100 protein-coding genes, 9 tRNA genes and 1 other RNA gene (2 of these 110 cut by a window edge) are annotated in these 115,343 nt (G+C 35.8%); 35 read left to right on the top strand and 75 right to left on the bottom strand.

All coding sequences use genetic code 11. The features are described 5' to 3' along the window. The 21 genes from rplK to rpsU all read right to left on the bottom strand — a co-directional run. Positions 1–14, bottom strand: partial view of a 50S ribosomal protein L11 gene (gene rplK, locus ACQ76T_RS19965; protein ID WP_034702033.1) — the 5' end (the start) only. The gene continues 433 nt to the left of window position 1, outside the view; 14 of the gene's 447 nt are visible here — the first part of the coding sequence; it begins with the start codon at positions 12–14; its stop codon lies off the left edge, out of view. Between the two features lie 246 nt (positions 15–260). Then, the gene (locus ACQ76T_RS19960; protein ID WP_431344990.1) at positions 261–1,124 is read right to left on the bottom strand and encodes a hypothetical protein; all 864 of its coding nucleotides are present in this window, start codon (positions 1,122–1,124) and stop codon (positions 261–263) included. Between the two features lie 383 nt (positions 1,125–1,507). Then, complete coding sequence (gene nusG / locus ACQ76T_RS19955; RefSeq protein WP_027388021.1) at positions 1,508–2,050, bottom strand: transcription termination/antitermination protein NusG; 543 nt, start codon at positions 2,048–2,050, stop codon at positions 1,508–1,510. Positions 2,051–2,071: 21 nt separating this feature from the next. Beyond that, positions 2,072–2,278, bottom strand: a complete 207-nt coding sequence (secE, locus tag ACQ76T_RS19950; protein WP_045501119.1) for a preprotein translocase subunit SecE — start codon at positions 2,276–2,278, stop codon at positions 2,072–2,074. 12 nt (positions 2,279–2,290) lie between these two features. Next, positions 2,291–2,361, bottom strand: a tRNA-Trp gene (locus ACQ76T_RS19945). Between the two features lie 57 nt (positions 2,362–2,418). Further along, positions 2,419–3,624 (bottom strand): elongation factor Tu, encoded by a 1,206-nt coding sequence (gene tuf / locus ACQ76T_RS19940; RefSeq protein ID WP_291938601.1) that lies wholly within the window; start codon positions 3,622–3,624, stop codon positions 2,419–2,421. A 254-nt stretch (positions 3,625–3,878) separates the two neighbouring features. After that, complete coding sequence (locus tag ACQ76T_RS19935; protein ID WP_431344989.1) at positions 3,879–6,977, bottom strand: efflux RND transporter permease subunit; 3,099 nt, start codon at positions 6,975–6,977, stop codon at positions 3,879–3,881. Positions 6,978–7,052: 75 nt separating this feature from the next. Continuing rightward, on the bottom strand, positions 7,053–8,138 hold the full coding sequence (locus ACQ76T_RS19930) for an efflux RND transporter periplasmic adaptor subunit (protein WP_431344988.1): 1,086 nt from the start codon (positions 8,136–8,138) through the stop codon (positions 7,053–7,055). Between the two features lie 5 nt (positions 8,139–8,143). Next, positions 8,144–9,385, bottom strand: a complete 1,242-nt coding sequence (locus ACQ76T_RS19925) for a TolC family protein (protein WP_431344987.1) — start codon at positions 9,383–9,385, stop codon at positions 8,144–8,146. Positions 9,386–9,608: 223 nt separating this feature from the next. Then, entirely contained in the window at positions 9,609–10,973 is a 1,365-nt protein-coding gene (locus ACQ76T_RS19920; protein WP_431344986.1) for an ATP-binding protein, read from the bottom strand. Further along, positions 10,974–11,654, bottom strand: coding sequence for a response regulator transcription factor (locus ACQ76T_RS19915; RefSeq protein ID WP_431344985.1), 681 nt, complete (start codon positions 11,652–11,654; stop codon positions 10,974–10,976). It lies immediately after the preceding gene. Positions 11,655–11,919: 265 nt separating this feature from the next. Further along, a tRNA-Thr gene (locus ACQ76T_RS19910) sits at positions 11,920–11,991 on the bottom strand. A gap of 41 nt (positions 11,992–12,032) precedes the next feature. Next, a tRNA-Gly gene (locus ACQ76T_RS19905) sits at positions 12,033–12,105 on the bottom strand. 87 nt (positions 12,106–12,192) lie between these two features. Beyond that, positions 12,193–12,273, bottom strand: a tRNA-Tyr gene (locus tag ACQ76T_RS19900). Between the two features lie 20 nt (positions 12,274–12,293). Then, a tRNA-Thr gene (locus ACQ76T_RS19895) sits at positions 12,294–12,367 on the bottom strand. Between the two features lie 88 nt (positions 12,368–12,455). Next, positions 12,456–12,528, bottom strand: a tRNA-Gly gene (locus tag ACQ76T_RS19890). Positions 12,529–12,615: 87 nt separating this feature from the next. Beyond that, positions 12,616–12,696 (bottom strand) — tRNA-Tyr (locus ACQ76T_RS19885). A 20-nt stretch (positions 12,697–12,716) separates the two neighbouring features. Beyond that, positions 12,717–12,790, bottom strand: a tRNA-Thr gene (locus ACQ76T_RS19880). Positions 12,791–12,899: 109 nt separating this feature from the next. Next, positions 12,900–13,190, bottom strand: a complete 291-nt coding sequence (locus ACQ76T_RS19875) for an HPF/RaiA family ribosome-associated protein (protein ID WP_034693158.1) — start codon at positions 13,188–13,190, stop codon at positions 12,900–12,902. Beyond that, entirely contained in the window at positions 13,187–14,074 is an 888-nt protein-coding gene (locus ACQ76T_RS19870) for a tyrosine-type recombinase/integrase (protein WP_431345101.1), read from the bottom strand. Before ACQ76T_RS19870 ends, ACQ76T_RS19875 begins: the two co-directional genes overlap by 4 nt. A gap of 78 nt (positions 14,075–14,152) precedes the next feature. Then, complete coding sequence (gene rpsU / locus ACQ76T_RS19865) at positions 14,153–14,350, bottom strand: 30S ribosomal protein S21 (protein WP_045501128.1); 198 nt, start codon at positions 14,348–14,350, stop codon at positions 14,153–14,155. A gap of 266 nt (positions 14,351–14,616) precedes the next feature. Between rpsU and ssrA the strand changes: the two genes are divergently transcribed. The 8 genes from ssrA (at position 14,617) to ACQ76T_RS19825 (ending at position 20,881) form a co-directional block, all read left to right on the top strand. Next, positions 14,617–15,018, top strand: a transfer-messenger RNA (tmRNA) gene (gene ssrA / locus ACQ76T_RS19860). A 594-nt stretch (positions 15,019–15,612) separates the two neighbouring features. Beyond that, positions 15,613–16,050 carry a hypothetical protein gene (locus tag ACQ76T_RS19855; protein WP_431344984.1) on the top strand — a complete coding sequence of 146 codons (438 nt, stop codon included), beginning with the start codon at positions 15,613–15,615 and terminating at the stop codon, positions 16,048–16,050. 14 nt (positions 16,051–16,064) lie between these two features. Further along, positions 16,065–16,385, top strand: a complete 321-nt coding sequence (locus ACQ76T_RS19850; RefSeq protein ID WP_431344983.1) for a hypothetical protein — start codon at positions 16,065–16,067, stop codon at positions 16,383–16,385. A gap of 404 nt (positions 16,386–16,789) precedes the next feature. Continuing rightward, the gene (locus tag ACQ76T_RS19845) at positions 16,790–17,317 is read left to right on the top strand and encodes a hypothetical protein (RefSeq protein ID WP_431344982.1); all 528 of its coding nucleotides are present in this window, start codon (positions 16,790–16,792) and stop codon (positions 17,315–17,317) included. Between the two features lie 121 nt (positions 17,318–17,438). Then, complete coding sequence (locus ACQ76T_RS19840) at positions 17,439–17,663, top strand: hypothetical protein (protein ID WP_232722968.1); 225 nt, start codon at positions 17,439–17,441, stop codon at positions 17,661–17,663. Positions 17,664–17,862: 199 nt separating this feature from the next. Then, a complete protein-coding gene (gwsG, locus tag ACQ76T_RS19835) occupies positions 17,863–18,765 on the top strand; it encodes a grasp-with-spasm system ATP-grasp peptide maturase (protein WP_431344981.1) in 903 nt (300 codons plus the stop codon). A gap of 175 nt (positions 18,766–18,940) precedes the next feature. Then, positions 18,941–20,026: a grasp-with-spasm system SPASM domain peptide maturase gene (gene gwsS / locus ACQ76T_RS19830; protein WP_431344980.1), complete on the top strand. Its 1,086-nt coding sequence runs from the start codon at positions 18,941–18,943 to the stop codon at positions 20,024–20,026. A 60-nt stretch (positions 20,027–20,086) separates the two neighbouring features. After that, positions 20,087–20,881, top strand: a complete 795-nt coding sequence (locus ACQ76T_RS19825) for a GLPGLI family protein (RefSeq protein WP_431344979.1) — start codon at positions 20,087–20,089, stop codon at positions 20,879–20,881. Between the two features lie 466 nt (positions 20,882–21,347). Here ACQ76T_RS19825 and ACQ76T_RS19820 read toward each other — a convergent pair whose 3' ends face one another. The 8 genes from ACQ76T_RS19820 to ACQ76T_RS19785 form a co-directional block, all read right to left on the bottom strand. Further along, entirely contained in the window at positions 21,348–21,773 is a 426-nt protein-coding gene (locus tag ACQ76T_RS19820; RefSeq protein ID WP_431344978.1) for a hypothetical protein, read from the bottom strand. Between the two features lie 14 nt (positions 21,774–21,787). Beyond that, entirely contained in the window at positions 21,788–22,213 is a 426-nt protein-coding gene (locus ACQ76T_RS19815; RefSeq protein WP_431344977.1) for a hypothetical protein, read from the bottom strand. Between the two features lie 76 nt (positions 22,214–22,289). Beyond that, complete coding sequence (locus ACQ76T_RS19810; RefSeq protein ID WP_431344976.1) at positions 22,290–22,712, bottom strand: hypothetical protein; 423 nt, start codon at positions 22,710–22,712, stop codon at positions 22,290–22,292. A 78-nt stretch (positions 22,713–22,790) separates the two neighbouring features. Next, on the bottom strand, positions 22,791–23,111 hold the full coding sequence (locus tag ACQ76T_RS19805) for a helix-turn-helix domain-containing protein (RefSeq protein WP_431344975.1): 321 nt from the start codon (positions 23,109–23,111) through the stop codon (positions 22,791–22,793). Positions 23,112–23,300: 189 nt separating this feature from the next. Beyond that, on the bottom strand, positions 23,301–23,570 hold the full coding sequence (locus tag ACQ76T_RS19800) for a helix-turn-helix transcriptional regulator (protein WP_431344974.1): 270 nt from the start codon (positions 23,568–23,570) through the stop codon (positions 23,301–23,303). A gap of 389 nt (positions 23,571–23,959) precedes the next feature. After that, positions 23,960–25,261 carry a phage integrase SAM-like domain-containing protein gene (locus ACQ76T_RS19795; RefSeq protein WP_431344973.1) on the bottom strand — a complete coding sequence of 434 codons (1,302 nt, stop codon included), beginning with the start codon at positions 25,259–25,261 and terminating at the stop codon, positions 23,960–23,962. 224 nt (positions 25,262–25,485) lie between these two features. Next, complete coding sequence (locus tag ACQ76T_RS19790) at positions 25,486–26,280, bottom strand: helix-turn-helix domain-containing protein (protein ID WP_431344972.1); 795 nt, start codon at positions 26,278–26,280, stop codon at positions 25,486–25,488. A 67-nt stretch (positions 26,281–26,347) separates the two neighbouring features. Then, on the bottom strand, positions 26,348–27,763 hold the full coding sequence (locus ACQ76T_RS19785) for an aldehyde dehydrogenase family protein (RefSeq protein ID WP_431344971.1): 1,416 nt from the start codon (positions 27,761–27,763) through the stop codon (positions 26,348–26,350). Positions 27,764–28,032: 269 nt separating this feature from the next. Here ACQ76T_RS19785 and ACQ76T_RS19780 point away from each other — a divergent pair, with 269 nt between their 5' ends. The 6 genes from ACQ76T_RS19780 to pyk all read left to right on the top strand — a co-directional run bounded on the left by ACQ76T_RS19780 (position 28,033) and on the right by pyk (position 32,846). Next, positions 28,033–28,335 carry a hypothetical protein gene (locus ACQ76T_RS19780; protein ID WP_431344970.1) on the top strand — a complete coding sequence of 101 codons (303 nt, stop codon included), beginning with the start codon at positions 28,033–28,035 and terminating at the stop codon, positions 28,333–28,335. Between the two features lie 329 nt (positions 28,336–28,664). Next, complete coding sequence (locus tag ACQ76T_RS19775) at positions 28,665–28,904, top strand: acyl carrier protein (RefSeq protein WP_002976354.1); 240 nt, start codon at positions 28,665–28,667, stop codon at positions 28,902–28,904. A 34-nt stretch (positions 28,905–28,938) separates the two neighbouring features. Then, a complete protein-coding gene (gene fabF, locus ACQ76T_RS19770) occupies positions 28,939–30,183 on the top strand; it encodes a beta-ketoacyl-ACP synthase II (protein WP_431344969.1) in 1,245 nt (414 codons plus the stop codon). A gap of 9 nt (positions 30,184–30,192) precedes the next feature. After that, positions 30,193–30,957 carry a ribonuclease III gene (rnc, locus tag ACQ76T_RS19765; RefSeq protein WP_431344968.1) on the top strand — a complete coding sequence of 255 codons (765 nt, stop codon included), beginning with the start codon at positions 30,193–30,195 and terminating at the stop codon, positions 30,955–30,957. Further along, entirely contained in the window at positions 30,935–31,408 is a 474-nt protein-coding gene (locus tag ACQ76T_RS19760; RefSeq protein WP_431344967.1) for an IPExxxVDY family protein, read from the top strand. Before rnc ends, ACQ76T_RS19760 begins: the two co-directional genes overlap by 23 nt. Further along, a complete protein-coding gene (pyk, locus tag ACQ76T_RS19755; protein WP_431344966.1) occupies positions 31,401–32,846 on the top strand; it encodes a pyruvate kinase in 1,446 nt (481 codons plus the stop codon). Before ACQ76T_RS19760 ends, pyk begins: the two co-directional genes overlap by 8 nt. Positions 32,847–32,967: 121 nt before the next feature. On the opposite strand, the gene ACQ76T_RS19750 is transcribed toward pyk, so the two are convergent. The 3 genes from ACQ76T_RS19750 to hutI form a co-directional block, all read right to left on the bottom strand. Next, on the bottom strand, positions 32,968–34,263 hold the full coding sequence (locus ACQ76T_RS19750) for an aldehyde dehydrogenase family protein (RefSeq protein WP_431344965.1): 1,296 nt from the start codon (positions 34,261–34,263) through the stop codon (positions 32,968–32,970). A gap of 137 nt (positions 34,264–34,400) precedes the next feature. Continuing rightward, positions 34,401–35,315, bottom strand: a complete 915-nt coding sequence (gene hutG, locus ACQ76T_RS19745; protein ID WP_431344964.1) for a formimidoylglutamase — start codon at positions 35,313–35,315, stop codon at positions 34,401–34,403. Between the two features lie 138 nt (positions 35,316–35,453). Then, positions 35,454–36,677 carry an imidazolonepropionase gene (gene hutI, locus ACQ76T_RS19740; RefSeq protein WP_431344963.1) on the bottom strand — a complete coding sequence of 408 codons (1,224 nt, stop codon included), beginning with the start codon at positions 36,675–36,677 and terminating at the stop codon, positions 35,454–35,456. Between the two features lie 260 nt (positions 36,678–36,937). Here hutI and ruvB point away from each other — a divergent pair, with 260 nt between their 5' ends. From ruvB to coaE, 4 genes are read left to right on the top strand one after another with little or no spacing between them, the layout of a single operon-like run. Further along, on the top strand, positions 36,938–37,960 hold the full coding sequence (gene ruvB, locus ACQ76T_RS19735; RefSeq protein WP_431344962.1) for a Holliday junction branch migration DNA helicase RuvB: 1,023 nt from the start codon (positions 36,938–36,940) through the stop codon (positions 37,958–37,960). Between the two features lie 51 nt (positions 37,961–38,011). Next, positions 38,012–38,626 (top strand): FMN-binding negative transcriptional regulator, encoded by a 615-nt coding sequence (locus ACQ76T_RS19730; protein ID WP_431344961.1) that lies wholly within the window; start codon positions 38,012–38,014, stop codon positions 38,624–38,626. A 13-nt stretch (positions 38,627–38,639) separates the two neighbouring features. Further along, entirely contained in the window at positions 38,640–39,506 is an 867-nt protein-coding gene (locus tag ACQ76T_RS19725) for an MBL fold metallo-hydrolase (protein ID WP_431344960.1), read from the top strand. Positions 39,507–39,515: 9 nt separating this feature from the next. After that, the gene (gene coaE / locus ACQ76T_RS19720) at positions 39,516–40,145 is read left to right on the top strand and encodes a dephospho-CoA kinase (RefSeq protein ID WP_431344959.1); all 630 of its coding nucleotides are present in this window, start codon (positions 39,516–39,518) and stop codon (positions 40,143–40,145) included. A gap of 120 nt (positions 40,146–40,265) precedes the next feature. Here coaE and ACQ76T_RS19715 read toward each other — a convergent pair whose 3' ends face one another. From ACQ76T_RS19715 to lpxB, 13 genes are all read right to left on the bottom strand, one after another. Next, complete coding sequence (locus ACQ76T_RS19715; RefSeq protein WP_431344958.1) at positions 40,266–44,942, bottom strand: GEVED domain-containing protein; 4,677 nt, start codon at positions 44,940–44,942, stop codon at positions 40,266–40,268. A 238-nt stretch (positions 44,943–45,180) separates the two neighbouring features. After that, a complete protein-coding gene (locus ACQ76T_RS19710) occupies positions 45,181–49,611 on the bottom strand; it encodes a GEVED domain-containing protein (RefSeq protein WP_431344957.1) in 4,431 nt (1,476 codons plus the stop codon). A gap of 168 nt (positions 49,612–49,779) precedes the next feature. Then, positions 49,780–52,812 (bottom strand): reprolysin-like metallopeptidase, encoded by a 3,033-nt coding sequence (locus ACQ76T_RS19705; RefSeq protein ID WP_431344956.1) that lies wholly within the window; start codon positions 52,810–52,812, stop codon positions 49,780–49,782. Positions 52,813–52,991: 179 nt separating this feature from the next. Then, positions 52,992–53,660 (bottom strand): DUF6048 family protein, encoded by a 669-nt coding sequence (locus ACQ76T_RS19700; RefSeq protein ID WP_431344955.1) that lies wholly within the window; start codon positions 53,658–53,660, stop codon positions 52,992–52,994. After that, complete coding sequence (locus tag ACQ76T_RS19695) at positions 53,626–54,102, bottom strand: DUF6452 family protein (protein WP_431344954.1); 477 nt, start codon at positions 54,100–54,102, stop codon at positions 53,626–53,628. Before ACQ76T_RS19695 ends, ACQ76T_RS19700 begins: the two co-directional genes overlap by 35 nt. A 78-nt stretch (positions 54,103–54,180) precedes the next feature. Continuing rightward, on the bottom strand, positions 54,181–55,590 hold the full coding sequence (rlmD, locus tag ACQ76T_RS19690; RefSeq protein WP_431344953.1) for a 23S rRNA (uracil(1939)-C(5))-methyltransferase RlmD: 1,410 nt from the start codon (positions 55,588–55,590) through the stop codon (positions 54,181–54,183). 108 nt (positions 55,591–55,698) lie between these two features. After that, the gene (locus ACQ76T_RS19685) at positions 55,699–57,240 is read right to left on the bottom strand and encodes a TlpA family protein disulfide reductase (RefSeq protein WP_431344952.1); all 1,542 of its coding nucleotides are present in this window, start codon (positions 57,238–57,240) and stop codon (positions 55,699–55,701) included. A 292-nt stretch (positions 57,241–57,532) separates the two neighbouring features. Beyond that, positions 57,533–58,300, bottom strand: a complete 768-nt coding sequence (locus ACQ76T_RS19680; RefSeq protein WP_105681652.1) for a succinate dehydrogenase/fumarate reductase iron-sulfur subunit — start codon at positions 58,298–58,300, stop codon at positions 57,533–57,535. A 25-nt stretch (positions 58,301–58,325) separates the two neighbouring features. Then, positions 58,326–60,338 carry a fumarate reductase/succinate dehydrogenase flavoprotein subunit gene (locus ACQ76T_RS19675; RefSeq protein ID WP_431344951.1) on the bottom strand — a complete coding sequence of 671 codons (2,013 nt, stop codon included), beginning with the start codon at positions 60,336–60,338 and terminating at the stop codon, positions 58,326–58,328. A gap of 15 nt (positions 60,339–60,353) precedes the next feature. Continuing rightward, a complete protein-coding gene (locus tag ACQ76T_RS19670) occupies positions 60,354–61,016 on the bottom strand; it encodes a succinate dehydrogenase cytochrome b subunit (RefSeq protein WP_431344950.1) in 663 nt (220 codons plus the stop codon). A 144-nt stretch (positions 61,017–61,160) separates the two neighbouring features. Beyond that, the gene (locus ACQ76T_RS19665) at positions 61,161–62,930 is read right to left on the bottom strand and encodes a ComEC/Rec2 family competence protein (protein WP_431344949.1); all 1,770 of its coding nucleotides are present in this window, start codon (positions 62,928–62,930) and stop codon (positions 61,161–61,163) included. Positions 62,931–63,071: 141 nt separating this feature from the next. Next, positions 63,072–64,160, bottom strand: coding sequence for a glycoside hydrolase family 99 protein (locus ACQ76T_RS19660; RefSeq protein WP_431344948.1), 1,089 nt, complete (start codon positions 64,158–64,160; stop codon positions 63,072–63,074). Positions 64,161–64,194: 34 nt separating this feature from the next. Further along, positions 64,195–65,298, bottom strand: coding sequence for a lipid-A-disaccharide synthase (lpxB, locus tag ACQ76T_RS19655; RefSeq protein ID WP_431344947.1), 1,104 nt, complete (start codon positions 65,296–65,298; stop codon positions 64,195–64,197). 155 nt (positions 65,299–65,453) lie between these two features. On the opposite strand from lpxB, the gene ACQ76T_RS19650 reads away from it, so the two are divergent. Further along, on the top strand, positions 65,454–65,963 hold the full coding sequence (locus tag ACQ76T_RS19650; protein ID WP_431344946.1) for a DUF2480 family protein: 510 nt from the start codon (positions 65,454–65,456) through the stop codon (positions 65,961–65,963). Between the two features lie 111 nt (positions 65,964–66,074). Next, positions 66,075–66,734 carry a DUF937 domain-containing protein gene (locus ACQ76T_RS19645; RefSeq protein ID WP_431344945.1) on the top strand — a complete coding sequence of 220 codons (660 nt, stop codon included), beginning with the start codon at positions 66,075–66,077 and terminating at the stop codon, positions 66,732–66,734. 59 nt (positions 66,735–66,793) lie between these two features. Here ACQ76T_RS19645 and ACQ76T_RS19640 read toward each other — a convergent pair whose 3' ends face one another. Next, positions 66,794–66,913 (bottom strand): 30S ribosomal protein THX, encoded by a 120-nt coding sequence (locus tag ACQ76T_RS19640; protein WP_422695507.1) that lies wholly within the window; start codon positions 66,911–66,913, stop codon positions 66,794–66,796. Between the two features lie 183 nt (positions 66,914–67,096). Here ACQ76T_RS19640 and ACQ76T_RS19635 point away from each other — a divergent pair, with 183 nt between their 5' ends. Further along, positions 67,097–68,287, top strand: a complete 1,191-nt coding sequence (locus tag ACQ76T_RS19635) for a hypothetical protein (protein ID WP_431344944.1) — start codon at positions 67,097–67,099, stop codon at positions 68,285–68,287. 16 nt (positions 68,288–68,303) lie between these two features. Next, positions 68,304–69,323 carry a T9SS type A sorting domain-containing protein gene (locus ACQ76T_RS19630; protein WP_431344943.1) on the top strand — a complete coding sequence of 340 codons (1,020 nt, stop codon included), beginning with the start codon at positions 68,304–68,306 and terminating at the stop codon, positions 69,321–69,323. A gap of 84 nt (positions 69,324–69,407) precedes the next feature. On the opposite strand, the gene ACQ76T_RS19625 is transcribed toward ACQ76T_RS19630, so the two are convergent. Beyond that, complete coding sequence (locus tag ACQ76T_RS19625) at positions 69,408–70,802, bottom strand: MATE family efflux transporter (protein ID WP_431344942.1); 1,395 nt, start codon at positions 70,800–70,802, stop codon at positions 69,408–69,410. A gap of 112 nt (positions 70,803–70,914) precedes the next feature. On the opposite strand from ACQ76T_RS19625, the gene ACQ76T_RS19620 reads away from it, so the two are divergent. The 3 genes from ACQ76T_RS19620 to ACQ76T_RS19610 all read left to right on the top strand — a co-directional run bounded on the left by ACQ76T_RS19620 (position 70,915) and on the right by ACQ76T_RS19610 (position 73,841). Continuing rightward, entirely contained in the window at positions 70,915–71,277 is a 363-nt protein-coding gene (locus ACQ76T_RS19620) for a hypothetical protein (RefSeq protein ID WP_431344941.1), read from the top strand. A gap of 137 nt (positions 71,278–71,414) precedes the next feature. Next, on the top strand, positions 71,415–73,169 hold the full coding sequence (gene aspS, locus ACQ76T_RS19615) for an aspartate--tRNA ligase (RefSeq protein ID WP_431344940.1): 1,755 nt from the start codon (positions 71,415–71,417) through the stop codon (positions 73,167–73,169). A 54-nt stretch (positions 73,170–73,223) separates the two neighbouring features. After that, positions 73,224–73,841, top strand: coding sequence for a hypothetical protein (locus tag ACQ76T_RS19610; protein ID WP_431344939.1), 618 nt, complete (start codon positions 73,224–73,226; stop codon positions 73,839–73,841). Positions 73,842–73,865: 24 nt separating this feature from the next. On the opposite strand, the gene ACQ76T_RS19605 is transcribed toward ACQ76T_RS19610, so the two are convergent. From ACQ76T_RS19605 to ACQ76T_RS19590, 4 genes are all read right to left on the bottom strand, one after another. Beyond that, positions 73,866–75,134, bottom strand: a complete 1,269-nt coding sequence (locus ACQ76T_RS19605) for an adenylosuccinate synthase (protein ID WP_431344938.1) — start codon at positions 75,132–75,134, stop codon at positions 73,866–73,868. A gap of 131 nt (positions 75,135–75,265) precedes the next feature. Then, on the bottom strand, positions 75,266–75,835 hold the full coding sequence (locus ACQ76T_RS19600) for a Crp/Fnr family transcriptional regulator (protein WP_431344937.1): 570 nt from the start codon (positions 75,833–75,835) through the stop codon (positions 75,266–75,268). Positions 75,836–76,006: 171 nt separating this feature from the next. Further along, on the bottom strand, positions 76,007–77,545 hold the full coding sequence (locus ACQ76T_RS19595; RefSeq protein ID WP_431344936.1) for a T9SS type A sorting domain-containing protein: 1,539 nt from the start codon (positions 77,543–77,545) through the stop codon (positions 76,007–76,009). 97 nt (positions 77,546–77,642) lie between these two features. Continuing rightward, a complete protein-coding gene (locus ACQ76T_RS19590) occupies positions 77,643–78,488 on the bottom strand; it encodes a mechanosensitive ion channel family protein (RefSeq protein ID WP_431344935.1) in 846 nt (281 codons plus the stop codon). A 66-nt stretch (positions 78,489–78,554) separates the two neighbouring features. Here ACQ76T_RS19590 and ACQ76T_RS19585 point away from each other — a divergent pair, with 66 nt between their 5' ends. Next, on the top strand, positions 78,555–78,755 hold the full coding sequence (locus tag ACQ76T_RS19585; RefSeq protein ID WP_431344934.1) for a hypothetical protein: 201 nt from the start codon (positions 78,555–78,557) through the stop codon (positions 78,753–78,755). A gap of 62 nt (positions 78,756–78,817) precedes the next feature. On the opposite strand, the gene ACQ76T_RS19580 is transcribed toward ACQ76T_RS19585, so the two are convergent. The 4 genes from ACQ76T_RS19580 to ACQ76T_RS19565 all read right to left on the bottom strand — a co-directional run bounded on the left by ACQ76T_RS19580 (position 78,818) and on the right by ACQ76T_RS19565 (position 81,487). Continuing rightward, on the bottom strand, positions 78,818–79,552 hold the full coding sequence (locus tag ACQ76T_RS19580) for an SDR family NAD(P)-dependent oxidoreductase (protein ID WP_431344933.1): 735 nt from the start codon (positions 79,550–79,552) through the stop codon (positions 78,818–78,820). A 139-nt stretch (positions 79,553–79,691) separates the two neighbouring features. Next, entirely contained in the window at positions 79,692–80,060 is a 369-nt protein-coding gene (gene yajC, locus ACQ76T_RS19575) for a preprotein translocase subunit YajC (protein ID WP_431344932.1), read from the bottom strand. A gap of 10 nt (positions 80,061–80,070) precedes the next feature. Then, positions 80,071–80,580: a DUF1573 domain-containing protein gene (locus tag ACQ76T_RS19570; RefSeq protein WP_431344931.1), complete on the bottom strand. Its 510-nt coding sequence runs from the start codon at positions 80,578–80,580 to the stop codon at positions 80,071–80,073. Position 80,581: 1 nt separating this feature from the next. After that, positions 80,582–81,487, bottom strand: a complete 906-nt coding sequence (locus ACQ76T_RS19565) for a transcription antitermination protein NusB (protein WP_431344930.1) — start codon at positions 81,485–81,487, stop codon at positions 80,582–80,584. 91 nt (positions 81,488–81,578) lie between these two features. On the opposite strand from ACQ76T_RS19565, the gene ACQ76T_RS19560 reads away from it, so the two are divergent. Together ACQ76T_RS19560 and ACQ76T_RS19555 are read left to right on the top strand one after the other, a co-directional pair. Then, positions 81,579–83,240: an ABC transporter ATP-binding protein gene (locus tag ACQ76T_RS19560; protein WP_431344929.1), complete on the top strand. Its 1,662-nt coding sequence runs from the start codon at positions 81,579–81,581 to the stop codon at positions 83,238–83,240. Positions 83,241–83,339: 99 nt separating this feature from the next. Continuing rightward, the gene (locus ACQ76T_RS19555) at positions 83,340–83,675 is read left to right on the top strand and encodes a DUF3276 family protein (protein ID WP_002976288.1); all 336 of its coding nucleotides are present in this window, start codon (positions 83,340–83,342) and stop codon (positions 83,673–83,675) included. Between the two features lie 119 nt (positions 83,676–83,794). Here ACQ76T_RS19555 and ACQ76T_RS19550 read toward each other — a convergent pair whose 3' ends face one another. The 14 genes from ACQ76T_RS19550 to ACQ76T_RS19485 form a co-directional block, all read right to left on the bottom strand. Continuing rightward, positions 83,795–88,834 (bottom strand): DUF4132 domain-containing protein, encoded by a 5,040-nt coding sequence (locus ACQ76T_RS19550; RefSeq protein ID WP_431344928.1) that lies wholly within the window; start codon positions 88,832–88,834, stop codon positions 83,795–83,797. 24 nt (positions 88,835–88,858) lie between these two features. Further along, positions 88,859–89,359 (bottom strand): hypothetical protein, encoded by a 501-nt coding sequence (locus ACQ76T_RS19545; RefSeq protein ID WP_431344927.1) that lies wholly within the window; start codon positions 89,357–89,359, stop codon positions 88,859–88,861. A 339-nt stretch (positions 89,360–89,698) separates the two neighbouring features. Next, positions 89,699–93,427 (bottom strand): fibronectin type III domain-containing protein, encoded by a 3,729-nt coding sequence (locus tag ACQ76T_RS19540; protein ID WP_431344926.1) that lies wholly within the window; start codon positions 93,425–93,427, stop codon positions 89,699–89,701. A gap of 758 nt (positions 93,428–94,185) precedes the next feature. Then, positions 94,186–94,261, bottom strand: a tRNA-His gene (locus tag ACQ76T_RS19535). A 35-nt stretch (positions 94,262–94,296) separates the two neighbouring features. Then, positions 94,297–95,016, bottom strand: a complete 720-nt coding sequence (gene bshB1 / locus ACQ76T_RS19530) for a bacillithiol biosynthesis deacetylase BshB1 (RefSeq protein ID WP_431344925.1) — start codon at positions 95,014–95,016, stop codon at positions 94,297–94,299. Positions 95,017–95,098: 82 nt separating this feature from the next. Next, positions 95,099–96,751 carry a tetratricopeptide repeat protein gene (locus tag ACQ76T_RS19525; protein ID WP_431344924.1) on the bottom strand — a complete coding sequence of 551 codons (1,653 nt, stop codon included), beginning with the start codon at positions 96,749–96,751 and terminating at the stop codon, positions 95,099–95,101. Positions 96,752–96,842: 91 nt separating this feature from the next. Then, entirely contained in the window at positions 96,843–97,715 is an 873-nt protein-coding gene (locus ACQ76T_RS19520; protein WP_431344923.1) for a PstS family phosphate ABC transporter substrate-binding protein, read from the bottom strand. After that, on the bottom strand, positions 97,705–97,899 hold the full coding sequence (locus ACQ76T_RS19515) for a DUF308 domain-containing protein (protein WP_431345100.1): 195 nt from the start codon (positions 97,897–97,899) through the stop codon (positions 97,705–97,707). Before ACQ76T_RS19515 ends, ACQ76T_RS19520 begins: the two co-directional genes overlap by 11 nt. Before the next feature lie 81 nt (positions 97,900–97,980). Beyond that, positions 97,981–98,823, bottom strand: coding sequence for an energy transducer TonB (locus ACQ76T_RS19510; protein ID WP_431344922.1), 843 nt, complete (start codon positions 98,821–98,823; stop codon positions 97,981–97,983). Positions 98,824–98,853: 30 nt separating this feature from the next. Then, entirely contained in the window at positions 98,854–99,423 is a 570-nt protein-coding gene (locus ACQ76T_RS19505; RefSeq protein WP_422695529.1) for an ExbD/TolR family protein, read from the bottom strand. 11 nt (positions 99,424–99,434) lie between these two features. Beyond that, complete coding sequence (locus ACQ76T_RS19500) at positions 99,435–100,043, bottom strand: ExbD/TolR family protein (protein ID WP_431344921.1); 609 nt, start codon at positions 100,041–100,043, stop codon at positions 99,435–99,437. Between the two features lie 63 nt (positions 100,044–100,106). After that, on the bottom strand, positions 100,107–100,970 hold the full coding sequence (locus ACQ76T_RS19495) for a MotA/TolQ/ExbB proton channel family protein (protein ID WP_431344920.1): 864 nt from the start codon (positions 100,968–100,970) through the stop codon (positions 100,107–100,109). 240 nt (positions 100,971–101,210) lie between these two features. Further along, the gene (gene leuS, locus ACQ76T_RS19490; RefSeq protein WP_431344919.1) at positions 101,211–104,024 is read right to left on the bottom strand and encodes a leucine--tRNA ligase; all 2,814 of its coding nucleotides are present in this window, start codon (positions 104,022–104,024) and stop codon (positions 101,211–101,213) included. A 178-nt stretch (positions 104,025–104,202) separates the two neighbouring features. Next, the gene (locus ACQ76T_RS19485) at positions 104,203–104,676 is read right to left on the bottom strand and encodes a lipocalin family protein (RefSeq protein ID WP_431344918.1); all 474 of its coding nucleotides are present in this window, start codon (positions 104,674–104,676) and stop codon (positions 104,203–104,205) included. Between the two features lie 199 nt (positions 104,677–104,875). Here ACQ76T_RS19485 and ACQ76T_RS19480 point away from each other — a divergent pair, with 199 nt between their 5' ends. From ACQ76T_RS19480 to ACQ76T_RS19470, 3 genes are read left to right on the top strand one after another with little or no spacing between them, the layout of a single operon-like run. Next, positions 104,876–105,853, top strand: coding sequence for an acyltransferase family protein (locus tag ACQ76T_RS19480; RefSeq protein WP_431344917.1), 978 nt, complete (start codon positions 104,876–104,878; stop codon positions 105,851–105,853). A gap of 22 nt (positions 105,854–105,875) precedes the next feature. Next, entirely contained in the window at positions 105,876–106,631 is a 756-nt protein-coding gene (locus ACQ76T_RS19475; protein ID WP_431344916.1) for a glycosyltransferase family 2 protein, read from the top strand. Beyond that, positions 106,632–107,258 (top strand): deoxyuridine 5'-triphosphate nucleotidohydrolase, encoded by a 627-nt coding sequence (locus ACQ76T_RS19470; RefSeq protein ID WP_431344915.1) that lies wholly within the window; start codon positions 106,632–106,634, stop codon positions 107,256–107,258. It abuts the gene before it with no gap. Here ACQ76T_RS19470 and ACQ76T_RS19465 read toward each other — a convergent pair. The 5 genes from ACQ76T_RS19465 to ACQ76T_RS19445 all read right to left on the bottom strand — a co-directional run bounded on the left by ACQ76T_RS19465 (position 107,250) and on the right by ACQ76T_RS19445 (position 110,707). Then, positions 107,250–108,488, bottom strand: coding sequence for a 3-deoxy-D-manno-octulosonic acid transferase (locus tag ACQ76T_RS19465; protein ID WP_431344914.1), 1,239 nt, complete (start codon positions 108,486–108,488; stop codon positions 107,250–107,252). The two genes, ACQ76T_RS19470 and ACQ76T_RS19465, sit on opposite strands and share 9 nt — an antisense overlap. A gap of 12 nt (positions 108,489–108,500) precedes the next feature. Continuing rightward, positions 108,501–108,971 (bottom strand): DUF1648 domain-containing protein, encoded by a 471-nt coding sequence (locus ACQ76T_RS19460; RefSeq protein WP_431344913.1) that lies wholly within the window; start codon positions 108,969–108,971, stop codon positions 108,501–108,503. 4 nt (positions 108,972–108,975) lie between these two features. After that, on the bottom strand, positions 108,976–109,692 hold the full coding sequence (locus ACQ76T_RS19455) for an NlpC/P60 family protein (protein WP_431344912.1): 717 nt from the start codon (positions 109,690–109,692) through the stop codon (positions 108,976–108,978). Positions 109,693–109,781: 89 nt separating this feature from the next. After that, the gene (locus ACQ76T_RS19450) at positions 109,782–110,429 is read right to left on the bottom strand and encodes an O-methyltransferase (protein ID WP_431344911.1); all 648 of its coding nucleotides are present in this window, start codon (positions 110,427–110,429) and stop codon (positions 109,782–109,784) included. A gap of 125 nt (positions 110,430–110,554) precedes the next feature. Beyond that, entirely contained in the window at positions 110,555–110,707 is a 153-nt protein-coding gene (locus ACQ76T_RS19445; protein WP_431344910.1) for a CCPGW family putative bacteriocin, read from the bottom strand. An 853-nt stretch (positions 110,708–111,560) separates the two neighbouring features. Here ACQ76T_RS19445 and ACQ76T_RS19440 point away from each other — a divergent pair. The 3 genes from ACQ76T_RS19440 to ACQ76T_RS19430 are packed head-to-tail and all read left to right on the top strand — an operon-like array spanning position 111,561 to position 113,744. Then, complete coding sequence (locus ACQ76T_RS19440; RefSeq protein WP_431344909.1) at positions 111,561–112,154, top strand: hypothetical protein; 594 nt, start codon at positions 111,561–111,563, stop codon at positions 112,152–112,154. Between the two features lie 53 nt (positions 112,155–112,207). After that, entirely contained in the window at positions 112,208–112,780 is a 573-nt protein-coding gene (locus ACQ76T_RS19435) for a hypothetical protein (protein ID WP_431344908.1), read from the top strand. Further along, entirely contained in the window at positions 112,764–113,744 is a 981-nt protein-coding gene (locus ACQ76T_RS19430; protein WP_431344907.1) for a hypothetical protein, read from the top strand. Before ACQ76T_RS19435 ends, ACQ76T_RS19430 begins: the two co-directional genes overlap by 17 nt. 98 nt (positions 113,745–113,842) lie before the next feature. On the opposite strand, the gene ACQ76T_RS19425 is transcribed toward ACQ76T_RS19430, so the two are convergent. Beyond that, positions 113,843–114,676 carry an OmpA family protein gene (locus ACQ76T_RS19425; RefSeq protein ID WP_431344906.1) on the bottom strand — a complete coding sequence of 278 codons (834 nt, stop codon included), beginning with the start codon at positions 114,674–114,676 and terminating at the stop codon, positions 113,843–113,845. 87 nt (positions 114,677–114,763) lie between these two features. On the opposite strand from ACQ76T_RS19425, the gene tilS reads away from it, so the two are divergent. Further along, positions 114,764–115,343, top strand: the 5' portion of a protein-coding gene (tilS, locus tag ACQ76T_RS19420; protein ID WP_431344905.1) for a tRNA lysidine(34) synthetase TilS. Its footprint extends 773 nt past the window's final position; only the first 580 of its 1,353 coding nucleotides appear in the window; its start codon is at positions 114,764–114,766; its stop codon lies off the right edge, out of view.

The raw sequence follows: 115,343 nt of genomic DNA, 5'->3' as shown, positions 1-115,343 counted from the left end.
ACTTTCTTAGCCATTGTTTGTTTTTTAAATTTGAATAATTAATGAGTTTGGAAGCATTTATTATTCAGTAGGTTATGCACTCACATAACAATAAACCTACTTTTTGGACTGCAAAAGTATAAAATATTTTTGAATTAGCAAATCGAATTGATTGATTTTTAGAAAGTTTTCGTATTTTTTTTAAAAAAATAAAAAAACTTCCCTACCCCTGAAGGGTAAGGAAGGATCACGTATCTATTCAAAAAAAATGTTCTTTTATTTTATAAGACCTTATTGACAATAAAACGAGATGAGGCTTTATCAACCTTCAAATCACTAAGATTTCCTACCATATTGCTTGTTCCATAAGTAAGGAACTGTAATGTTACTTTTTGTCCTGCTTTTAGCCATAGGGTAGCATTTGTTACCAAGAAAAATAAGCTTGCACTCATTCCAGGGTTTTTTGCTCCTCTGTATATTACATTATGTGCAGTTGATACGCGTCCTCCATCTACGACCAAAGCGGTAAATGCGTCACCCGAAGTTCCGTCAAAAACTCCTGATCCATTAGCTGGCGTTATAAAACCACACACTCCATACATGAAATAAAAACCATCCTTGGGAACAGTATATTCCCCCGTGGAAGCGTTATATGCATTTAATGCATCATACTGTTTGTTTAGTTTCAGCGTTGTAAATTCATTATCATTCCAATCATTGTCTGCGGATAACGTTACTCCATTTGTGGCATTCAAAACCCTGTTTCCTGTATCCGCAACTGAAAAAGTTTCTCCTCCAGCAATTTTAACAACACCAGTAGCATCAGCAACCAATAATTTATCAGATCCTTGTCCTACAAGATTATTAATATCTCTAATCTTAAGATTTCCATTCGCAATATCCAAACGCTCTGAAGGAACAGTAGTACCAATCCCGACAGAGATACTTCCTTGCCCAACACCATTGTTTACCATTACGGTAAAATCATTCGATTGCTGTACAACTGATGGAGCTCCTGTCTTAGGATTATCCTTTCCTCCATCAATATGAAATGTACCTTGCGGATTTGAAGTATATAACCCAAATTGTGCAAATGTAAAACCTGAGATCACCACAGAAACAGTTAATAATAATTTTCTTTTCATACCATTTGAATTTTAAAATTTCGTCAAATGTAGAAATACAAGATATTTAATCAAACAAAGATGAATAAATGTTATACAAAAAATTATTACTGTAATTATATGTTACTTAAAACAATTATATAAATCGACAAAAAAATAATTATTAATAAATAAAAATCAATTTTTCACAAAAAGATGAATAAGCTAAAAAACTCAATTAATGTTTTTTTTTCAAATTAAAATGAATTACAAAAAACAATAAAATATTCTATAAAAAAACAGATAGAAACTAAAATTTTAAGCTGCTTAACCGTAGACTTACAGAATAAGTGGGTATTTGAAAGAATTTATAACAAAAAAAAGACTGCTTTCGAGCAGTCTTTATATATAAGATATAGTATTTATTATACTTTTTCAACTTGCATGTAGCTAAGTTCCATTGGAGTTTTTCTACCGAAGATAAGAACTGAAACTTCAATTTTCTTTTTATCTTCAAGAATTTTCTCAACAGTCCCGTTGAATCCATTGAATGGTCCGTCAATTACTTTAACGTTTTCACCCACTATGTAAGGAATTTCAACATCACTTGCAAATTCTGATAACTCATCCATTCTTCCAAGCATTCTGTTTACTTCAGACTTTCTCATTGGAACAGGATCCCCACCTTTTGTTAAACTTAAGAAAGAAATAACTCCAGGGATGTTTTTAATAGCGTGTGGAATTTCTCCCATCAGATCAGCTTCGATCATTAAGTATCCAGGGTAGTAAGGTCTCTCTTTAGGAACTTTTTTACCGTTTCTAATCTGAATAACCTTTTCCATAGGAATAACTACTTGAGTAACGTACTGCTCAAACCCTAAACGTTTGATTTCTGTCTCAATATAGTTTTTCACTTTATTTTCCTGTCCGCTGATAGCTTTCAGCACATACCATTTCAATTCGCTCATTATGGGAAAATACTTTTATAATTAATTGAACAAGTTGATTAGCATTCCTATGATGTTGCTGATGGATTTTGAAAATAATTCATCAACTCCAAAAGTGAACAATGCCAGAATCACTGTCGCAATAGTCACTACAATAGTAGATGACTGAAGGTCAGCCCACTTTGGCCATTCAACTTTATGTCTGAATTCGTTATAAGAACCTTTTAAAAAATCGACAAATGAACTCATAATTTATATTTGCACGGGCACAAGGATTCGAACCCTGATCAACGGTTTTGGAGACCGGTATCCTACCATTGGACGATGCCCGTAGATTAAAAAGCTTCCGTAAAGAAGTTCCTTACGGAAGCTTTTTATATTTTAAGATATTAATCTAAGATTTCAGTAACCTGACCTGAACCAACTGTTCTACCTCCTTCTCTGATCGCGAATCTAAGACCCTCGTTAAGAGCGATTGGTTGTAACAATTCTACAGTGATCTCTAAGTTATCACCAGGCATTACCATTTCTACACCTTCTGGTAAGAAGATCTCACCTGTAACGTCAGTAGTTCTTACGTAGAACTGAGGACGGTACTTGTTGTGGAATGGAGTGTGACGTCCACCTTCTTCCTTAGAAAGGATATAAACAGAAGCTTTGAATTTTTTGTGTGGCTTCACAGAGTCTTTCTTAGCGATAACCATACCTCTCTTGATGTCAGTTTTTTCAATACCTCTCAACAATAGACCTACGTTATCTCCAGCTTCACCTCTGTCTAGGATTTTTCTGAACATCTCAACTCCTGTAATAGTAGAAGTTAATTTTTCTTCACCCATACCAACGATATCAACTGGATCTCCAGTGTTGATAACACCAGCCTCGATTCTACCAGTTGCTACAGTACCTCTACCTGTAATAGAGAATACGTCTTCGATTGGCATCAAGAATGGCTTCTCAGTATCTCTTACTGGCTCGTCGATCCACTCATCAACAGCATCCATAAGAGCTTCAACAGTTTTGAACCACTTATCTTCTGAGTCACCGTTAGTAGCTGCAGTAAGTGCTCCAAGAGCTGAACCTTGAATTACTGGAGAGTTATCTCCATCAAAGTCATAAGTAGCTAATAGATCTCTAAGTTCCATTTCAACAAGCTCTAACAATTCTGGATCATCCACCATGTCAACTTTGTTCATGAAAACAACGATCTTAGGTACGTTTACCTGACGGCAAAGTAGTATATGTTCTCTAGTCTGAGGCATTGGACCATCAGTTGCAGCACATACAACGATTGCTCCATCCATCTGAGCAGCACCAGTTACCATGTTCTTAACATAGTCGGCGTGACCTGGACAGTCAACGTGAGCATAGTGTCTTTTTACAGTTTCGTACTCGATGTGAGCAGTATTGATAGTGATCCCTCTTTCTTTTTCTTCTGGAGCAGAGTCAATCGCAGAGAAGTCTTTTTTCTCAGCAAGACCTTTGCTAGCTAATACAGCAGAAATAGCAGCTGTAAGAGTTGTTTTACCATGGTCAACGTGACCAATAGTACCAATGTTCAAGTGTGGTTTGTTACGATTAAACGTTTCCTTTGCCATGATTTAAAATTATTTATTTATTGTTTTTCAAATTTTCGGTGTGCAAATATAATGAATTTTTAAATACCAAAAACTTTTTATTCAAAAAACTTTCAATATTATCATCCAGTGAAGGACAAACCTTATATTTAAACGTATTGAGACTGCAAATTTACACATTTTTCCCGATTGAAAAAAACTTTCTAGAACCTTTTATGAAAAAGCCTGAAATACAGAATATTCCAGGCTCAATTAATATATAAAATGAAAGATAATTACATTGTACGAAGCTTTTTGGTTCTATTAAAGATCCAGAAAATAATAGGGAAAATAAGTAATGTAAGAATAGTTGCTGTAATCAGTCCACCAATGATAACAATCGCCAAAGGCTTTTGTGATTCTGAACCAATTCCTGTAGAAAGGGCTGCCGGCATCAATCCTATAGAGGCCATTAAAGCAGTCATAATCACCGGTCGGGTTCTGGATTTCACTCCATTTAATATTGCGGTATCAATATCCATCCCATCTTTGGCGTTCTGGTGAAACTCTGTGATAAGGATTACCCCATTCTGAATACAGATTCCCAGAAGGGCAATCATTCCTACTCCGGCCGAGATCCCAAAATTGATTCCTGTAACATGAAGCGCTATAATTCCTCCAATTAAGGCAAAAGGAACATTGGCTAATACTAAAAGTGAATCTTTAATGTTTCCAAAGAGAATAAACAATAGGAAGAAGATCATCAGAATACTCACCGGTACTACCTGCGCCAATCTGTGTGAAGCACGCTGCTGGTTTTCAAACTGGCCCGTCCATCCCACAGAATATCCATCAGGAAGATCTATGGTTGCTACCTTTTTCTGTGCATCGGCAATGGTACCTCCTAAATCACGGTCACGGATTGAGAATTTCACCCCGATATATCTTTTAATATTATCTCTGTAGATGAATGCCGCTCCATTGTCTTTAACAATATTACTGATTTCTTTCAAAGGAATCTTGGCCCCGTCCTGTGTAGGAACCATCAGAGAAGCTATATCGTTTTCATCGGTTCTGTATTCCTGAGAATAACGGAGACGGATTGGAAATTTTCTTTCTCCATCAAACATTTCTGAAGCGGTTTTACCTCCAAACGCCATTTCCAATACTGCTTGTGCATCGGCAGGCATCACTCCGTAAGCCGCCATTTTATCTCTGTCTAATACTACGCTTACTTCCGGCTGACCGATATTTTTGATGATTCCGGGATCTTTCACTCCGTCTACATCTTTAATTTTAGTTAAAACTTCGTGAGCCAGCTTATCCAGTGTTTCCAGATTGTCACCATAAATTTTGATTCCGTTTTCGGCCTTAAAACCGGCAACGGCTTCTGCCACGTTATCCGAAATAGGTTGTGAATAATTGAACGTAATTCCCTGGTAGCTTCTCAGCTTCTGATCGATTTCATTGATAAGTTCATCATAGGTGATCTTACGTTTCCATTCTTCTCTAGGTTTAAGGTTAACGGCAAACTGTACAAATCCGAATCCGTTCGGGTCTGTTCCGTCATTACTTCTTCCCGTCTGTGCAAGAACATCTGTCACTTCTGAGAAGCTCATAATATCTTTTTTCAGGAGATCGGCAGTCTTCAGGGATTCCTTTAGTGATGAGCTCATCGGCATTTCTGCAGTGATCCAAAGTGAACCTTCATTCAGCTGCGGTAAGAATTCAGTTCCAAGAAATTTACCAGAAAATAAGGTCACTGCAAGAAAAGAGATAGCTACAATCATACTCGTTTTCTTATGTTTGAAGGTTGCATTGAACCCTTTTAAAACAATTCTATCCCAGAAATTAACAAATGGATTGTTTTTTTCTCTTACATTTTTATTTAAAAGGATATGAGAAAGAACGGGAACCAGTGTCAATGTAAAGATTAACGCCCCCATTAATGCAAATCCGAGGGTAAAGGCTAAAGGAGAGAACATCTTTCCTTCTACTTTCTGGAAAGAGAAGATCGGAATAAGAGAGGTAATGATGATCAGCTTTGAAAAGAAGATCGCTTTTCCCAGACCCGTACCGGTTTGTTTAATCCAACCTCCTTTTGCAAGTTTGTTGAATTTCTCTGTTCCATATTTGTGGGCTTTATGATCGAGCATTACGAAGAGGCCTTCCACCATGACGACGGCTCCATCAATGATGATCCCAAAGTCTACGGCTCCTAATGAAAGGAGGTTGGCGCTCATCCCTGCCAGTTTTAAACATAAAAATGCAAAAAGTAAGGATAAAGGAATAATGATGGAAACAATAAGCGTGGTTCTCCAGTCTGCCATGAAGATTAATACAATAACGGTTACCAGGACGATCCCTTCAATAAGGTTATGCATTACAGTATGAGTAGTGAAGTCCATCAGGTTATCTCTGTCATAGAAAGTAACCATTTTCACATCTTTCGGAAGAATTTTTTCGTTAAGCTCTTTGATTTTGGCTTTTACTCCTATAAGAACTTCTCTCGGGTTTTCTCCTTTTCTCATCACAACAATTCCTTCTACGGTATCATCATGATTATTAAGAGCGGCCTGCCCCACTCTAGGCATAGAACTTTCGTGGACTTCTGCAACGTTTTTCACCAACACCGGGTTTCCGCTGTCATTCTGGATAGTAATATTACCGATATCCCCTATCGATTTCACCAAACCGATTCCTCTTACTACATAGGCCTGTCCATTTTTTTCGATAACATCACCTCCTACGTTAAGATTACTCTTTGTAACAGCATCATACACCTGAAGCGGCGTAAGGTTATACTTATCTAAAGCTCTTGGATCGATGCTCAGCTCAAAAACTTTGTCCTGCCCTCCAAAAACGTTGATATCAGCAACTCCGGGAACTCCTCTCAAAGCACGGTCGATTACCCAGTTTTGTAAAGTAAGCAGTGTTCGGGAATCTTTTGTTTTACTTTCCAGAGTGTATCTGAAAATTTCTCCGGTTGGCCCGTAGGGTGGCTGTACTTCTGGGTCTACTTCATCAGGAAGGTTAATGGTTCTTAATTGGTTATTGACCTGATTTCTGGCAAAAGTATCGTCCACCCCATCGTCAAACAGAATTTTAACAATGGAAAGACCAAACATCGTGGTACTTCTCACACTTGTTTTTTTCTGAACCGGGCTCATCGCCAATTCAATGGGGGTAGTAACAAAACGTTCTACTTCTTCTGCACTACGCCCATTCCACTGAGTAATGATTACAATCTGGGTATTGGTAACATCTGGGAATGCCTCAATAGGCATATTCTTAAAGCTTATGAAGCCTGAAATCGCCAGAATCGCCACCCAGATAAAGGTAAATGCTTTATTTTTTAATGAAAAAGCGATTATATTTTTTATGAATTTATTCATGATAGATAAATTGATGACCTAAAAAATCCGTTGAAGAAAAACCTTATCCGTTTCTTTTAGTGGTTGAATAAAAAATTAGCTGTTCAGTGAACGGTATATCAGCAACTGATTATTAGTAATCACTTCTTCACCTTCTTTCAGACCGTCGGCAATGTAGGTAACGTCACCCACCTGCTTCAATACTTTAATTTCTCTAACCTTCACATCTGTCCTGGATTTGAAAATCACGACGAAACTTTTGTTATCATCAAAAATCACGGATTTAGAAGGAACGGTAAGCATTGTATTATTTTCTAAACTGGAAACTTTGATGGTTGCCTTACTGTCCGGGATCAGCAATCCGTTGGCATTGTCCAGCACTACTCTAGCCTGCATAGCATTGGTTTGCGGATCAATGATTTTAAAGATTTTATCAATTTTACCATCAAAAACCTTATCAGGATAAGACAGTGTGGAAACCTGAGCTTTCATCCCAAGGCTGATTTTATCAATATCAGATTCGTTTACGTTCATGATAGCCCAGACATTGGTGGTATTAGCTACATCAAAAATATTATCACTTCGATCACTTCTCAGCTGCATATCTTTATTGATACTTTTCTGAACAATATATCCGTTGATTGGCGCTACAACGCTGTAAATATTCCCTCTGTTCACATTATATACCGTGCTTACAGCGGTTGCTCTCTGCAATTGGTCTTCTGCTTTCTGTAACTGGCTTTTTGCTTCCAGAACGTCTCTTTCGGTATTCAATTTTCCTTCGTACATCTCTTTGGCAACGCGTAGATTATTCTTTGCTACTACCAAATCTGTTTTAGAATCACTTACATCTTTTTGAATTTCTGCCAACTCCGTACTTCTGATGGTTGCCAACACCTGGCCTTTTTTTACATAGTCTCCCAATTCCACATTTACACTCATCACATTTCCTCCTACAAGCGGATAAACGTCTATGTAACTGTTTTTATCGGCAGAAATTTTCCCATAGAAACTGTATTCATCTTCTATATTCTTTTTCTCAACTTTCGCCAGGGAAATAGAATTCAGCATCGTATTGCTGAGTTCAAAACCTTTTTTAGCCGGATTCGGTTTTTCTTCCTCTTTTTTGGAACAGGCCATTAATGATAAGATCATCAATACTGGAATAATATATGTTTTCATCGTTATTAATAGAAGATTTTAGTTTGTACTAATTGATTAAGCTGTTCTGCAGACTGCATGATTTCATTCTTCATATCGTAGATTTGAAGAGCCGTTTCTCTGTAGCTATCCATAAAGTCTGTAAATTCAATAAGGTTTACGTTGCCTTTTCTAAAGTTGGTAAGCATTCCGTTGTATACCAGATCCATATTCTGCAGATCTGTGGTTTTTATATCCAGCAACTGGTCATACTGTGCTTTCCATGCTTTATAAGCTGCCTGCACTTTTGTTTCCAGAGTTAATTTTTGAAAATCTGCATTTTTCTGATTCTGCTGGATGGCATAGTTCGCTTTTTCTACATTTCCCTGGTTCACTCTCCATAGAGGTAAAGGAATTCCCAAGGTCAGATTAGCTTCATTATTAAAGGTTCCTCCTGCCTGGTCCCATGCTGCTCCTACATTCAGATCCGGAACATTAAGTGATTTTTGCCACTGTGCATACAGTTTACTATTGTCTATAAGCTTTAAATTGTAGCGATAATCGGCATTATTTTCTAACGCTTTATTTTTCAATTCTTCTGCATCACCAAAAGGCTGAGCAGCCAGAGATTCTTTGGCTTCCACTTCCGTCATTTGTGGATCTATATCATCGGTAAGTCCTGTGAGAACTTTTAAATTCTGTTCAAAATCGAGAATATTTTTATTGATCTCAAGTTTATCATGGTTGAGCTGGATCACCAGACTCTGCAATCTCACAGCATCTTTCAGCGATACGTTTCCTTTGGCAGACTGTACGCGGTAAGCACTTAGAAGATCGTTCATATATCCTAACTGCTTATTGGTATTCTCCAGTTTCAGTTTTTCATAGTAAAGATTAAAATAAGTGGATCGAAGCTGGGATCTTAAGTCAACAAGCAACTGAGAAAACTGCAGCTGCGCTAATTCTTTGTTTGATTTGGCAAAAGCAATTTCGTTTTTCTTTTTGCCGCCCATGTAAATAAGTTGAGTAATTCCTGCTCCCTTTGAATGGCCAACGTCAAAAAACTTTTTCCCTCCAGGGTTGTAAGCATTGAACTGCCCGCTCAACTGTGGCAATTCCCAGATTTTGGCCTGCAGAATATCTGCATCAGCCATATTGATGTTGTATTGTTCGGCGAGCAGCTGGAGATTGTTCTTCTGAAATGCTTCTTCACACTCCAAAAGAGACATTTGCTGTTGTGCCGCCATGAATGAGGAAACGGCCAGGCACAGCACTGCAATTCTGTTCATTATTTTTCTTTTTAAATTACAAAATTGCTTTGATGCGATTAAAAGAAACTTAAATGAGCCTTAAAAAAATATTAAAATCTGCTTAAATAGGCGGTTTCAATAGATTTTCCACTAAAAAAAAGCCAAAATTATTCTCCAATTATTGAATTTAAGACTAAAAAATTAATCAAAAGTTTAACAAAAAATTAGGATTAATTGCCTGGAAAAAGTGGGTAATAGAAAATTATTTCTTAAAAATAATGGTAAACTGATTCATAAAATCTGCAGGTGAAGAATACATAATATCTGCATCGTGATATTCCAGAATTCTTTTCACAATTCGAAGTCCCAGTCCGGAACCTGCAATATTTTGAGAGTTGTTTCCTCTCGTAAAGGCTTCGAACAATTTTATCTGTTCTTCTTCAGAGATTATATCACCGTGGGAAATGACATCAATGGACAAATTATCTGCTGTTTCAGCAATCAGAACCTTCACTTCAGTATCATCAGAATACACTGCTGCATTCTTGAACAGATTGATGAAAACGATAACCAACAGCGACTGAATTCCCTTGATGGTCAGAAAAGCATTCTCTGAAATATCTTCACTAATCAAAAAATCAAGCTTAAGTTCCGGATAGCTTTTCTCCACTCCTTCAAAAGCTTCAAAAATGACTTCATCGATTCTTACTTCTTCGTAAATCGACTGAATATTCTCTTTATCGAATTTGGTAAGTAGCAGCAACGAATTGGTTAAATCCGACAGTTGGTATACATCTCTCTGGATCTGTTGTAATGAAGATAGCGTCTTGGGAGAATGTTCTTCAAATTTAATGAGATTTTCAAGCTGAAAAGCCATTCTGGTAATGGGTGTTCTGATCTCATGGGAAGCACTTGCTGTAAAATCTTTTTGAGACTGGAAAACATCATCTAATCTTCCAATCATGGTATTAAAAGATTTAGCAAGAACGCTTATTTCATCATTGGATTGCTGAACCGGAATTTGTGTAGTCAGTTTGTGGGCCGTAACTTCTGAAATTTCTTTATTCAAATCTTCCAAAGGGCGGAGGAACTTTTCTACAAAGTAATAACTGAAAAAACCTATAAGAAGCGTACTCATTGCATAAGCTGCGATTAATAGGTATTTAAGATAGCCCAGTTTCGATTTACCATTGGTATCAAAGGCGCTGGTAAGAATATAATAGTTTTCCCCATTGATGTTTCTAAGCGCAGCGTAGATTTCGGGAACAGTTTTCTCTGTATAAATAATCTTTTTCCTGTCAAGCTCCTTAAGCATTGCACTATCCCAGGTCACATTCCGGTCCTTAATGGTACTGTAGATGAGTTCTTTCTTTTCGTTGAAAATTAAAATCTTTTCGTTCAAAAGAATATTATCAGAATTTTCATTGAAAAAAACCGGGGCTTCTTCTTCAAAATCTTTAGACTTGGAAATAAAATGAGTAGTAAATTCCAGCCTTTGCCTGAATCTTTCTTTAAACTCATCTCTTCTAAAATCGTTAAAAGATAGATAAATAACCGCCATCACCATTCCAAAAAGCAATGAAAAGGCAATACTGATCGTTAAAGCTATCTTTCTCTTTAAAGACATTTATAAAGGGCTTAAGTAATATCCGAAGCCGGAGCGTGTATGGATAAGTTTTATTTTAAAATCTTTATCAATCTTTTTTCTTAGGAAATTGATATAGACTTCTACGGTGTTTGTATTCGTGTTAAAATTATGTTCCCAAACATGTTCTGTAATCTGCTGCTTGGATACGGTTCTACCCTGCGCCTCTGCAAGGTAAACCAACAACTGAAACTCTTTTAATGTAAGCGTGATCTCATTTCCGCCGCGGTACACCTTCTGCTCGGTTTTATTGATAATAAGATCATCCACTCTCAAAATATCCTGATCCGAAGAATCAGATGGTGCTTTCCTTCTTAAAAGAGAGTTCATTCTCAAAAGCAATTCTTCAAACTGGAAAGGTTTTACCAAATAATCATCAGCAAGACGGGTGAAGGCATCTTTCTTATCCGAAATGTCTCCGTAGGCCGAAATAATAATGATCGGAGTATTTTTATCGAATGAACGGATTGTCTGACAAACATCCAGTCCGTTTATCTTAGGAACATTGATATCGAGCAGATATAGATCGTAGGTATTGCTTTTAATCTGGCGAAGAAAAGTTTCTCCGTCATATATTTTATCGCAGGTAAAGTTATTTGATTCTAAAAATCGGCAAAGCTCTGCGGAAAGAATGAGATCGTCTTCTAATAAAAGAATATTCATCAAAAATTATTTTACACGAATTTAATGAAAATTTTTATGATGACCGTTTTAAAAAGTAAAGGAATCTCATCTTATGTTTTTTTAAATATAAACATCTGTTTCACAAATTTTGTAAGATGCATTCTGTTTTAAATGGAAAAGGAGAAATTCTGGTACATTCCACAAAAAGTTACAGAGCAATTCTGATCACAAACTATTCAGTCAAAATTGGGAATGTTAAAATGTAAGCAAAAAAAAATCCCGAAAGAAATTCGGGAAAAACGAGAGCCAACTACGGGACTTGAACCCGTGACCTCTTCCTTACCAAGGAAGCACTCTACCGCTGAGCTAAGTCGGCATTAACTAAAAAAATCACACTAAGTAGCGTGATTTTTTTTGAGCGGAAGACGGGGGTCGAACCCGCGACATTCAGCTTGGAAGGCTGACGCTCTACCAACTGAGCTACTTCCGCAATTTTGTTTCCAAAACTATTGGTAAACGCTGTGCAAAACTAAGAAAATTAATTCAAACTTGCAACTTTTTTTTCTAATATAAAATGTGGGGAGAGCAGGATTCGAACCTACGAAGCCGAAGCAACTGAGTTACAGTCAGTCCCATTTAGCCACTCTGGAATCTCCCCAGATATTTTATATTAAATTGAGCCTCCAGAGGGATTCGAACCCACGACCCCGAGATTACAAATCACGTGCTCTGGCCAACTGAGCTATGGAGGCATTTAATATTTAGACTGAAAGCGATTGAGAAATTCTACTCTACACATTTCAGTGTTAAAAAGCATCACCTTTTACAGTGATTTTTTTGAGCGGAAGACGGGGGTCGAACCCGCGACATTCAGCTTGGAAGGCTGACGCTCTACCAACTGAGCTACTTCCGCAATTTTGTTTCCAAAACTATTGGTAAACGCTGTGCAAAACTAAGAAAATTAATTTAATCTTGCAAGTTTTTTTTAAAAAAAATATTGTGGGGAGAGCAGGATTCGAACCTACGAAGCCGAAGCAACTGAGTTACAGTCAGTCCCATTTAGCCACTCTGGAATCTCCCCAGATATTTTATATTAAATTGAGCCTCCAGAGGGATTCGAACCCACGACCCCGAGATTACAAATCACGTGCTCTGGCCAACTGAGCTATGGAGGCAAATATAAAAAAGAATTCAAAAGATCGCTGTTCCTTTTTTGCGAGTGCAAATATAGAACGGATTTTTTGAATTCTCAAATATTTTATAAACTTTTTTTAACTTTTTTTTCTAAGCCATTTCTTTTTTCTTGATTAGTAGCTTTTTAGCAGTATCAACACAAAGGTCCAAACTTTCTTCAAAACTTGCAGAAGTCTTCTTTACTACGATATCGTCACCCGGAACCGCTAAAATAATCTCAGCTGTTTTATTCGCTTTATCCGCGTTATTTTCTACCTTTAAGAATACCTTACACTCTTGAATTTTGTCATAGAAGGTATCTAACTTGCTAACTTTTTTGTCGATGTGTGACTCTAGTGGTTCGTGTGGTGTTAAACCAATTGATTGAACTGAAATCTTCATAATTCTTCTTTTTTTGACGCTCGAGGGTGAGCCTGATTAAACACTTTTTTCAATTGTTCAATATTAGCATTCGTATAGACCTGAGTACTGGCAAGACTGGAATGCCCTAATATTTTTTTTACTTTGGAGATCTCCGCCCCATTATCCAAAACGTGAGTAGCAAAGCTATGCCGAAGGATGTGAGGACTTTTTTTTTCTTTTGTTGTTATAAGACTAAGGTACTTATTAACTACCACATAAACAAATTTTTCGTTGAGTTTTTTCCCTTTATTATTGACAAAAAAACAGGTTTGAAATTCTGCTTGCGGCTTTCTTATCTCTATATAGCTTTTAAGAAGCACCGACAAGTCTTCGGAAATTGGAATCACTCTTTGCTTGTTCCCCTTTCCTATTACCTTTAATTCATTTCCGTCTATATTAACATTCTCAAATATCAGGCCACAAAGTTCAGCTTTTCGCATACCAGTCTGATAAAGCACTTCAATGATACATTTTCCCAATATATCATGATCCTGCCCGAAGACTCTGTCATTAAGGTCTTCCATTTCTTCTTTAGACATGGGAATTTGCTTTTCAGCGTAAAATTTCAGGGAAGAGATCCCTTCTGTTGGAGAAACCTGAATTTCGCCTATTTTAAGAAGGAACAGGTAAAAACTCCGTAGAGAAGACAGTTTTCTATTGATACTTCTTTTGGAAATATTATTTTCACTTAGTTCTACAATAAAGTTCCTGATAACTTTTTTGTCCGCCCTATTAATATTTTCTGAAGATTCTGTCCGAAGGTAGAAATGAGAAAAGTCTTCAAGGTCTTTTTTATAGCTTGTTATAGTATGAGGAGAATATCTTTTTTCGAATTGCAGATATTCTAAAAACTTTTCCAGCATCATAGGTATAAAAATAAAAATTCACTCCTCAAATATAAGAATTTAAGAAGTGAATTAATATATGGTTAAGAAAAAATCTTAAGCCTGCTCTTCCTTGCTAAGTGCTCTTTGTTTGTAAGCAGCTTTTAACTTAGATTGTCTCAAAGTTACAGAAGGCTTGATAAATGCTTGTCTAGATCTTAATTGACGAACAGTACCTGTTTTATCAAATTTTCTCTTGTATTTTTTTAAAGCTCTGTCGATGGATTCACCATCTTTTACTGGAATTATTAACATATTTTACATCTCATTTTGGATTGCAAAACTAGACTTTTTTTCTGAAAGTACAAAATATATTACACGAAACAATCTCCAACCCTAATCAAACCCGATCAAAAACCCAGCATTAAAGGCAGTTAGCACTCCCTATTTTTTTTATCCACATTTTCTAAACATTTAAATTACAGCCCTTCAGCTTCTTTTAATCATCTTAATTTCATTAAAAAACACATGATTAATGAAATGTAAACAAAAAGCATTATCTTTGCATTCACTTTATTCATGGGGTTGACTGGTTTCGACAGCAAGACCAATGGGTAAGTAAGCATGCAGAGAACCGTAGCGCGATCTCTATAATCCCTTGCTACAAAATTTTAACTGGCAACGAAGAGTTCGCTCTTGCAGCTTAATATCGAAGTATAGTAGATCAAGCGTTTTCCCGAAGATTTCAGTAGGGAAGCAAGATATTCCACAAATGCTCTGTTCTGCGGCGTTTGATTCTGGGATATAGGAATGCGGAAATAAGTCTCGTTTTTCTTCGCAACGAGATCGAAAACTTTAGAAGATAAGTTGGAAGTTGGGTGTCTATCCTCTGCTTTCAGTCGAAAACCAATGGTAGAATAAGCATGTAGAAAGCTTATGTATTGCTTGTTTGGACGAGGGTTCGAATCCCTCCAACTCCACTTTCTAAACTAAAGAGAATTTGTAAATTATTGAATTTTAAATAATTACATTTTCTCTTTTTTATTTTGTGTCCGAAATTGTATCCGAAAAATTTATATTGGTAATTATTATATCTAATTAAACCTCATTTAATTCATTTGAATAAAGCCTCCATCATAAGGTTTTATCAAATGTAAAGATACGAATTACAGAAATAATTTCAAATAGATAAATACCATTTTAGATATATAGAATATATAAGGAGCTATGATTTTTAATAATGAATTTTAGCTCTTTTATAATGGTTTCATTTATTGGAAAAATAAACAATTCAATTTTCAGGAGTGCGTAACACCTTTGTTTTGACACATCTAATCTAAACCCTTTGATTCCTTTTTCAATATATACATCATTGCATAATCAATCATCTATATAATAATATCTACATGGTTTATGAAGTTGTAAATCTTTTCCGTAAAAACATCTTAAAAAATATTGAGGTTACCACATAGCTAGTGAAAAATAATCTTGAAGTTTAAAAGGCAGGGGGTGTAGGGGAAAACGCCTTTTCAGGGTATCCCTTAGACCAGACTGAATGGAGCGAGAAAAAAACAAACATGAAATATTGGGAGTTTGTAAGCAAAACAAAACACCTTCTTAACAAAGACTTTCATAAAAATCTCATGTTCGGAGATTTAAAACCCAATCCACACTTGATAAATGCCTACAAAATGATTGGCGGAAAAGGCGATATTGCATTTTGGAGAGAAGACAAATATCCCCTTGAGGGAGCAATAGCACGTCTCATGTTTGCCCCGACAGTTTACATTTACGCAAAAGAATGTTGCGAAGTATTTGAAGAGAAGATAGGCAATAAGCCATTATTTATGAGTGGTTTAAATCCGCAAGGAGTTATCAACAAATACAATTCTGAAAAAAACACAATCAAATCATCACCTACCTATACAAACAACGTCTCACAAAGTGGCTGTATGGGAATTCTTTTACTAATAATGGGAATTGTAAGCCTACTAATATTACAAATTGACCTTTAAAACAATTAAATATTATGAAAAAATTGATTTTTACTGTAATGTTCGCATTACCAACTCTTTATTTCGCACAGGAAGACAAGCCGAAAGAGCTACAAACTACAAAAGAGTGCGATTTACCGAAAGATTTCAAAGAGCCACTTAAAAACAACCGTCTCAAAAAGTTTGTAGCGATTGATAATGGAGTTAGTGAAAAGGAAGTAATCATTATCCGAGCGCAAAACGGTTTTGGAAGTGGAATTTATACGGTTTGTGTTAAACAACAACCTATTCAGTATCAAAAAATGGGAACGGTATTTATGCGTGAGGGGAAAAACCCATTTAATAACGCAAAATGATATTGCAACTACAAGCGCAAACAAGTTGTTTTCCAGCAATCAAGTTTAAACCATACAGCATTTGGGATGATGTGTCGTTTATTTTGATGATGGTTTCAATTCTTATTCTGTACATGGGTTGTGCTTATTACTTTATGAAAGTTTTGAAATTCATCATCAATGTAATAAAAAAACATTTCAAAAGGGAAAAATGCTAAATACTTCAAAACCTGTTATAACACGACAGGTTTTGACACTTTATAGTCATAGCTTTGCAGGGATAATTCAAAATATGGGAAAATACCTATTTGATAATTACCTGATTTGATATAAATTGTCACCATAAAACAACAAATGCCATGCGAAAAATTTATTTTACCGCTGTCTCATTATGTATATGCCAGTTAGTTTCCCAAATCCCTAACTTGCCATATATTTCCAGACCACAAACAAGTAGTTTAGGTAATTATTACAATAATAATTATGGAAGTCCGACAGACCGTAAAAGCTACACACCAACCATGCCCAGCCATTCACGTTCCGTACAGTCCAATGATTATGATACATGGGTAAATTCAAGGAACAATGCAATTATGCAGGATATAGAACGGGATATAGCAGAAGTTCGACAAGCAGAATTCAGGCGTTGGGTAGAAAACGGCAGAAATATGCCTTTTGATTCGCCATCACTCTCAGGAAAAGCAGGAACACAATCGTACTATGATACTTACAACAAGCTCACGGCGATGGATTCCGAAAATTACTCATTAGGAGATGTCAATTTCACCGTAGAAAATGATTTTTATGATAACAAGCAAGATTTGAAGAGTTTCAAGTCTGGAATCCAAAAAACAGCCAAACAACTCTTGCAAAAAATAAAAGAACGAAAACGGGACACAGAGAGCAATGTTTCCAAAGACCTGATGAATTTTGAGTATTTCTCTAAAGTATAGATGTTAAATGGTTTTTTTTAATGAAATATAATTTCGAATAAAAAAAATCACTATTTTTAGCAAAATCAAAGCGGAATCCGAAAAGCTAACGAGTAGGAAAATCAAAAACTATTTTTTTATCATGAAAAAATTAACAGGAATGAAGAAAAATTTCTCTTCATTAGAAAACAAAAAACTGGTAGATTTAAAATCTATCAAAGGAGGAGCAGATAGCACTAGCATGGAAGCGTCTAATGTGTATAATTCTGTTGGTGGTGGAGATACAGATTATTATTCTGATACGAATGGCGTTTGGAAGTATGAAGGACGGGTAAGTTGGCATGGACCTAGTACTGATTTAGGTTAAAAAAAGGGGCGCAAATGCCCTTTTTTTATAAATTTTGTTTCACATTATTTATAAAAATTTTATTTTTTGTATTATTAAGTTCCTTTTATTTAGCTCAGAACACTCGTGTTCTCTATAAGGTGAAATATATTCCAAATATTAGAAAATAATAATCCAATTGAACTCAATCATAAAATAAATTATAATTAACACAGTAAAGATGATTTTAATTATTTCGAAAAAAAAAGAAATTACGACAACAGAAGTTATAAAATGGCTATTTCGTTTTGAAAAAAAATTTATTCTTATTCATGAAGATGAAACATTTGAGATAAAAATGAAAGACGCTAAGATTTTTCTCGAAAGTGAAAAAAATCATTTTTTTTTGGATGAAATTACTAGTGTTTGGTACAGAAGAGGTGGGATAAAATTTAAACGATTTTATTACGATAATGAGGGAGTAAATATCCATATGAATGAAACTCAGCATTGGTTAGAAGAATATGTGATGCACATTTTAGAGTCAAAAAAGAATCTTAACAAACAATCTAATACACATGTAAATAAATTATTGGTTTTAGATAAGGCAAGGAAAGCAGGTTTAGATGTTCCAGACTATTATCTATCAAATAATACAAAAAATGTTAAATTGAGAAGGACGATTACAAAACCAATCGCTGGAAATCCTACGCTTCAATCAATTGCAAAAGATACTGACGGGGTATTATATACTGCAGTTGTGGATGAGCATATAAAAAATGATTTCTTCATTTCTTTTTTTCAAGAAAAAATTGAGAAAGATTTTGAAATCAGAACATTTTATCTTGATGGTAAATGTTGGTCTTTCGCAATATTTTCCCAAAATGATGAGCAAACTAAAGTTGATTTTAGAAAATATAATACTGAAGTACCTAATAGAAATGTTAGATATAATCTACCAAAAAGTATTGAAGAAAAAATTCATTTATTAATGCTTTCTTTAGATTTAAACTGTGGCTCTCTAGATTTTATCAAGAGTGGAGAAAAATATTTTTTTTTAGAAGTAAATCCGATTGGGCAGTTTTTAGGACTTTCATTTTTTTGTAATTATTCGTTAGAAAAAGAAATCGCAACATATCTATGAAAAATTTATTTGAAGAAAAAAATAATTTGCCTCTGACTTTCAAATATATGGAAGTTATAAGGACAAAAAGAATTGGAGTTTCAAGGAATGAAATAGTTTATTATGTTAAATCTAAAAAATACCAAACCGATTTTTATGTCCGAGAAAAACCTGGGAAATTTTTAACAAGACTTATATGAGATATTTCAATTTATTCAGCAATATTTTTGTAACAAAAGGAGCAACAAGAATTCTTATTTCTGACCTTCAAAGAAATACTTCAGAATTGATGCCATTGGAATTAGATGAAATTATCGAAGAATTAAAAAATAATTCTATTGAAAATATAATAGAAATGTACGATGAAGATTCCAAACAATTATTTGAAGAGTATTTGAATTTTCTTTTAGAAAAAGAATACGGTTTTATTTCAAATAAAGACTGGGATAGGAACTTTCCACCCATATCTTTAGAATTTCATGACTCCAGCAGGATTTCTAATATCTTTATTGAATTGGATAATATTTCTATTTTAGAAAAAATCAAAGAATCAATAGAAAGTTTGGATATTAAACATTTGGTTATATATTGTGAAAAATATCTAAGTTTTGAAGAAATAAAGCAAATCGATAAATATTTTGAGACATCCGTACTTTGCGGAATAGAATTATTTTTACATTATCATGAAGAAGTAAATTTAGATTTCATTGAAAAACTCAATTCGGAAACAGGAAGAATTTATAGTTTGGTATTTTATAATTGTGAAAAAAATCCTTTTAAGCCAAAAGATAAATATAGATTCAGTGTAGATTTTATAAAACATGAATTAAAAATCAATTCTTGTGGCAAAGTAGATTTAAAATATTTCAACACAAATCTCCCCAAAATTTTAGAAGCTATCAATCATAATTCGTGTCTCTATAAAAAAATCGCAATAGATATCAATGGTAATATCAAAAATTGTCCCGCAATGCCACAAAGTTTTGGGAATATAAAAGATACAACTTTAGAAGAAGCATTAAACAAAAAATATTTCAAAAAATATTGGAATCTTACCAAAGATAATATAGAAGTTTGTAAAGATTGTGAGTTCCGCTACATCTGCACTGATTGTAGAGCTTTCACAGAACAAACCCACAAAAACAAACAAGGTTTAGACATCTCAAAACCTTTAAAATGTGGTTATGATCCCTACACAGGAGAATGGGAAGAATGGAGTAAAAGTCCTTTAAAACAAAAAGCCATCAATTTTTATGGGATGCAAGATTTGGTTAAAAAATAATGAAAAGACACTTCCCTTTAAACAAATTTAGAAGAAAATTTAAACAAATACTTGTCAAAAATGAAATTTATAATATTTTTTCTTGGAATTTCTACATTTTGCTTCTCTCAAAAATTTAGTTTTATTTACGAAGCAAAATACAAACTGAATTCAGAAAAAGCAGATGATGTTTATTCCGATAATATGATTTTGGATTTAAAAAATAATACTTCAATTTTTAGAGAGGCACAAGACAAAAAATCAGATTCAATAAAGTTGAATAATGGAAACGGAAGGTATAAAATGGGTGTTGAAAACCAATTCTATATCAAAAAGAATCTAACTCAAAATAAGATTGAAAAAGTAATAACTTATTTGGGAACAGATTATTTTCTTCCGATTGAGGAAATATTAGACTGGAAAATAACTTCAGAACAAAAAATTATAGGAAAATATAAATCTCAAAAAGCAGAAACCAATTATGGAGGAAGAAACTGGATTGCTTGGTTTACTACAGAATTGCCTTTTGGAGATGGTCCTTATATTTTTAATGGTTTGCCTGGTCTGATTATTTCTATTCAAGATTCAAACAATGAATATTCATTTAATTTAATAGAAGTCAAAAAAGGCGGGAATATTTTTGATGCACGCAAAAAAGCAATAAAAATTGATTGGAAAAAATATGAAATACTTGCAAAATCATTTTTTAATGATCCATATGATGTAAATTCAAAAGTAGCAATGGGAAAAACAGTTACATTTACCGACCCGAAAGGTAATACAATGGATATTTCTATAAAGAATAAAGAAATGCAAAATAATATTTTACAAAAAAATAATCCAATTGAATTAAATCACAAAATAAACTATAAATAAATTTTTTTGATAAAAACAGGCTCAAAAAGCCTGTTTTTATTAATTGTAAGACCAGTGGTTTTTCAGCAAAAACACGCTAAATCACCCTTAGAAACCGCTTACATCCATGATGTAGATTTAAGATACTTTAAAAGAAAATTATTTTATAAGACTCTTTACATTTTCTTTAAGTTCTGTTTGAGATTAATTAAACTTTTTTTTGAAAATTCAAAGGAAAAACCTGTAAATTTTCATATAAACATTTACTTTCCAATAATGATTTTGAAGGATCTTCACCCTGCACAACCCCTCTACCAGAGAACGTTTCTTTCAAATTCTGCAACATAAAGGACTGATAACTATTTTACATACTAACAGAAAATAAAAATCTATTGTAAACCTAATTAATAAAATGATTTTAATTAATAAAAAAAGCGTTTTTTGAAGTTTTCATTCAAATCAGATATTGTTACATTAATGTTTATTATCAATACCATTCGGGATGCAATTCTACTTTCTTTTTATAATCAATTTGAAAATCATGTTTCTTCCATTTTTCCTCTTGTATTTTAGGTATTAATCCTGTATATTCATAGACATATTGAGGCATTAAAGACTTTAAAATCTCTGCGTAATTCTCTGTGGTAGAGATTGAGTCATGAATGGTAAATAATCGCATTTTTGGGTACTCATTGGCGATTTTCTTTGATACAAAATCAATAATGCATTCTGATTCAATATTTTGTAATAGCTTGGAGAAATCAGCATTACTTTTCATCTTGAAAACCTCTATTAATCCAATTAAATTCGGAAAAGCTTTTTTAAAAGTTTTATAATCCGAGTTCCTTGTATTTGTACCACTGAAAAATAGAGTAAAAATAACTCCTTTCATCAAAGCTCTAACATTATCCATTTTTTTCTTTTCTGTTACCTTTTTCCTAGTAATATATTTATTGGCAAAATAAAATTGGCAAAGCAATATTTATTTGAAGAACGTCCAGGCTCGTAATTTTCGGCCTTGAAAATAACTTCTTGCTTAATAAGCCAATCTATATATTCATTATAATCTGATTTAATCCCCTTTAGAATCTTTGCATTAAGAGCGACAGGAATATTTTCAAGTGTTTTGTTTTCATAGGTATTTTGGCGCTTTATTATCGTTGTAATGATATAATAGAAAAACTCAACTTTTAATTTGTAGGTAAAAGTCGGGCGGCAAACCTTTACGAGTGTATCTATATAATTTTTAATTACAGAAGGAATTAATGCTAGATTAGCGATCGTAATCCTTTGTTTTTCACTTCTAGTTAGCTTTTTTGCTGTTTGATTTTTAGATAATAGTTTTTTTGACATGATCTTAAATTTTAAGCAATGGAAATTCCAACACATCTAAAAAAAAAGGAATTTCCAATTGCGAGTTAATATTTTTTTATTGAGAATCTTTCCAGTTTTCAGGGTCTTTACTTAGGCAAGACTCGCTAATTTCAAGTTTTTCATATTGTTCTCTGCTCCATTCATTGAACAAAAAATCTCGGAGTTTCTTTTCAACTTTCTTAAATGTGACTTTAGAGTAAGGGTTAATATCTATTAAAGCATTAATTTTGTTATCCCATTCTTCTTCAATATAAATATCAGCTACCACTTTAGAATCTTTATAAGCCCATATTTGCTCTTCGCTGTCAACTTCAAAATGTAAGTCAACTGCTTCTTTTCTTAGTCTTACTTCTAATTCATGTTGATATGTGATTTCAGCAAGTATAAACTCCCGCTTGAATTTTTCGCTACCAGACGTTTTCGTTGTTCTATTATCAGCTTCTTTACTTTTTACTTGAGTTTTTTTATTATTTTTCATTATAAAATTGTTTATTAAATGTTTCTACTATATTTTGTTTATTAAAATTTTGAACTAAAAATCATTACCAATAACACGTTAGCTTACAGGAATTAGCGATTTTAAAATATCAGATTTTTTGAAATAGATTTGTGATCCGAGCATGTAGGTTTTTATTTCTCCTGATTTTCTTAATCTCCAAAGCGTTATTTTGCTCACTCCTAATAAACCAGCAGCTTCCTTGATTGACAAAAGGTCTTCAGATTTTCTTTCTTCAATAGCATTTATTTTAGTTGCTAAATGAGATGTTCTCCCTGCTAAGGCTTCTTTCATTTCATAATGAAGTTGTTCTTTTAACTCTTGTACAACTGCTAGTAATAGCATTTCAATGTGGATATTTTTATTTTTACTTAAATTCATAATAAATTGATTTTTAATTATATAAATGTTTACTCATTAAATTTTGGACACGACAATTCCTCCCATAATAGTTATTACGGATATGTTTGCACGTCGAATTTTGTTATTTTTAAATTACACTAAGCTTAAATTCTATAAGTCTCTTTATATTTTATTTATAAATTTCCGCTTGATAGATATTTTTTGTTTTTAAGTATTTTTACACGCTAAAACTTCTTTTCTATCATAATACACTTTATGCCCGATTTTTCTGGGTACTAAAATCTTTTTCTTATTCCAGTTAAAAAGTGTAGAATAAGTGACACCTAGGAGTTCCATCACTTCTTTTCTGGTATAAAGCTCTTTTTCTTTTTCGGTTTGTTGTCCGATTTTAAGGGTTTCTAATACTTTCATAACTACTTTTTCAATTTCAGTAATTAATTCCTCTTTTGGTACGTTTACAAGTTGTACAGTGTTCATTTTGTATTATTTTATTTATTACTGTTATTTTATGCATAATAAATTTTTGGGTATAAAAAAAAGACCCCTTTGTTTAAAAGGTCTTTTAGTCTATCTTCAAATTATTATTATGTTCTTATTCTTTATTTACTATTTTATATATTCGTTTTTTTAATTAAAGGACATAACTTTCCTACTAGACAATAAAAATTCAATTACTGCCTTTAAAGCAAAAAACCTATGAATGCTAATGTAACATTTATAGGTTTTTTACGTTATTTTAACTTTTCCTTTGTTAAAATAATTACTAAAAGCTTTTTGATATAATAATTTAATAAAATATTTCTAAGCTCTCTAATTTATCTATTTATCAAAAATCGTGCCAAATATTTTATTTTTGAAAAAAAACATTAATACCCTAAATTACTGAAAAATTTAGCAGTCGACTTAGCTTTCTCTACATCAGTTTTATTAATATATGCTAATAGCTGTTTCTCTGTAGTATGCCCCGTAAAATTCAGTAAATAAGCAGTGGGTATCTTTTCATAAAAATTTGAAGCAAAGCTTTTACGTCCAATATGTGAGGTTACTAATTGGTGTTTAGGAAATTCTCCAAAAACTTTTCGTGTAATACTCTTCTCTCCCTCTCTTTTTATAACTTCAGTCTTTCCGTTATATATCATTTCGTTAAGTTTAGCAATCTCACAAACTTGCTTTATATAAAGATTAAGATTAACTTCTGATATTGAACGTGGAAATTCTCCTGCTCTCTTAGCTAAAATCTCTAAAACCTTTTTCAATAGAGGAATTTTCATTTTAGCATTAGTCTTTTTCTGCGTAAATTCAATATACTTTTGCCCTTCTGTATCTTCTACAATCATTTGTGATGTAAATCTCAAATAATCACTAACACGCTGTGCGGTATAACAAGCAATTAAAAGCCAGTCTCTCGCATTATCCAGATAATCATGTGGCATTTTTGCATTCTCAATTTTTTCAAGCTCCTCAAACGTTAAATAAATTGATTTAGGAATATGCTTTGTAGCTTTCTCTACTTCAAACCTCCAACCTATAACGTGCTTATGAACATCAATGTCAAATGATTCAGCTACTTTACAGATAGTTTTTAGAAACTTTAAATCTCTGTAAGTAGTAGAGATACTATACATTTCTTTCTTACAATAACTTTCAAAATCAGTTCTGAAATGATTGTCTAAGTCTTTAAATTTTAAATTTGCAAATGTTTTTTTCTTTGCTTGTTTATGTTCAATATACCTGCTTAGCAAGTTCTTTACAACATTAGCCTTCTTAATTGTAGAAAGAGAAGCATTTTCATTTTTCTTTAAATTTATATACACATCAAAGAAAGAAAGCACTTCATCAGAATATTTAGTTTCTTCATTAACTTTCATCTTTTGTGGTTCGATAACCGATTCCAACCATTCTTTAATATCAACCTCTGGATTATCTGATTTATATTTTGAAACTATATCTGCTTCCAATTTTGACAAACGTACATTAATTGTATCAACATCATTTTCAGAAACCTTTTTAGAGGCCACCTTACATTTTCCATCTTTCCAATCCTTTGGCTTGCATGATAAGAAAGGCACTGGGACTTTTAGATCAATAGTTTTATCTCTAAACCGTACCCAAATCGTACATTCTTTGTCTAAGACCTTACTTCTTAAATAATAACTAACTGATGCCATAATATGATATCCATTTTTAAAATTGTATCCGAAATATTTAAATATCATTTAATCAAATTAAATTCAATTTTAATTAAACTACCTTTAATAAAGGCTTTATAGTAGATACGAAAGTAAAGCCAAAGTAAATTACATTCAAAAAAGTAGTCCCTCCAACTCCACAAAAAGAGAATCTAAAATTTAGATTCTCTTTTTTATTTTAATCGTATTTAAAATAGATATTCTCATAGCAACAGCTTACTTGGCGATAATCCAAACTGCTTTTTAAAAGCAAAAGAAAAATGAGAAAGATCCTCAAATCCCAGATCAAGATAGATATCTGATATTTTTTTCCCTTGTTCCAAAAGATATCTGGCTTCCTGTAATCTTTTGTGTAGCAGCCATTTTCCTGGAGCCATGCCGAATATTTTCTGAAAATCTCTTTTAAAAGAAGCCAGACTTCTTCCTGTAAGGTAGGCGAACCGGTCAAGTTTTACATTAAAATGATAGTTCTTTTGCATAAATTCCTCAAGATTTATCTTATAAGGATCAGAAATATCATATAGAATATTTTTCAGTGATGGATCATGTCTAAATAAAAGAAGCAACGCTTCTTTTTGCTTCAACAATGCCAATTCTGGAGATTTATTTTCCAAAAGATCCTGATATTGAAGCAGAGATTCCATGAAATATTTTAAATAAGGAACCTGTGACAAATCTGTAAAGACCGGCATTTTGATCTTTTCCGGAATCACAAAGTTCTCATCTTGACTCATCTGCTTTAGCATTTCATCATCAAACCTCATGGACAAAGATTTAAATCCGGATTCTTCTCCAGGTCTTTTGAGAAATTTCAACAACTGATTCTTTCTTACAAGATAAATATCTCCACTCCGAAATATTTGTCTCTTTTCTCCGTCATTAAGTTCCATTTCACCAGAGATCACCATAGACAGGGCATTATAAGAGACAAATTGCTCTCCTTCTCGAAAAACTGTAAAGTAACATGAATAGTTGATGTAATCTAAATTTTCAGACATTTTATAATCTATTAATAACAGTCAGGTCTTTGACCTGACTGTTAAAGGTAATGTTTTTAATTATCTTTTATACTAAGATTGATTTCGGCTCCAGATATTCTTCCAATCCATAAGCTCCAAATTCTCTTCCAATTCCAGATTGTTTAAATCCTCCGAACGGAGCTAAAGGATCATGCTTAAATCCGTTCACACATACTCTCCCTGCTTCAATTTGTGAAGCGACATTCAATGCTCGTTTTTCATCTGAGGAAGAAACATAAGCTGCTAATCCATAAGACGTATCATTAGCAATAGCAACAGCTTCTTCTTCGCTATTATAAGGAATGATGGAAAGTACCGGACCAAAAATTTCCTCCTGTGCAATTCTCATATGATTTCTAACATTGGTAAAAATAGTTGCTTTAACAAAGTTACCGTTTTCAAGTCCCTCTGGTTTACCTATTCCTCCTACCAATAACTCAGCACCCTCTTCTACTCCAATTTGGATATAGGCTTGTACTCTTTCATATTGTTTTTCAGAAACCATAGGCCCCACATTCGTAGCTTCATTGGAAGGATTCCCAACAACCACTTGCTGAGCAACTGCTTTTGCAATTACATTTACTTCTTCTATTTTTGATTGTGGAACCAATAAACGCGTAGGAGCTATACAAGCCTGTCCACTATTCATATAGGCTCCAAAAACAGCCTGAGGAATTACCTGGTTCAGGTCTGCGTCATCAAGGATAATATTAGGCGATTTTCCACCAAGCTCCAGGGTAACTCTTTTCATCGAATCTACAGCTCCTTTAGCAATCATTTTCCCGGTTTGGGTAGATCCTGTAAAAGATATTTTAGCAATATCACGGTTATTCACAATTTCATTACCAACAACACTTCCTAAGCCGTTTACTACATTAAAAATTCCTTTAGGAAGTCCTGCATTATGGAAACATTCTATAATGATCTGAGTCTGCAATGCACTCATTTCACTAGGTTTCACCACTACCGTACAGCCTGCAGCCACAGCGGTAGCAAATTTGTTACAAATAAAGCTATTGCTGGAATTCCATGGCGTAATGATCCCCACAACTCCAACCGGAGTCATCTGCACAAGGGTATTTCCTGCTTTTCTTGAAAATTCAAAATGACGCAGCGTTTCTATCATATTATCGAAAGCGCTTACCATGTTCTGAAAGCCCATAGTACAAAACTGTCTTGTTCCGCCATATTCAAGAATCATTGTTTCAATAAGGTCTTCTTCTCTTTCTGCAACAGCCTTTTTTAAGTTGCTAAGAATTACAATACGTTCCTCTATATTTGTTTTTGAAAATGTTGTAAAAGCATTTTTAGCTGCTTCAACTGCTTTTCGGGTATCAATTTCATCTCCTAATAGCACTTCCCCTATCTTTTGATGATTGGAAGGATTAATCAGTTCAAAAACTTCTTTTCCGTTCAACTCTGTGAATTCGCCATTGATGTAGGCTTTGTCTATACTTTTCATACTGTATTGGTTTTAATTTTACAGGACAAAGTTCTGATAATATCAACGTCTTCATTTTGCTGAAAAGCTCAATTAAACTTTGTTAAAAAGCTCAAAATTAAACACACCCATTTACATTAATTATAAGAGAGAATAATACAATATAAAAATTCTGTTTATGAACTAATGAACTTGAGATAATTTCATATTTCACAATAATTATTTAACAATTTTCACTCACATTGAAGCATAAAAAATAATATATTTGAAGAAACTATTCAACCTAAAAAGTGGAAGTAAGAATTGTAAAAATTATCGAAGGGATCAAGAATAAACATCTGAACGATCCTACTGTTCCACAAGACAAAGATTTAATTGTTGAAATCCTGCTTTCTGATGTACAGCAGGCAATACAAACACTCAACCACCTGGACGAAGACAGTCTGGAATGGATATCTTCCCGTTTCGATTATCTCGTTTACAAATTTCAAAATAAAGATTTCACAGCATGTCTGAAGGGCTTATTGATCAAATTTCCCAAAAGTGTCATCTTAAAAGAAGATATATATGATGCTATTGAGATCGAGGACTGAATAAGTTTGCAATAATTTTCACCATTATTTCACTCACTCTATTTTCAGTTTATTCTATCAAAAACGTTATGTTTTTCTCTGCAAAATAATCCCATTAAGATAAAATCCGGCTCTATCTTAAAATAGACTGACCTTAAAAAAGATCAACTGATCCGAATTTAAAATTCAAGCCAATATAACCTCCTATCTATAAACACCTGAAAACTAAAACACTAAAACTCTACAACCTAAAATGAAAGCCTACTGACCACAAAAAAGACTAAAAAAATGTTTTATCGTAAAGAATTTTATATATTTGCACCATCTAACAATTAAAAAAATAATTTACTATGTCAGACATTGCATCAAGAGTAAAAGCTATCATCGCTGATAAGCTTGACGTTGAAGAAACAGAAGTAACTCCTGAAGCTAGCTTCACTAACGATTTAGGAGCTGATTCACTAGATACAGTTGAGTTAATCATGGAATTTGAAAAAGAATTTAACATTCAGATCCCTGATGACCAAGCTGAAAAAATTACTACTGTAGGACACGCTATCGCTTACATCGAGGAAGTAGTAAATAAATAATATTCTTCAACAAAAAAGAAATTAAACAAAGTTTATGGAATTAAAAAGAGTAGTTGTAACAGGATTTGGAGCAATAACGCCAATCGGAAATAATGCAAAAGAATACTGGGAAAATCTTGTAAAAGGTGAGAGCGGTGCCGCTCCGATTACTCTTTTTGATGCCACAAACTTTAAAACAAAGTTCGCTTGCGAAGTGAAAAATTTCGATCCGTTACAGCATTTCGATAAGAAAGAAGCTAAAAAAATGGACCGAAATACCCAATTGGGACTTGTTGCTGCCAGAGAAGCAGTGGCACATTCCAGAATTATAGAAGACAATGTAGATAAAAACAGAGTTGGTGTAATTTGGGGTTCCGGAATCGGAGGTTTAGAGACTTTTGAAACAGAAGTATTAGGATGGGCAAACACGGAAATTCCGAGATTCAACCCGTTCTTTATTCCAAAAATGATTGCGGATATTACTCCTGGACATATCTCTATAGAATATGGTTTCCACGGACCAAATTATACAACGGTATCTGCTTGTGCTTCTTCAGCAAATGCTATAATTGATTCAAAAATGCTGATCCAACTGGGAAAAGCAGACGTTATTGTATGTGGAGGCTCTGAAGCGGCCGTTACAGCAAGTGGTGTTGGTGGATTTAATGCAATGATGGCACTTTCTACAAGAAATGATGATCCTACAACCGCATCAAGACCTTTTGACAAAGACAGAGATGGATTTGTATTAGGAGAAGGTGCAGGAACTATTATCCTTGAAGAATATGAGCACGCGGTAAAACGTGGTGCTACAATTTATGCAGAATTATTAGGAGGAGGTTTAAGTGCTGATGCACATCACATGACGGCTCCTCACCCTGAAGGTCTTGGCGCTTATCTGGTAATGAAAAGTTGTCTGGAAGATGCAGGTTTAACTGCTGATGAAGTAGATCATATCAACATGCATGGTACATCTACTCCATTAGGAGACATCGCAGAATCCAATGCAATTTCTAAATTATTAGGCGAGCACGCTTATGATATTCAGATTAATTCTACAAAATCAATGACAGGTCACCTTTTGGGTGCTGCCGGTGTTATTGAAGCTATTGCTGCATTAGGAACTATTATTCATGGTACTGTTCCTCCTACCATCAACCATTTTACTGATGATGAAAATATTGACAGCAGATTAAACTTTACGTTTAACACTGCCGTGAAGAAAGATGTAAAAGTAGCCATGAGCAATACTTTTGGATTTGGCGGGCATAATGCTTGCGTTCTATTTAAGAAAATCTAAATTCAATGAATGGAGTTACAGAAATACTTTTCTAAATTCCTTCTCAAAAAAAGAAAAAGACAATTAACGGAGAGAGAGTATTTTCTCAGTACCGAGCTTAGAAAAGTGTTGGGTACAGAGGTACAGAATATCGCTCTTTACCGTGAAGCTTTTTCTTTAAAAAATTCTTCTAAAAATCAAGACAGCAATTACGAAAGACTTGAATTTTTAGGAGATTCTGTTTTGGGTACAATTATTTCTTGTCATTTGTTTCAGACCTATCCTCAGGCTAATGAAGGATATCTAACGCAGATGAAATCTAAGATTGTTAATAGGAAAAACCTTAATAAATTAGGAGAAGACCTCAAACTTACCAACCTTTTGCAAAAGCAGAACAGCTCATCCGCATTAGGTGAGAATATCTCCGGAAATTTATTTGAAGCTTTAATCGGTGCCGTTTATTTAGACTTCCATTATGATACTTGTAAAAAGATCATTCTGGACAAATTGCTGACGCCTTCCGAAATCAACAAACTTGAAAATAAAATTGTAAGCTATAAAGGCCTCCTTCTGGAATGGAGCCAAAAGAAGAAGGTAAATATAAAGTACGAAACCTGCGAGGAAGTACAGGTTAATAAATCAATCGTATTTAGATGCCATGTATGGTTGGGAGAAGAAAAGATTGCCAACGCAACAGAAACTTCCAAGAAAAAAGCTGAAGAAAAAGCTGCACAAAGAGCATTTTATATTTTAAACAAAAAAGAAAATATACTTGGAAATCCAAAAACTTTATGATCTGGATGATATAGAATTTGAAGATATTGCCATAGGATTGGTAAGATTAGCAAAAGATATACCCGCTCATGAGTTTTTTTTTAAAATTAATCAGACCAACAACCTCAACTTTTCAAGAAAGAAAGATCTTGTCTTTCATGGGGGATATTATGATTATTTTTTTCCAAGATTTGAAGCCTACCACAAGTTTTCCAAGACCTATTTTACCTTTATTTCTAATAAATCTTCCGAAAGTAAGCAAAAAAAAGTTCAAACGGAACTCTTTACAGAAGAAGAAAACATTAAATTTTTATTAAATAATCAGGTAGATGTCGAATATATTTTGCATAGTTCGGAACAGTTTCCTGATTTTTCCGTAATTTTGCTCCCTGAAAATCTTGTGTTTCCAATTCAAGATTACACACTGAGTTCTGAAGAGGAACTTTATCAAATTATCCAGTATTATGAATAAGTATTTAAAGAAGACAAAAATTATCGCAACACTAGGGCCTGCTTCATCATCGAAGGAGGTAATGTTAGATCTGATGAAAGCGGGTGTTGATATTTTCAGAATAAATTTTTCGCATGCAGATTACGACTTAGTTCGAAAAAATATTGAAATAATTAGAGAGCTAAACAGCGAGTATGGTTATTCAGTGGGTATTTTGGGCGACCTTCAGGGGCCTAAACTAAGAGTAGGTGTCGTGAAAGAAGGTTCGTACCTGAATCCTGGAGATATTCTTACTTTCACTAATGAAAAGATGGAAGGAGATTCTACCAAAGTGTATATGACGTACCAACAGTTTCCACAGGATGTAAAAGTAGGGGAAAGAATCCTTATTGATGATGGGAAACTTATGCTGGAGGTTATTGAAACCAACGAGATAGATACGGTAAAAGCAAAAACCATTCAAGGAGGTCCGTTAAGTTCTAAAAAAGGAGTTAACCTACCTAATACGAATGTTTCCCTTCCTGCTTTGACAGAAAAGGATGTTCAGGATGCCAATTTCATGCTTGATATGGAGGTTGACTGGATTGCTTTATCTTTCGTACGTCACGCTCAGGATATTATTGATCTGAAAGAATTAATTGCAAAACATCCGAACGGAAAATTCAAAACTCCAATTATTGCGAAAATTGAAAAACCTGAAGGAGTTAAAAATATTGAGGAAATCCTTGTAGAGTGCGACGGACTAATGGTTGCCCGTGGTGACCTTGGTGTAGAAGTTCCAATGGAAGAAGTTCCTGCAATCCAGAAAAATCTGGTAGAAAAAGCAAGATTCTTCTCAAAGCCTGTTATCATTGCTACCCAGATGATGGAAACCATGATCAACAGCTTAACACCAACAAGAGCGGAAGTAAATGACGTTGCCAACTCTGTATTGGACGGTGCGGATGCAGTAATGCTTTCCGGAGAAACTTCTGTAGGAAGATATCCTGTACAGGTTGTGGAAAATATGGCTAAAATTGTGAAGAATATTGAGACGACTCACTTCTATCAACACAAAAACGAGCCGATTGAAAAAGATTACAACTGCATCGATGAAAGATTCATCACCAACAGAGTATGTCTTGCCGCAGTAAGAATTGCTAAAACAACCAATGTTTCAGCAATTGTAACTCTTACTCATTCCGGTTATACCGCTTTCCAGCTTGCAGCTCACAGACCGAACTCTCAAATCATTGTTTACAGTGGAAACAAAAGAGTAATCACGATGCTGAACCTACTTTGGGGAGTTCATGCTTACTATTATGATATGAAAAAATCTACTGATGAGACTATTATCCAGGTTAATATGCTAACGCATAACTATGGTTATATTGAAACAGGAGATTTCGTAATCAACATCAACGCTACTCCATCTTATGAAGGAGGTAAGACGAATACGTTGAGATTAACAACGGTTTAACAGACAAGTTGTTTTTGTCAAAAGCATACAAAAATCCCGGAAATTTCTATTTCCGGGATTTTTTATTTTATAAAAGAATTATACTTCTAATACTTTGGCACTTTTAGATTTGTATTTTGTCCTAATAGTGACCTACAATTGTTCTTGCCGTTACAAACTCTTTTAAAGCCAGCAAAGAAAGCTCGGTTCCATATCCTGAAGCCTTGCTTCCACCAAATGGGAAACGTGGATCAGAACTGGTCATTCTGTTGATATTAACGGTTCCTGACTCAAGATTTTCAATAAAGAACAATTGTCGCTCTATAGTCTTCGTCCAAACAGAGTTCGAAAGTCCGAAAGGAATATCGTTTGCCATTTGTAAAGCTTCTTCTTCGTTCTTAGCAATCATGATCATTCCAAGAGGTCCGAAAAGTTCTTCTTTTAAAATTGGATTACCTTCTTTCACTCTAATTAAACCAGGTTTGAATTGGTTCTCAGAAATTCTTTCCAAAGGAATAATGATTTCTGCTCCGTTTTCCAATGCTCTGTTGAACTGTGCTTCCAGTTCATCCGCAAGGTCTGGTCTTGCCATTCCTGACAACTTGGTTTCCTTATTTAAAGGATCTCCAATTTCATATTTTTTATATTCTTCAATGAATTTTGGTAAAAACTCATCTTCAATTTTCTCGTCAATGATAAATCTTTTGGCTGCCGTACACGTCTGACCACAGTTTTGAAGTCTTGACTTCACTCCGGCTTTTGCTGCTGAATCCAGATCTGCGTCATCAAAAATGATAAAAGCATCGCTTCCTCCTAATTCAAGTAAAGATTTTTTGATATTCAATCCTGCTATTGAAGCCACTTCCCCACCAGCTTTTCCGCTTCCTGTAAGGCTGACTCCTTTCACAACATCATGTTCAAGAATTTCTTTTACGGCCTGATGTCCTACTTCAAGATTCTGGAAAATACCTTCAGGAAAACCTGCTTCTAAAAGTACATCTTCAATGGCATTTCCACTACCGAAACAAATTGAAGCGTGTTTTAAAACAACTGTATTTCCCGCCAAAATTGCAGGAACCGCAAATCTTAGCACCTGCCAGAAGGGGAAATTCCAAGGCATAACTCCCAGAATAACTCCTTTAGGAACGTAATGAACTTCAGAATAGGAAAATTCAGATTCAATTTTCTCTGGTTTCAGTATATTTTCAGCGTCTGCATAATAATTCATCATTAATGCACACTTTTCTACCTCAGCAATAGATTCTGAAACGGGCTTATTCATTTCCTTGGTAATGATATTCCCAAACTTTTCAGAGTTATTTTTTAAAATTTCTGCTGCTTTTGCAATTAACTTCTGCCTTTCCTCAAACGGCACTTTTCTCCACACTGAAAACGCTTTATCTGCTTTTATAAGCTTGCTTTCAATTAATTGTTCCATAATATAATTTCTGTTTTAAATTCAGCTAATGAATTTATGAGTGCTTTTATTTTAAAAGCACGATGAAATCAGCAAATTCCATTCCTTAAGGGTCAATAAAAAAATGATTTTCTCTATCGGAAGAATATAACTTTATCTTAAATCATTAGCCATTCATTCACCAGACAAGCTGCCAGCCTTGCCGTCCTATCCTGTATATCGAAAGACGGATTTACCTCAGCTACGTCCAGTGCAACCAGTTTTTTATTTTTTAAGATGTGTCTGTAAAAATGCATAAAGGTTGCGTCTGCAAAGATACCATTATATGCCGAAGCAGAAACCCCCGGAGCGATAGATGCATTAAAAACATCCATACAAATGGTAAGATAGGCAAAATCTACCGTATCCAACAGGTCATCGATTCGCTGATAGATGGAGGAAAGGTTTTCAAAGAACAGTTCATCGGCAAGGATATATTTCATTCCGTATTGATGAGCCGTATCAAAAAGTTTCAATGTATTGGAATTTCTCTGGATTCCTATATGCAGAGAATTGATAGGACCTTCCTGAGCAATCTGCCAGAACCCTGTTCCTGAACTTGGTCCTATTCCTTTCTCCGGCTGTCTGTTATCAAAATGAGCATCGATGTTGATAATTCCTATTTTCTGCTCCGGAAAGGCTGTTTTAATGCCTAAATAGTGAGCATACGTTACTTCATGGCCTCCACCAAGAACAAGAGATTTCCCACCTTTTAAAAGGACTTTTGAAACATTTTTGGCAAGGTTATTCTGAGTATTTTCAAGATTACCGTCTTCACAAGTAACATTCCCAAAGTCTTTCATTGAAAAGTCAGGGAAGATTACCGGAAAATTGGACATATTTTTCCTGATCACATCCGGAGCATCTTTAGCTCCCAAACGGCCTTTATTCCTTCTTACTCCTTCGTCCACAGCAAAGCCATGCAAAACGAAATCGTCTGTAGAAATATTGTCGTAATTACGTTCTTCTTTTACTCTTTGAAATATTCTATGATGAAGAAGCTCTTCTCCATCCAATCTGCCTTGCCAAATCATAATCTAAATTATTCTCTAAACCTGCCTCTGATGGTAGGTATAAATGTTCTAAAAAATAAAACTATAAATACTAATAAAGCTCCACTTAACTTGAATTGTAGGCTTCTGTTTTCAGCTTTCATACATGGTTGTGTAGTATTACTCTTTATTCCCATCAATATAAACATGCTCTGCATTCAAGCTTCCCTGATTATAAAGTACGTTCTGGAAATTATTCGTTTTAAAGGTAACAAAATCTGCTTTTTTTCCTGTTTCCAGCTGTCCTCTATCTTCAAGATTAAGGGCATAAGCTGCACGGAAAGTCATTCCTGCCAGAACTTCAGCTGTAGTCAACTTTTGGAAAGTTGCCAAAATAGAAGCTTGTGTAATTAAATTCCCCATAGGAGCAGAACCTGGATTCCAATCACTGGCAATGGCTACGATAGCTCCTGCATCTAATAACTTTCTTGCCGGAGTAAATTTGTCTCCCAGTCCTAAACTTGCACCCGGAAGAGCTGTTGCCACGGTATCGGACTGCGCTAAAAACTCAATATCTTCATCTATAGTTGCTTCTAAATGGTCCGCAGATTTCGCTCCTACTTCTACGGCTATTCTTGAGCTTCCCGGAGTAAACTGATCGGCATGAACGGTAATTTCAAAACCTAATTCTTTAGTTTTAAGCAAAAATGCTTTACTCTCTTCTGGCTGGAACGCAGATTTTTCAATGAAGATATCTACACGTTTTGCTAAATCTTCTTCTTTTACTCTCGGTAAAATTTCAGTAAGAATATAGTCCAGATATTCAGAATTACTTCCTTCAAAATCTCTTGGTTTCAAATGAGCGGAAAGACAGGTAGGTACAAGTGTGGCTTTTGTAGAATCCTGTGCTTTTTTTATGATACGCAGCATTTTCAGTTCGTTTTCCACATCTAAGCCGTAACCGCTTTTTACTTCAATGGTTGTAATTCCCAAATCAACAAGGAAATTAATTCTTTCTAAAAGGGTTTTCAAGAGCTCTTCTTCTGAAGCACTTCTTGTATGTTGTACAGAGCTCCAGATTCCTCCTCCACTTTCAGCAATCTCCAGATATGTTTTTCCTGCATTACGCATGGCAAAATCGTTGGCACGGTTTCCTCCGAAACAGATGTGAGTGTGAGAGTCTACAAAAGCAGGAAGAACAATCTGCTCACCTTCTATATTCTCGATTTCTATTGTGGGGTTTTCTGATTTTAATGTTTCAAAATTTCCGATTTTCTGAATGGTGTTCTGATCTACAACAATTCCTCCATCAACAATAATTTCCAATTGTTCATCGGCTATTTTACCTCTTAGTGGTAAATCAGCAAGCGTTACCACCTGCTTAAATGGTCCTATTAATTTCATTAGTTTAAAGTTAATGCTAAAGTTTAGAAGACAGACAATAATTGTATCAATCAGTACTTATCTGCTAAACAATCAAGATTTCATTAATTTTTATTCATAATTTTTCCTCTCAAAAATACTTAAAATATCCCAATTATTAAATCTTAGACCGCTTCAATTTTCTCATGAACATAAACCATCATCCTAATCTTCACCTTTTCTTAATCATCCCTTCAACCTTAGTCTAAATTTGTTATCTTTGAGGTAAATGAAATGAATTAATGCCAGATTTTTTACATCCAGATAAAGAAAACTACTCACGAGAGGAGCTAATGCAGGAAGAGCAAATTCGTCCCCAGAGCTTTAAAGATTTTGCGGGACAAAGAAAAACGCTGGAAAATCTTGAGGTTTTTGTGACAGCTGCCAAAAGGCGTGGTGGCGCGCTTGATCATGTTCTATTACATGGCCCTCCGGGTCTTGGGAAAACCACTTTAGCCAATATTATTGCCAACGAACTTGGGGTAAACTGTAAAATCACTTCCGGTCCTGTGCTGGACAAACCCGGAAGTTTAGCCGGTCTTTTAACCAATCTGGAAGAGAATGATGTTCTTTTCATTGATGAGATCCACCGTCTTTCTCCGGTAGTAGAAGAATATCTGTATTCTGCTATGGAGGACTACAAGATCGATATTATGCTGGAAACAGGTCCTAATGCACGAAGTGTACAAATTGGGCTCAATCCATTTACCTTAGTAGGGGCTACTACAAGAAGTGGTATGCTTACCAAGCCCATGCTTGCCCGATTTGGTATTCAAAGCAGGCTGGAATATTACTCTATTGAGCTTTTATCAATGATCATTCAAAGGAGTGCAAGGGTATTAGGAGTGGTTATTTATGAAGATGCCGCTATTGAAATTGCAAGAAGAAGCCGAGGAACTCCTAGAATAGCCAATGCTTTACTGAGAAGAGTAAGAGATTTTGCAGAAATAAAAGGAAATGGCGAAATTGAAATCAAAATTACCAAGTATGCCCTGGATTCTCTGAATGTAGATGAATTTGGTCTGGATGAAATGGATAACAAAATTATGCGTGTGATGATTGAAAATTTCAAAGGAAAACCTGTAGGAATTTCTGCACTCGCTACTTCTATTGGAGAGAACCCTGAAACCCTGGAAGAGGTATATGAGCCTTTTTTGATTCAGGAAGGTTTTATTATCAGAACTCCGAGAGGAAGAGAGGCTACCGATAAAGCTTATCAGCATTTAAATATTTCAAGGCCTAGAAATCCTGGGGAACTTTTTTAAGGTTAAAAGCCAAAGTTTGAATTCAGTGTTTAATGAAAATGTTATTAAGGTATGTTTATTCCTAAATTATACAGAAGCGAAGATGTAGAAGTGATGAGAGGAATCATCAGAGAAAATTCCTTTGCCTTATTGATTTCCTCTGTTGATAAAATCCGGGCCACCCACTCTATGATGCTGCTGAACGAAAGTGATCCGGAAAATATTTATATTGAGACTCACATTTCGAGAGCTAACCCGCAGGCAAAAACGTTAAAAAACGGAGATGAAGTTCTTTGTGATTTTTTAGGGGCTCATACTTATATTTCAAGCAGCTGGTATGATCACATCAATGTTTCGACATGGAACTATGAAGCGGTACAGATCCATGGAAAAGTTGAAATAATGAATCATTACGAACTGTATGCTCATTTAGATAAATTAACTGCAAAATATGAAGCCTTTCAACAATGCCCGATGATGGTGAAGGAAATGGGAAAAGAATTTGTGGAAAAAGAAATGAAAGGCGCTTTTGGGATTAAAGTCATTCCTACGGAAATATTCATTAAGCAAAAACTATCTCAGAACAGAAAAGAGGCCGATTTTAATAATATCATCACTCAACTTGAACAGTCTGATGATAATAATGCCCAGAAAATTGCCGACAAAATGAAATTAATAAAGAAATAATCAAAATATATATATGAAGCTATATCCAATACAATGTGGAAAATTTAAACTGGACGGCGGTGCTATGTTCGGAGTCGTCCCAAAGAGTCTGTGGGAAAAAACAAACCCTGCAGACGAAAAAAACCTGATCGAGCTGGGAACCCGTTCTCTGCTTATTGAAGACGGAAAAAAACTGATTCTGGTAGACTGCGGTCTTGGTAATAAGCAGGATGATAAATTTTTCGGTCACTATTCTCTTTGGGGAGATGATAATTTAGACAAAAATTTAAAGAAATATGGTTTTGTAAAGGAAGATATTACAGATGTATTCCTTACGCATCTTCACTTTGACCACTGTGGTGGTGCTATTGAATGGAATGATGACAGAACCGGATACCGACCTGCTTTTAAAAATGCTCATTTCTGGACCAATGAAAATCATTGGCAGTGGGCAACTGAACCTAATCCGAGAGAGAAAGCAAGTTTCCTTAAAGAAAATATTATGCCTATGCAGGAAAGCGGACAATTGAATTTTCTGCCCCTTCCTACTACCGGAAACTACGGTTTTGCGCCAGATTTGAAAATGGATGTCATCTTTGTAGACGGGCATACCGAAAAACAGATGCTTCCTGTCATCCAGTACCAGGAAAAAACGGTAGTTTTTGCTGCAGACCTTATTCCTACGGCAGGACATATTAACCCGGTGTATGTGATGGGATATGATACAAGACCTCTTTTAACTATGGAAGAGAAAGGAAAGTTCCTAAAACAATGTGTGGATAATGAATATTTATTATTCTTTGAACATGATGCTCACCATGAGCTGGCAAGTCTTAAAATGACGGAAAAAGGAGTAAGGCTGGATGAGACTTTCAGCTTCAATGATGTTTTTGGATATTAATTATTACGTATGGAAGAATTACATTCAGAAACGCCACAGGCAGATCCGGAACCAGCACCCAAGATCATAGGGTTAACAGGTGGAATTGGTTCAGGAAAAACTACAGTAGCCCATTATATTGAAGAATTCGGTTTTCCGGTTTATTATTCTGATGACAGGGCAAAAGCTATTGTAAACGAGAGTGAGGAGCTTAGGAAAAAGATCAAAGAACTTCTTGGTGAGGAATCTTATGATAAGGATGGGCTTTATGACAGAAAGTTTGTTGGAGGAAAAGTCTTTAATGATAAGGAACTGCTTCACCAATTAAATGAAATTATCCATCCTGCAGTACGGATCGATTTTGAAAACTGGGTAAAGAAACAAACCAAATATCTGGTTTTCAAAGAAACGGCATTATTGTTTGAGCTAAAGCTGAACAGGCAATGTTACAAGTCTCTTTTGGTAACCGCTGAGGACAATATCAGAATCAAAAGGGTGATGGACCGGGATCATAAAACCTACCGGGAAGTAGAATCTGTAATGGAAAAGCAAATGTCTGAGAAAGATAAAATCAAGATGGCTGACTGCATTATCTACAACAATACTAATTTAGAAGAATTAAAGGAACAGACGGAACAAGTCATCTTTAATATTGAATAAAAAAACTCGTCAGAAAAATATTTCTGACGAGTTTTTTTATGTAGACAGAAAGTATTAATTGTTCTTCAAAAAAATAAGCCTCCAGAAATGGAGGCTTATTCTATATTAGAATTGATTAAACTATTCTTTGATAAATTTCTTCTGAACAGTGTTACCGTTATCTTCGATGTCGATTACATAAACTCCGTTGATCAGTCTGCTGACGTTGATCTGGTTGTTCAGTAAAATTCCATCAGCGATCACCTGACCTGCTGCATTGTAAATCTTGTATTTAGCACGCTTGCTGATATTCTTAACATACAAGACTGAGCTTACAGGGTTAGGATAAATCATGATACTGGTCTGATCTAGAGGATTCGCAACAACAGGTTTAGAAATTCTTACCGTGTAATCCTCAACCTCTCCGTTCTTAAAGCTTGCACAGCTAACTGGAATACCATCTCTCTCCATCGCCACTCTCATCACTACATATTTGTAATCAGTCATGCTCACAAACGCATCATTTGGAACATTGAACTTGCCAGATACAGGGCTGTTCATGTTTGGAGCAGAAGTAAATACTCTCTCGTTGATATCGAATTCTCCGTTTCTGTTGAAATCGATCCAAACTGCAACTCCTTCATTGTATGTTTGACCGGTCCATTTTTTCTCAATGATAATCTCGTTATCAGTTGATCCCTGGATCAGCTCGATGAAGGTCTTAGGAACTCCTGTGTAATCGGTATAGGTAGAAGCTCCGGATGCATTTACCATTTGTTTCTTACCATTTGGATTCACTGTAACCTGTGAAATGTGTTCTCCTGTTGAACTGCCTGAAGACATCTTACAGTAGATTACTGTGGGTGTTGTAAAATAGTACGGAGGTGTATAGGTTCCTGGTGTTCCGTTACAGATATTCACAACCTGCATTTCGTATTTCGTTAATTCAGTTAAACCAGTTAATACTAAATTATTTACCAATGATGGTACCTCAGTCCAGCTAGGAATACCTACTTTTCTGTATCGAAGAACATAGGTAGCTCCAGGGAATGGATCCCATTTTACGTCTGCCGTAGTTGGCAACAATTGAGTAATTGTTAATCCCGGAGGAGGTAACTGGCATATTCTTTCCGTTGTAAATACTTTTGGATTTGAATAAGGGTTCAGTGTCGTCTCTCCGTTACACATATTGGCAATCTGTAATTCATAAGTCGTATATGGCTCTAAAGGAATTACACTTCCAAGCACATAAGTATTGGTAGGTGGAGCTGGAAGATTGACATTATTCCAGGTTGTAGTACCTACTTTTCTCCATTGCATATAATAAGTAGCACTTGGTACAGTAGGATTCCATGTAATCAAGGCTGTGGTTGGAGTAATATTCGTTACTGTAACACTTGGAGGCGTTGGATCGCATCGCGTTGTGAAAGTTTTGATTGGTGTAGCAGTTCCTACAACATCGCCACAAATAGCTGCTACTTCTACTTCATAAGTCGTGGCAGGAATAAGTCCATTGATGGTAAGTGGAAGGTTTCCTAATAAAGTAGATGCATATACCTGAGTCCATGCTGTTGTTCCCTGAACTCTGTATCTTATTACATAACTTACTCCAGCCCCTGTAACAGTTACTGTTGCAGAAGTATGGGTCGTTGTAAAGGTTGGAGCATTTGGTGTAGCATTACTACAAGGTCTTATTTTCACTCTGTAGTCTTCTACTTCTCCATCTACAGCATTCTGACACATTACCGGAGCACTTGTACGTTTTAGTACCACTCTCATTGTTGTAGTCAGTGGTCCTGTATAAGCGGTAGAAGGTACACTAAAGGTTCCTGTTACAGTAGCTGTGGTACTTGCAGCTGAAGTTAAAATTTTCTCAGCATCCGTAAACTGTCCGTTTCTGTCAAAGTCGATCCAAACAGTAACGGCATCACTACCGGTTGAACCAGTCCAGCCTTTAGCGACTGAAATCTTATTATTTATAGAGTTAACATCTAATGTAATAAGGGTTTCAGGAGTGGTATAGCTGATATAGTTCGTCTGTACCGAAGTATTGTTCACTACAGGAGCTCCAGGATTCGAAGGTGTTACTGTCACGTTCGAAATATGATCATTCGTTCCGGAACCTGTCATCTGACAGTAAGACAACGGTGGGGTTGTAAAGGTTACTGTTGAAGAATAAGATCCTGTTGAAGTTCCACACTTTGTAGAAATCTGAACATCATAAGCTGTCTGCTCTGTTAAACCCGTAATAGTATAGAAGTTCTGACCCGCTGGTACAGTAATAGTCTGCCAGGTTCCACTTGGAGATACTCTATATCTGATCGTGTAAGTTGCTCCTGAAGTAGCAACCCATGATACTGTTCCTGTAGTAGCGGTAAGACCATTCACTGTAATGTTCGTTGGAGGAGCTGTTGTACATGTTTGAGGATCTACGAATCTCACTGTATAATCTTCAACCTCACCCTGAGTGAAAGTTCCACAAGCATTATTAGTACTACTTGTACTCATCACAACACGCATACGCGTTGGCTGAGTTCCTGTATAAACTCCACCTGCTGCATTAGGAACAGGGAAAGTAGCTGTAACAGGAGTTGTCGTATTGGCTGTAGTATTTAATATTCTTTCACTTGTTTCAAAAACTCCGTTTCTGTTAAAATCTATCCAGGCAGAAACTCCATAAGAACTTGTAGAACCTGGCCAGTATTTATTAACAGAGATTTTATTTGTGTTTCCAGAACCTCTTTCTAAAATAACAACTCTTGTAGCGTCCGCGGTATAATCTTTATATCCGTCCGATCCTGAATCACTTACCATGATAGGAGTATTCACAGGAGTTACCGTTACATTATTGATATAAGCACTTGTAGAAGTATTCCCTGTAGGGTTTGCTGTACAATAAGTCAATGCAGGAGTTGTAAAGTTCACACTTGTTGAGTATGCTCCTGTAGATCCACCACAAACAGTAGCAATCTGAACTTCATATTGAGTTTGATCTACCAGGTTAGTAATCACCTGGCTGCTTGTAAGCGGCGTTGTAATATTGATCGTTGTCCATGTAGCATCTGTAACCTTTTTATATCTCAATACATAAGTTGCTCCAATTGCAGGAACCCAGCTTACAAGAGCTGTACTTGCTGTAAGGTTTGAAACGCCAATATTAGTTGGAGGAGCTGCAGAACATGGCTGTAGAGCAATAACATTTAAAGTATAGTCTACATAGTTACCATAAGAAGCCGGCCCACAAGAAGTAATATTTCCTGAATAAGATGTAGCTACTCTCACTCTATAATTACCAGGAGCCTGTCCTGCTGGGATTGGAATAGTTCCTGTTGCAGTAGCTGCATAACTGGTCGTAGCAAGAATAGTTTCGCCAGGCCCGTTAAAATTCATATCATTATTCCAGTCAACCCAAATATAATAGTAATATGTACTACCTCCTGAAGCAGCAAGATTCACTGTTATAGAAGTTGTAGGAATTGCTGAAAATACAGTTGCAGAGTTATTTACATACGCTGCATAGTTCGTTGCAGTGTAATTTAAATTCGAAATACCACCTGTTGTATTAATATTATTCAGATAGTAATTTGTACTTGAAGTACCACCTGTAGGCACACAATATCCGGTATAGAAAGAAAGGGGTCCTTTCCATGCACTTTGATCTGTTGCGCTACATCTTGCTCTCACCCATGCATAATAAGTTGTATTAGGATTTAACGGTGAAAGTGTTGCAGTAGTTCCGGTAGGAACATTCTGTGAAGGTACAGTCGCCCCAGTTGGAGCAGTGTTTGTTGTACTGTAATAAATGTCATATCCTCCTGCCGGCACATACGAAAAAGCAGTCCAGTTCAATACAGCACTTGTTGGCGTTACTGTACCTATAGATAGCGATCCTGTCGCAGGCATAGGTGGACAAGTAGGAGGTGTTGTAAAGTTGATGGGGGCAGACCATGTACTTTGGTTTGTAGCACTACACTTTGCTCTTATCCATACATAATATGTTGTATCAGGCGCTAAAGGTGATAGTGTTGCCGTAGTTCCGGAAGGAACATTTTGTGATGGAGGGGTTGCAGCTGTAGGAGCTGTGTTTGTTGTACTATAATAAATATCATACCCTCCTGCCGGCACATACGAAAAAGCAGTCCAGTTCAATACAGCGCTCGTTGTTGTTATAGCACCCATGGATAAAGTTCCTCCTGGAGGCATCGATAAACAGGTCGGTGGTGTACCAAAAGTCAGCTGTACGTTAGGTCTGTTTGCAGTCACCGTACCATTTCCGGTAGGTGCAGTACTATCTGCTTCGAAATACATATGGCTTGCTGTAGCCGTACTATATTTAAAGCCAGATCCTGTCAATCCAGATCCTCCTCCGGATCCCCCGTAGTTGGTTTCTACCAAAACCATCAGATTATCCGTTCCATTGTAATTGTAAGGAAGCTGTAATTGTAAAGTATTCCATCCAACTGCCAAACTGGTTACGTTTGCACTGTATACTAAGGTAGCTCCAGTGGTTATTGTACTCCAAGATTGAGCCGTGATGGCCGTAGTCGTTGCTGGTACAGATTTTAAATACACTTTAACCGGCATGGTAATGTTCATTGTTGCGGTAGCTTCCCATCCTACAGATAGGATACTTCCTCCGGCCGGAGTGTTTATTTCTGCAGCAGTATAGAGCGACGCAGACCTTTGATATCCGTAATAAGGAGTCAAAGGGTATCGCTGTGTACTAGTTCCTGCGCCAATGGTTACCACCTGGGCATGCAAGGACAGCCCAAAGACCAACCAAAGAAACAGTACTAAAGAAGTAAAAAGTTTCTTCATAGTTTTTATAATAATTTTATAATAATCACACAAAATTAAGCTTTTCAAATCATAAAACAATACACAAAAGACATTCAATTAACAAATCATCAATAAAAAAACAACTGTACTAAAGATATTTACAATTTTAACTGTCTTGAATAAAAAACATAACTTTAAGAATCTATCTTAAAAATATTAATAACAAAAAGAATAAGCCCCCGTTTCCGGGGGCCTATTCTATATAAAATGGATTAAACTATTCTTTGATGAATTTCTTCTGAACTGTATTTCCATTATCTTCGATGTCGATTACATAAACTCCGTTGATCAGCCTGCTGACATTGATCTGGTTGTTTAGTAAAATACCATCTGCGATTACCTGACCTGCTGTATTGTAAATCTTATATTTAGCACGCTTGCTGATATTTTTAACATACAATACTGAGCTTACAGGGTTAGGATAAATCATGATGCTGGTCTGATCAAGAGGATTAGCTACCACAGGTTTTGAGATTCTTACCGTGTAGTCTTCCACTTCTCCGTTCTTAAAGCTTGCACAGCTAACTGGAATACCATCTCTCTCCATCGCCACTCTCATCACTACATATTTGTAATCAGTCATGCTCACAAACGCATCATTTGGAACATTGAACTTGCCAGATACCGGGCTGTTCATATTAGGTGCAGAAGTAAATACTCTCTCGTTGATATCGAATTCTCCGTTTCTGTTGAAATCGATCCAAACTGCAACTCCTTCATTGTATGTTTGACCGGTCCATTTTTTCTCAATGATAATCTCGTTATCAGTTGATCCCTGGATCAGCTCGATGAAGGTCTTAGGAACTCCTGTATAATCGGTATAGGTAGAAGCTCCGGATGCATTTACCATTTGTTTCTTACCATTTGGATTCACTGTAACCTGTGAAATGTGTTCTCCTGTTGAACTGCCTGAAGACATCTTACAGTAGATTACTGTGGGTGTTGTAAAATAGTACGGAGGTGTATAGGTTCCTGGTGTTCCGTTACAGATATTCACAACCTGCATTTCGTATTTCGTTAATTCAGTTAAACCAGTTAATACTAAATTATTTACCAATGATGGTACCTCAGTCCAGCTAGGAATACCTACTTTTCTGTATCGAAGAACATAGGTAGCTCCAGGGAATGGATCCCATTTTACGTCTGCCGTAGTTGGCAACAATTGAGTAATTGTTAATCCCGGAGGAGATAACTGGCATATTCTTTCCGTTGTAAATACTTTTGGATTTGAATAAGGATTTAGTGTCGTCTCTCCGTTACACATATTGGCAATCTGTACTTCATAAGTCGTATATGGCTCTAAAGGAGTTACACTTCCAAGCACATAAGTATTGGTAGGAGCAGCTGGAAGATTGACATTATTCCACGTTGTTGTTCCCACTTTTCTCCATCTCATATAATAAGTAGCACTTGGTACAACCGGGTTCCATGTAATTAAGCCTGTGGTTGGAGTAATATTCGTTACTGTAACACTTGGAGGCGTTGGATCACATCGCGTTGTGAAAGTTTTGATTGGTGTAGCAGTTCCTACAACATCGCCACAAATAGCTGCTACTTCTACTTCATAAGTCGTGGCAGGAATAAGTCCATTGATGGTAAGGGGAATATTTCCTAATAAAGTAGATGCATATATCTGAGTCCATGCTGTTGTTCCCTGAACTCTGTATCTTACAACATAGCTTATTCCAGCTCCTGTAATATTCACAACAACAGAATTATGAGTCGTGGTAAAGGTTGGAGCATTTGGTGTAGCATTACTACAAGGTCTTATTTTCACTCTGTAGTCTTCTACTTCTCCATCTACAGCATTCTGACACATTACCGGTGCATTTGTACGTTTTAGTACCACTCTCATTGTTGTAGTCAGTGGTCCTGTATAAGCGGTAGAAGGTACACTAAAGGTTCCTGTTACAGTAGCTGTGGTACTTGCAGCTGAAGTTAAAATTTTCTCAGCATCCGTAAACTGTCCGTTTCTGTCAAAGTCGATCCAAACAGTAACAGCATCACTACCGGTTGAACCAGTCCAGCCTTTAGCGACTGAAATCTTATTATTTATAGAGTTAACATCTAATGTAATAAGGGTTTCAGGAGTGGTATAGCTGATATAGTTCGTCTGTACCGAAGTATTGTTCATTACAGGAACACCAGGATTTGCAGAAGTTACTGTCACGTTCGAAATATGATCATTCGTTCCGGAACCTGTCATCTGGCAGTAAGACAACGGTGGGGTTGTAAAGGTTACTGAAGAAGAGTAAGATCCTGTTGAAGTTCCACACTTCGTTGAAACCTGAACATCATATGTAGTTTGCTCGGTTAAACCCGTAATGGTATAGAAGTTCTGACCCGCTGGTACAGTAATAGTCTGCCAGGTTCCACTTGGAGATACTCTATATCTGATTGTATAAGTTGCTCCTACTGTAGAAACCCACGATACCGTTGCTGTGCTAGCAGTAAGGCTGTTCACTGTAATATTCGTTGGAGGAGCTGTTGTACATGTTTGAGAATCTACAAATTTAACAGCATAATCTTCAACTTCTCCCTGAGTGAAAGTTCCACAAGCATTCGCATTATCAAAATATCTCATCACAACACGCATACGGGTATTGAGTGTACCCAGGTAAACATTACCACTTGCAGAAGTAGGTACTGAGAAAGTTGCTGTTACTGGGGTTGTCGTATTATAAGTTGTATTTAAAACTCTTTCACTCGTCTCAAAAGTTCCGTTTCTGTTAAAATCTACCCAGGCAGAAACAGAATAAGAACTTGTAGAACCCGGCCAGTATTTATTAACAGAGATTTTATTGTTGGCAGAACCTCTTTCCATGATTACTAGTCTGGTAGCATCTGCAGTATAATCTTTATACCCGTCCGATCCTGAATCACTTACCATGATAGGAGTATTAGTAGGAGTAAGAGTTACATTATTGATATACCCACTTGTAGCCGTGTTACTTGTAGGGTTTGCAGTACAATAAGTAATAGCAGGAGTTGTAAAGTTCACACTTGTTGAGTATGCTCCTGTTACACCACCACAAACAGTAGCAATCTGAACTTCGTATTGAGTTTGTTCAAGTAAATTGGTTAATAGAGCATTACTAATTAATGTACCTACGTTAACACTTATCCAAGCTCCACCAGATACAGGTCTGTATCTAACAATATATGTAGCGTTTGATGCAGAAGTCCAAGTAACGTTTGCTGAGGTTGGAGTTAAGTTATTTACTGAAATATTAGTAGGCGGAGCTGATGTACAAGTTGCCAGATCTATTAATTTCACGGCATAATCTTCTACCTCACCATAGTAAAAAGTTCCACATGCAGCAGTTGTACTGGATTCATTAAGAACAACACGCATTTTTGTAGTAAGGTTACCCATATACACCCCTGATCCCGCTGCTGGCACAGGGAAAGTAGCAGTAACCGGAGTCGTTGTATTACTTCCTGAGGTTAATACTTTCTCATTCGATTCAAAAACTCCATTTCTGTTAAAATCGATCCATACTCCTGTTGCAAATCCATATTGATAACCTGGCCAACCTTTAGAAACTGAAACCGTACCATTAGTACCTCTTGCTAAAGTAACAAGTCTTGATGGATCTGCACTGTAATCTGTATACATGCTTTCTACAGAATTGCTAACCATAGAAGGAGTTCCTTGTCCATTTACTGCTACTTGGTTGATATAACCATCTACATAAGTACTTGTAGAAGCCGCAGTACAATAAGATAAGGCAGGAGTTGTAAAGTTGGTACTGGAAGAGAAAGCACCCGTAGTTCCTCCACAAACAGTAGCCACCTGAACTTCATAAGCCGTCTGCTCAGTAAGTCCTGTAATCACCTGGCTTCCGGCAAGAGTTCCCGTAACATTAATAGTTACCCAAGGTCCTCCGGCAACGGGTCTGTATCTTACAACATAAGTTGCCCCGGTCGCTGTATTCCAACTTACACTAGCTGTAGTAGCTGTAAGGTTTCCAACAGCAATATTAGCAGGTGGAGCTCCTGTACAGGCAGTCAGCAAGTGACTCACCAGCTGTACTCTAGGAATACTAGCTACTACATCTGATGCAGCAGGAGGAGAAGCTGGGTTTGGATTGTTCGAATCTTCATAGTATACCATTCCTCGGTTACCTCCGGTTACATTATAAGATCCCCAAGCGGTACCTGGTGAATCTGAATAACCCGGAGTTTTTTCGTTAACAGCAATCACCAGATTGTCTGTTCCATTCCAGGTAAATGGAGTGCTTAGCTGCAAAGTCACCCAATTTCCATTACTAATGGTGGGTAGGTCACCCGCATACACCTGAGTCAAAGAACTGAAAGGTACCCAGTTCGTAGCAGATGCAAAGGCCGTTTGCGTGGTGTTTCCCATATACACAACCCAGTCTTTATAAACATCCTGGGATTGGGACACCGTATTAACGTAAAATTTTATAGATGTGATATAGGTAGAGGTTCCGATCGCTGCCGAAACTTCAGCAGCTGTGTAAATCTGCTGGGAATAACTATATCCATAATAGGAACGTATGGGAAGATACACTGAGGTACCCGTTCCTGTCCCAATCTGACCTGTCTGAGCCGAGACTTTGGAAACAAAGCCTGTACAAACCAAACAGAGAAACAAGATTAAAGAAGTAAAAAGTTTCTTCATAATGTCGTGATTATAATGTTGATTACACAAATCTAATCATTTTTTGTTATTAATTTAAAGCTACAATTAGATTTTTTTTGAAAAAAATCAACAATAATTCCACTTATGCTTTAAATAAAGAAATCCCCGAGGAGACCCGGGGATTTACTAATATTGAAGAAATTAATTCTATTTTTTAATGAATTTAGATTTGAATTGCTCAATACCCTTCTCATCTACTGTAATTACATATCCACCTTTAACTAAAGATGAAACGTTAATTCTTCCATTACTAATATTTCCGCTATTTACTAATTGTCCAGCAGCGCTGTAAATTTTATAAGTAGCTTTATCTGAAACTTTAGTTACATTCAAGAAATCAGTTACAGGGTTTGGATAAATCTGAATACCATTATTTTTCACATTAGCTTCTGAAGTTGAAAGATTACTTGTAATAAGAACATTATAATCTTCTACTTCTCCATATTGGAAAGAACCACAAAGGAAGCTTGAAGGTATTGATAAACCTATATATGATCCACCATTACCAGCACCTACATATAGTGCTACAACTCTCATTCTCACAGGTTCTCCTTCAAAGGCAGTATTTGGCACTGTAAATGATCCATTAACGGCTGTTCCTGGCTGTGTTAATGTAATAGGATAATTCAGAACTCTTTCCGAATCACTGAAAATACCATCTTTGTTATAATCAATGAAAGCAGCTAGTGCATCATAATCTGCACCATCAGGATTACCAATAGTTACAGACATAGGATAAGTATTTCCCTTTGTCAGGTTAATTTGTAGTGCTGTATTTGTTGTATAATTACTATATGTACTGCTTGCCGAAGTATTATTCACATTGGCAAGTGTTACATTTTGAATATATTCAAATTGCGTATTAGTTGATGCAGAATCACAGTAAGCAATCGCTGGTGTAGTAAAGTTTACAGAAGCAGAATAAGTTCCTACTGTAGAATCACAAACGATAGCTACTTGTACTTCATACGTAAGTCCATCTATTAAATTATCTATATTGATTGAAGGAACCGGCGTGGCAGCCTCCGTCCATACAGTTGTTCCTACTTTTCTGTAACGCACTTTATAGGTCGCGCCAATATATGACATCCAAGAAACACTTGCAGAAGATATGGTTATATTACTTACTACCACATTAGTTGGAGCATTGCTATTACATGCTGAAAGAGTGGTAAGTGTAACAGGTCCAACCGCATAGAAAATATTTCCGATTGAAGAAATCCTAACTTTAATCGTCTGTCCGTTTAATGCAGAAGGGAAAGTAAAGTTCTCAGTTCCATCATTTGGAGTTGAAGCAGACAAAACAGTCCAAGTTAATCCATTGTCAGTAGTATAATCGATCTTTACGTTAGATACATTGTAAGGTGCAGCATCCGTATTTGCCACGATCCACTGAATTGGAGTTGGAGTATTAACAGCAGCATATTGATTTGCCAATCTGAACGGGCCATTATCTCCTACTACAACTGTTTGAACTTTGAAAGCTGATTGCTGCTCAGCTATATTAGGATTATTATCCCTTACTGTTACAGCATAGTTTGTTGTTCTTGCTACCGTTGACACTGCTTCCCATGTATTGTTAGCATTATTTAATACTCCGTTCATTACGGAAGCAAATTTAGGGAAGTATCTTGTTGGGTTTGTACTTGGTGGTGCAGAACGGAATGACGCTCCTGTTTTAGTATTACCTAGGTTAGATTTTTTAATTGAAAGTTCTGCATTGTCAACTTCTTCCCAAGAATAAGTTATTGGATCGTTTTCTGGATCTGTAGCAGAAGCCGTCAATACAAAAGCCGTAGATTTTGGAATATTAAATGTTGGCAGATCAGTAATTACCGGAGGATTATTCGTAATTGGCGTTTCTATATCACAAGTCTTAGCAATCAAATTAGCCTGAACCTGTCCAATACTTGCTTTATGAAAATAAGGATCTGAATTAGGCTGAACATCTGTATTAGGACCAGTAATTCCTGCATATCCCATAATTGTAGACCCTGAACCAGGTTCCATATTTACCCCACTTCCTTCAATATTGTGGGAGAAAGTGTGATTACCTCCCAATTGGTGTCCCATTTCATGGGCAACATAATCTATATCGAAACTATCACCTTGTGGCTGGCCATTTCCTGGAGAAGTAAAACCAGATCCTTTTCCTTGAGGTTGATTTGTGGTAGGATTAATACATACGCATCCTATGCATCCTGCATTTCCTCCACCTCCGGAAGCTCCAAATAGATGCCCGATATCATAATTTGCATTCCCTACCCCACTTGTCAAGGTAGACTGTAATTCTCCATTCCAAGCTCCCGCAACACCATCTGAAGCATCAGAATAAGGATCTGAAGCAGGATTTATATAAATAATGTTTGGAAAGCTTTGTAAGTTTAAATGTAATGCAAAATCTTTTTCAAAAACACCATTCACTCTACTTAATGTTGCATTAATAGCAGCTAAAGCAGGAGCTTTCTTCTGATCATCGGTAGCAGTAGCAGGAACGTTCGCCTGATTCATAAAAAACTGAGTATACTCACCTGTAACAGAAACAACCAATCTCATTGTTCTGTATTTCTTATCAGAAGTTTTAGCAAAGCTTGTTGGCTGATTTGAGAACGCCTGTCCTTTCGCCAAAAGTGCATCTATCTCCTTTTTAGCAGCAGGAGATTCATTTGTGGAACACAGAAAACCACTTTGGTCCTTTTTCGTTTTAGGATGAACAGCATATACTGTTCTATCATTAGAAAGAGGCTCAATAAATTCATAGTTATCTCCGTGAATAACCATCGACTGGAAGTCGTTAGGAGCCACACTGAATCTTAAATATTTTGTTGGATCATCAACGCTTGTTCCCACATAAGATCCTAATTCATACTTATCCGCAAGCTCTTTAACAACAACCGGAAAACTATATACATTAAATCTTTCAATCTTCCCATTAATATTAGGAAGAGAAATTACTACAGGGGCTGCATTTGCACCCATTTCCTGTGCATTCTTCAACTGAGATCTTAACAAATCCAAATCTAATTTGAAGTAACCATTACTTCTTATATTAGACTTTTCTGTATTAAACCCAGTACTTCTTTTGTTATTGTCCACTTTTTTTAATGAGGTTGGCGTCCATTGTCCGAACGCAGCTCCACTAATCAAAGTACACACTAAGGCAGTAAATACTCTTTTCATAAATTAAAACACAATTATAATTTTTGCCAAATATAGCTAATTTATAAATCCTCATAACAAATAATTTAATATTTTTTAATAAGGCACAAACAATTATTACATTTATTATAAAAAACATAAACTCCGGAATATCCCGGAGTTTATGTTTTTTATAATGTAAAGATCAAGATTTTATATCCCTAAAACTTATATGCAACATTCCATGAAAATCCCATATTGAACTTCGAAGAACTTCGTCCAAATCCTGGAACAATCATAGGATAGATATCATCCTGCTTAGAAGTATACACCAAATATCTGGGCTGAAGATTAACATCGATATAAAAATTGGATTCAAATAGCTGAACTCTTCCTCCCAAAGTTCCTTCCAGCCAAAAAGAGGATTGGGAAGATGAAGGGAAAGCCTCTGAGGAATTACTTCCCCCAAATCCACGAACGGGAACGGACATATACTCCTGCTTATAGAATGATCCGCCAACCTTTCCTCCTGCGTAAAACCCGTTGAATTCATTTTCTGCATCCTTTGCAAGCATATAGAATGCTCCCAATTTAACAAAAGGACCATTTACTTTAGCATCATATCCATTCTTCTGGTATATGTTCTTTTCAAAACCTGCTTCTGCAATAGCATGAACATTTTCTTTAATCTTTGAAGAAATAAACCCTTGATAAAGTTTTCTGTCTGAAAAAAAGCCCATTCCGGTATTCAAAACATCAAGGCCAACCATAAAGTTGGGTTCATATTTATAGGTTGTCTTTTTATTTTTATCTTCTCCTTTTTTGTCCTGTGCCCAGCTTGTTATTCCTAATAAACTAAAAAACAAGGTAAAGATTAGTCTTATCTTCATTCTCTATTTGATTTAACCCGTCTTCCAGCTTCTGAACAGGATTCGGAGTGATTAATTCTGATTTTAAATTCTCATAATACTTTTTGATTCCACAGCCAGGAGAAACATACGTAGATTTGGTTGTATATGATACTCTTACTTTGGATTCAGCTCCTTTATTAGTGAATCTAAAATACACATCTGTGTATGGAGATTCATCTACTCTTAAAGGAATAAGTCTTGAATCTATTTGCCCCAGACCTCCCAACTGAACTTTTCCTGAGCCATAATCCACTGCTACATATAAAGAGTCTATAGTAGTGGTCTTGTCTGAATCCAGTTTTTTAAAACTCACCCTCATTCTGGGAGTTCCTTCACCACTTTCACAAATATCATCATCTCCTCCACAGGAAAAGAGCATTCCTAAAAGGCAGGTAAGTATGAAAAATTTAAAATACTTCATCTGTATATTCTTATTTTTTATCTAGTCAGATGCAACTGGCTTTTTATATTAAGATCTGAAATTCAAATTTAAATAAATTTATTTTTTTACCAACAATGCAATGTTCTCAACGTGGTGCGTTTGCGGGAACATATCAACAGGTAATATTTTAACCAGCGTATAATGTTCTTTCATTAAGGCAAGATCTCTGGCCTGTGTTGCGGAATTACAGCTTACGTAAACAATTTTTTCCGGTGAAAGTTTTAAAATCTGCTCTACTACCTTCTGATGCATTCCGTCTCTTGGAGGATCGGTAATCAATACATCGGCTTTTGGGTGGTTTTCAAGGAACTCATCATTAAAGACGTTTTTCATGTCTCCACAATAGAAAGTTGTATTGGTAAGACCATTCAATTCAGCGTGTTCTATAGCAGCATCTATGGCTTCCTGTACAGCTTCAATTCCTATAACGTGCTTCGCATTTCTGGCAACATACTGGGCAATAGTTCCTGTTCCTGTGTAAAGGTCATAAACAACTTCGTCCCCTTTAAGATCAGCAAACTCCAATGTTTTCCTGTAAAGTTCTAAAGCCTGCTTATAATTGGTCTGGAAAAAGGATTTTGGGCCAATCTTAAATTTCAGACCATCCATTTCTTCCATTAAATAACCATCACCGAAGTATACATTAATATCCAAATCATAAATTGAATCGTTAGGTTTTGGATTTATAGCATATACCAATGTTTTGATTTGAGGAAATTTATCTAACAGGAATTCAAAAAGCTTTTCTCTGTTTTCTTTTTCTTCTCTGTACAGTTGGAAAAGAACCATCCACTCCCCTTTAGAGTTCTGTCTCATCATCAAGGTTCTTAAAAAACCATCATGGTTTCTTACATCAAAGAAGTCTAATCCGTTATTTACGCTGTACTCTTTTACCGCAAGTCTTATTGAGTTGGAAGGATCTTCCTGAAGGAAACATTCTTTAAGATCTAAAATCTTACTCCACATTCCTGGAATATGAAACCCTAAAGCATCTTTACTTCCGAAATTCTCTTCAGAACTGATTTCATATTGAGTAAGCCATCTTGCATTGGAGAAAGAAAACTCCATCTTATTTCTATAAAAATACTGCTCTGCAGAACCTAAAATAGACACGGTTTCAAAGTCTTCAATACCACCAATTCTTTTAATATTGTTATATACTTCTTCCTGCTTAAAGTCAAGTTGTTTTTCATAGCTCATATTCTGCCATTTGCAGCCTCCGCAGGTTCCGAAGTGGACACATTTAGCGTCTACTCTGAACGGTGACTTTTCCAAAACATCTACCGCTTCTCCTTCATAATATTTGGATTTGGATTTTTTTACCTTAACATTCACAACATCACCTGGAATTGCTCCCGAAACCAATACTGTTTTACCATCATCCGTTTTACCAATGGCAACTCCTTTTGCTCCGGCTGTTAACAGTTTAATATTTTCAAGAATAATATTATTTTTCTTCTTTCTCATTCTACAAATTCTATTTTTCTAATACAAAACCTCTCGGTTCCATTTTGCAAAAATACAATAAAAAAAACCTTATCCGAGGATAAGGTTTCTATACTGTGTTAAAGTTTACTATTTTTTAGCCGGCTGCGGATTTGCTGGCTGTGGAGCCTGCTGTTGTGCAGAAGGATCAATTTGTAATTGTTGTGGCACTTGCTGCATTGTAGGTTCTACTTTTGGTGCTGAAAGACCTGTAAGTTTATCCAAGATCGTTACAAGCTCCTGCTCTCCTAAGTTTACAAAAGATCTGCTGGCAATTTTACCGTCTTTATCTATAATTACGAAGCAAGGTAATTTAAATCCGTATACACCATATTTTTTAGCGATATCAGATTCCATTCCTTTTTCACCATATACGTTTACTCCCTGAACACCTTTCAGTAAAGAGTTGCTTGTTTTGATAAACTGATCTTTAGTATCGTCTACGTTTACAAATACAAAATTCATTTTAGATTTATAGAAGTTCACTACTTCTTTTAAAACAGGTACCGTAGCTTCTCCGATATAAGGGTTCCATGACGCGTAGAAGAATAACATGTAAGGCTTTCCTTTGTTTTCAGAAAGGTTATACGCTTTTCCGTCCTGTTTTACTAAAGCTGCTTCTGGAGCTGCTTCACCAATTTTAAGTCCGGTAATAGCTACCTGCATTTTTAAAAGATCGCTTTTAATGGTAGCATCTTTAATATCCGAATCAATGATTTTTTTGATTTTATCAATATTCGCTCCTGTAGTTGTTGGGTGAATATCTGCCTGAGCCATTACAAAGGCCAAAAGGTAGTCTTTTGCCGTTTGTGATAAATCTTTCTGAGTTTTCAGGTACTGAGCAAACATTTCAGAAGTTGTAATACCTGTTTTTCCTTTGCTGTTTGCTTCTGCATATTTTTGGAAATCCGGAGTCATTTTCACAAGAAGATATTGTCTGTAAAGCGGGATTGATTTCACCATCGCCTCTTTATCGTTATCTAACTTTGTTTCATAGTCTTTAAAAGCTTTAGAAGCCTTGTAAGATGGGTTTCCAGACATTGGACCATGCGACATTTCGTAGTTCGCAAGAAGGTTTAGGATGGTTACTTTAGCATCGTTTTTTTTCCATTCCAAAAGTCCTTTACTTGGATTATTTTTCTGAGCAAGCTCATCGATATTTTTGTTGATATCTGCTTCAACTTTCTGCATTCCTTTTACAAATGCTGCTTCGTCTCCGCTCATTAATGCTCCCAGATTAACTTTGTTACCGTATTCAGCTAAAAACTTCTGGCTTCCAGAAAGGAAATCATTGTTCTTTTTAGCATCCCCTGTAATAACAAATTCATTAGGGAAAGTCATAGAATTCCCAGAGATATTTACTTTTTGACCCCCTTCAAGATAGATCAGATTCTGCTTGTTGGCATAATTGATCACATACATACCATCTTTAGGGGCATCAAAGCTTCCTGAGAAATTTCCGTCTTTATCTAAACCTATATTAATCAAAGGTAGGGTTCCTACTCCTGAAGCTTCCACAAATTCGATTCTTTCCAGTGGTGAACTTCCTGTAATTTTTCCTTTTACCTCTACTTTTTTTGAACAAGACATCACGAAAATCGCGATGATAAACAATAAAAGATATTTTTTCATTTCAATTTTAATATTATGCAAAAATAAGCTTTTTAGGGCTTCTTAATCCACAGTGGTTATTTTTTTTAAAAATTTTCTTATGCCTGTTAAAAAGGATGCGATACGTATAATTTCCATACCCTTTTTAGGGTAAAATGTACCCTGTACACATCAACTACCCGCCAAATATATACTTATTAAATAAACAATACCAAAGCTTCTGAATAACTTAACAAATTTTAACAGGAAAAGGGTCTTAATCAAAAAATCGCCTCCGAAAATGAAGGCGATTTTTTATGTATTTGAATCAATTCTATCCTTGATCTACAAGAGCAGCCATATATTCTCTGTTCATTCTTGCGATGTTTTCAAGAGAAATACCTTTAGGGCATTCCACTTCACAAGCACCTGTATTTGAACAGTTTCCGAATCCTTCTTCGTCCATAGCTTTCACCATGTTCAGAACTCTTCTCTTCGCTTCTACTCTTCCTTGAGGAAGTAATGCATACTGAGAAACTTTAGCTCCTACGAATAGCATTGCAGAACCGTTTTTACAAGTCGCTACACAAGCTCCACATCCGATACAAGCAGCAGCATCCATTGCTTTGTCTGCATCTTCTTTAGGAACCGGGATTGCATTTGCATCCAATGTATTACCTGAAGTATTCACGGAAATAAAACCTCCTGCTGCCATTACTCTGTCGAATGCGCTTCTGTCTACCATCAAGTCTTTGATAACAGGGAAAGCGGCACTTCTCCAAGGTTCAATAACGATAGTTTCTCCATCTTTGAACATTCTCATGTGAAGCTGACAAGTTGTGATCCCTGTATCCGGCCCGTGAGCTCTACCATTGATGTAAAGAGAACACATTCCGCAGATTCCTTCACGACAGTCGTGGTCAAAAGCGATAGGTTCTTTTCCCTCGTTGATAATATTTTCGTTCAAAATATCCAACATTTCTAAGAAAGAAGAATCTGTAGAAACATCTGATATTTTGTAGGTCTCAAACTGACCTTTAGTTTTGCTATTTTTTTGTCTCCAAATTTTTAGGGTAAGATGAAGGCCTTTTTTTGCACTCATAATTTTTTATTTATTAGGTTGGAGATTATTTGTAACTTCTTGCTTTAACTTCAATGTTTTCGTAGATCAGATCTTCTTTATGCAGAACTTCAGTTGTGATATCATCTGTTTGATATTCCCAAGCTCCAACATATTTGAAGTTAACATCATCTCTTTCTGCTTCTCCTTCTGAGGTAGCATGATCTTCTCTGAAGTGTCCACCACAAGATTCATTTCTGTGTAACGCATCGATAGCCATTAATTGTCCTAATTCGATAAAATCTGCCACTCTGAATGCTTTTTCAAGCTCAGTATTCATTCCATCAGCATCACCAGGAACTTTCACGTCTTCCCAGAATTCTTTTTTCACCTGAGCAATTTCAGCAATAGCTTCTTTTAATCCTTCAGGAGTTCTTCCCATCCCCACTTTATTCCACATGATGTGTCCTAGTTTTTTATGGAAATGATCTACAGAATGTGTTCCTTTATTATTTAAGAAGAAATCTACTTTTCCTTTAATTTCTTTTTCAGCTTCATCAAATGCTGCTGAATTAGTAGGGATTGTTCCCGTTCTGATATCTGCAGAAAGATAATCTGCAATCGTGTAAGGAAGAACGAAATATCCATCCGCCAAACCTTGCATCAAAGCAGAAGCTCCCAATCTGTTTGCACCGTGATCTGAGAAGTTAGCTTCACCAATTACGAAACATCCAGGAATAGTGGACTGAAGATTATAATCAACCCAAACACCCCCCATTGTATAGTGAACTGCTGGATAAATCTTCATTGGAGTTTTGTAAGGATCATCAGCCGTAATTTTTTCGTACATAACGAATAAGTTACCGTATTTCTCCTCAATCCAAGCTTTTCCTAAATCATAAATTTGCTGATCTGTTGGATTATGAATATGTTTTTCGATAGCGGCTTCTTTACCTTTTTTCATGATCTCTGTAGAGAAATCTAAGTAAACACCTTCTTTCGTTTCATTATTTTCGATTCCGAAACCAGCATCGCATCTTTCTTTACCAGCTCTAGACGCAACGTCTCTAGGTACTAAGTTTCCGAATGCAGGATATCTTCTTTCTAAATAATAATCTCTATCTTCTTCTTTAATATTTTCAGGTCTCAATTTACCTTCTCTGATGGCTACAGAATCTTCAATATTCTTAGGAACCCAGATTCTTCCTGAGTTTCTTAATGATTCAGACATCAAAGTCAGTTTAGATTGCTGTGTCCCGTGAACAGGAATACAAGTCGGGTGAATCTGTACGTAGCAAGGGTTTGCGAAGTAAGCTCCTTTCTTGTGAATTTTCCATGCTGCAGAAACATTTGATCCCATTGCATTGGTAGAAAGGAAATATACGTTTCCGTACCCTCCTGAAGCAATTACTACAGCGTGAGCAGAATGTCTTTCGATCTCACCTGTAACAAGGTTTCTAGCGATAATTCCTCTTGCTTTGCCATCTACAATTACAAGGTCAAGCATTTCATGACGGTTGTACATCTTGATTCTCCCTTTACCGATCTGACGGCTCATTGAAGAGTATGCTCCTAATAATAACTGCTGCCCTGTTTGTCCTTTTGCGTAGAAAGTTCTTTTTACCTGAACCCCACCAAATGAACGGTTGTCTAACTGACCGCCGTAATCTCTACCAAAAGGAACCCCTTGAGAAACGCATTGGTCAATAATATTAGCAGAAACTTCTGCTAATCTGTAAACGTTAGCCTCTCTTGCTCTATAGTCACCTCCTTTGATGGTGTCATAGAATAATCTGTAAGTAGAGTCACCATCACCCTGGTAATTCTTAGCTGCATTGATTCCTCCCTGAGCTGCAATAGAGTGTGCTCTTCTTGGAGAATCCTGGTAGCAGAATGCTTTAACGTTATATCCCTGCTCAGCTAATGTAGCCGCAGCAGAACCTCCTGCCAAACCTGTACCTACAACAATAATATCAATCTTATCTCTGTTGTTTGGTGCAACAAGGTTCATATGGTCTTTATGATTTTTCCACTTGTCTTTAAGAGGACCCGCCGGAATTCTTGAATCTAATTTACTCATACTAGTATATTGATATTATTGAGTTATAAAATGGTAAACTGCCACGATAACAAACCCTGCAGGAATAATGATTGAATACCATTTCCCGAAAGCTTTGATCACCGGTGTATATTTTGGATGTCTCGCTCCAATTGACTGGAATGAAGACTGGAATCCGTGAGCTAAGTGCAATCCTAGTAAAACAAAAGAAATTACATACAAAGCCACTCTCCAAAGATCCGAAAACTTCTCATGAAGTTCCGGCCAGAAACGTTCTGCGTTGGGAAGTTTCCCATCCACGTACTTGTAAGTAATCTCGTGGAACCAGAAATCATATAAGTGAAGCGCTAAGAAAGCCAACACAACAGCTCCTGAAATAATCATATTTCTGGACATCCATGAAGAGTTCACAGACGCGTTGTTAGATGCATACTTTACTGGACGCGCTTTATTATTCTTGATCTCCAATACAAATCCCATCGCGAAATGGAAAATTACTGCAAAACCAAGAATAGGCTGCATTAAGAACTGCACAAAAGGATTATAGCCCATAAAGTCAGAAGCTGTATTGAAAGCATCTTTGTTTAGAACTGATAACAAATTGGTTGTCAAATGCAGTATAAGAAAAATCAGCAAAAACATAGCTGATAATGCCATAGCGTATTTTCTACCTATCGTAGAACTCGTTAAACCTGCCATATAAGTTTAAATTTGAATTTCCACAAAATTAAGAAAGTTTAACAATATCGAAAAGTGAGAAATCTCACAATTAGACAGTTTGTAATCTTTCTAAATAAGAGTTTAACACGTTATAAATACAGGAAAAACATAAAAAGGAAAACATTATTTTATATCATAAATCTGACCCCTGAAAACCGCTTTCTGAGCGGAGGATGGAAATGTTTTTATTTCATAGGAAGTGACTCTTCTTGATGCACAATACGGTTTAACGATAAACTGCAAAACTCTATCCTGCTCTGCCATATCCGAAATCCAGAAACACGTTTTATTTCCATTTTTAATTGAAACAATTTTCTTTTTGCCAAAATCATGTACCATAATTTCTTCTTTTTGGTTTTCAAAAGCAGTATAACCTATTCTTATCATTATAAATAACAAACCGGCCATAACAAATCTCATAGAATTTATAAAGTCAAATTTCAGAATAACAAATCTTAAAAAGAAGATGGCTATAAAAGCCAAAAACACCTCAACTATATTCATCGGTATATTCTCAAAATAGAAAATATCTGCCTTAGAAAACCAATGAATTACTTCCAATAAGATATGGATGATATAGTCATAAATTTTACAGATCCATATAAAATTACAATCTACAACTATGAGTGCCGTCAGCAGGAACGAGAAAATAATAATCACTTCAGAAAACGGAACAATAATAAAGTTAGCTACAATAGAAATACAAGAAAACTGATGAAAATAATAGAGAACCAACGGCAATGTAGCCAACTGTGCAGACAGCGAGATAGTAATGGTATTGAAAAGAAGTTTTTTTAAATAACCATCTTGTTTTGGAAAATATTTCAACAGAGGCTGGTTCAACCAGAATATTCCCAGAACTGCCATGAAACTCAGCTGAAATCCAACGTCAAATATCTGCTGTGTATCCATAATCAGGATAATCAATGCTGACAAGGCAAGTGAATGTAGCAAATCAGGTTTTCGCTGAAGCAGTACAAATATAAAATAGGTACTGAGCATAATACACGAACGCAATACCGAGTTTCCAAATCCAATAAATGCTGCAAATAGCCAAATAAACACTAAACTAAAAATTACGGTATATCTTCTGTACCGCAAAGAAACAAACCTCATCATCAAAAAGTAAAACATTCCGAAAATAACCACGATATGAGTTCCGGAAATAGCCAGGAAATGAACAAGACCAGATCTGTTAAAATCCTTTACAGTATCAGCGTCCATTCCGGTTCTGTCAGCCAGTATAATTCCTTTTAAAAATTCTTTGGTTGTCCCTGACATTTCAGTTTTGTCAATTTTCTTAAGAATGTCAAATCTAAGCTGTCGGATTCTATCAGTCAGATCCAGATCGCCCCGTTTTGCATACGTAGGTTCCCCTGAAATATAAACCTGATATTGAATGTTCATGCGGCGAAGATACCGGGCATAATCAAATTGAAAGTCATGCTTTGGAGGATAAGGTTTTGTAACAAAGGCTTCGGATCTGTAATAGTGGACAAAATCCAACTCCTTGCTGATTGTAGGGAGGTAAAAGACAGAGTTGAAATTCTGACCTCCTAATTCTGCTACTCCCGCATATTTTTTATATTTTGGAGATGAATTCAGCTTTTGTGTAATCCTGAAGACCACCTTGCCTTTCCCTTTCTTCAAATTATTTTCTGATGGAAGCATGGTAAAGAAATGAAGAATAATTCCGACCCCACAGAATAAGCTCCCTAACAAAACTGCTTTTACTTTGTGTAAAAAGTAAGAATGAAGAAATAACAGGATTCCTATTATTATACTGATGAGCGCAACAAATAAAACTGAAGTACTCGTGAGTACAACTGTATCCTGAATAAAAATTCCAAGGATAAAGCAGAGGGTTAAAATAAGAAGAGGCTGTTTATTCAATTTCAATCAATTACACTATGAAAGTAATCAATTAATCAACCGAAGAACAGCTCTGTAATTACTGAATTTATTTTATTTTGAGCAAAAACCCGTTAATAAAAGACGTAATTTTCTTCTATCAAAAACCTATTTAAAAGTATGTTATTTAGATTTTAGAAATTTATTCGCCAAACGGTTGGTTTCCTTAATATAAAATTCAGGATCTTTCCCATAATCTTCATATTGGAAATCTCCTGCTTTTTTAGGAATAGCGGGTTCTATCTGAGTTCCTTCATGCCATTCATTGAATGAGGTAATTCCTATGAATTCCGGTTTCACCTTAATGGCCGCATCAAACATATTTTCATAATATTTCCCCTCATTTCTGCTTTTGAAATTAGCTCCATTCCAAGGTCTTATTCGTGTATCTGAATATCCGGGGCCCACGCAAGGTATAAAGATCAAATGATGTTGTTTAGCATACTCTGCAAGGTATTTCCAGTTGGAAACGGTACTCCCAAATACAAATCCTTCACTGGCAAAATAGGTATAAAACCCATCAAATCCTGCCTTATCGAAAAATTCTGAATCATTTTTCTCTACCCACAATCCAATATATAAAGCATCTAACAATGTATTTCTAATGGTTTCTTTACTGCTTTTGTCTAACATTTTTGCCCATTCCTCTTTTGGAATTTTATAGCTGTCATAAACATAATACAACGGTTTTCCCTCTTTTTTATAGAAAGCATGATGGCTAGAATAAGTTTTCACCAGATAAGAAAGTTGTTCTTTAAGCTCTATAGTATTTTTATAGAAAGGCTCTATATGAAAAGCTATCTTCAATCCAAAACGGTCTGCAATATCAAGATATTTTGGCAAGCTTTTATCAGTAAATGAATCTTTCCCCAACCAACTTACCACCACCACTCCAACTCCTGATTCCTTCATCATTTTCATGTGTGCTTCAATGGTCTCAGCATCATTGGAACTGTAATTACCCAAAGCCGGGTAAAAATTGGCCCCAATATCATCTCCTCCCTGATAATGTCCCAGGTTGTTCCATTTCGGGTCTTTCCAGTGTGGCAGGATCTCATGATTCCAATGGGAGTAACTTCCATCAGTAGCAGGGTTTCCGTACCAGCCGTAATAAAATATCTGAACTTTTTCTCTGTCTTTATTCTGGGCAGAACTTAGCGAGAAAAAAAATAGCAATACAAAAAATAACAGAGAACGGTTAAGGTAATTCATGATCAAAATAATTAAAGAAGAATCAACAAAAAACTTATACTTTCAAAATAACATCGGCAGCATGAGCACTGGCTCCTTTTCCTCCTAGTTTTTCTCTTAAAAGCTGGTAATCATTCAGAACCTGTTCTCTTTTTTCTCCTTCCATTATTTTATGAAGTTCTTCTACAAGGTTACTGGTATTCAAATCATTCTGAATCAGTTCTTTTACTACTTCTCTGTCCATAATCAGATTGACCAGCGAAATGTAATTGATATTTTTAACCAATCTTTTAGCGATAGCATAAGAAACTTTGCTCCCCCGATAGCAAACCACTTCAGGAATATTCAATAATGCCGTTTCTAAAGTGGCCGTTCCTGAAGTCACCAACGCTGCATTTGAGCACCTCAACAGATCATATGTTTTGTTGGAAACAAAATGCACATTATCATCCACATACTTCTGGTAAAATTCTTTAGGTAAGCTAGGTGCACCGGCAATGACAAATTGGTAGTTTTTAAAATGCGGTCTTACGGAAAGCATAATCTCCAGCATTTTTTCTACTTCCTGCTTTCTTGAACCTGGAAGCAGGGCTATAATCTCTTTCTCATTCAGTCCATTTTCGGATTTAAATTGCTCAGCACTTATTTCTTTAAGATCAGAAATAGCATCCAGTAAAGGGTGACCTACAAAGTGCGAATGAACTCCATGTTTTCTGTAGAACTCTTCTTCAAATGGAAGAATGACCATCATTTCATCTACATATTTCTTGATGATTTCTACACGACCTTCTTTCCATGCCCAAAGCTGCGGAGAAATGTAGTATACCACCTTAATTCCGAGTTCTTTGGCAAATCTGGCAATTCTTAAATTAAAGCCAGGATAATCTACAAGAATAAGAACATCCGGTCTGTTATTCAAAATATCTTCTTTGCAGAATTTTATATTATTCAAAATGGTTCTCAGATTCATAGCCACTTCCAGAAAGCCCATAAAAGCGAGATCACGATAGTGCTTCACCAAGGTTCCTCCCTGAGCTTTCATAAGATCTCCGCCCCAGAATCTGAATTCGGCATTAGGATCTTTTTGTTGTAAAGCTTTCATCAGATTGCTTCCGTGCAAATCACCTGATGCTTCTCCTGCAATAATGTAATATTTCATTTCTTTCGAAACCTTTATTATTTGTTGTATAACCACTAGAAGTCCCTTTCTCCGGTATGAGGATAAGTTATGGGAGGTTTCTATGGTAAGGATAGAGAACAAATTAAAATAGATATCATCTTAATTCGTAAATTTGTTCAAAGATAATGATAAAAATGTCAGAAGAATTTGAAATCCGAAATAAAGTTGCCGAAAGCGGTCTTATCAATTTTGATCTTTCCACCCTGCTTCCAAAAGGTCAGAGGAAAGGTATAGATCTTAAAGATTTTCTTTTTCAGGAAATGATCTTGAAAGAAAAGGATTTCCGTGAAAAGGTAGAAGCTATTGATATTGAAGAGTATAAAGATTCCTATATTTTTATTTACAATTCTGTAGATACTATTATTCCACTGTGGGCTTATTTTGTACTCACTGCAAAACTTACCGATGTGGCTAAAAAAATTGTTTTCGGAAAACGTGAGGATCTGGAGGTTATTTTGATGCACAATGCCATACAGACTTATGATTTTGAAGATATGAGAGGCAAAAGAGTGTTGGTAAAAGGTTGCTCTGATAAGGATATTCCTGAAAATGCTTATATTGAACTGGTAGAACAGCTTAAGCCTATTGTAAAATCTCTGATGTTCGGGGAAGCATGTTCCAATGTTCCTATTATTAAAAACTAACCCCTCCTGATATACCTTCAGAAACTTTAACAATAATTGTGAGAGGGAATGAATTTGTGAGGCATATTTTTTGATAACTTTGGGTTACTTAATACTTAATAAACACAAAAAATGAGTTTAATTGACCTACTTACAGGGAACACAAGCAACCAGGTTGCTGAACAGGCTGAAAATAAATTCGGAATCAGCAAGAATCAGGTAATTGCTTTACTCGCTGTAGCGACCCCTCTTATCATTTCTTATCTTAGAAATAAATCTCAGGATGCAAAAGAGGCGGAAGCTTTAAATAGCGCTTTGGACAAGGATCATAACGGAAGCATCCTCAATGATGCCTCTCAGATAGAATCAAGACAGGCTGAAGGAGGATCCATTCTTGGTCATATTTTTGGAGATCAGAAAAGTACTGTTGAAAACCAGCTGTCACAAAATACAGGAATCTCAATAGACAAAATTGGTCCCATTCTGGCGATGTTAGCTCCTGTTGTGATGGGATATATCGGGCAGCAAAAACAGCAAAGTAATGTAGGAGCAGGCGGACTTGGAGATCTTTTAGGAGGAATTCTCGGAAACGCATCCAACCAGGCCCAGACTCAGCAATCCAGCCCTTTGAATGACATTCTCGGAAGTGTTTTGGGAGGAGGCGGACAGTCTCAATCATCCGGAAACCCACTGAATGATATTTTAGGAAGCGTGCTGGGAGGTGGAAATCAGCAACAGCAAGGAGGCGGTGGCCTAGGCAGCATCCTTGGAAATATTTTTGGAGGAAAATAATTAATTTAATTTTTATAAAAAAAGACCGGAGATCTGATCTTCGGTCTTTTTATTGTTAATTACTTTTTCGATTTCTCTTCTGAAGCAGCGTAAGATTTTGACGCTTTTTTAGGTCTTCTTTTTCCATAGCTTCCGGAATTAATTTTTCCTCTTCTTGATTTTTTGTCTCCTTTTCCCATAGTAATATGTATTGGTTGTCATAACGAATTTATGAAAATTCACTTTTAAAATCAAAAATTTAGCTTGTTAAAGTTTCTAAAACATTTCATAAGAAGTTGAAAGTCTTTAATGTTTTCAACCTTAAACTAGCAGTATAAATAAAAAACACGTACTTTTGCCGGCTAACAAAAAAACTAAAATCCATGAAAACAAAGTACCTTTTGTATGCACTGGCGTGCACATTGAGTATTGGAAAAATTAAAGCAGCTGACCTATACGTTCGCGATTTGGGAGCAGGAGGAGCTTATGCTACCATTTCTGCAGCTATAACTGCAGCCAATAATGGTGACCGTATTATTATCAAACCTAAAATTGGAAATGTTCCTTATTTAGAGAATATTTCCATCAATAAATCTCTTACTTTTGTTTCTGAAACCAATTTCAGCAAATATTATATTCAGGGTACTATCGTCATTGTACCAGCCGCAGACAGAGTGGTAAATATCCATAATATGTATGCCTTCCAAAGTAATGTCGGTATAACCCCTACCCCTTTTACCGGAGGAAGATGTACCGTAAATATAGCGAATTGTACAGTAGATATGAATCTCAATTTCGCGGATACTAAAAATGTAACGACGAACGTCTATGGAAGTTCTTTCAATAGTTTATATTTCGTACATGGAAAAATCATAGGCAATATCACGAATGATATTCATTTACGTAGTGATGCTGCACCATTAGCCCTCTCTGATATCTACATTAATGCTAATAAAAGTAACTGGATTGACTTGATTACAACAAATTATCCGTTAAATGTTCTAAATAATGATGTGAGTAATACCGGTACCAGTTTCGGTTCATTAGAAATCAAAGATATAAAATCAGGATCTACCAATACCATACAAAATAACAGGTTTTTAACAACTGCCTTAAATGCGAGTTTTGCTCCTATCTATATTAATACGGGTAACACAACAGGTATTGTCAATATCTCAAATAACATTCTAAATTCAGGTACCGCAAACGTTTCAGAAATTGTAGCATCCGCTGCTATAACAGTCATTGCCAACTATAATTTATCTACTTCTCCGTTTAATACCACAGGGGTAGATATTCAAAATAATAATATTGGGAGTGCAAATTATAGTTTGGATTTAAACAACTTAACATTCTCTGGGGCAATAATAAATGCAGGAACCCCTGATGAGGAATATCAGGATCTGGATTTAACAAGAAATGATATTGGTCCTTTAGGTGGATCTAATTCATGGATCAACTACTGGCCTAGTACCGCAGGAAATAAACCAAGAGTAATGTTCCTGAATACTCCAAGAAGAGTTTATCAGGGAACTACTTCTATTCAGGCAGAAGCAACGGGAATCTCTAAATAATAAAAATATGAAAACAATGAACAAAAAAATACTGATTTGTATTTTTTCATTATTTGTATTTTTATTTCAGGCACAAATAAAGGTAAATAATGCGGAATACTATTGGGATACCGATCCCGGAGAAGGGAATGCAACAGCATTAACAGCCTTAGACGGTAATTTTGATAATGCGATAGAAGAGGTACTTCAAAACACTTCATCTATTCCTTCTGCGAATGGATTTCACACTTTTGCAATTCGATTTAAAGACAGCCAGGGAAATTGGGGACCTGTTTTTAAAAATATCATTCATACCGGAAATCTTCCTGTAACAGGAGCGGGGACACTTACAAACGGAGAGTATTTCTGGGATAATGATCCAGGTGAAGGAAATGCCAGTCCACTTATCGCATTAGATGGTAATTTTGATAATATCATTGAAGATGTTTTACAAAGTAATATTGCCATTCCGCAATCTGCAGGTTTTCATGTTTTTAATGTAAGAATAAAAGGTAGTCAAGGAGAATGGGGACCCGTTTTTAAAAACATCATACACATGGGGACCAATGCTTTACCAGGAGTTAATCTAACTAGTGGAGAATATTTTTGGGATAATGATCCCGGTGAAGGGAATGGTATTGCTGTAGCATCTGTAGATGGTAATTTTGATAATGCTGTTGAAAATATTTTACAGAACAGTATTCCAATTGCACAGCCTATAGGATTTCATATCTTTAATGTAAGAGTAAAAGACAGCCTGGGAATATGGGGACCCGTTTTCCAAAATGTGGTTTATATTGAAACTACTGTCTTAGGAACCAAAGAAGTCAAATTATCTAAAAATATAGTTTGTTATCCTAATCCGGCAGATGATATCATCTATTTCAATGTAACGGGTAAAATGAATATTTACTCATCCGAAGGAAGACTGGTACTCTCTAAAGATCATGTAGACGGAAGTAAAGGAATACATGTTTCTTCACTTATCAAAGGAAATTACATTGTAACGATAGAAAATAAAGAAGGAAGATTCTCTTCTAAATTTATTAAGAAATAATTCCTTTCAGTACATAAAAACAAAAAAACTTCCTTCGGGAAGTTTTTTTGTTTTATATAGTTTTGGGTATGTCGAATATAATATTTATACCTTCACCGTTTTCCATTTTCCTCTTCTAAACAAAATAAAAGCAACGACTGTGATCAATGTTTCCGCTGCAGGTATCGAAATAAATACTCCTTTAGGCCCCATCTCCAAATGTTTGGAAAGGAAGTAAGCCAAAGGAATCTGAAACAGCCAGAATCCAAAAAGGTTCACCCACGTTGGCGTCCAGGTATCCCCTGCTCCGTTGAACGCATTGATCATCACCATCCCAATTCCATAAAAGATAAAGCCAATACTCATAATATGAAGGGCATTTTCTGCAAATTTCTTGATTTCGATATCCTGAGTAAAGAAGCTCACTAAAAAATTGCCCATGAAGATGAAAATCAAGCTTACGATCAACATAAAAATCACATTGTATTTCACGGTTTTCATAACGGACTGCTCTGCACGTATCATTTCATTCGCGCCCATATTCTGTCCTACTAATGTAGATGCAGCATTGCTTAATCCCCAGGCAGGAAGCATGAAAAACATCATCAGCCTCAGTGCTGTCTGATAACCTGCCGAAGCATTCTCACCACCTGTAGTAGCTACAAGCTCTGCAAGGAAAATCCAGCTACAGGAAGCAATCACAAACTGGAAAATTCCCGGGGTTGCAACCTTCACAATCGATCTGATTAAATCATACTGCGGCTTAAAATAAGAAAGTCTGATACGGATCTGTGTATCTGCTACCAAAAGATGGTATAACTGATAGATAACCCCGATACTTCTCCCTATTGTTGTAGCCAGCGCCGCTCCGGTAAGCCCCATTGTCGGAACAGGACCTAAACCTCTTATTAAAATCGGACAAAGGATAATATTCGCAATATTGGCGATCCATAAACTTTTCATGGCAATCATAGCATTTCCTGCTCCTCTGAAAATACCATTGATCAGAAACAGAAGCATAATAACCGTGCTGCTTCCCATCATAATTCTTGTAAAATCCTTCCCATAGGCAGCCGCTTCAGGTCTCGCACCCATTAGAATAAGAATTTCTTCAGCGTACACTACTCCCAGCACACTTAAAATAAAGGTGATTACAAATGAAGCCAGCAATACCTGTGCAGCACTTCGGGAAGCCTGCTCCGGATTTTTCTCACCAATCCTCCTTGCAACCAAAGCTGTAGCCGCCATACTCATCCCTATCGCAATAGAATACATTACTGAAAGCACAGACTCCGTAAGTCCCACCGTCTGAATAGCAAAACCACTCTCTTTAAGATGGCCTACAAAATACAGATCTACTAAGGCAAATACAGATTCCATAGCCATTTCCAACATCATCGGAATAGCCAAGAGCAAAACCGCACTTCTGATATTCACCTTCGTAAAATCCGTTTCCTCGCCACTGAAAGCTTTTTTCAAAAAGTCAACATATTTCATCATTTCACAATCAATAATTTATTTAAATTCAAAAATACAAATCCAATTATTAGTAAAACTTAGCAATTGATAATAAAATTTAATTTAGATTTGTATATTCTTAAAAATGATCATTATGAAAAAAATAATCTCTACAACTTTTCTATTTGGAGCATTATTATGTGCCAATATGTTTTCTGCTCAAACAATGACACAAGAAAAAATGAAAGCCATTTATACTGATGATGTAACGGCATTCAAAAAACAGTTTGCGCCAGGAGATTACAACAAATGTTTTCTAGTGGGAAATATTCTTTATTCACCACTTGGCTTTAGTGTAATGTCCGACAGAAAGAATATTATCAAATTCCTTTTGAATAATAAAGCTAACGTAAATAAAAAGTGTCAGAACAAAACACCTCTTGAAGTAGCTGATGACACAAAAGACAGCGAAGAAATTAAAAAAATTCTGATTGCAAAAGGCGGCAATAGAGATTAAAAAATCTAAAAACAACATACGAAACTTCCGAAAGGAAGTTTTTTTTATTTATAAAACCTGCAAAAATCTTATCTTTGCCAACGAAAAATTCAAGGTTCGGAATTGGACCTTAAACATTGAACTTTAAACAAATAATTATGTTTCGATCACACACAAACGGAGAGCTATCTCTGAAAAATCTGAATGAAGAAGTTACACTATCTGGATGGGTACAAACTATCCGTGATAAAGGATTTATGATTTGGGTAGATCTTCGAGATCGTTACGGAATTACCCAGCTTGTTTTGGATCAGGATCGCTCTTCTGCACAGCTGATGGAAGAGGCTAAAAAGTTAGGGCGTGAATTTGTGATTCAGGCGACAGGAAAAGTCATTGAAAGAGTCAGTAAAAATCCTAATATTCCAACTGGTGAAATTGAAATTTTAGTAGAAAAGCTAACGATTCTTAATGATTCCCAACTTCCTCCTTTCACTATTGAAGATGAAACGGACGGTGGTGAAGAATTAAGAATGAAATACCGTTACCTGGATATCAGAAGAAATCCGGTAAAAGATAAATTGATCTTCCGTCACAAGATGGCACAGAAGGTAAGAAATTATCTATCTGATGAAGGATTCATCGAAGTGGAAACACCTGTTTTGATCAAGTCTACTCCGGAAGGAGCAAGAGACTTTGTTGTACCAAGCAGAATGAATCCAGGGCAGTTTTATGCATTACCACAGTCTCCACAGACTTTCAAACAGCTTTTGATGGTAGGTGGAATGGATAAATATTTCCAGATTGTAAAATGTTTCCGTGATGAGGATTTAAGAGCAGACAGACAGCCGGAATTTACACAAATCGACTGTGAAATGGCTTTTGTAGAGCAGGAAGACGTGATGAACGTATTCGAAGGAATGACTAAAACTCTTATTAAAGATATTACAGGTCAGGAATTCGGAGCTTTCCCAAGAATGACTTTCGCTGATGCGATGAGAAAATACGGAAATGACAAACCGGACATCCGTTTCGGAATGGAATTCGTAGAGCTGAATGAGCTGGTAAAAGGAAAAGACTTTAAAATATTTGATGAAGCAGAACTGGTTGTAGGAATCAACGTAGAAGGATGTGCAGATTATACAAGAAAGCAAATTGATGAACTTGTGGATTGGGTAAAACGTCCTCAGGTTGGCGCTTCCGGTATGGTTTGGGTAAAATTCCAGAATGATGGAGTAAAAACCTCATCGGTAAACAAATTCTACAACGAAGAAGATTTAGCAAAAATCATTGAAAAATTCGGAGCGAAAGAAGGTGACTTAATGTTGATTCTTTCCGGAAACGAAAATAAAGTAAGAGCTCAGCTGTCTGCTTTAAGAATGGAACTTGGAAACCGTTTAGGATTAAGAAAAGGAAACGTTTTTGCACCACTTTGGGTTGTTGACTTCCCTCTATTGGAATGGGATGAGGATACGGAAAGATACCATGCTATGCACCACCCTTTCACGTCTCCAAAGCCAGAAGATATCCACTTATTGGAAACTGATCCTGGAAAAGCAAGAGCGAATGCTTACGATATGGTTCTGAACGGAAACGAAATCGGAGGTGGATCTATCAGAATTTTCGACAGAGATCTTCAGTCTAAAATGTTTGATCTTTTAGGATTTTCAAAAGAAGAGGCTGAAGCTCAGTTCGGATTCTTAATGAATGCCTTCAAATACGGAGCTCCTCCACACGGTGGTTTAGCTTTTGGGTTTGACCGTTTGGTAGCGATCCTTGACGGAAATGAGGTCATCAGAGATTATATCGCTTTCCCTAAGAATAATTCCGGACGTGATGTCATGATTGATGCACCTGCTTCTATTGCTGATGCACAGCTCGATGAATTAGAATTACAATTGAATTTAAAAGCATAAATTTAAAGCGGGGTATTTGCCCCGCTTTTTTTATCTCTATAGAAAATTCAACAGATGAATAAACCAGAAGAAAAGAAACCCCAGCCACTTCCGAAAAAAAAGCTAAGTACCCCATTGAAAATAGCAATCTATATTATTTGGCTGATAGGAGTGTTTTCCTTTTTTCACGGAATTGGATATTCAAAAAACAAAAGTAACCTAGATTTTAAAGGGGGATATTTTGTCATCGGAATTCTTATTCTGGCTCCACTTTACTATTATATTTTTTCGCTTATTGAAAGTGAAAAAGGATTTCCTGTTGAAAATTTTAATAGAGAAATTGTTGTTCAGGACATAAAACGCCACAGAATAACTGATGATGTAGATTTAAGTAGAGCTATTATAGAACATTATGTTTTCGGGGTTGGTAAAGATCAAAACGATTATGCCAACATTTTCTATTATAAAGGAGATATTGAATTTGTAAAGACCAAAATCACCATTGAACACATCAAGGATAATTTATTAATAACACTCACTGCTTTTACAAACATTGATAAGATTACGTTAAAAGAAATTTTTCAACAATATTCTTCCACAAAAGTTTATTACGATAAATACATTCCCACCAACTACTATCTAGATCTGGAATTTTTAGAAAGATGGGATCCACAAAATGAAAGCGGGAAATAACTCCCGCTTTATATTGATATCAACTTATTTCATTTTCAGCATCTGCTCTCTTCCCGGTCCTATGGAAAGATAAGTGACAGGAACTTCTAATTCTGCTTCTATAAATGAAAGGAATTCTTGTAATTCTATTGGTAATTCAGAAGGACTTTTCATGGTAGAGAAATCAGCATTCCAGCCATTCAGCCATTTCAATACAGGGCGGCTGTTTTCTGGTAATGACCCAGCGATGGTTTCTATTTTCCCATCTTCCAATTCATAATGGGTACATACTGCTACAGATTTCAATCCGCTCAGAACATCAGCTTTTGTGAGTACCAGCTGGGTAACCCCATTAATCATTATGGCATATCTTAAAGCAGGCAGATCCAGCCAGCCTGTTCTTCTTGGACGGCCCGTGTTGGAGCCAAATTCATTTCCTTTTGTTCTGATCTCATCTCCAAGTTCGTCAAATAATTCTGTCGGGAACATTCCATTTCCTACTCTGGTACAATATGCTTTGGCAATTCCGTAGATCTCTCCCATTTTCTTAGGAGAAATTCCTAATCCGATGCAAGCTCCTGCGGCTGTAGTGGAGGAAGACGTTACGTATGGGTAAGTTCCGTGATCAATATCCAGCATGGCAGCCTGAGAACCTTCTGCTAATATTTTTTTACCTTCAGATAATGCTTTGTTTAAGTAGATCTCAGTTTCTATACAATTAAACTTCTTCAGAAAATCTATGGCTTCAAAAAAATCCTGGCTGATCTCTTCCAGAGAAGGTAAAACCATCCCATCTTCTGAAAGCTGTTTATAATCTCTTTTTAAAATATGATGTACCTTTTCTTCAAAATCAGGTAAAAACATATCTCCTACTCTTACATTCTGTCTTAAAATTTTGTTTGAATAAGCCTGAGCTATTCCATTTCGTGTGCTTCCTATTGTTGTATAATCAGGATGGTCTTCCATAAAGGCATCCAGAAGTCTGTGGGTAGGCAATACAAAATGAGCTTTTTTAGAAATAATCAGATTGTCTATAGGATGAACCGTTTGGTCGAAAATCTGAAGGTTTTCTATTTCTTTTTTTAAACTCACCGGATCCAGAACAGTTCCTGTACCTACTACATTTTGTACTCCTTTCATAAAGATACCGGAAGGAATCATTTTAAGGGTAATTCTCTGTCCGTTTCTTTCTATACTGTGTCCAGCATTAGATCCGCCGTTAAAACGGGCTGTAATGTTATAGTTTTCACTGATAAGATCGATAAACTTTCCTTTTCCTTCATCTCCCCATTGCAGTCCTAATACAATATCCATATATTTAAATTTTATGATGCAAAGCTAGAACAGTTTGAAAAGAAGGCCATTGCCATTTGACAAAAAGGAAACTCAATTATAAAATGTATAATGCAAAACGTATTAATGACTAAAAGCTATCATTAATTATCTTAAACGATATTTCTTCTGATACGGCTGAGTGAAGAAGGAGTCACTCCCAAATAAGAAGCAAGCATAGATTGAGGAACTCTGTTAGCCAGACCTGGATAATGATTTAAGAAATGAATATACCGGGCCTTTGCATCCTGATTCAACATAATACTGGCAACTTTCAATTTATTTTCTACGACAAATGCATGAATTCTTGCGAATAAAACCGGCCATATCGCAATTTCTTTTTCCAATAATTTAAAATGTTCCAGATCTATGATAAGTAAGACGGCATCTGTAATGGCTTCAATATACTCATGAGCAGGAAGCTGATCGGTAAATCCCTGGAAGTCGCCTATAAAACGTCCTTCATAGATGAAATAGCGGGTAAAATCATCTCCTTCTTTATTATAGTATAGAGAACGGAAAACTCCTTCTTTTACAAAAGCAATTCTTTGGCTTACTTTACCAGCTTCTATAAAAGTGGAGCCTTTTTTTACCTTAACCTGCTGAATTCCTTTTGAAATTAAAAGTTCATCGTGCTCGTTCAGTATTCCAAATTTTCTGATATAATTAAAGAGTTCTTCCATACTTTGTTGTATCCACAGATTGCGCTAAGGTAAAGGTATAAAACTGACCGACAAAAACAATTGTCATTTGTCAAAAAATAATTTTAAAATACCCTTCTCTCATCTTGGCAGCTCATTCATAACTATTGATTGGAGTAAAAAATAAAGACGGGAAAAATCCCGTCTTTATTTTTATTCTTTTATAAATTTATGAGTTGTATTCACAATATTAAGATAATATATTCCTTTTTCAAGATGACTTATATCTACTTTATTTTCATTAATAATGGTCTTTAAAACAGATCTTCCACTTGCATCTATTATTTCAATAGGTAAATCTTTCGATTTTGCATTTTTTACATTCAGAATATCTTTTACAGGATTAGGATAGATACTCACATCATCTTTTTTAATTTCCTGATTCTTTACAGATAAAGCATTGGTATTATTTAAAACCTTCGTAATTACTCCTTTTAAAGGAATCTGATAATTTCCAAATATCATGACTTTCTGATCAGGCGTCATAATCGCAGAAGCCATATATTCCTTACCATTAAGATCTATATCGACTACTCCACTATTTCCAAATCCCTGGTCTACCGAACCATCTGTCTTAAATTTTTTAACAAATTGGTTTAAATCGGCAGCACTCCCTGTTGGAGTAGCCAGACAGACAAGAAAGAGATTATTATTGTTATCTAAAAGTAAGGTAGGGTAAATGATATTATTATCAACGTAATAATTATTGTTGTTATTATAATATTGTTCATTTACAATACCATTTACTCCAAAGCTGCTATCAAGTTCACCATCCTGATTCAATTTCATCAAAGTAATAAGGGAAATAGGTGAAGCAGCCGAAGAAGATAAACCATATATATAAGTGTTGTTATCTTTACCAGTAGCTGTACAAAAGAACGTTGAATAGTTCTGAATAGGAACATATGAAACAGGAGTATTGTTATAAGTGACATCCAGAATACCATCCTGTGAATATCTTGATTTTACAAAAGCTCCTCCAAATTTTTGTCCTATCAATAATAGTTTGGAGTCATTTTGAACAACTAAACGTCCCATATCTCCCTCCAACAATATCAATCCGTTGTTTCCAAAGCCTGTATCTACAGAACCATTCTCGTTAAGACGGAAAACAGCTAACTTTCCTATCTGATCATCTATTGCCGTTGTACATACTAAAATTTTATTTGTGCTGGTTAAAAAAACATTATTAAAATTAAAAGGACCTGTTATCCCTAAATTATTAAAAAATGTACTTAAATTGGAATTACTGACAACTCCATTAGTACCAAATCCCATATCATACGTTCCATTTTCGTTTAAACGGACCAGCTTATTTCCAAGCAAATCTCCCAGAAGAATTTTCTGATCATTCTGAATGTTCATTCTGAGTAAACGAGATAAAGGATTAGACGAAGATGCAGGAATCAATACTGTATTAAAGGTATTATCAATTGTTCCGTCAGCATTCAATCTCTGGATAACATTTGTAGTAGACTGACTGTTGCTGGGATTATTATAATAACTCCCACTTACAACAAGTTTCTGCTGCGAAGTAAAAACTCCTGTTTCATACGCAAATCTATAAGTAGGATTTGGGGTATAAGTAACTACTCCATTCGTCCCAAATGTAGGATCTAAAAATTGATTTTGTGCAGCGACAGATATAACTGTAAATAATACTCCTAAGCAAAGAAAAAGTCTGTTTATCATGGTTATTTAATTTGGACACAAAGATAATGCAATGTGTAAGTAAAAAATCTAACTCAAAAAAATTGCTGTATTATAGTAATACAGCAATTTTTTTGAGTTATCTATTATAAATATGTACATCCCTCTGTGGAAAAGGAATACCAATTCCTGCTTTATCCAGAGCTTCTTTACAACCGATGATTAATTCTTCATTCATAGTCCAGAAATTTTCTGTAGCAGTACTTACTCTTACGGATACATTCACTGCACTGTCTCCAAGTTCTGTCACCACAACCTGTGGTGCAGGGTTAGCAAGAGCGTATTGATTATTCCGAATGACATTCATTAAAATATCCTTTGTTTTCCTAAGATCTGCGTCATAAGCAACACCAATATCCAATGATGTTCTCCTTGTTCCTAGTTGAGTAAAGTTTGTAATACTATTGTTAGAAACAACTCCGTTGGGAATCACGATCAATTGATTTTGTGGAGTAACAAGCTTTGTATGGAAAATATCAATAGCCTGCACCGTTCCTGAAACACCGCTATTGGTAGAGATAAAATCACCTATTTTAAAGGGTTTTAACAAAAGTATAAGTATTCCTCCTGCGAAATTAGTTAGTGAACCCTGTAAGGCCAGACCTATGGCCAAACCTGCAGCACCAATCATGGCTACAAACGCAGAAGTCTGTACTCCTAATTGCGTAACTACCACAATAAATAACAGAATATTAAGTCCCCAGTTGATAATATTTAAAAGAAAATGCTGCAGCGAAGCTTCCATATTACGTTTTTTGAAAGCTTTTGCAACCAGCTTTTTAATCATTCTGATCATCCATGATCCAATCAGATAAATAAGCAATGCTGAAATGATTGCCGTGAAAATTCTGGGTGCCCATGAAATTGCAGAGGTGATTAAAGTATCCCAATGTTTTTGAATGTTGTTCAATTCTAAATCGTCCATTTTATACTTGCTTATTTTAATATTTTTTATGAATATTATAATTGATTTCTCTCGCAGAATTTAAAAATGAATATTGGAAAAGCATCATGTATTTCAAAAACAGAATCACCTTTACACTCAGGGAGCAAAAGGAAATCATGTGATATTTTAAATAGATTGACAGCAGAACAGATTGGTACTGCTTTACTCAATGATCATTTAGAAATTGAATCTTGCCAAGAAGAAATAATTTTGACCATAGAATTACAAAAAAGATACCGAACTTAAAATTATCATGCAATTCGATATCTTTAGATCATAAACAGTATAAATCTACTCTTTCATGATTATTATGGTAGTTTTGCGGCCAGACTCTCCGGCAAAAGCCTAAGGATATGGTAAATAATTTTCCATTTAAAGTTCGGAACGATAGTAAAAGAATTTCCTGCGTTCACCACAAATCCGGCCACATAATCCGGTTCCATGATCAATGATTCATTCAGCTCTAATCCTTCATTGATTTTTGTCCTGACATATCCTATTACTAAGGCATTGACTATTATTTGTCTGGAAGCTAATTCCTGTCTTAATCCTGCCAAAAACTGAGTAAAAGCAGATTTTGTACTTCCATACACAAAATTACTTTTACGCCCTCTTACTCCAGACAACGAAGACAATCCGATAATTCGTTCAAGGTTTTTATTATTTTTATCCATCGCAATAATGCTTAGAATAGAAACACCTCCCATATAATTAACTTCCATCATCTGTTTCGCCCCTTTAAAATCCGTCAAAGCTTTTTGATTGTCTACTAAAAAACCTGCCGCATATACTGCAATATGAGGTTTTACGGGAAGTTCTGTATAAAACGCCTGATGGGAATCAAAATCTACAGCATCAAAATACAAAATGGTAATTTTTGATCGGTCCAGATTATTTTCAACAGCAAAATCCTCTAATGATTGAGTATTTCTTGAAGCAGCCATCACAGAAAATCCTTTGGAGATATACTGCTTTATACATTGCTTCGCCACATCTGAATTGGCACCTAAAATGAGAACAGATTTGTTTGTGTTTTGATTCATCTCGCAAAGATAATTTTTATTAGACAACAATCCGGCTAATTGTCTTTACAAATGAATACAGAACATTGGGGATAGGTTAAAAATGACTGCGGCGGGTGAACTTTGTTCACCCGCCGCAGCTACATATTTTCCAACTGAATTATTTCTTTTCTTCAGTAGTTTCTATTTCTTTTTTGTCAGCTGATTTGTCAGCTGTTTTTGCTTTATCTCCAAAACGAGATTCTGTCATTTCTCTTGAAACTGCAGCTTTTTCAAACTTTAGTTTTCCAGATAATGTTTCGATAACAAAACCATCATCCTGAACCTGAGCAATTCTTCCGTGAAGTCCTGAGGTAAGAACAACTCTGGTTCCTACTTTAAGGTTCTCCTGAAAGTTTTTTTCCTGTTTTTGCTTCTTCATCTGAGGTCTGATCATCAGGAAATAAAACCCTACAAACATTACCCCCATTATAACAAGCATCATAGATGAAGATCCTCCCGGCTGTGCCTGTAAAAATAGTGTCAACATACTCTTAATATTATGGTTGGATGTTCGCAGTGAACGTTAATTTAATTGGAGCTTTCTCTACGTTTGCAAAAACATCTGCATATTTCTGAACGTTTCCGTCGAAGTTTGAAGAATCAAAGTGCAAAGTGATCTTACCTTTTTTACCAGGCATGATAGGTTCTTTCGTAAAGTCAGGAGCAGTACATCCGCATCCAGGTTTTACTTCAGAGATAACCAATGGGTTTTTACCCGTGTTGGTAATTTCGTATACGTGTTCTACTTTGTCTCCTTTTTTAACTTTTCCAAAATCGAAGTTGCTTTCTGATAAAGCTACAGAAGTAGATGGCTCGTTAGAAACCGGTGCTGCTGCTTCACCAGCTGCAGGATGTGCAGTAGAATCAGCAATTACAGGAGCTGCTGTAGCTGTAGAATCTGTTACTGTAGTTGTTTCAGCGTTTTGAATTTCTTTGTTTTCTTTTTTACATGAAACCAATCCGAAACCTATAATTGACAAGGCGATAACTGATAACGTCTTTTTCATTTTATATTCTATTTTGATCTTTACAATATTTATCTAAAATACCATTAATGAAGATATTGGAACGATCTGTAGCAAATACTTTTGCAATTTCAATGTATTCATTAATGATGACTCTTGAAGGCGTGAATGCAAAATTATCAAGTTCTGCAATCGCGGTTGACAAAATAACTTTATCCATTAAAGAAACTCTCTCAAGATCCCAGTTTTCTAATCTTTCTTCCAGTTTCTTTTCGTTGTTTTCCCAATTATTCAGGGTATCTCTCAATAGTTTACCAGCGAAAGTTTTATCATCTTCATCTTTGATCATTTTGATCAATGTTCTGCTTTCTTCATCTTCTCTTAGAAAACCGATCGTTTTCTGTACCATTGAGTTTGAAATATGAATATCGTCGTACCATGAAAGTTCTTTGTCTCCTAAATAATCATGAAAATCTTCATTTTCAGCAATATATCTTAAGAATAGTTTTCCGATAAATTTCTGATCTTCTTCAAAAGAATAACCTTCTTCTTTCATGAAATCCTGATAACGTTTCCCAGCAGTAATTCTCTGGAAAGTCTTCACCAATAAATCATCATGCATATCCCATTTCAATTGCTTATGCTGTCCTGTAAAAAATAATCTTTCAGGATTTTCTTCCAGCTTTAGCAATACTTGGTTGTTGATGAATTTTTGGTTAGGATTAATATCAGCATCAGTCTTAAGGTATTTGTTCTTACCAATTTCAATCTGATGTTCTGCCAATTCTTTCAGACTCACCAGGAAGTTGAGCTGATAGATGTATAGATAATAGATTTTCTCTATCCCGGCAAACATGTTTTTCTCTAAAACATCAAATTTTACAGGATTTTGGTAGTAAGAATACACGGTCTGTACTACTTTTTCACGGATTTGTCGTCTTCCTAACATTCAAAGAGCTTTTTTATGACTGCAAAGATACAAAATTTAAAATTGATGAAATTCGTAGTGTGATGACATTTTTGTAATTTTGTAAAACTATATGAAAGCGTTAAAAACCTTAAACCCCTATTTTTGGAAACATAAGATCCTGTTGTTTTGGGGCCTGTTATTTATTATTCTCAGTAATTTTTTCAATATATATAAAGTACAGTTTGTAGGAAAATCGGTAGACGAGCTTACGAAAAGCGGAAATCTGGGATTCAATCAGCAGGTACTGATCTATGTAGGAATTATTGTAGGCTGTTCACTATTAACGGGATTCTTCACTTTTATGATGAGACAGACCATCATTGTGGCTTCCAGAAGGATTGAATATGAACTTAAAAATAGAATTTACAAACATTATCAGGATTTATCTTTAACGGATTATAAACAAACCACCATTGGGGATCTGATGAACAGATTAAGTGAAGATGTGGTTGCGGTAAGAATGTATCTTGGACCTGGGGTAATGTATGTTGCCAACCTTATTGTTCTTGTTCTGATTACAGCCATTTACATGGTAAAAACAGATGCGTCTATGACGTTGTGGACATTGCTGCCTCTACCTATATTATCTTACGCTATTTATAAGGTAAGTTCTATCATCAATAAAAAATCGAAAGTGATGCAGAAAAGCCAGTCTGCGATATCCACTTTTGTACAGGACAGCTTTTCGGGAATTCGTGTGGTAAAATTCTTTGCCAGAGAGAAATACATTGAAAAAAACTACGGAGTAAAGGTAACCGACTACCAAAATAAAGCACTGGATCTGGCGAAAACAGAAGCCTATTTCTTTACGATTATTTTATTTGTAATCGGCTTGCTGAATGTCGCGATCATCTGGGTTGGAGGAACAAAATATATTGCGGGAGAACTGAGTATCGGTAAGATTGCAGATTTCTTTATGTATATTAATACTTTAATTTTTCCTTTTTCTATGGTTGGATGGGTAACATCTGTAAACCAAAGAGCGGAGGCATCTATGCAGAGGATCAATGAATTTATGGATAAAAAATCAGAGATTGTCAATACGAATTTTGACAACTATCCTATTCGAGGAGAAATTGAGTTCAAAAATGTATCTTATGTGTATCCTAATACCGGAATAAAAGCTTTAGATAATTTAAGCTTTACAATCAAAGCAGGTGAGTCTTTAGCGATAATGGGAAAAACCGGAAGTGGAAAATCAACAATTGCATTATTGCTTTGCAGACTGATAGATCCTACTGAAGGAGAGATTTTAATTGACGGAAAAAACCTGAAAGAACATAACCTGGACAATTACAGAGATTTTATAGGATATATTCCTCAGGAAAGTTATTTATTCTCTGATTCTATTGAAAACAATATTGGATTTGCCATCAATAATCCTTCTCACGAAAAGGTTGTAGAGTACGCTCAGATTGCCGATGTTCATAAAAATATTATTGAGTTTAAGGATCAATATAAAACACTGGTAGGTGAACGAGGGGTGATGCTTTCGGGAGGGCAAAAACAAAGAATATGCATTGCCAGAGCCCTAATTAAAGACCCTAATATCATTATTTTTGATGATTCTCTGTCTGCATTAGATACCGAAACGGAACAGAATATCCTTGAAAATATTGACAGGAAAATCAGTAACGCTACTTCCATAATCATCACACACAGAGAGTCTAGCGCTCAGAAAGCCGATCAAATCATCAACCTCACAGAAATTGCCAATTCTGTAACTGCTTAGCCATTTCGTTCTCAATTGTTAAATAAATCATAAAAAAAATTTTGTGATTAAAAGAATTCTTTTATATTTGTTCTTAACAAGATTAAAAAATATCTAACAATGAGTGAATACAAGGAACGCCATGAAAATGAGATTTTCACGAAGGTGTTAAAAGCAGGGAGAAGAACTTATTTCTTTGATGTGCGCGAGACGAAAGCAGGAGATTATTATCTTACAATTACTGAGAGTAAGAAGAATTTCGGAGAGAATGGAGAAGCTACATTCGAGAAGCATAAAATTTACCTTTACAAGGAAGATTTTAAGAGTTTTCAGGAGATGTTTAATGAGTCCACAGATTTCATCATTAATGAAAAGGGTGAGGATGTAATTTCAGAAAAACATGACAAAGACTTCAAGAGCAGATCTTACACAATAGACTCTGACGACGAGGTTTAAAAAAAGAATATCTAAAAACACAAGCATCTTGAAAAGATGCTTTTTTTATACCCTAAAATTCACTTATTATTTATTTCAAAATAAAAAGGTACACTTCTGAGAAGTGTACCTTTTGTCATTTATACATATTCACGCTTTATCTGTGACAATACAGTTGGGTCCTGTATTTCATTGTCTTTGGCCAGTAATAATACTTTGGACAATACTTCTGCAGATTTCGGATCGTCATCTGCAAATGGTAAAAACAATCGTCCTCTGTGCTGTGAATGCACCGGAAGTATAGACAAATATTTACCAGGAACCTGATGAACAACTGCACTGCCCAAATGCACACTGTATTCTGCCATATGGCCTTTTATCTGTACATGAGAGCCCTCTATTTTTATATTATCCAGTTTGAACAAACGGGCTGTTTCTTTCATAAGTACAGCTCTCATTTCAATAGAAGAATGGCTGGCTTCAGGATCTACATCTCCTACGTGCGCTACGGATACGACAAGATCTATATCTCTCATAACTTCTGAAAACAACCTTGGATCAATTTTTTCAAAAGGAATATTTTTATAGTCTTTTAAAGAATGAAATTCTATGGTTTCTAAAGTCGGACTTTCAACATCTGCAGGTGAAAACCAATCTGCCAATGCATAAAGTTTTACCTGAAAACCTTCTTTATGATATACTTTCTGAAGACCTTCTTCATAATCTACCTTCCAGCCTCTTGTTTTAAGGAGCGCCAATGTCTGCTTCGGTTGAATCTGATGTCCTGCATAACGGCGGGATACTGATTTTTCTTTCAACTCATCAGGGGTAGGCACATATAATTCTCTGAAAACCTGTTTGAATGGCTGTACCAGTTTTTCTTTAAAGCAATGATGCTGATAATCACTCCATACAGAATGTTGATGCAAGTCTACACAATGTGCAATACGCAGGGTATTTTCATCATTCAGTTCCTGAATTTCTCCATGAGCATTCACAAGGCTTCCATCATGGAAAAAACCGATCTTATGATCATTAGAAATAAGTACCAGCTTTTCCAGATGTTTTACAATCACCGGATGCTCGAAGAGTGTTTTTATTTCTTTCAGCATAAATTCATCTCCTCGGATCATTGCTTCTTCCAGACCTTTTCTGGAACGGGTCCATTGATCACGCATGATCTTACGGTTATTGCTCAGCTCAATGACTGCTTTATCTTTTTTAATCTTTGGCGGAATAGATTTCAGCTGTTTGTCCTCTCTGAATACAACAAGTTCAGCTTTTCCATTGTCTTCTATAATTAAACCTACAGTAACGCCGTCAATAGTTACCTGTGTTTCTTGAGATAAAAGGCCCTGGATCTGTTTAGTTTCCATTGCCCAGGTCAATCTTACCGGATCGGGATATCCTGCATTACGCGCCAGATTTTCTAATGCTACACGAATAGCCAATGCCTCACTAGCCTGCTTCATTGAGCCAAATTCTTTACTTTCTTTTTTAAACTGCTGAATATATTCATAACGGCTCAGAACGTCTTTTTCCGGGTTTATTTTGCTTAATGGTACAAGCCCGTACACTCTGAGGTAATCCTGATCTCTCTTATCTTTTACTTTAGCCGTTACTTCTTTTATTTTTAAACTGCCTGCCAAAGTATCCGAATAAAGTCTTGCTCTTCGGTGCCCGTTTCCGTCAGAAATATATTTTGCAGACTCATACAGCATTTCCCAACGGGCTTTTCCTAATTCTTTATACGCTTTTGTAAACCAGTCTTTGTCTACCGCACCGTCTTTAAATTCCTGAATATCTACTGAGGAGTATTTGGCTACTTCACTTTCCAATTTGGCATTCTGGGCTTCGTAAGCGCTTGTTTTGGTATGGGCATGCATCCACCAAATGGCAGAATCCAGTCCTTTCCAACCAAGATAATTACTGATAAGTTTCTGCCACTGCGGAGCATATACCGCCACCTGTACAAGGCGAAGCTCTGCAATTTTTTCTTTCTTCACCATTTCATTAAACGCCTCCTGAGTATCTGATTCTAAGGGATAACTATTAGATATCAGCCACGAGAAAAGCTTCTGTTTGGTCATATTTTCGCTTCCATAACTGTATATGTAATTCGCATACAGTCCGGTTTTTCCCAGACCTTTCACAGTCTGAATCAACCTTTGCGAACCATACATAGACTGAAACTGCTGTACAAAATGCGAAACAGAGGTATTGGCATCTCCGCGGATGAGTTCTATATTCAAAAACTCGTTCTGAATTTTCTCAATCATCGGTTTCAGGAAGGAAAACACTTCTATCAATTTTTCATTATGGTAAGATTTAAGGGTTGTAAGTTCTCTTATCGCCGAATCTGCTGTAAGAATTCCTTCGTATAATTCTCCTTCAGTAATACTATTGAGTTCGTAGGCTTTACAGAATACATAAAACGGAGGAACGGTAGTACTGATGTATTCTTCCAATCCATTGTACTGCATCCATCGGTATAAATTCCATTGTTTACGATGTTGCTCATCGGTAAGGCCCTTTAATGGAATTGCTTTTAAAAAGATATCAAAAAAGCCTTGCTCCTGCCATCCGTTTCCTTTGTTACTTTGATAATAATAGTTTTTTTCTTCTTTGCCTTTATAATTGATAATATCTTCCGGCAGATTAGCAAACAGCGTACTGCAGGCATCTATCAAAAAGTCTGTTCTTTCTTGAAAAACAAATTTATGCTGCAACGAGTACAGAATAAAACTGATAGGATTACTCCAGTAATAGCCGTTCTTTATGGGATTGGGAAGAATATCTTTGTGATAAAACACATAATCCTGCAAAAAATCTCTGAACTTCTTACGATCACAATTCTCAGCAAATGTTACTAAAAACAGATCTCTTGGCTGCCATCCTGAATCTTGATACCACTGCTGCCATATTTCATACAGAGGATAATTGGAAGCCAGCTGTTCAGAGGTAAAACCATCGATCTCTCTTTTGATCTGGCGGAAATCATTCCCCATTAATACGGTAGTTTTAGAACCGTTCCAATCTTCAGCTTCGTATTCATAATCTTTATGCTGCAGAAAGAGATCATTCAGCTTTTTAAGCGCATCTTTTATTTTTTCTATAGGCTGTGTGAAACCATATTTATTGTCTTTTGTTGATTGTGCGTATATTGAATCCTTCTCAACTTTTGGCAATTCAAATTTTGATATTGCTGTAGGATCATAAAACCCAAATCCATTTTCTGGAGAAAGGATCTTTTTGTCTGAAGAAGGGTTAATCTGTTCAAGTAAATTCTGCTCCCTATCTGATATTTTCGTTCTTTCGCTGTACTGCTGTGCCCAACGGGTAATCTGTGATGAAACTCTTTGAACTTTCTGAAGCTGAAGCATGATATCCAATGAGGCTGTTCTCTGCTCTACATCTCCTTTTGCCAACAATTCATCTACCAATGGAATGATCACTTCATCTTCCTGTCCTACAACAAGCTCTATAAGCTTTTTACGGAGTGTACCACCTTTTCTTTTAAACAGATCAAAGAAAGTCATGATTTCTTCCTTACTTAAAGGATTCTGGAGCAATACATTAATTCCGGAAGCAATCAAAGCTTCACCTCTGTCTTTTATGATTTTAAAGGCAAATTCTTTTTGAAAATCAGTCACCTTCTTACTGGTTTTTCCTAATCCGTATGAAAGGGAATAGCAATAAAGCGTTCCTACAATATTTCTCGTTAACAATTCACGTAAAGAAAGATCAAACTGATCAAAATAAGAAAGAACAACATCCAGCTTACTACTATCCTCTCCTACCAGATAAAACATGGAGGCATATAGATCATTTTTTCTGAAAGTGACATTCAGCCATGAGAATATTTTTCCTTCAAACTTCTTTTCTTTTACCTCTATTTTTTGAGTTAGATTGTTAAGCTTTTCGAAGAAATCTGGATAGTTCGGATTGTTGATAAAAAATTTTGAATCTGTATTGACATTTAACAGCGCAGACATATGATGACCGGCAAAGGCCAGTACCTGTAAATCTCCGTCCAATACTGCTTTGTAGTATAAAGGCATTTGGATGTAAGGATCACCGGTTTCAGAAGCAAACTTTATGGCCAGGCATTTCTTTTCTACATTACCTTTATCAAATAACTGATGTAAATAAGGAACAGTTTTCTCAACATCCCAAACTCCCTGTACCCAAAGTGCCATGTATGCTTCTATATTATTTTTACCATTAACAGCTTCGGGAATTACTTCAGGATTACTGAAATAATGATGTGCCAATGACACAATATTCTTCACAACAGATTCCTTTTCAGATTCCCAACCCAAGCCTGTCCAGGTATCAATAGCTCTTACTACCGATGAAAAGCGGGTAAGTTTATGTTCAACGATTACGTTGGTCATATATTCCAAAGCTCCGATACTGGTTTCATCCAACGCCTCCAAAATAGTCTGCCTCAAACCTTCCTGGCGTTGGGCTGCAATAAGAAGTTTTTCCACCAGCTCCCAACAATGTTTCTGATCACTGTTAAGTAAAGCCTTGATAATTCTCCAGGACACCTTTCCTTCAGAATGTTTATTGAAAATAATATCTTCAATTAATTGATAAATAGTGGTGTTTCCCGTATCAATTGCAGCAGACCAAATGTAAAACTGGCTTGCATTGTTAAAAATCTCATTATCATAAATAATCTGCTCTTCCAGCGTTAGGTCGTAACATTCATTATCATAGCTATTTTTACAGGGAAAACGTAGAAGTTCTCTGATAAGATTCGCCTGATTGATCATTACAAATCTTTCATGATGAGGTGCGCGGAAGGAACGGCGGCCATAGCCCGTCTGATACATTTTGTAAGGCATTTTGTTCCATGCATATTTTACCAGATCCGCATGATCACCAAAATAATATACCAATAGGTTATAATGGGCTTCATCATCCCAAATATTGGGCTTTATATATTCTTTTAACTTTTCAGCATCTTTTGAGCCTAAAGTGAATGACTGATAATAATTGGTTTTCCCCATCAGCAATAGACCTAGTTCTGCTACCGCTTTTGTAAGAATGGGTTTTTCGGGAAAGATCTGAACAGAAGTTCCTTTCTCGGTGTACTCTATAAGACCTTTTCGTAATTTTTCGTAGTAATTTTTAGACAGTTTTTTCGATTCTAATTTTTTTGTGATTTCCATGTACTATATTGATTTGTATTTTAATTACCAGTAGCTTCCCGCCAAAAAAGTGAGCCTGATGAAAGTAAATGAATGCTGCAAACTTAGATCAACCGGCTGAGCCAGATTATCGAGCTGCTCATCATTATAAAAAACGGCGAACATGCCATCTTCGAAAGCCTGAATAGCGCTTTCTTGCGCCTTTTCCAGATTGGCTCTTTTGTCGTTGTAAATACTTCCGAAACCTACTTTTCCGGTATCTGTTAAAATATTTAAATAATTATTCTGTGGAATTTTGGTATCATCTTCATCTTCCAGTTCAAATGATTTTGCATTGAAGGCTTCTACCTGTTGCTGGACAACAAGTTTTAAAAGACGCTCCAATGAAATGGTATTTTCATGATGAGCAATATCGAGAATTTGCTCTGAAAGAACCGGGTGTTTCCTCCCTAATTGTTTTACAGTAACCTTTATTTCCATATTTTGAGAATGTGATTTTAAAAATACGGAAATATTTTTGCCTGCCTCAATAGGTATTTTCCACATATTTTTAATCATAAACAAATTTCCTAGCCCCGATTGCCGTGAAAATCCTTTTTTTGAAAAAAAAGATTGTAACAAAAAGCGGGAAATAGCTTCAAAAATAAAATAGCAGAAAAAATTGATGATCTTCTTCAAGTGTAACCATAGCTGGAGAACGGATTATAATTTTGAACACTGAGAACCTGTTTAATTTTTTTTCATCAGCACATCTGATATACTAATGAATTGCTGGCTCATTGTAAGCGATTTTGAGCCTGCACAAAACAATAAAAACAACCCGAAGGTTGTTTTTATTTAGTATATAATAAGTTGAAGATCAAAAAATTTAATACATCTTCTTATTTATCTTTTAATGACTTTTACTGTTTTTACATTTTTTTCACCTGAATCTATTTTTAAGATATAAACTCCCGATACTAAGCTTGAAGCATCAATCGTTGTTGTTTTATCGTTGATCTCTTTGGTGAAAATCAATTGCCCTGTCGTATTGAATAGTGTTACCGAGATAATCTTTTTATCAGAAGATACATTTAAGATATCATTTACAGGATTTGGGAAAACTTTTAAATGATCTGCTGCGGACATAACTTCATCAACCATTAGGTTACTTACAGGGCATGCAATAGACACCCATGAAGAACTATTCGTTGTGGAGTTATTACCCAACTGCCCTGATCCATTTAACCCACAGCTAGAAATAGAGCTATCAGTATTTAATAGTAAAGTATGGTGAAATCCGGTTACAGCCTTTTGATAATTGCTGGAATTCGTCATTGTAATCGTGTTTCTATTAGTGGTTGTTCCATCACCTAATTGGCCATAAACATTGCTACCGCAAAACCACATATTTCCAAAAGATGTCGTTCCTACAGTATGATCAGAACCGGCACTAATACTTTTAACACCATCATATACTGCATTAGGAGCTGATTTAGAAGTATTCGTACCATCACCAAGCTGTCCGTACAAATTGTGTCCCCAAGTATAAAGTATTCCATTAGTTTTTAATCCCACTGAATGAAAACCTCCAGCAGAAACCTCTTGCCAATCAGTTGCCGTCCCAATTTGTAAGGGACTAAATCTAGTAGCAGTAGTGCCGTCTCCTACCTGACCGTATGAACTGGTTCCCCATGCCCAAAGTGTTCCATCTGTTTTAATAGCCAGCGCATGAACCGATCCTAGATCAACACTACGCCAGTTAGTAGCTGTTCCTATTTGATAAGGAGTTGATCGGTTGTTAGTTGTTCCATCTCCAAGTTGAGCATATCCATTATATCCCCAGCCCCAAAGCGTTCCATTCGTTTTTATGGCTACTGTATTTACATCTCCAGCAGAAACACTCTGCCAGTTCGTATCTGAAGTTATCTGAGTAGGGAAAATTCGATCGTTGGTTGTTCCGTCACCTAATCGGCTATTTCCGTTAAGTCCCCATCCCCAAAGTGTACCATTGGTTTTAATAGCCATACTATGAAATGTGCCCGCGCTTACACTTTGCCAGTCATTTGCTGTTCCAATTTGTACTGGAACTGTTTTTGCGGTGTTAGTTCCATTACCCAATTGCCCAAAATCATTTGCACCCCAAGCCCAAAGTGTTCCGTCTGATTTTATTCCAAGCGAATGGCTCATACCTGTAGATACCATTTTCCAACAACCTGTAGTAAGTGTTGTAAAGCTTCCACCCGAAATCCAGTTACTTTTTGTTCCATTACAATTAGAACGAACCCAATAAAAATACGTAGTAGAAGGTATTAATGGATTTAATGAAGATATGGCAGGGCCAGTTGTTGAGTGAGTTGCAGCTGTTCCACTTACAGGTGCTGAATTTACGGTAGATAAATACACTTCATAATTAGTAGGAGCAGTTGCTGGTGCAGACCAAGCAAGGCTGCAGGAATTTGAGGTTATATTAGATACTGATAAATTACCAGGAGCTCCACAAGTAGCCACCAGACCCATACATTGAATATATCTTATTCTACTGGTATTTTGTGTACCACAAGAAGCATTGGTATTGATATGATATCTAACAACTCCTGAATAAGTACCCGAAACCCAGTTTAGAGGCGTGGTACCTGATGCTAGAACCGTATTTCCTAAAGCATTGGTTACTGTAATATAATCCGAGGAATTCGAACTAAAAAAAGTATATTGTGTATTCGCAACTACATTTACATTTGAATATTCACCAGCATAAGCATCGCTAACAATTTGTTGCGGACTGCCAGTACAGGTTGGGGTAAAAGTTTCATTTGGATATAAACCATACGTTGCACCATTACATGTTAAAGCAGCAAGCGTAGTAAAACTTCCACCATACACCCAGGCACTTTTTGTTCCGTTACAATTAGATCTTATCCAATAATAATAAGTTGTTGCTGCGGAAATTCCATTCAAGACTCCCGTACCTGCCGATGTAGTTGTTGCAGAAGCTGTTGTTGTACTTGTTGGTGCAGTATTGGTTGTAATAATATAAATATCATAATTTGTTGGCGCAGTTGCTGGTGCCGTCCAGCTCAATCTGCAAGAATTTGATGTAATATTAGAAACCGATAATTGTGAAGGTAACCCGCAATTTGCAGTGGTTACGCATTGAATATATTTAGTTCGGTTGGTATTTTGTGATCCACAGTTAGAATTACTATGTAAATAATAACGTATTCCACCCGTATTGGTACCTGAAGACCAGTTTAATGGTGTTTGACCACTTGCCAAAACTGAAGTTCCTGTACTATTGGTAATCGTTATAAAATCGGTACCCACAGAAGAAGAGAACACATATTGTTGGTTGGCAGCAATATTTACATTAGAATATTGGCTTGCAAAGGCACTAGAAGTAATTGGCTCCGCATTCCCAGTGCATGAAGGCGTAAAAGCAGCATCGGGATACAAACCATAAATAGCTCCATTACAACTTAATGATTGGTTCATTGTGAAAGAGCCACCCGAAGCCCAGCTGCTTTTTTCTGTACCACAATTAGATCGAATCCAATAATAATAGGTAACACCAGCTGTTAAACCATTAATATCTTTAGTGGTAGTAGTATTGGTATGGGTAGCAGTGCTATTTGCTGTCGGAGCAGTATTTGTAGTGGCCATATAAATTTCATAACCACTACCTGGTACATTAGTTGGAGCAGCCCAAGACATCCTAATAGAATTAGATGTAATGTTGGCTACTGCCAAACTAGACGGAGGCATACAGGTAACAGATGATGTAATACAATTTACATATTTATTACGCGGACTCCCTGTAGAAATACCGTAACCACATTGTGCATTGTCATGAGAATAAAAACGAACCACTCCTGAAGTAGAGCCCGAATTCCAATTGACAGGTGTTGTACCACTTGCCAGAACAACGGTTCCTAAAGCGTTAGTAATGGTAATAAAATCGGTCCCATAATTGGTTTTAAATTGATACTGAGTGTTTGGAACAACAGCTATATTGGAAAAACTACTATTTTTTACATCAGTAGCAAAGAAATCATCACTTCCCGTGCAGTTTGGTGTAACGGTAACTGAAGGATAAATTCCATAATAGGCACTATTGCAAAGCAATGATGAAATCGTTGTAAAAGTTCCTCCATAAATCCAAGCTCCATTTTGATAATCACATCTAGAACGAAGCCAATAATGATAAGTAGTATCCGGATTTAAAGCGGTAACCAAAATTGAATTTGTACTTGAAGAACTTGTTGGAACCGTTGCGCCAGGTGTTGCAGGTGAAGTACTCACATAAGCTTGATAGCCAAAAGCAGGCGCAACAGAAGGCGTCGTATAATTAATTGTACATGATATAGGTGAAATATTTGAAACACCTGTAGGCGTAACATCTAAACAAGCTTGAGCCGTAACCCAAGTAACTTTTCGTGTTCGTACAAACTGATTGGTCGTTTGACATTGTGCATTTTGATGAATGTAATACCGAACCGCCTGATTATAAGCTGAAACAAAACTTACAGGTGTTACTCCAGAAGCAAGTACTTGTGTGCCAGTATCATTGGTAATAGTCAAATAATCAGTGGAAACGGACGAGCTAAAAGTATAATACCTTGATGGTTCAACGTGCACACTGGCATACTCGCCAGTTCTTGCATCGGAGTTGATAGTGCCCGAGCCAGCCGCACCAGTCGCTTGATAAATCCCGGCGGGATACTGTATCCCTGTTGTGCACTGAGCTGAAATCTTTGATGCCATGAAAAATAGCATCAAAAGTAAGGATAGGGTAATTTTCTTCCTCATTTTGATAAAAGTTTGTAATGGTTATTAGTTTTACATTTTTATAGGGCGCAAATATAAAGTATATTTTTTAAAATGTAAGATTTGGCAGAAAGATTTTCTATCTCAGCAGGTTAGAAGAATTATGAGGAACAACTTTCTATTTCCAATTTGAATCTTAAATCATAAATGACCTCCTCCCCAAAAAGTAAATACTTATTGGGGAGGAGGTCATAGTGTGGAGTTTGATCTTAAAAAAAATTCTGTCCCAGTTTCAAAAATTTCACATTTTTCATCGGGTGAATGATAGGCTAAATCATATGAACTTTGATTTATACCTATAAAGTCTCGAATCAAACATTTTTCAAATCCTTCATTCCAGTTATGATACATTGTAATGATATTCTGATCTATTGGAATACATTAAATATAAAAATACGGTGTCTTTTTATCAGAATTTGATTTAGGTAAACCGTTTTTAAGTATTAAGACGTAGATTTTGAATAATCAGAATGAAATTTCTTTAAAGAAAAGCAGAAAAACCGGATGCTATTTTCGGATGGAAATAGGGCAAAATAAAAAAGTACACTTTCAAAAAGTGTACTTTCTTTGGGTGAATGAGGGGTCTCGAACCCCCGACCTTCGGAACCACAATCCGACGCTCTAACCAACTGAGCTACAATCACCGTTTTCTGAGTGCAAATATAGGACAATTTCCTCAACTACCAAACAATTCCATCAAAATTTTTCAAAGAAATTAACTTCTCAGACGTAAATCCCTCAGCATAAGCAACTCCCGATAACCGGCCTAAATCCTGTGCACGGTACGTTAAGCTCTCATAAAAGTCTTTTGTAGTGATTGGAGTCTCCGGTTCTTTAGAAGTTGGGTCATAAAACTGAGTCTTATAAGCCATACACGACTCAATTTTTTTATCGAGAAATTCTGAAATGTCAATAACGAACTCTGGTTTGATATCTTTCCACTGAATATAATGAAAAATATGCTTAGGTCTCCATGCTTCCTGGATTTCCCCCTCTTCTACCGTTTCAATTTTTCTTAATCCGGATAAAAAGCACGCATCCGATACTAATTTCGCTCCTTTTGCATGATCCGGATGTCTATCATCAATCGCGTTGGCTAAGACGATTTCCGGGCGGTATTTGCGAACCATTTTTACGATCCTCATTTGGTACTCTTCAGAATTAACCAAAAAGCCATCTTTCATTCCCAGATTTTCTCTGGCAGAAAGTCCTAAAATTTTAGCAGCATCTGCCGCTTCTGCTTTTCTTGTTTCATCAGTGCCTCTTGTTCCCAGTTCTCCTCTGGTAAGATCTACCACAACAACTTTTTTTCCTTCAGAAACCATTTTGGCAATCGTGCCTCCACATCCGAGTTCTACATCATCAGGATGTGCTCCAAAAGCAAGTATATCAGTTTTCATATATTCAAAGATAAGGTTTAAAATAAAAACTTCCCAAACATTATGAATGGGAAGTTTTAATATCTATAATTTACAATTTAAATTACTTGTTGATCTCTGCGTTCAATTTTACAGCATCCTGGTAAGTAGGATCCAACTGTAAAGATTTAGCAACATAATCTTTTGCTTTGGCAGCATCTGAATCTTTGCTCATATATGCTACTGCAAAGTATGCATAAGCAAGAGTCTGCTTGTTCGCTTCCTGATCTGCAGGTTTTACAGTACTGATGAATTTCTCATAAGCAATTTTTGCAGCATCATTGTTCCCAGCTTGCTGATAAGAGTATCCCTGGCTATAGTAAGCAGGAGCCCAATCAGGAAGAAGAGTAGACATTTTCTGCCATGTAAGGATTGCACCATTCCAGTTTTTAACATCCTGGTAAGCGGTAGCAAGTTTAAATAAAGCATCAGAATCCTGAGCGTTAGCAGCAACCTGTTTTTTCAATCCTTCAATCGTTGGGTTAGTAGGTCCTTTATCAGCTTCTGACTGAGAAACACCATCGCCACCAGCGATATTTGCCAGCTCAAGATCCCACTTCATGGTTTCATCTTTAGCCGCTTTAGCAATTGCTATTTTCTGTTGAGATTCTGCCATTAAAGCAGATTTTTTAGCAGCATCTTTTTCGTCTTTTGCTAAACCGGCAGCAATAAGTCCCTGTAAACCTTGATCTGCAGGCTGAATTCTTGTTTTTTCAGCTTGAGAAACAAAAGTATCCATATTTTGCTTTGCTTCAGCATAGTTTTTATCTGCATAAGACTGATAAGCTCTTAATTTGAACTTGATAGGGTCTTCAATTTTATCAAAGATTTTATCAAGTACAATTTTAGAGTTTGCATAATCTTCGTTGGTGAAGTATAATTTTGAAATCTCTAATTGAGTATATGGATCTTCATCAGCATATTTTGTATAGTTGATAAGGTCTTGTGTAGCTTTTGCATTTTGCTGATATCTGATATCATAACCTGCCAATGCTTTATAAGCAGGCGCATAAGTAGGATCTACCGCAATTGCTTTATCTACACTTTCTTTAGCTTTCTGCCATACTTGAGCAGCCATCCATAGGGTTGCCATTCTTGTGTAAACAGAAGCTTTATTTTTAGCTAAAGGTAATGCTTTATCATAAGCAGACATTGCTTCACCTGGAGCTCTTTTCAATCTGTAAGCATCTCCTAATGTATAGTAGTAATGAGCAGGCACTCCTTTCTTCTCTGCTTTTTCAATTGCTTTAGTCAAGAACTGAATAGCAAGATCCGGAGAACTGTTCTTTTCGAATAAAGTTAAAGCTTCCGCTGCTCTGAATAATACTTCAGCGTCTTTTTCTCTAGAGTCAGTTACTACTTTCTGAATTTCAGCTACAGCGTTCTTGTCACCTTTTCCTAATTTAACGGTAGCAAGACCAATTTTGTTAAGATAACTTTTGCTGTCAGCAGCTAAACCTTTGTTGAAGCTTTCAGTAGCCTTTGCATAGTCTGGCTCTCCTTGTTTTAAGAAAGTATTTCCTAAATAGAAGTAGTTTTCAGCAGTAGGCTCTTTAGCGATCATGTCAGTGAAGTTGGTTTTTGCCTGAGCAAATTTATCACTGTCTATACTGTTAATACCATCCTGCAATGTCTGTGCAGAGGCAAAACCGGTAAAAAATACCACGGCTGCTCCAAAAGCAATCTTCTTTACATTCATATTCATTATATCTTTCATTTTATATTTTCTAATAATTGAGTTATATTCTACACAATTTTCAGACCAAAACACTGTTTTTTATAAGGGTAAATTGTGAGTTTAATAATTTTTAACGCATTTGAACCTCTCGCTTATACAGGTTATAAGGCTGTAGACCTTCTTTCTGTACAATCTTTTGTCCTAGATGCGTACATGAAAATCTTATAAATCCATTCGCAATATTAAAATTGCCTTCATTAGCCAGAAAATAAAGTACTCTTGTAAACGGATATTCCATGGAACGAAGCCCTGCAAAATCTGCAGAATATAGTTTTCCGTTACTTTCTACAGGAAGTACTTTAACCATTTCTCTAAGCTTTTCAGAGGTTTTATCATAAGGTCGGCTAAAAGTATTAAGGCCTATTACCCCAATTTTGTTGGGATATTTTCCTAATTCTTCTATGATTTTCTGATTTCCAGGAATAATGGAAAATTTAAGATCTTTCGGCTCTTTTTTAAGCTTTTCCGCAACAAAGTTCAGATTGCTGGAATTGGTTCCGTCGAAAATGAATTCTTTAGTATCTGAAAGAAGCCCACTATTGATCTCATCCATTGAAATACTTTCTTTAGGAGAGTCTTTTGGAACCACAAAAACAACTGCATCGGCAGCGAATTTAGCAGGAAGAAACTTTAGATCTGTTCTCTCCTCATATGTTTTTATTTCTTCTTTAGTAAGGTTTCTGGACATTACCACCACCTTGGCATTTCCTTTCAGCAATTCAAGAAGGCCTAAGTCTTCTTTTTTTGTCTCAACTTTAATGTGTGTTTCAGGATAATTGATCATGTAGCCGTCAGCTAATGCCTCTGTAACACTCTGAAAGGATTCGTCGGTAAGAATGGTAAGATCTCCTTTATGATAGGAAGGAGATTTTTCTTCTTTTTTGCAGCCTGCAAGCATCATACCCAGCACAAAAACGACTGCAATTTTAAAACTATTCTTCATCTCTTGATTTTTTAATTTTTGAAACTGCTCTGTAAATTCTGAACACTCCATAAATTATCAATACTACGCCTAATGCATAGGCAACAGCAGGCTCCAAGATAGTAAAAAAGAATTTGTAGACAATGACTACAATTCCTAAAACGATATAAAACAATCCCGTAACGAGGGATAACCAATTGAACATCATGTAACAAAAATACCAAAAAAAATAAAAAGAGAAGCATATGCTTCTCTTTTTATTTATATTCTGAATAAATAAGTCTAATTATTCAAAGTTCATAGTAAATGGTACGCTATAGTAAGATCTAACGCTTTCTCCATTTCTCTTAGCAGGAGTCCACTTTTTAAGTTTCTTAACTACACGCATTGCTTCACTGTTGAAGTCGCCATTTGGAGATTTCTCTTCAATGGTAACGTTCGAAACAGTTCCGTCTTTTTCTACAACGAACTTCAACTTAGTTTTTAAAGTACCTTCACCTCCTTCCATTAAAGAAGTATCAAAGTTTTCCCCTAAGAATTTTCTCAATGCACCCATACCTCCAGGATATTCTGCAGACTGGTCTACATCTTTGTAGATTTCGTTAGGGTTGTTCGCTTTCACCTCTGCTGTACTAGCTTTAGTACCTGTAGATGGTGGTGGTGGCGGTGGTGTATAAGCCGGAGCTTTTACCCCCTCCTGATTCTGTAAACCAGTTGTTGTTTCCAACTGCTTAGAGATCGGTGGTGGTGGAGTTTCAATTTTCGGAGCTTTTACAGGCTCAGGAACTACGTTCTGAATTACCTCAATTTTCTCCTCTTCTTTTGGAGGTGGAGGTGGTGGAGGTGGTTCTTCTTCTTTAGGCTGCTCGATAATCGGATCTTCTTCGATAATATCTACAAGGTCCGCCTTCACTTCTTGCTTAGGTGGAGCTGTAAGATTTTTAATCGTAAGATAGATGAACGGAGACAAAGCTGCCAAAAGGAATAATGCTGTTCCGATAATAAAAGACCTTGTTAAAAGTCTCGGATACTGATGTCTAAGATCATAGGCACCATATTCCTTGTTTCTATTTTCAAATACGATCTCGTCTAAGGTAAGATTCTGACCGTATACATTTTCATCTGCCATAGAGTTAGATATAACAATTTTATGGTTAAATTACTTAGTTGCAGGAGCCGGTGCTGCTGCACCACCTACTTTCTTCTCGTATACAGCTTTTTCCCAAGGCTTGATGTCAGTAACACCGTACTGCTCACTTTTGGTAATTGCCATTTCGTCAAGAATATCAACAAAGTTCTTATATACTGCATCGTCAGTTGGCTTAATGATCACGGTAAATTTCGTTTGATCTGCAGCTCTAGATTTTGCCTGCTGAATTACTTTTCTAATTCCTTCTCTATCAAGAGTAGTTTCCATAAGAGTCTGGTCATTTAAAGATGTAGCATCTTGTTGGTGCCAGAAAACTCTGTTGTCTTTTCCTAATAAGATAGAAATAGAGTTAGAAAGTTTAATTTCTGTTGGTGGAGGTTTAGGAGCATCTGGTTTTGGTTTTGCCGGAAGACCTAAGTCCATAACATTCGGTTTACTGAATGTAGTTGTGAACATAAAGAAGGTAATCAATAGAAAACCCAAGTCCACCATCGGAGTCATATCGACCCTGGTACTTTGCTTCTTGGAACGGACCTTGCCGCCCTTGCCGCCTTTCTCTTGTACTTGTACTTCTGCCATTTCTATCGATATTATTCGTTAGGTTTACCTTCTTGTGATGTAATCAACCAAAATTTAAGAAAATCAATATCTCTTAAACCTTCAAACAGGCCTTTAACTTTAGGGTATTGCGTTGTAACGTCACCTTTAATTGCTAACTTGTAGTCAGGATTAACGCTCAAACTTTCTTTTACCCAGTCAATTAATTGCTTATTTGTACTGTCCATAGGAATACCTGTAGGACTCTTATAATTTTTCTGCTCATCTGCAGGCATATCCAAATAACCTTTAAGTTGGTTCATTGGAACTCCAATTGCCTGAACTTTCTGGAAAGCTGCTTTTTGGTTGTTGTCAAAAGTAATTCCATACTTCTTTCCCATTTTATCCAAAAGAGCAATTCTTTCTGATGCATTTTCTACTGGCTGGAAATAGAATTTTCCGTCCGGAGTAGCATTGATAGTCATTAAACTAGCATCAGGAAGCAATTTTTCCGAAATTGAAGATGGCGGTTTGATCTGCTCCACGTCAGGTTTCTTAAACTGAGTGGTCAAGATAAAGAACGTAAGAAGTAGGAACGCAACGTCACACATTGCGGTCATGTCCGTCACTACTCCATGTCTTTTAGGTTTGACTCTCGCCATTATTATAAAATATTTTTAATTAAACTTCTTTTAATTGCTAATGCAAATACCTTGCTAAAATTCTTAGTTGAATTCAGCGAAAGATTGTTGGATACTCATAGAGATCTCGTCGATCTTGTAAGTTAATCCATCAATTTTAGAAGTAAAGAAGTTGTAAAGGATAATAGCGATTGCTGAAGTACCAATACCTAATGCCGTGTTGATCAAGGCTTCAGAGATACCAGTAGATAGAGCAGCAGCATCTGGAGTACCACCTCCTGAACCTAATGCGAAGAATGCCTTGATCATCCCGATTACTGTTCCAAGTAGAGCTACTAACGTTGCAACTGTACCTAAAGTAGAAAGAATCATCATGTTTTTCTCAAGCATTGGCATCTCAAGAGTTGTAGCTTCTTCGATAGCTTTGTTAAGTGCTACCATTTTCTGCTCCTTATTTAATGTGTTATCGTGAGAAAGCGCTTTGTAAGTAGTAAGACCTTCTTTTACTACGTTACCTACAGAACCTTGTTGTCTGTCGCACTCTTCGATAGCTTCGTCAATTTTGTTTTGGTTTAGTAAGCTTCTTACTTGTACAACGAAGTTGTCTAAGTTTCCTTTTCCAGCAGCTTTACCTAAAATTAAATATCTTTCAATAGAGAAAACGATTACTGTAATCATGAAAGTAATCAAGATTGGTACGATAATCCCTCCTTTGTAGATAATACCTAAAAACGATTCTGGGTGAATGTCTTTTCCTTCAACACTTGAAAAAGCTACAGATCCACCTCCTAGTTTATCTGCATCTTTAAAGTTTCCTGGGCTACCAAGAACGAATAAATAAATACATACTCCTATAGCAAATAGAATAGGAATAATAACAGCTGGATTTAAACCTCCTGCCTTTCTAGCAACTACTTGCTCATCATTTTTTGAAACATTCATTTCCATATTTAACTAAATTATATTGTTTTAAAATTTTACAGGGTGTAAATTAAAGGCAAAATTAATTAAAATGCAAGAGTCTTAATTAAACATTTTGCTTTTTTTTGATAAAGAAAATTTAATACGATTTCGAAATAATAATTATTTTAAATTATTTTATTTATTTTTTCCCAATTTAACATTTGAGTTAAAAAATCAAAAAAATAAAACACCCATTTTTTTTAATTTCCCAATGTTAATTTTTTTTTAAATTACGATATTCACAATACGGTGAGGGACAACAATGATTTTTTTAGGGCTTTTTCCTTCCAAAATCTGTTGCATTTTTTCATTTGAAATCACCAAATCTTCCACCTCCTTAGCAGATAATTGAGCTGAAAGGGAAATTTTGAACTTCATTTTACCATTTACACTTACCGGATATTCAATTTCGTCTTCAACCAGATAGTCTTCATTCAATACCGGGAACTTTTCAAATTCTATCGAAGTATTGTGACCTAATATATTCCAAAGTTCTTCACAGATGTGAGGGGCATATGGAGAGATGATAACGGCAAGCGGTTCTAAAATATTGCGTTTGTTGCATTTTATTTTCTGAAGTTCGTTCACTGCAATCATGAATGATGATACTGAAGTATTGAAAGAGAAGTTTTCAATATCATATACCACCTTCTTTATTAAGGTATGTAAAACTTTGTATTCTGCTTTTGTAGGTTCTTCATCAGAAACTTCAAATACATCTCCATTGAAGTAAAGGTTCCAGAATTTTTTAAGGAAACCATATACTCCACTTAATCCCTGAGTATTCCAAGGCTTGGATTGTTCTAATGGTCCTAAGAACATTTCATATAGTCTTAAACCGTCTGCTCCGTATTCTTCACAGATATCATCCGGGTTTACTACATTATATTTAGACTTGGACATTTTTTCTACTTCACGGCCTGTGATGTATTTTCCATCTTCGAAAATAAATTCTGCATCAGCATAGTCTGGTCTCCAGGCTTTGAAAGCTTCAGTATCCAATTCGTCTGAAGTTCCTTTTAATAAAGATACGTCTACGTGGATCGCCTGCGTTGTATAGTCTTTTGCTAGATTTTTAGATACATATTGATTGGTACCATCTATTCTATATACAAATGCACTCATTCCCAGGATCATCCCCTGGTTGATCAATTTTTGGAAAGGTTCGTCGTGACTGATATATCCTCTGTCTTTTAAGAACATGTTCCAGAAACGGGAATATAATAAGTGACCTGTTGCGTGTTCGCTTCCTCCTATATATAGGTCTACCTGTCCCCAATAATCTGCTAATTCTTTTTTAACAAAAGTTTCCTCGTCATTAGGATCCATATATCTAAGGAAATACCATGAGCTTCCTGCCCAGCCTGGCATCGTAGATAATTCTAATGGGAAAATTGTTGTATCATCAATTAAGTCAACAGAAACTACTTTCTGATTAGCTTCATCCCAGGCAAATACTTTTGCATTTCCTAATGGCGGATCTCCGTCTTCTGTAGGTAAGTATTTTTCAACTTCCGGAAGTTCAAGCGGTAAAGCTGAAACCGGAAGTGTGTAAGGCATTCCTTCCTTATAATATATAGGAACCGGTTCTCCCCAATAACGCTGTCTTGAGAAAATAGCATCACGCTGTCTGTAATTGGTTGTTCCGTGACCGATACCTTTAGTTTCAATCTCGGAAATCATTTTAGACTTCGCATCGTTGTAATTCAAACCATTTAAGAAGTCAGAATTCACACATACGGAATCTTTAGAATCAAAAGCTTTTTCCTGAACGTCTTCTTCTGTTTCAACTACTTTTTTAATTTCAAGATCAAATTTCTTTGCAAATCTGTGATCACGTTCGTCGTGCGCCGGAACAGCCATAACCGCTCCCGTTCCATATCCCATCAATACATAGTCTGAAATATAGATTGGCATTTTTTCTCCGCTGAAAGGATTTACTGCATAACTTCCTGTGAAAGCTCCGCTCACGTTTTTCACGTCAGACATTCTATCTCTTTCTGTTTTCTTGGAAGTTTCTTCAATATAAGTATCTACTTCTACTTTTTGAGCATTGGTAGTAATAGTTTCTACTAAAGGATTTTCAGGAGCCAATACCATAAAAGTTGCTCCAAAGATGGTATCAGGTCTGGTCGTGAAGACCTCAACAGACTCGTCATGACCTTCTACCTGAAACTGTACCTGAGCTCCCTGAGATTTTCCAATCCAGTACTCCTGAGAATCTTTCAAAGGCTGTGGCCAGTCTATTGTGGAAAGTCCTTGTAATAATCTTTCAGAGTAAGCAGAAATCCTCATGCTCCACTGCATCATTTTTTTCTGAAATACAGGGAAACCACCTCTTTCTGATTTTCCGTCTTTTATTTCATCATTTGCCAATACTGTTCCTAATGCAGGACACCAGTTAACAGTAGTCTCTGCTCTGTAAGAAAGACGGTAGTTCAACAGGATATCTTCTTTGTCAAGATCGGAAGCATTTTTCCATTCTTCTGCAGTAAAGCTAAGCTCATCATTTTGATTGGCATTTAATCCTTCTGTTCCTTTTTCTTCGAAGTGCTGAATTAAGGTTTCAATAGCTTCTGCCTTATTGGTATCTTTATTGTACCAAGAATGATACAGCTGAATAAAGATCCACTGTGTCCATTTATAATAAGAAGCATCTGAAGTTCTCAATTCTCTGCTCCAGTCGAAAGAGAAACCGATTTTTTTCAGCTGCTCTTCATATCTGTTGATATTCTGTTCTGTAGTGATTGCCGGATGCTGTCCTGTCTGGATAGCATATTGTTCAGCAGGAAGTCCGAAGCTGTCGTACCCAACCGGATGGAGGACATTAAACCCTTGGTGTCTTTTATATCTCGCATAAATGTCTGATGCAATATATCCGAGCGGGTGACCTACGTGAAGCCCAGCTCCTGATGGATACGGAAACATATCGAGAACATAAAATTTAGGTTTATCTGTGTTGTTGGAGGTTTTGTAAGTTTGATTTTCCTCCCAGTACTTCTGCCACTTTTTTTCTATCTGCTGATGATCGTAAAACACTTTTATATAGATTATATGTTAGACTTTAAATATTTAAATATTTTTCTTTTTTACAAGATTCACAAAATTAGTGATTTTAAAACAAATAAAAATTTAATTTATAATGAATTACCATTCGTTGCTCAACAAAAAAATCCCATCCGAAGATGAGATCTGTTTTATATCTTGAAGTATACTATTATTGAACCACTCTTCTGAACGTATATGTTCTGGTCTGGAATACAGTAGGATCTTGAGTTTCTTCTCTTACAGCAAGGTTAAGTGTTGTATTATCCAACTTTACCACCTTTGCATTTTGCGGTTCTACCACTCCCTGGATCTTCATCTGAACAGATTTCGAATCCTTATCATAGGTATAGTTGAACTTTATGTCAGACAGAATAGCACAAACTCCCGGTGTAGCGGTATCTCCCCAATTGGTTTTGGCTCCTTTGGAATCTACACTAAAGAACCATCTTGTCTGTTTCTGGCAATCCGTGTAAGTAATCGTGTTAGAAACCGGGTCTTCACCCACCTCCACAGTAGTAACTACCTCTTTTAATGGCTGCCATGTCCCAACTAAAGGAGCTTCCAGAACGGTATCACTATCACTGCTACATCCTGTAGCCGCAAATAATGACAATCCTGCAAATAGTAATGCTAATTTCTTCATAGATCATTTTTTTCAAGCGCTAAAATTATAATTTTTTTGATTTATATTACTATTTTTTATGAAAAATTATTTCATCTACCTTTATTTCTACATATTTTAAAACACCAAGTCCCTATTTTCCCTTTATTTAGTAAATAATGAATACACGAGCACCATTCATTCTCTGAAAAAAAGTTATTTTTGCAGGAAACAGATACAAATGCAGGATATAACGAAAAACAATTTTGATTTTATACGTGTTCTCCTTGCCTTTATTGTCTTCCTTGGACATCTTGGCACCCTCAGCGCTTCTACCGATCTCAAGATTTTTGAGCACAGCCCTATAGAAATTGCTGTTTTCGGCTTCTTTGCAGTGAGTGGATTTCTTATTGCGAGGAGCTACGACAGATCTTCAAGTCTTAAAAGTTATTTAAAGAAGAGAATCAAAAGAATTGTTCCCGCATACTTACTGGTTATCTTTTTATGTGCTATTTTATTAAGCCTGGTAAGCACTTACTCTTTCACTGAATATTTCAGTAATACTCAGGTTTACAAATACCTTTTTTGGAATTCGATATTTTTAAATTTTAAAGCACCCTGGCTTCCTGGAGTTTTTGGAAATCAGGCAGTGAATGGTGCTCTATGGACGCTGAAAATAGAAATGTGCTATTATTTCTCTGTGCCTTTACTGTTCTTGCTTTTCGGAAAAAATAAAAAATACAGAAATACAAGCTTGATTATTTTATACTTTTTATCTCTTATTTATTTAAATTATTTCGAATCTTTAAATAAAATTTCCCTTGCCAAACAGCTTCCCGGAACATTATCCTATTTTATCCCTGGAATGCTGATTTACTTTAATTTTAATACATTCATCAAACATAAAAATATCATTTTCATCATTGCTTTTGCCACGGTGTGGATTGATTTATATTTAAACATTCAGCTTTTTTCCCCAATGATGATTGGTGTTATCGTCATGTATATTGCTTATTCATTCAAATTCTTAAATAATTTCGGAAAATATGGTGATTTCACCTATGGAATTTACATTTTCCACTTTCCTATTATCAGAACTTTCCAGACTTTAGGATTGTTTGAAGACTACAACCCTTATTTGATGAGTATTATCTGTATGCTGGTCGTTATTGGAGTCGGGATTTCCTCCTGGCATCTTTATGAAAAAAGATTTTTATAATTTTACACTTTAGAAAACATAAATGAAAGATCTTGTCTCCATTATAACACCTTGCTACAATTCAACGGAATTTATTGAGGAAACGATACAGTCTGTTCTTAACCAAACCTATGAAAACTGGGAATGGCTGATTACTGATGACCTCTCCAAAGACAATACTGTAGAAATCATTAGGAAATATAATGATCCCAGAATAAAACTACAGGTATTGGATAAAAACGGTGGCGCGGGAAATGCCAGAAACAACAGTCTGGAAAGAGCTCAGGGAAGATACATTGCTTTTCTGGATTCTGATGACTTCTGGTATCCGGAATATCTTGAAACGATGACAGATTATATGCAGGAACATCATGTGGAACTTGTTTACTGTAATTATTCAAGATGTAACGAGCAGCTACAGCCTATATTGAAAGATTTTCTGGCGGATAAAGTGGTTACATTCTCCAACCTGTTGAAGACATGCCGCTTGGCCCCAGTTTCTACAATGTATGACACTCAAAGAGTTGGTAAATTCATGTTTCCTGTGAAAAGCAAACGTGAAGACCATGTGATGTGGCTGAATCTTCTCAAAGTAATTCCGGAAGGAATGCCTATCAACAAAACGTTGGCAAAGTACAGAATGAGAGAAAACAGTGTTTCCCGTAATAAAAAAAATATGATCAAAGATCAGTATCTTGTGTATAAGGACTTCATGGGATTTTCAACAATCACCTCGTTGTATTATACGGCAAACTGGGCACTGAACGGATTTATGAAGTATTCGAAAATTTTCAATTAAATGGAGTATTCAAAGGAGTTTAAAGCAGCATTAAGTGCTTTCTCAAATGTGGAAAAAGACAGACTTATTTTCAGATTACTGAGAAAAGATAAGCTTTTGTCTAAAAAGTTGTATTTCGAGCTCATCGATCCTGAAACCACGGATGATAAAAGAAATGCAATGGAAGAAAATGTAGAGGAGAAAATTCTTCTGGCTGCAAAATACATTGGAAATGCCAAATATTTCTTGACCATTATCCGAAAAATAAGTGCGGAAATCACAGAACACATTAAGATTACAACGGATAAGTTTGGCGAAGTCTCACTTAATCTTCTTCTTATCGACAAAATTCTGGATTATAATAATGATTTAAGCAGACAGCGTTTTGATAATGTGTATAAGCTTTATTTATATCTGATCAACAAAATTTTCAAATCTCTGATTCTGATAAAGAAACTGGATGAAGATTACTGGATGGAATTTGATGACTATTTACGCTCCATTCAAAATAAAATTTCCGAAAATCATTATCTACAAAAATTATGCATCAATAACGGGCTTGATCTCAACTGGTTCGAGTCTGACAAAATTCCTGAAAATATTGATCAAATTATGAAAGAGATAAAAAGTCAGGGATTTTTAAGATAAAATTTTCTGTAAAATCATCGCTGTAGAATCCGGTTTTTCACCTATAAATCTACCTGCATTTTGTGCCATCGCAAGAAGTTCTTTTTCATTGTCCTGATTGGCAAGATACAAGATAAATTCTGCGGCTTCAGATTCATGTCGAAAAGATTTCCCTCCTCCTGCAGCAATCAGATCATCTGCTTCAGGATTTTTTCTATAATGGTTCCCATAAACAACAGGAACTCCGAAAGTCGCAGCTTCAAGAATATTATGTAGACCAGCATCATGAAAACCTCCTCCTACAACAGCAATATCGGCATATGAATAAAGTTTGGACAACAATCCGATACTGTCTATAATTAACAATTGAGCTTTGGAATCTGAAAGCTTGGTGTTTTTTATTTCACTGTACAGCAAAGCCTCAGGAAAGATATTTTTTAAATGATCCACTCTTTTAAGATCATGAGGTGCCATAATTATTTTCAGGGTATGATTTTTTTGTGAAAGTCTTTCCGCTATTTTTTCTTCTGCCTGCCAAGAGCTTCCGAAAACTACCGTTTTATTATTTCCAATAAAATCTTTGATATATTCTACATGATTATCTCTTTTTCTGAGTTGCTTCACTCTGTCAAACCTTGTATCCCCAGTTACGGAAGACTGGTTTAACCCAATACTTTTGGCCAAGGCAAGAGAAAACTGAGTCTGATGAAAAAACCAGTCTATATTCTTTCTTAGCTGCTTTACAAACCATTTTCCATAAGATGTAAAAAAAGACTGTCTTTCATAGAATAAAGCAGAAATAACATAGATTTTCACATTCCTTTTTTTTAGTTCAGCAAGGAGATTGTACCAGTAATCGTACTTCACCGTAAAGAATAGTTTAACATCAAAATGTGATACAAATTCTTCTACCAGAGATTTTTTATCGAAAGGAAGATAACAGATTACATCTCCCAAATGCTTCTTTTTCACAACATTTTCATATCCGGAAGGCGAAAAGAATGTGATCAGGACTTTATGATCCGGAAGGTTTTCTTTAAGCTTTTCTAAAACAGGTAATCCCTGTTCATATTCACCCAAGCTTGCGGCGTGCATCCAAATCACTTTATCGGTTTTAGAAAATGTAGTTTTAACTTTCTGAAGAGATTCTTTCCTTCCTTCAACGCCTTTCTTCGTTTTATCATTCAATAATGCGAAAACTTTCATTCCAAAAGTAAGAAGGCTGATAAATAGGGTATAAAGCAGTTTCAAAGTTGGTTTAATTTAATGGTCTGATTTTTTTGTTATTCCTTCACGGATTGAGGTGACAAGTCCTATTCCTACGATCGCAAACATGATTCCTAAAATATAGAAAACCACATTACTGAGCTCTGTTTGTTTGCTTTCTGCTATACGAATACTCTCTATTATAATATCTAAAAACAGAATCATTACAGGAAGCTGTAGCGAAAAAATATAGAGACCTATCTTTTCTTTTTTGCGAAAACTATCGGGAACATTCAACAGGGAAGATTGTGGATTTTTTGATATTGCAAAGAATAGAAATGAAATGAAAGTTGCAATACATGGAAGAGTCCATATTGAATCCTTCCCGGCCTGCCCGTCTATTTTTCCGTTAAAATCAAAATGAGTGGGGATAACATCTGGTAATCCAGCATATTTCATTAATGTAAAGCTCCAGATTACAACAAGTAACAAAGCATTCACAATGAAAAGTATGCCTGAGGTTTTCATATTTTTAAATCACACTTTTAAGGACTCTCAGCTTATGAGTATGTTTATTAAGCTCCTTATTAAAGATTCCCGTAGAGTCTAAAGTATCTATTCTTACTTTTCCGGATGCATGAATGATCTTTTGATTTTCAAGCATAATACCTACATGGATAATTTTCCCTTCTGCATTTTCAAAGAAAGCCAAATCTCCCGGCTGTGTTTCTTCTATAAAAGTAAGCGCTTCCCCTACTTCAGCCTGCTGAGAAGCATCTCTTGGTATTTTGATATTGTGAACTTTATAAACCAATTGAGTAAAACCTGAACAGTCTACGGCAAAAAAGCTTTTGCCTCCCCATAAATAAGGCACATTCAAAAATTCTTTAGCGGTAAGAGCAATACTTTCCCGTACATCATGACTTCTTCTGGAAGCTACCACAGGAAATTCCACTTCAGAGCCCATAGACAATAATGTTTTCCCATCTTTCATCAATACAGAAGAAAAATCTTCGGTTACTACAGTTACTTTCCTGTTAGCAAGTTCTTCATCCGTTACAGGTTTGATCTGCTTGGTATCCATCCATCCTTCATATCCGTCATAGTGCATTTTTATTTTGGTCCAGTTTTTATTCACTTCCAAAATATCTGCACTTTCTCCAAACAATATTTCTGTAACAATTTCAGCCCTGTCTGAACTTTCTGCACGAACCGGCGCTACTGTAACAATACAAATTCCTTTATTCATTAACTCTGAGTTTAAAGATTGAATAATGTAAAGATTAAAAAATGACGATCATAAGAATCTTTACCTATTTTTGATCTTTGAAAATATAATTACTTCCTACGAAGGAAGTTCACTCCATCACGCAAAGGTAAAATAAGATTTTCAAAATCTTCGTCTTTTGCCGCTAAATCGTTTAATTCTTTGATAGACTGGGTAGACTTAAGTTTGGGATCTTCTTCCAGTACTTTTCCGTACCAAAGTACATTATCAAACAGAACAACAGAACCGGATTTTGTATGAGGCTTTATCAGTCTGAAATATTCTGCATAATTTTCCTTGTCGGCATCTACAAATATCAGGTCAAAGACCTCATCCGTTTCCTGTAAAAATGTTTTAGCATCCTGAAGCTTAAAATGAATCTGATTTGCATATTCACTTTCATCAAAATATTTTTTGGGTAGATAGGCTAAATCTTCATTTACATCAAGGGTTGTAATTTTACCGCCTTTTGCCAGTCCAGTTGCAAGACATAACGTGGCATATCCTGTAAAAGTACCAATTTCAAGTACATTTTTAGGCTGCATCATCTGAGAAATGATTGTAAGAAGTCTTCCTTGCTGATATCCTGAAATCATGTGTGGCTGCGTTGTCTTCTGATAAGTCTCTCTTCTCAGTTTTCTCAAAATTTCAGACTCTGAAGAAGTGTGTGCTTCTAAATATCGGTCCATTTCCGGATTTTTTTCTTCAAAAAAGCTCATACATTTTTTTATTTAAACAAATTTAAGGATTTTAAAGCGTTTTCTGAGCAGTCTGCACTTTTCAACATTATATACAAAAAAAGAGAAGATATTACTCTCCTCTTTCTTAGCATGTATATGGCTGATTAATAAGCAATACAATATTGGCCATAGGTAGCACAAACCCATCCCGGGCAGCATTCCTGGGTAGGACTGCAAATAATCTGTGGATTGCAGTCTCTTACAGCTCCTTGTACATCTTTCATTTGTACTCTTGAAAGTTTTTTTAGATTTTTCATAATTATTTTGTTTAGTTATAATTCCTACTCTTTAAGATTTTCGGACATCTCTATATTATTTCTCTATAAAGAGATATAAATATACTTATTATTTTCATATACAGATGATTAAATTTATCATTTAACATATTGAAAAATCAGATTATTATCCTATATAAATGAATTCACAGGGAAAAACACATATAAAATACCGGGAAAATACGGATATCTTTTTTATCATATAAGTTATAAGTTTGCAAAGAGAACAAGGGGTAAAAACACTAAGTAAACAAGATGATTGCAGGAGAAACAAAAACTAACCATGAGAATCAAAAAGCCGTGATACCGAAAGGCAAAACGGATTCTTCTGTAAGAAAAACTAAGACTGAAATATCCAATTCATTTTTGCAAAGAATTATTTCGCTCTTGAAAAAAGAAGAATTAATTTGATTAAAAATAAATCCCGATCTCCTTCGGGATTTATTTTATTTAAAGCAAAGCTATTTCAGGTAATACCAGACATCATTGTCTGAAAGCCAGATCTACAATACAATCCCATTTCGGGTTAACCATTTTCCAAACTACACCCATCAACAAGCTTACGTACAGCTTTACTTTTAAGATACTTTTATCAATTTACCTGAAAAACAGACTATCCTGCTAAGGGTATTTGCCAAAGGTTATTCTATTTTCCACACAAGTCATTATATACTTGAAGTGAGCAAAACCTGATTTCAATCCATTAAGTATCTGAAATTCTATAGTTTTTCAAATTCCTGTTTGAAAAATACAATTTACAATCATTTAAAACATACAAAAAGGAGGGACCCGAAAATCCTAAACAGAGTAGGGATTTATTTCTAAAAACAACCACATGAAAACAAAAACATTATTGTTAATTGGGGTAATCGTGGGATTCGTTATTATTTTTTCCCAGCTGAAACCTCAGGAAATGTCTTTTTACAAAGACAAGGGCAACTACATCGTTGATAATAATTACCTCATCAAAGACGTAAAGAAGATCACAGATGAAGATATGAAAACATTACTGTCACTGCAAAAAATTCATCAAACCAGCCTCGGAGCCAATTTTATCATCTACAAAGTCAACCGACAATACATCATCCGTGGCTGCCTGTTAAAAGCCAATATTGACTGGAGAAAGTATGGAGATCTTAAAACAAAAGTGGATGGTATTATCAAAAAGTATGGAGCGAAAGAGCTAGGTACGAACTATTATTCTATCCAAAACAATCAGTTTGCCACAAATGCGGCACTTCTGAGCCAGAAAGACATCGCGTCTCTAAGCAAACTTACCGTAAGAGGTGCTGACGAATATACGATATGTCCTCCAACAATGGGAAGAAAGAACCTGACGAACGTAATTATGAAGTCTGTAAAAAACAATATGGCAATAGATCCTAAAATCAATGTGAAACTCAACAGTGTACTTGTTAACTACAAGTAATAACAGCAAAGGCTGCTTTGTAACCAAAACAGCCTTTCTTAAAATCTTCCGCTATGAAAAGAAAGCTTCAGTTATCAGGAATTTTCATTGTATTGTTAGTAGTTTTCATTATCGGGCTGAAAGGAACGTTTGATGGATATTATGGTTTTTACTATGAAAATAAAAGCTACCAGAAACCTATGCCTTACAGGATTTCTGAAAATATTACACAATCATTACCTATAAGTATATTTACATCTTATACAGGTTTTGATACAGGTTACGGTTTTTACGCACCTAATGTTGCCAGTGACTTTGTTCTGAATTTTGAACTGAAAGATAACAACGGAAAAATTTTAGAAGAGAAGTCTTTGCCTTATTTTAAAAGTAAAGAAAGCAGAGTAAGATATACCACCGTCTTCAATATGTTTCTCGATAAGCTCTCGGATAAAAACCAGTATGATAAAAAGTATTATCAGTATCTGGACATCATTATTCAACAGATTGCCCAAAACGTCATGAAAGAAAACCCTAAAGCCACCGACGTAACCACAAGGCTTTATCTATTTGACTACCCTACTATCGTTGATTTTAAAAAGGGTAAAAGGACTGAAAATTTTATTCTTGTCGATGAATTTAAACATTAAAATGATGAAAAAGCTCAACCTGATCTATCATCAAATAGAAAATTTCTTCTTTGCAAAAGATCATCAAACGGAATTTCTGATTTTCTTCAGGATTTCCATAGGAATGATTGTTCTGCTTCAGTTTCTAGCTGTAATGCCGGATTTTGATAAACTATTTTCAAGTAGCAGCATTATTCCACAAGATATTATGAATGTCTTTACGCCTGAATGGCTGATTACCTTTCCAAAAATAATTCATTTTCTTGAGGAGTTCGGAATTTCTGAAAGTACAACCACTATCATGATGAAAGTGTCATTTATTACATTGTGCACTTTTATCATTACCGGATTCTATTCCAGAGCTTCAGCATTTGCGTTGTTAATATTACAAATTGCCCTTTTGAAAGGAAGTTCTTTCTTTGCGTATGGGGCAGATTTCTTTACGAGTATGTCATTATTTTATCTGATCCTTTTCCCCGCTGATCATCGTTTTTCTCTCAGAAATTTTATTTTTAATAAAAAACCTACAGAGGTCAATATTACTCCTGTAAAAAGATTGTTCCAAATTCATATTTCCATTGCTTATTTCTTCTCGGGTTTGGATAAAATGTTAGGATTCAACTGGTGGAATGGTGAATCCATCTGGAAAGCAATCCATCTGCCTTATTCCAACAGAGATCTTAGCATTGATTTTACATGGTTGGCGGAACACTCATATTTTCTTATTATCATCGGATGGAGCACTATTTTGATTGAGATGCTTTATCCTCTTTTTATCTGGATTAAAACAACGCAAAAAACATGGTTATTCTTGACAATCTCCATGCATATAGGGATTGCAGTTGTCCTCAATCTGTATTATTTCTCAGCAATTATGATCGTGTGGAATATGACCAATTTCTACTTTGAACAACCTGCAACAAAAAAAGTTCCATCGTTGCGGAAAACAGTAAGAAATCCGATTCACAAACAGGTTATAGAATAAATTTATATCTAAAAATATCTTCCCCCTCTTGTCTCTACAACTGAAAACAAAAAAGCTGCATCATTTGACACAGCTTTTTTTATTTTATAGATTATTGACTATTTCTTTGGAGCAATATCCATCAGTTTCATAAATTCATCAAGTTTAGGCATAATGATGATTTCAGTTCTTCTGTTCTCTGATCTACCAGAAACGCTCATGTTTGTCGCTTTAGGGTTGTATTCAGAACGTCCACCTGCTGTAATTCTTGCAGGATCTACTCCAAACTGAGTCTGAAGAACTTTAGCAACAGAAGTACCTCTTAATGCAGAAAGATCCCAGTTGTCTCTTGGCAAGTTAGGAGAATTTAATGCTGCATTATCTGTATTACCTTCAATTAATACTGAATATTTATCGTAATCGTTAATTACTTTTGCTACTTTACCTAGCACTTCCTGAGCAGCAGGTAAGATGTTGTAGTCTCCTGTTTTGTATAACATTTTATCAGAAAGAGAGATCATTACCACTCCTTTCAATACTTTCACCTGTACATCCTGATCTGAAACATTATCCAAAGATCTTTTCAGTTTGTTAGACAATGCAAGGTTTAAGCTGTCATTTTTAGCATTACTTGAGATCAACTGCTTGATGTAAGAATTGGAAGAGTTGATTTCACCTACCAATTTATCGATATTAGCAGAGCTTTTTCCTGTGTTTGAAAGACAGGCATCAAGTGATGACTTTAAAGCATCATGTTGGCTTTTCAACAAATTGTTTTCACCTACTAATGCGGAGTTCTGAGATTTCAAATCCTGAATTTCTCTTTGTCTTTCTCCTACATTTTCAATACATTGTTTATAGTTTGAGCTCAAAGCGTCATACTGCTTCTTGCTAATACAAGATGTCATCCCCAACGCAACAGCAGAAACTGCTAAAATTTTTAAAATCTTCATAAGTAAACATTTTTAAAGAACTCAAAGTTAGGGAAATTCAATTGAATATTATCGGTTATCTTTGCATAAAAGAAATTCTCCACACATATGTTGGAAAAATCAAGCTTTATCTACCAATTAGCAACACTCGTTCAGCAACCCCTAAAACACACTTATCTTTTGGCCGTGAGCGGAGGGGCAGACTCGATGGTTTTGGCCACGCTATTCAAGGATTTAAAAGACAATTCGTCCGATTTGGAATACGAATTTCAGGTGGCACATATCAATTATAAACTACGTGGTAAAGATTCTGATCTGGACCAAAAAGTTGTACAGGATTTTTGTGAGAAAAATCATATTAAATTTCATTTATATGAAGTTTCGGGTAAGGATAAAAAGCCGGAAAATTCAATCCAGCTCTGGGCAAGAGAGCTGCGTTACCGCTTTTTTAAAGAAATTCAGGAAAAAGAAAGTCTAGAATTTCTGGTTACGGCACATCATCTGAATGATCAGCTGGAGACTTTTATCATCAACCTTTCCAAAGCTGCAGGCATCAATGGTCTGAGCGGGATTCCTTCACATGATAATAATATTCTCCGTCCGCTTTTGGAATTTTCTAAAGAAGATATCTATGAATTTGCCCGAGAAAATGTCATTGAATTTCGGGAAGATCTTTCGAATAAAAAAA

This window comes from Chryseobacterium sp. JK1, from assembly GCF_050632815.1.
Taxonomy (GTDB): domain Bacteria; phylum Bacteroidota; class Bacteroidia; order Flavobacteriales; family Weeksellaceae; genus Chryseobacterium.
The sequence above is the reverse complement of the archived record's forward strand: the minus strand, read 5'-3'. Positions and strand labels throughout refer to the sequence as shown.

What these genes read in the sequence shown, in the direction of transcription:
- ACQ76T_RS19960 (WP_431344990.1), bottom strand. Translation starts at nt 1,124, where the DNA reads ATGAAAAGAAAATTATTATTAACTGTTTCTGTGGTGATCTCAGGTTTT.
- nusG (WP_027388021.1), bottom strand. Translation starts at nt 2,050, where the DNA reads ATGAGCGAATTGAAATGGTATGTGCTGAAAGCTATCAGCGGACAGGAA.
- secE (WP_045501119.1), bottom strand. Translation starts at nt 2,278, where the DNA reads ATGAGTTCATTTGTCGATTTTTTAAAAGGTTCTTATAACGAATTCAGA.
- tuf (WP_291938601.1), bottom strand. Translation starts at nt 3,624, where the DNA reads ATGGCAAAGGAAACGTTTAATCGTAACAAACCACACTTGAACATTGGT.
- ACQ76T_RS19935 (WP_431344989.1), bottom strand. Translation starts at nt 6,977, where the DNA reads ATGAATAAATTCATAAAAAATATAATCGCTTTTTCATTAAAAAATAAA.
- ACQ76T_RS19930 (WP_431344988.1), bottom strand. Translation starts at nt 8,138, where the DNA reads ATGAAAACATATATTATTCCAGTATTGATGATCTTATCATTAATGGCC.
- ACQ76T_RS19925 (WP_431344987.1), bottom strand. Translation starts at nt 9,385, where the DNA reads ATGAACAGAATTGCAGTGCTGTGCCTGGCCGTTTCCTCATTCATGGCG.
- ACQ76T_RS19920 (WP_431344986.1), bottom strand. Translation starts at nt 10,973, where the DNA reads ATGTCTTTAAAGAGAAAGATAGCTTTAACGATCAGTATTGCCTTTTCA.
- ACQ76T_RS19915 (WP_431344985.1), bottom strand. Translation starts at nt 11,654, where the DNA reads ATGAATATTCTTTTATTAGAAGACGATCTCATTCTTTCCGCAGAGCTT.
- ACQ76T_RS19875 (WP_034693158.1), bottom strand. Translation starts at nt 13,190, where the DNA reads ATGAAGATTTCAGTTCAATCAATTGGTTTAACACCACACGAACCACTA.
- ACQ76T_RS19870 (WP_431345101.1), bottom strand. Translation starts at nt 14,074, where the DNA reads ATGCTGGAAAAGTTTTTAGAATATCTGCAATTCGAAAAAAGATATTCT.
- rpsU (WP_045501128.1), bottom strand. Translation starts at nt 14,350, where the DNA reads ATGTTAATAATTCCAGTAAAAGATGGTGAATCCATCGACAGAGCTTTA.
- ACQ76T_RS19855 (WP_431344984.1), top strand. Translation starts at nt 15,613, where the DNA reads ATGAAATATTGGGAGTTTGTAAGCAAAACAAAACACCTTCTTAACAAA.
- ACQ76T_RS19850 (WP_431344983.1), top strand. Translation starts at nt 16,065, where the DNA reads ATGAAAAAATTGATTTTTACTGTAATGTTCGCATTACCAACTCTTTAT.
- ACQ76T_RS19840 (WP_232722968.1), top strand. Translation starts at nt 17,439, where the DNA reads ATGAAAAAATTAACAGGAATGAAGAAAAATTTCTCTTCATTAGAAAAC.
- gwsG (WP_431344981.1), top strand. Translation starts at nt 17,863, where the DNA reads ATGATTTTAATTATTTCGAAAAAAAAAGAAATTACGACAACAGAAGTT.
- gwsS (WP_431344980.1), top strand. Translation starts at nt 18,941, where the DNA reads ATGAGATATTTCAATTTATTCAGCAATATTTTTGTAACAAAAGGAGCA.
- ACQ76T_RS19825 (WP_431344979.1), top strand. Translation starts at nt 20,087, where the DNA reads ATGAAATTTATAATATTTTTTCTTGGAATTTCTACATTTTGCTTCTCT.
- ACQ76T_RS19820 (WP_431344978.1), bottom strand. Translation starts at nt 21,773, where the DNA reads ATGGATAATGTTAGAGCTTTGATGAAAGGAGTTATTTTTACTCTATTT.
- ACQ76T_RS19815 (WP_431344977.1), bottom strand. Translation starts at nt 22,213, where the DNA reads ATGTCAAAAAAACTATTATCTAAAAATCAAACAGCAAAAAAGCTAACT.
- ACQ76T_RS19810 (WP_431344976.1), bottom strand. Translation starts at nt 22,712, where the DNA reads ATGAAAAATAATAAAAAAACTCAAGTAAAAAGTAAAGAAGCTGATAAT.
- ACQ76T_RS19805 (WP_431344975.1), bottom strand. Translation starts at nt 23,111, where the DNA reads ATGAATTTAAGTAAAAATAAAAATATCCACATTGAAATGCTATTACTA.
- ACQ76T_RS19800 (WP_431344974.1), bottom strand. Translation starts at nt 23,570, where the DNA reads ATGAACACTGTACAACTTGTAAACGTACCAAAAGAGGAATTAATTACT.
- ACQ76T_RS19795 (WP_431344973.1), bottom strand. Translation starts at nt 25,261, where the DNA reads ATGGCATCAGTTAGTTATTATTTAAGAAGTAAGGTCTTAGACAAAGAA.
- ACQ76T_RS19790 (WP_431344972.1), bottom strand. Translation starts at nt 26,280, where the DNA reads ATGTCTGAAAATTTAGATTACATCAACTATTCATGTTACTTTACAGTT.
- ACQ76T_RS19785 (WP_431344971.1), bottom strand. Translation starts at nt 27,763, where the DNA reads ATGAAAAGTATAGACAAAGCCTACATCAATGGCGAATTCACAGAGTTG.
- ACQ76T_RS19775 (WP_002976354.1), top strand. Translation starts at nt 28,665, where the DNA reads ATGTCAGACATTGCATCAAGAGTAAAAGCTATCATCGCTGATAAGCTT.
- fabF (WP_431344969.1), top strand. Translation starts at nt 28,939, where the DNA reads ATGGAATTAAAAAGAGTAGTTGTAACAGGATTTGGAGCAATAACGCCA.
- rnc (WP_431344968.1), top strand. Translation starts at nt 30,193, where the DNA reads ATGGAGTTACAGAAATACTTTTCTAAATTCCTTCTCAAAAAAAGAAAA.
- pyk (WP_431344966.1), top strand. Translation starts at nt 31,401, where the DNA reads ATGAATAAGTATTTAAAGAAGACAAAAATTATCGCAACACTAGGGCCT.
- ACQ76T_RS19750 (WP_431344965.1), bottom strand. Translation starts at nt 34,263, where the DNA reads ATGGAACAATTAATTGAAAGCAAGCTTATAAAAGCAGATAAAGCGTTT.
- hutG (WP_431344964.1), bottom strand. Translation starts at nt 35,315, where the DNA reads ATGATTTGGCAAGGCAGATTGGATGGAGAAGAGCTTCTTCATCATAGA.
- hutI (WP_431344963.1), bottom strand. Translation starts at nt 36,677, where the DNA reads ATGAAATTAATAGGACCATTTAAGCAGGTGGTAACGCTTGCTGATTTA.
- ruvB (WP_431344962.1), top strand. Translation starts at nt 36,938, where the DNA reads ATGCCAGATTTTTTACATCCAGATAAAGAAAACTACTCACGAGAGGAG.
- ACQ76T_RS19730 (WP_431344961.1), top strand. Translation starts at nt 38,012, where the DNA reads ATGTTTATTCCTAAATTATACAGAAGCGAAGATGTAGAAGTGATGAGA.
- ACQ76T_RS19725 (WP_431344960.1), top strand. Translation starts at nt 38,640, where the DNA reads ATGAAGCTATATCCAATACAATGTGGAAAATTTAAACTGGACGGCGGT.
- coaE (WP_431344959.1), top strand. Translation starts at nt 39,516, where the DNA reads ATGGAAGAATTACATTCAGAAACGCCACAGGCAGATCCGGAACCAGCA.
- ACQ76T_RS19715 (WP_431344958.1), bottom strand. Translation starts at nt 44,942, where the DNA reads ATGAAGAAACTTTTTACTTCTTTAGTACTGTTTCTTTGGTTGGTCTTT.
- ACQ76T_RS19710 (WP_431344957.1), bottom strand. Translation starts at nt 49,611, where the DNA reads ATGAAGAAACTTTTTACTTCTTTAATCTTGTTTCTCTGTTTGGTTTGT.
- ACQ76T_RS19705 (WP_431344956.1), bottom strand. Translation starts at nt 52,812, where the DNA reads ATGAAAAGAGTATTTACTGCCTTAGTGTGTACTTTGATTAGTGGAGCT.
- ACQ76T_RS19700 (WP_431344955.1), bottom strand. Translation starts at nt 53,660, where the DNA reads ATGAAGATAAGACTAATCTTTACCTTGTTTTTTAGTTTATTAGGAATA.
- ACQ76T_RS19695 (WP_431344954.1), bottom strand. Translation starts at nt 54,102, where the DNA reads ATGAAGTATTTTAAATTTTTCATACTTACCTGCCTTTTAGGAATGCTC.
- rlmD (WP_431344953.1), bottom strand. Translation starts at nt 55,590, where the DNA reads ATGAGAAAGAAGAAAAATAATATTATTCTTGAAAATATTAAACTGTTA.
- ACQ76T_RS19685 (WP_431344952.1), bottom strand. Translation starts at nt 57,240, where the DNA reads ATGAAAAAATATCTTTTATTGTTTATCATCGCGATTTTCGTGATGTCT.
- ACQ76T_RS19680 (WP_105681652.1), bottom strand. Translation starts at nt 58,300, where the DNA reads ATGAGTGCAAAAAAAGGCCTTCATCTTACCCTAAAAATTTGGAGACAA.
- ACQ76T_RS19675 (WP_431344951.1), bottom strand. Translation starts at nt 60,338, where the DNA reads ATGAGTAAATTAGATTCAAGAATTCCGGCGGGTCCTCTTAAAGACAAG.
- ACQ76T_RS19670 (WP_431344950.1), bottom strand. Translation starts at nt 61,016, where the DNA reads ATGGCAGGTTTAACGAGTTCTACGATAGGTAGAAAATACGCTATGGCA.
- ACQ76T_RS19660 (WP_431344948.1), bottom strand. Translation starts at nt 64,160, where the DNA reads ATGAATTACCTTAACCGTTCTCTGTTATTTTTTGTATTGCTATTTTTT.
- lpxB (WP_431344947.1), bottom strand. Translation starts at nt 65,298, where the DNA reads ATGAAATATTACATTATTGCAGGAGAAGCATCAGGTGATTTGCACGGA.
- ACQ76T_RS19650 (WP_431344946.1), top strand. Translation starts at nt 65,454, where the DNA reads ATGTCAGAAGAATTTGAAATCCGAAATAAAGTTGCCGAAAGCGGTCTT.
- ACQ76T_RS19645 (WP_431344945.1), top strand. Translation starts at nt 66,075, where the DNA reads ATGAGTTTAATTGACCTACTTACAGGGAACACAAGCAACCAGGTTGCT.
- ACQ76T_RS19640 (WP_422695507.1), bottom strand. Translation starts at nt 66,913, where the DNA reads ATGGGAAAAGGAGACAAAAAATCAAGAAGAGGAAAAATTAATTCCGGA.
- ACQ76T_RS19635 (WP_431344944.1), top strand. Translation starts at nt 67,097, where the DNA reads ATGAAAACAAAGTACCTTTTGTATGCACTGGCGTGCACATTGAGTATT.
- ACQ76T_RS19630 (WP_431344943.1), top strand. Translation starts at nt 68,304, where the DNA reads ATGAACAAAAAAATACTGATTTGTATTTTTTCATTATTTGTATTTTTA.
- ACQ76T_RS19625 (WP_431344942.1), bottom strand. Translation starts at nt 70,802, where the DNA reads ATGATGAAATATGTTGACTTTTTGAAAAAAGCTTTCAGTGGCGAGGAA.
- ACQ76T_RS19620 (WP_431344941.1), top strand. Translation starts at nt 70,915, where the DNA reads ATGAAAAAAATAATCTCTACAACTTTTCTATTTGGAGCATTATTATGT.
- aspS (WP_431344940.1), top strand. Translation starts at nt 71,415, where the DNA reads ATGTTTCGATCACACACAAACGGAGAGCTATCTCTGAAAAATCTGAAT.
- ACQ76T_RS19610 (WP_431344939.1), top strand. Translation starts at nt 73,224, where the DNA reads ATGAATAAACCAGAAGAAAAGAAACCCCAGCCACTTCCGAAAAAAAAG.
- ACQ76T_RS19605 (WP_431344938.1), bottom strand. Translation starts at nt 75,134, where the DNA reads ATGGATATTGTATTAGGACTGCAATGGGGAGATGAAGGAAAAGGAAAG.
- ACQ76T_RS19600 (WP_431344937.1), bottom strand. Translation starts at nt 75,835, where the DNA reads ATGGAAGAACTCTTTAATTATATCAGAAAATTTGGAATACTGAACGAG.
- ACQ76T_RS19595 (WP_431344936.1), bottom strand. Translation starts at nt 77,545, where the DNA reads ATGATAAACAGACTTTTTCTTTGCTTAGGAGTATTATTTACAGTTATA.
- ACQ76T_RS19590 (WP_431344935.1), bottom strand. Translation starts at nt 78,488, where the DNA reads ATGGACGATTTAGAATTGAACAACATTCAAAAACATTGGGATACTTTA.
- ACQ76T_RS19585 (WP_431344934.1), top strand. Translation starts at nt 78,555, where the DNA reads ATGAATATTGGAAAAGCATCATGTATTTCAAAAACAGAATCACCTTTA.
- ACQ76T_RS19580 (WP_431344933.1), bottom strand. Translation starts at nt 79,552, where the DNA reads ATGAATCAAAACACAAACAAATCTGTTCTCATTTTAGGTGCCAATTCA.
- yajC (WP_431344932.1), bottom strand. Translation starts at nt 80,060, where the DNA reads ATGTTGACACTATTTTTACAGGCACAGCCGGGAGGATCTTCATCTATG.
- ACQ76T_RS19570 (WP_431344931.1), bottom strand. Translation starts at nt 80,580, where the DNA reads ATGAAAAAGACGTTATCAGTTATCGCCTTGTCAATTATAGGTTTCGGA.
- ACQ76T_RS19565 (WP_431344930.1), bottom strand. Translation starts at nt 81,487, where the DNA reads ATGTTAGGAAGACGACAAATCCGTGAAAAAGTAGTACAGACCGTGTAT.
- ACQ76T_RS19560 (WP_431344929.1), top strand. Translation starts at nt 81,579, where the DNA reads ATGAAAGCGTTAAAAACCTTAAACCCCTATTTTTGGAAACATAAGATC.
- ACQ76T_RS19555 (WP_002976288.1), top strand. Translation starts at nt 83,340, where the DNA reads ATGAGTGAATACAAGGAACGCCATGAAAATGAGATTTTCACGAAGGTG.
- ACQ76T_RS19550 (WP_431344928.1), bottom strand. Translation starts at nt 88,834, where the DNA reads ATGGAAATCACAAAAAAATTAGAATCGAAAAAACTGTCTAAAAATTAC.
- ACQ76T_RS19545 (WP_431344927.1), bottom strand. Translation starts at nt 89,359, where the DNA reads ATGTGGAAAATACCTATTGAGGCAGGCAAAAATATTTCCGTATTTTTA.
- bshB1 (WP_431344925.1), bottom strand. Translation starts at nt 95,016, where the DNA reads ATGAAAACTGATATACTTGCTTTTGGAGCACATCCTGATGATGTAGAA.
- ACQ76T_RS19525 (WP_431344924.1), bottom strand. Translation starts at nt 96,751, where the DNA reads ATGAAAGATATAATGAATATGAATGTAAAGAAGATTGCTTTTGGAGCA.
- ACQ76T_RS19520 (WP_431344923.1), bottom strand. Translation starts at nt 97,715, where the DNA reads ATGAAGAATAGTTTTAAAATTGCAGTCGTTTTTGTGCTGGGTATGATG.
- ACQ76T_RS19515 (WP_431345100.1), bottom strand. Translation starts at nt 97,899, where the DNA reads ATGTTCAATTGGTTATCCCTCGTTACGGGATTGTTTTATATCGTTTTA.
- ACQ76T_RS19510 (WP_431344922.1), bottom strand. Translation starts at nt 98,823, where the DNA reads ATGGCAGATGAAAATGTATACGGTCAGAATCTTACCTTAGACGAGATC.
- ACQ76T_RS19505 (WP_422695529.1), bottom strand. Translation starts at nt 99,423, where the DNA reads ATGGCAGAAGTACAAGTACAAGAGAAAGGCGGCAAGGGCGGCAAGGTC.
- ACQ76T_RS19500 (WP_431344921.1), bottom strand. Translation starts at nt 100,043, where the DNA reads ATGGCGAGAGTCAAACCTAAAAGACATGGAGTAGTGACGGACATGACC.
- ACQ76T_RS19495 (WP_431344920.1), bottom strand. Translation starts at nt 100,970, where the DNA reads ATGGAAATGAATGTTTCAAAAAATGATGAGCAAGTAGTTGCTAGAAAG.
- ACQ76T_RS19485 (WP_431344918.1), bottom strand. Translation starts at nt 104,676, where the DNA reads ATGAAGAAATTAGCATTACTATTTGCAGGATTGTCATTATTTGCGGCT.
- ACQ76T_RS19480 (WP_431344917.1), top strand. Translation starts at nt 104,876, where the DNA reads ATGCAGGATATAACGAAAAACAATTTTGATTTTATACGTGTTCTCCTT.
- ACQ76T_RS19475 (WP_431344916.1), top strand. Translation starts at nt 105,876, where the DNA reads ATGAAAGATCTTGTCTCCATTATAACACCTTGCTACAATTCAACGGAA.
- ACQ76T_RS19470 (WP_431344915.1), top strand. Translation starts at nt 106,632, where the DNA reads ATGGAGTATTCAAAGGAGTTTAAAGCAGCATTAAGTGCTTTCTCAAAT.
- ACQ76T_RS19460 (WP_431344913.1), bottom strand. Translation starts at nt 108,971, where the DNA reads ATGAAAACCTCAGGCATACTTTTCATTGTGAATGCTTTGTTACTTGTT.
- ACQ76T_RS19455 (WP_431344912.1), bottom strand. Translation starts at nt 109,692, where the DNA reads ATGAATAAAGGAATTTGTATTGTTACAGTAGCGCCGGTTCGTGCAGAA.
- ACQ76T_RS19450 (WP_431344911.1), bottom strand. Translation starts at nt 110,429, where the DNA reads ATGAGCTTTTTTGAAGAAAAAAATCCGGAAATGGACCGATATTTAGAA.
- ACQ76T_RS19445 (WP_431344910.1), bottom strand. Translation starts at nt 110,707, where the DNA reads ATGAAAAATCTAAAAAAACTTTCAAGAGTACAAATGAAAGATGTACAA.
- ACQ76T_RS19440 (WP_431344909.1), top strand. Translation starts at nt 111,561, where the DNA reads ATGAAAACAAAAACATTATTGTTAATTGGGGTAATCGTGGGATTCGTT.
- ACQ76T_RS19435 (WP_431344908.1), top strand. Translation starts at nt 112,208, where the DNA reads ATGAAAAGAAAGCTTCAGTTATCAGGAATTTTCATTGTATTGTTAGTA.
- ACQ76T_RS19430 (WP_431344907.1), top strand. Translation starts at nt 112,764, where the DNA reads ATGAATTTAAACATTAAAATGATGAAAAAGCTCAACCTGATCTATCAT.
- ACQ76T_RS19425 (WP_431344906.1), bottom strand. Translation starts at nt 114,676, where the DNA reads ATGAAGATTTTAAAAATTTTAGCAGTTTCTGCTGTTGCGTTGGGGATG.